The following is a 110743-nucleotide window of genomic DNA, read 5'->3' on the forward strand; positions in this document are numbered from 1 at the left end:
CTGAAAGCCGACTTCGAGGATGGCCCACCCGCCGGCGGCGACGACGGCGCCCGGGAGCGCCTCGCGGACGGTCATCTCGACGTCCGGAAAGACGTAGTACATGGGGAGGAACGCGACGCTCAGGCCGAATAGGAGGAACAGCGGGTTCAGCACGTGCAGAAGCGGGAGCCGGAAGTACGCGAACGCGCTCCCGGCCAGCGTGAGGGCGGCCACCGAGAGGACGATGGCGAGGAACGCGACGAGTCCGTCGCGCAACTGCTTGACGATGTTGCCGTCGTTCTCCGTGTCGTACACCTCCGCGAAGGCGGTGTCCAGTCCTCTAAAGAGCTTCAACGCCCCCCACAGGAGGACGAGCGTCCCCGTCACCGACAGTCCGACCTCGCCGCCGGCGTTGTCGATGGCCGCGTGAATCTCCGTCTGCGCGCCGGGCGTGAGGTACGACTCCGTGAGGTCCGCGACGGTGGCGGCGAACATCTCGTTGCCGACGGTGCTGACGAGGAGGAGGACGAGCAGCAGGAGTGGAATGAGCGAGACGAACGCGTTGTACGCGAGGCTGCCGGCGAGGAACGTCAGATTCTGTTCGCGGACGCGCGACACGACCGTCCGGACCACCGCCGTCGTCTCCCCGCCCTCGAATCTCATCACTCGCCCTACGGGTTCATCCACCATGGATGCGACGGCATCGAACGCCGGAATCGCCCGTTCTCGGCGGCGTAATGGTCATATTTAGTGATGGTCGTAGATGAAGTAAATTCGTCGCCGCGCGCCCGCGACGGACCGCCGACGGACGGCCGCTCAGTCGTCGTCGGCGCCCGCCGGGTCGAACTCGGAGATGGTCCGCTGGTCGTCGTCGGTGCGGAGCGGGTTGTCGCCGCGCGCGTCGGGGTCCAGCGGTTCGCCGGTGACCAACTCCGGCAGGACGATGCGGAAGAAGTGCACGCCGACGACGAGGAGCAGCGGTCCGAGGAACAGCCCGTACCAGCCGAACAGCGCGGGGCCGATGATGTAGGCGAACATCACGGTCCCGGTGTGGAGGTTGCGCCCGGAGACGTACGGGCGGAGCAGGAAGTCCGGGATGGTGTCGACGACGACGAGCGAGACGCCGCCGTACACCAGCGCGACCCACAGCGTCGCGGGGGCGGTCACGAGGGCTTCGACGGCCAGGAGTATCGTGACGGGGACGTAGACGATTTTCATCCCGACGACGGGGATGAGGCTGCCCGCGCCGGTCAGCGCGCCCAACAGGGTCGGCGACGGGATGGACATCGAGGCGGGCGCGAACAGGTTGATGGCGTTGTAGGAGACGGCCGCGATGACGGCGATGGCGAACGCGTTGAGGATGTTACCGAAGTAGATGGTCTTCAGGTCGCGGTCGACGGCGGTCATGTAGGCGTTGACGACGCCGCCCTCGCCCGAGAGGTTCTGGCGCGTCCACGAGGCGAGACGCCGGTCGTCGCGCAGCAGGTAGAACGCGAAGGCGAAGGCGATGAACAGTTGCAGCGCCGCGCCGAGGACGAACGACGCCGTCCCGGCCAGGCCCGTGAGAACGCCGCCGGCCGTCGCCGTGTTGGTCGAGTCGAGCAGACTGCTCGGGTCTTCCGTCAGCACCGAGAGGAGCTGTTCGGGGCTCCGAACCGGGCCGACCGAGTCGAGGTACGGTTCCACCATCGCGGCGATTCCCTGTTGGTTGCCCTCGACGAACGCGGCCAGTTCGCTGAACGCGACGACGACCGTGTATCCGACGAGGAGAACGACCGGGAGCGAGAGGATGAGCAGCGCGACGGCGGCGCCGACGCTCGGTTGGCCGATTCGCCCCCGAATCCGACTATACACGGGCCGGGTCGCGTAGTACAGAAACAGCCCCAGCATGAACGTCCCGAGGTACGCCTCGGCGACGAACGCGAGGACCAGGAAGATGGCGAGTCCGAGCAGCCACCACATGACCCGAGAGCGGTCGACCGTCGAAGTGAAACCGAACTGCATCGTCGTGGTGTAGGGAGACGGGAACAAAACCCCTTTCGCCGGCGCGACGTCCCGCCCGAGGAACGTTCCGGTAACGGTGACGATGTCGTAAGTGATTTATCCACCGTTTAGGTAAACCTAAAGCGAAGATGTCCGGAGACGCGGGAACTGGTCGGTTCGCGGGCGGCGAGCGATTGCTCGGATGGGTCGACGCGACGCTCGTGTCGGTCTGTCTGACGAGCGTCGCCGTGGTGGCGCTCGGCGGACTGGTGCAGGTGAGCTTCGGTTCCTACTCCATGACGCTCGGAGAGGCCTGGCGGGCCGTTCTCGACACCGCAGTCCTGTTCGACCCCCACTGGATGCTCAACTTCCTGCTCGGCGAGAATTTGATGCGCGCGGTCACCGGCTTCCGAGGCGAACTGCCGGAACTCCCCACCGCGACGCTCATCGTCTGGAACATCCGCCTGCCGCGCGTGTTCGTCGCCGTCCTCGTCGGCGCGAACCTCGCCGTCTCGGGCGCCATCTTCCAGGCGGTAACGCGGAACGAACTCGCCAGCCCCTACATCCTCGGCGTGAGTTCCGGCGCCGGTCTCGCCATCCTCCTCACGCTGGTCGTCTTCTCCGGACTCGCGCCGTTCCTGCCGCTCATCGCCGCCTTCGGCGGCGCGCTCGCCTTCTTCCTCGTCTACGTCATCGCGTGGCAGAACGGCACCTCGCCGGTCAGACTCGTCCTCGCGGGCGTCATCGTCTCGACGGTGTTCCAGTCGCTGCAGACGGGGCTGTTCTTCTTCGCCGAGGACCTCGCCGTCGTCCAGAGTGCCATCGCGTGGACCACGGGGTCGCTGACGGGCGTCGACTGGGAGCAGGTCCGTCTGGCGCTGCCGTCGACGACGCTGGCCGTCGCGCTGGCGGTGCTCGGCGCGCGGCAGTTGAACGTGCTGCTCCTCGGCGAGCAGACGGCCCGGTCGCTCGGGATGTCCGTCGAGCGGACCCGGTTCATGCTCTCGGGCGTCGCCATCCTCGCGGCCAGCGCCGCCATCGCCGTCGCGGGCATCGTCGGCTTCGTCGGCCTCATCGTCCCGCACGTCGTCCGGAACCTCGTCGGCAGCGACTACAAGCGGCTGATAGTGGGGTGTCTGTTCGTCGGCCCCGCGCTGATGGTGGTGGCCGACGTGGGCGCCCGGCTCGCGTTGAACCCCGTGCAGATGCCCGTCGGCATCGTCACGGGCCTCATCGGCGGTCCCTACTTCCTCTATCTGATGCGGAAACAGCAGAACTTGGGTGATGTCTGAATGGCCAAAAGCGAACACGAATACGAGCACACGAGCACGACGATGGACGGCGCACAGGGCGAAGAGCGGGACGGCGCGCTGGTCGGCGACGACCTCACGCTGTCGTACCCCACGAGCGAACGGCCGGTCGTCGAGTGCGACCGAATCGACGTTCCGCGCGGAGAGATAACCGCCCTCGTCGGACCGAACGGGAGCGGGAAGAGCACGCTGTTGAAGTCGCTCGCAAAGCAGTTGACCCCCGACGCGGGGTCGGTGCTCCTCGACGGCAAGACCATCCAGGAGTACGACGACAAGGAGTTCGCGCGCGAACTCGGTCTGCTCTCGCAGGAGAACGAGTCGCCGGGGTCGCTCACCGTCGAGGAACTGGTGTATCACGGGCGCTACCCGCACCGCGGCTTCTTCGAGCAGACCGGCGAGGAGGACCACGCGGCGGTCGAGCGCGCCATCGACCTCGCGGGCGTCGACCACCTGCGCGAGAAGACGCTCGGCAACCTCTCGGGCGGGCAGAAACAGCTCGCGTGGATCGCGATGGTGCTCGCGCAGGACACCGACGTGCTCCTCCTCGACGAGCCGACCACGTTTCTCGACCTGCATCACCAACTGCGCGTGATGGAGACGATCAGACAGTTGAACGAACGACGCGACGTCACCGTCGCCGTCGTCCTCCACGACATCGCGCAGGCCGCGCGCTTCGCCGACTACCTCATCGCGCTGAAAGACGGCGAGGTGTACGACTGGGGTCCGCCGCGCGAAGTCGTCACCGAGGACCTCCTCGCGGACGTGTTCCGCGTCGAGGCGGCCGTCAACTACACGCCCGACCCCGAAATCGTCCCCAAACACTCCCTCTGAGCGCGGAACTTCGAAACACCTTTGAACTTTTAGGCTAGCCTAAAAACAATGACAACAGACGGTTCGCGGTCCCGCACCCGACGGGACGTGTTGAAGGCGAGCGGCGTACTGGCGGCGACGGGATTGTTGGCGGGCTGTTCCGGCGGCTCCAGCGAGGGAACGACCGGTGCGGGCGCGACTGAGTCGGCGACCGGAACCGAAGCGGCCGCCGCGTCGGCGACCGAGTCCGCGTCGGAGACCGAGGAGGGAACGGAGGAAGCGGCGTCCGGCGAGTCCTACTCCGTGTCGATGCCACCCGTCGGCACCGTCGAGTTCGACGGCGTCCCCGAAACGTGGGTCGCCAACAACGGCAGTTGGGCCGACATGGGCGTCGCACTCGGACAGGACCCCCCGAAGGGGGTCTGGCTTCCCTCCCGCTACCACACCCACTACTACGACGGCATCCCGGACGTCTCCGTCGACAAGAGCGGGATGACGGCCCTCTACTCCGACGGCGTGAGCAAGGAGGTGTTCTACGAACTCGGCGGCGACGTGCACGTCATCGACCCCAACTTCCTATTGAACCGGTTCAAGGGGTGGGAGCAGGCCGACGTCGACGAGATATCGAATCAGGTCGCCCCGTTCTTCGGCAACAGCATCTTCTCGACGGGCTACGGGTGGCACGAGAGCTACCCGTACCTCTCGCTGTACGAGGCGTTCGAGAAGCTCTCGCAGGTGTTCCGAGAGCGGGAGCGCTACGAGGCGTTCGCGTCGCTGCACGAGCAGTTCCAGTCGAACGTCTCGAACGTCGTTCCCTCCTCGGAGTCCGAACGGCCCGCCGTCGCAATCCTCTGGCCCCAACCGGTCGACAACCCCGAGACGTTCTCGCCGTACCTCATCGGCGAGGGGACGAGCTTCAAGCAGTGGCGCGACCTGCAGGTCCGCGACGCCCTCGCGGAGACGGACGTGAAGGACTTCCACGAGTCCCGCGGCGAGATAGATTACGAGACGCTCCTCGAAGTCGACCCCGACGTCCTCCTGTTGCGCGGCAACGAGAGCAAGACCGCCGAGGAGTTCCAGAACACGGTCGTCGAATACATGAAGAATCAGAGCGTCGCGAGCCAACTCAGCGCCGTGCAGAGCGGCGACGTCTACCGCGGCGGTCCGCTGTACCAGGGTCCGATCACGAACCTCGTCGTCACCGAACGCGCGGCGAAGGACCTGTACGGCGCCGAAGGACAGTTGTTCGACCGCCAGCGCGTCTCCGACATCGTCAACGGCGATTTCTGAGCGCGCGGCCCACCGGCCCAGCGCTCCCGGGTCGGCGCGCTCCGCGGTCGAAGTTTTCTTTCAGAAGGAACGGGGGAGGTCTCCGGTATCCTACGTCGCAGACCGCCCGCTCCGTCCGAAGATGCGCTCCGCCGGCGTAAGAGGCTGTCGAACGGCGGCGGTCGAGGTTCGACGGTCGAACGGCCGACCGGCCGACCGGCGCGCGCCCCGACGACGCGGCCGACCGACGCCTCAGTCGTCGCCGCGCGTGAGTCGCAGGAACGCCCGCGTCGGCACGCGCGTCTCGACGCGACTCGGCGGCCGACCCGCCCCGTGCGCGCCCTCGACGGGGACGCGTTCGACGATGCCGGCCTCCGCGAACTCGTAGAGGTACCGGGTGATGGTGCTCTCCGAGAGCGACGCCGAGGACGCGACGGCCGCGGCGGCGCGGCCGACGGAGGCGCGGTCCTCGGGCGGGAGCCGAACGAGGTGTCTGAGGACGGCTCGCCGGTTCGCGGAGAGCGCCAACACGCGGCCGAGCGAGACGCACGGTCGCGGGACCGACGCCATCCCGGTGTCGAAGTGCTCGTCTCCTATCACGTCCGCGTCTGCTTCGAGCGCGGCGTCCACAGCGCCGAGGAGGGCCGCGAGGGCGTCGTGCGCGTCGCCCTCGGCCCACGCCGCGAGGCGGCGGACCTGCTGGTGCGTCGTCGCGTCCCGCGTCACTCCCGTCGACAGACGGGCGGTCAGGACGTCGGTCAGTTCCGCCTGGTGGTAGGGTTCCACCCTGACCTCGTTCGTCGGCCGTGGGTCGGGAAGCACGTCCTCGGGCGCCCCGCGGCCGACGGCGACCCACGAGGTGCGGTGCCCGAGGCTGGCGAGTTCGCCGGTGAACGACGCCAGTCGGTCCGTCCCGTCCTCGTCGACGTGGTCGAGGGCGACGACGAGGACGCGGCCGCCGCGGAGGTGGCCGTCGACGCGGCTCCGCAGGTCCGCGGTGGAGAGCCCCCGCCGCGGGACGGACTCGCTCGTCGTCGCGTCGAGGACGGCGTGGTAGAACTCGGACTCGCTCGTCGCCTCGCGGAGGTCGACGTACGCGAACGAGCGCTTCTCTGCGCTCCCCCCGCGCGTCGTCGTCACGATGGAGTCCTCCGGCGAGGAGAGCAGTCGGGCGAGGTGGGCGAACAGCGCCGTCACGACGGCCGACTTCCCCGACCCCGCCGGCCCGCGGACGTAGACGTTCTCCGGGACGCGGTGGTCGAACACCGGTTCCAACCGGTCGAGAAGCCGTTCGACGGTCGGACCGCGACCGGTCGGCTCCGGGGGGTGCCAGACCGGACTCAGCGACGCCTCTTCGAGCAGCAACTGCCGCCTGTCGCGGCGACGCTTTCGTTGAAGGATCCGTTCTTCGAGGTTCATCCGAAGTGCCGCCCGAATCGGGCGAGGGAGGGGGCGTTGGCGTTCGACGGAGCGGGTTCCGCTCGCGGGCGGTTCAGAGGCCGAGGTAGGCCGAACTGGGGAGGAGGCCGATCAGGTAGAGCACGCCGATGAACACCGTCATGAGCGTGATAGCCATCGCCGGCGGGTCGACGTGGGTCCCCGAGTGCGCGTAGAAGACCCGCTGGGTCACCTCGCCCAGGAGGCCGCTGAGCGCGCCGAAGACGCCGCCGACGAGCAGCGCGACGAGCGGGCTGCTGACCGCGGCGGCCCCGATGGCGGCGCCGCTGGAGCCCAGGAGCGTGATGTGGTGCGTGACGGGAATCTTCTCGACGCCGAGGTTGAGGAACAGCAGCGACGCCGCGGAGATGCCGTAACCGAGGAAGAAGCTGCCCGTCTCCAGCCAGATGAAGGCGCCGAGTATCCCGCCGACGAGTCCGATGACGGTGACGCCCGACCACTTGTACTGGTGGGGGAGCCACGGTTCGGTCGCCGGTCGGACCCGCTCGAAGTCGCCGTCGGTCGTCGTTCGCTCCTCGCCGCGCTCGAAGGGCGTCATGTCGAGGTAGCCGTCCCCGGCCGGTTTGCCGATCAGCGGGTAGCCGAAGGCGACGCGGACGAGCACCGCCGAGAGGAACACCGTCAGCGCGATGGTGTCGAGGGGGAGACCGAGTCCGGCCGCCACCTGGTTGACGACGGCCCCGAGGACGCCGAAGGCGGCGCCGACGGCGAGGATGTCGGGCTTCGTCCCGAAGGCGTAGGCGATCTCCTTGCCGAAGTGGTAGCCCTCCTTGGGCCCCATCTCGGGGTACTTCTTGCCCGCGTAGGCCGAGGCGGCGACGCCGCCCGCGAACGCGATGTGCGGACCGACGACCGGGCCGAACCCGACGACGCCCGTGACACCGGTCGCTATCTCGCCGGCCGGAATCCCGCCGACGCCGGCGATGTTCCCTTCGAGTATCGCCAGCCCCTCTCCGAGGAGGACGACGAACCCCGTGAAGATGAACGAGGGAAGCGCCCCGAGGGCGGCCCCGAACGCGCCGCCGGCGAGGGCCGTGACGAGCAGGATGAGAAACGCTTCGGTCCCCATCCCGATGAGCGGAATCTGCAGCGCGAGTCCGCTCATCGTCAGTTCTCCCGAGCCCAGTCGCGGGAGCGTTCGACGGCGTCGATCCAGCGACCGTAGCGGCCGTCGACGTTCTCCGCGTCGTCGTCGGGGGAGAACTCGCGGTCGACCTGCCAGTTATCGCGGAGTTCGTCGAGGTCGCTCCAGTAGCCGACTGCGAGGCCGGCCGCGTACGCCGACCCCAGCGCCGTCGTCTCGTCGACCTGCGGCCGGACGATTTCGGAGCCGACGATGTTGGACTGAAGCTGACAGAGGTAGTTGTTCTTGACCGCGCCGCCGTCGACGCGCAGCGAGGTGAGTTCGATACCGCTGTCGGATTCCATCGCTTCGGCGACGTCGCGCGTCTGGAAGGCGATGGATTCCAGCGTGGCGCGAACGACGTGTTCGCGGCGGGTGCCGCGGGTCATGCCGACGATGGTGCCACGGGCGCGCTGGTCCCAGTGGGGCGCGCCGAGACCGGTGAACGCCGGTACGAAGTACACCCCGTCCGTCGAGTCCACCGACCGCGCGAGCTCTTCGGTCTCGGCGGCGTCCTCGATGAGGGTCATGTCCTCGAGCCACTCGATTGCGGCGCCCGTGATGAAGATGGAGCCTTCGAGGGCGTACTGGACGGGTTCGCCGGAGCGCTGGAAGCCGACCGTCGTCAGCAGACCGTTCTCGCTGCTGACGGCCTCCTCGCCGGTGTTCATCAGCATGAACGAGCCCGTCCCGTAGGTGTTCTTCGCGTCGCCGGCGTCGTAGCAGGTCTGGCCGAACAGCGCGGCCTGCTGGTCGCCCAGCGCACCAGCGACCGGAATCTCCGCCCCGAGGAAGCCGTCCGCGTCCGTCGACCCGTACGTCGCCTCGTCGGAGGAGGGACGGACTTCCGGGAGCATCTCGGCGGGAACGTCGAACTCGTCTAAGAGTTCCTCGTCCCAGTCCATGTCGTGGATGTTGAACAGCATGGTCCGGGAAGCGTTCGTGACGTCCGTGATGTGCTCGCCCGTGAGGTTGTAGATGAGCCACGAGTCGATGGTGCCGAGCATGAGTTCGCCGGCTTCGGCCCTGTCGCGGACGTCGTCGGGGCGCATGCGCGCCAGTTTAATCTGGTCGGTGTTGTCGAGGAGCCACTCCGCTTTGGTCGCCGAGAAGTACGCGTCGGGTTCGAGTCCCGTCTTCTCGCGGACCCACTCCTCTTTACCCTCGTCCTGAAGCGCCTCGACGCGGTCGGTCGTCCGACGGTCCTGCCAGACGATTGCGTTGGCGATGGGGCGGCCGCTCTCGCGGTCCCAGACCAGCGTGGTCTCCCGTTGGTTCGTAATGCCGATGGCCTCCAACTGCTCGGCGTCGAGGCCCCCGTCGTCGAGGGCGTCGTGGATGACCGCCTCGGTGTTCTCCCATATCTCCTCGGGGTCGTGCTCGACCCACCCGGGTTCGGGGTAGATCTGCTCGTGCTTCTTGTACGCGTTCGCGACGACTCGCCCGTCGTGGTCGAAGACCATGAAACGGGTTCCGGTGGTGCCTTGATCGATCGCACCGACGTAGGTGTCTTCTGTCATGGTTCGGTCGCGGCACGAATTTTACTCGCGGTGCCGCTCTCTGCATAAGAATCTCATATGTTTATGATAAATCTTTTCTTCCGCGTCAGTCGCTCCCACGACCTGAGAACGACGCCCTTCCTTCGCTTAGAGCCTGTATCGGACGTACACGACGGCCGAAAACGCTGGCGGAATTCGCGTCTCGCTACGCCCGGAAGAGGCTCCGTCCCGGCACTGCGATGCTCGCGAACGGTCGTCCGCTCTTTTTGATTCGACAGTCGGAGGCGAAAGTAGAGAATAGGGGACGTTCCGTCCGGTGCCGACTACCGGCCCCGCGCTTCGACTCGAACCGGGAACGGTCGTTCCGACATCGTCACTTGTATTCGAGCGTACGGCTCGATACCGTCATTCGACCCCGTATTCGGGCCCGTTTCTTCGATTTCTCCGGCGTGGATATCGTTATTGATACTGAGAACCCTAGAGTAATATCTCTTGACTGTGTTGGAATAGTATATGAATCTGGTGCGTCAGCGGTCGCGGTCCGTCGAACCGAGGGACCGAGGACAGGTCGGAATCGGAACGCTCGTCGTCTTCATCGCGATGGTCCTCGTCGCCGCCGTCGCGGCCGGCGTGCTGATAAACACCGCCGCGTCGCTGCAGGCCACGGCGGAAGACGTGGGTCGACAGAGCGTCGACCGGGTCGTCGACGGCGTCGACGTCGTCGGCGCCACCGGACACGTCACAGGTACGGTCGACGACGGCGTGCCGAACCGCACCGTCGACACCGTCCGCCTCTGGATACGTCCCCGCGCCGCCGCGGGGGACGTGAACGTCTCCGACCTCACCGTCAAATGGGTCGGACCGCACGCCGCGGAGACGCTCACGTTCGGCGGGTCCGGCGCCGCCGCGCCGTCGACGGGCGACGTCCACGAGGCGTTCAACGCCACGCAGAGCATCGGCGACGGCGACTTGCTGCTCGAAACCGGCGAGGAGTTCGTGCTCTACCTCAACGCCTCGCAGATAGAGAGCGGCGGGTCGGGGACACCCGAAACGCTCGAACGGGGCGAGGAGGCCACCGTCGAGATGACCGTCTCGGGCGGCAGCACCTCCGTCGCGTACCTACGCGTCCCCGAGTACGCCGGCAACGAGACGTACGTCCCCCTCTGAGGCGGCGGCCGCCATCGGTCGCCGGAACGCGCCCCCGCTTCGAGGTTCACTCGGCGTCCGCACTGAGACGCTCGTACTGCTCGCGGAAGCGCGCCGTGCAGGACGGACAGCAGAAGTGGTAGCGCTCGCCGCCGAAACGCTCGGTCTCGCCCTCGCTCGTCACCGTGTTACCGCACTCCGCGCAGGTGAGAGCGAACTCGGTCCCGCCGACGCTCGGCGTCCACTCGGCGTCCGCGACGACGGTCACCTCGTAGTCCGCGACGCGCGCGAGGTCGACCGTCTCGTCGAGGCCGTCGCGGACCCGGTCCGCCGGGAAGCGCGCGGAGAACAGGAGTTCGTCCTCGACGGTGACGAACACGTGCTCGACCGACTCCGCGGCGCGCAGCGAATCTCTGACGCCGGCTATCTCCGTCGAGGCGAGTTCGAGACGGACCAGTACCGGCACCCCGGAACGAAGCCGCGAACGGTCGAGATCGGCTGTGAAACGTCTGATGACGCCCGAATCGCGGAGCTTGTCCACCCGGTCGGACACCGCGGGCGGCGAGAGGTCGACTCGCTCCGCGATGTCGCTGAACGGGCGCCTCGCGTCTTCGGTCAGCAGTTCGAGTATCCGAAGGTCCGTGTCGTCCAGTTCGCGCATACTCCCAGTCGACCTTCGGAGTACATAGGGTTTTGTTCCCCCTAGCCGCGAGTTATACGCCCGATACCGCCTGAAACTTTGATTTCGAAGGCGGCCGACGCGGCTCACCACTCTTTCGGCTCCTGTCGCCACCGTTCCTCGCTCTCCGAACATCCGGCGTTACACGCCCGCTACCTCCCGCCTTCGGTGCTCTATAACGAAACCGCTGTATCGTACACGTATTCGTAGAGGTCACGGAAAGAACAATGAACCGTCAACTGACAGTCGTACTCGTCGCCGTCGTCGGCATCGTCGCCCTCGCGGGCGGTGCGTTCCTCTTCACCGGACAGAGCGGTGGAGCGGACGTCGCCCCCGCCGCGGACGATGCGGCCGCGGCCGTCGAGCAGTCGACTACGTCTCAGGCGAGCGACCCGACCGAATCGACCGAACAACCGACGGACGACACGACGACCGAATCCGGCGCGACGAACGCTTCCGACGCGGACGACGAGTCCGTCGCGCCCGCCAACGAGCCCCCGGCGGCCGACGCCGGCGAGGACGTGACCGCCCGCGAGTGGACGCTCACGACCCTCGACGCCACGGGGTCGACCGACCCCGACGGCGACGACGCGAACCTCACGTACGAGTGGACGCAGGTCGCCGGCGAGGAGGTCGAACTCCGCGGCGCCGACACGGCGACGCCCAAGTTCTTCCCCCCCGAGTCGAAGCTGAACACGCAGCTCACCTTCGAGGTCACCGTCACCGACGTCGACGGAGCCTCCGCGACTGATACGGTCGTCATCACCGTCACCGAGTCGAGAGACGACGACGAGGAGGAATCGACGAACGCCTCCGACGGCAACCAGACCGCCGACGGCAACCAGACCGACGTCGACGACGCCGACTCGGACGACGGCCAGACCGCCGAGGACGACTCGGAGACGGGCGACGATTCGACCGACGGCGACTCGACCGTCGACGACGGCGATTCGGACGCCGACGCCCCCGCGAAGGCGAGCAACGACACTATCGCGCAGGCCACGTTCGGGTCGGACTTCGAGGACCTGAGCACCGAGGACGCCGCGACGGTGTACGAACTCTACCTGCGCCAACCCGACGGCGACTGGGACCCCGCCTCCGTGCAGACCCGCGAGGAACTCGCCCAGGAGAAGTACGGCGACTCCTTCGAGAACCTCGCTTTCGACGCCCGCGTGGACGTCCAAGAGAGCTTCGACGCCCAGTTCGGCGACACGGGCGGCGCGCTCTCGAAAGACGAGATATCGCAGGCGAAGTGGGGTCACGACTTCCGGAACGTGAGCGTCGACTCCGCCGGTCAGATCGTCGAACTGTACGACCGCCAGCCGTGGGTCAACGCGGACAACGAGCACATGCCCACCCGCGAGCAGTTGGCGTACCGCATCTACGACACCAGCTACGACGACCCGCTCGCCGACCTGACGCGCGAGCAGCGACTCGACATCGAGCGTCGCTACAACGCCCAGTTCGACACCGAGTAGCGCGGCGAACTCCGACGGCTCGGCCCCCTACTTTCGTTTCTTCGGTCGACACCCCTCCGAGCGACGGTTCGCTAAGAGAAAGGGGAATAAAACGGGAGCGACAACTATCACGTGCGATGACCCGGACACTCACCGTCGAAGGCATGAGCTGTGAGCACTGCGAGCAGACCGTCGAGGAGGCGCTGTCGGGCGTCGACGGCGTCGAGTCGGCCGCCGCGGACCGCGACGCCGCCTCCGCGACCGTCGAGGGCGACGCGGACGCGGACGACTTGGTCGCGGCCGTCGAAGACGCCGGCTACGACGCGTCGGCCTGACCCGGTCGAACGGGTCTCGGTCTCCCGTTTCCCGGCTCCGCCGATCGCGTTCGTTCCGGAATTAGTTACTGTCTAGATGCAGGACAGAATACTGTTGGTTATATGTACGTCGAGCTCCTAGAAAAGGATGCGCGTCGAAGTGGCACCCACCATCCGCGACGGTGTTCCATCTCCCCCCCGGAACTCCCCACCCCCCCACATTCCGTCGCGATTTCGACGCGATACCTTTCGAGAACTCGTCCGCCGAGCGACGGGTCTCCGACCGAACTACTCCTCGCTCTCGTCGTCTCCGTCGTCGCCTTCCTCCGCCTGCGCCGCCTCCACCCGTCCCGCGTACTCCTCTAGCTCGCCGGCCAGCGTTCGGGCCTGTTCGGCCGTGAGCGTCACCTTATCGGCGTGCGCCGGCAGGTGGTTGAGTTGGCTGTTGTCGAGTTCGAGTTCGAGGCGGACGTGGTCGGGGTTCTTCCGGGGCGCGGTGACGTTGAGAACGGCGAGTGCCTCCTCCGTGAACTCGTGGCTGACGGCTTCGGCGTCCAGCATGTCGAACGTCGTGTACGCGTTCACGCGCAGCAGTCTGTTGGGCATATCTCCCGTTGTCGGCGGGCGGGCATGTGCGTGACGCCTTCGGGAGGCGGCGCTGACGAGGCGCGAAAAACGGAGAAGTAGGGTTCGCCGCGGTCGGCGCCTCTCAGTCGTCGGCAGACATCGGCGTGTCGTCGGGGTACGCCGGGGCCGGACTGGAGCCCATGTCGTCGTCGTCCGCGTAGGGGTACCACGTCATCTTCGTGTTGTGCATCATCGGGTCCTCGTAGTCCGTCTCCTCGGGTTCGACGTACTCGTCGAGTTCCTCGTCGTCGTGGCGGCCGACGAACTCGCGGAAGTTCTCGCCGTCCTCGCGCCCTTCCGCGAAGGCGTCGATGAGGTTCGAGATGGCGCCGGGCACCTCGTCGGCGGGGACGCGTTGGGTGACCCAGCGGGCGAACTGCGGTTCCTCGCCGAGACCGCCGCCGAGGCCGATGTCGAGCGCTTCGACGGGTTCGCCGTCTTTGCGCGTCTTCATGCCGCGGAGGCTGATGTCGGCTATCTGCGGCTGGGCGCAGGAGGCCGTACAGCCCGAGAGATGGATGTGGAACTGGTCGATATCCTCGGGGAGGTCGACGTTCTCCTTGAGCCACCGCGCGTAGCGGACCTGTCGGTTCTTCGTCTCCACGATGGACAGCGAGCAGTACTCGGTGCCCGTGCAGGCGACCGACCCGCGCATGAACGGCGAGGGGTCGGGCGAGTAGTGGTCGAGCAGGTCCTCTTCGAGGAGGGCGTCGAGGTTCTCCTCGGGCACGTCGGTGATGATGACGTTCTGACGCTGGGAGAGACGCACCTCACCGGAGCCGTACTCGTCGGCGACGTCGGCGAGTTCGAGGACGTCGTCGGCGCCCATGCGGCCGACGAGGACGTTCAGACCGACGAAGTAGTTCCCGTCCTTCTGCTCGTGGACGCCGATGAGGTCGTTGCGGCCGCCGTTGCCGGCGTTGTACGTGTACTCCTCGCGGACGTCGCGACCGGCGGTTTCGAGGTCGAAGTCGACGTACTCCTCCTGGAGAGTGTTCCGGACCTTCTCCGGCCCCCACTCGTCGACGAGGAACTTGATGCGGGCGTTGTAGCGGTTCTCGCGGTCGCCGTTGTCGCGGAACAGCGCCGAGAGACCGCCGGCGACGGCGGAGACGTCGTCGGGGGCGACCCACACGTCGATGTCGCGGGCGAAGCGCTCCTCGTTGCGGGCGAGGCCGCCGCCGACGCGGACGTTGAAGCCGACCTGCTCCTCGCCGTCGACCTCCTTGTACGCCGGTTCGAAGGCGAGGTCGTTGATGTCGCCCTGTCCGGACCCGTCCGCGGACCCGGTGACGGACACCTTCCACTTGCGCGGGAGGTTCGAGTGGTCCTCGTTCCCCTTGAACTCCTCGTTCAGGTCCTGGATGACGGGCCAGGCGTCGACGACTTCCTGGGCGTCCTTGCCGGCGACGGGGTTGCCGACGATGTTCCGCCAGGAGTCACCGCAGGCCTGCTGGGTGGACATCCCGTTCTCCTCCAGTTTCTCGAATATCTCCGGGACGTCCTCGATGCGGATCCAGTGCAGTTGGATGGACTGCCGCGTCGTCCAGTCCGCGTAGGCGTCACCGAAGATGGGATTCGTCCCCGGCCCGCGAGCGTACTCGTCGGCTATCTCGCCGACGACGCGGAGTTGGCCGGGTTCGAGAACGCCGTTGGGCGTCCCGATGCGCATCATGAAGTACGACTCCTGCCCGTTCCGCTGGTGGTACAGCCCCCACCATTTGAAGCGCTCGAACCAGGCGTCGTGTTCGTCCTCGGGGATGCTCTCCCATCCCTCCTCGGCGAACTCGTACAGATGCTCTCGTATCTCGTTGCCGTACACCTCAGATTTCCACCGCTCTACGTCCGTTGGCATGGTCTTGTTACACCCCTAGTCCGGCGTCCCCAAAGAACGCTTCCTCACGTCAACCCTTCCCGGTGCTTTGACATAGGGGAAATTCTCTCCGGTTACCGGTCGACGACCGGTCGAAGGACGCCCTCGCGGTCGATGTGACGGAACTCGCCGTCGACGACGCGTCCGACGGGCATCCACCCCGTCGTCGCGGACTCTCCGCAGGCGATGCACTGGCCGTACGTCCGAACCTCGACGGTCCGGCCGTCGACGCCGACGTCGACGAACCCTTCGACGACCAGGTCGGTCAGGTCGCATCCGCAGAATTCTCGGCCCGGGAAGCGCCAGAGTTCGCTCACGCTCACCTTCCGGTCGTCGTTGACCGACACCCACGCGCCGTCGTCGAGGATGCGAAGGGCGACTGTCATCGCCGACGGTAGGGGGGCGCGCCACGCCACTCTGACGGCGCGAGCAAACGACGACTCCGTCGGTGACGCCGACTTCACGGCCGAATCGACCGACGACGACCGATTTCGTCCTTCCTTTCGCGTCCGAGTTACCAGCAATCGGTTCCCCTTTCCCGGAGTAAAGGTACGGATTACTCCCGAAGGGGTGCTTATCCGCGTGCCGTCCCTGTGTCTATTCGATGACCGACACGATAGACCGACCATCTGGTCGAAGACAGCACGTCTCGGCTGACGTCGCGCCCGAACTGTACTCCCGCACCTCTCCACTCCACGCATGAGTCCTGATCTCGAATCCGACACCGACCCGACGCACGACGAGGAACTGTCCGAGTCGCCCGACGGCGACGAGGAGACCGAAGACGACTACGAGCACCTGAAGTCGCTCGACGACGGCGCCGGTTGCACGGAAATCTGGGAGCACCTCTCCGAGGGTCGCGACGAGTGACCCCGTGACGGACGCTCCGTCCGTCCCGCGGGCCCCGGCGCCCCCCCGAACCCTCCCGTCGCCGGCCGCAGACGTTGCCGGGCGGGGAGACGCTTTTGTCGGCTGGACCGTTAGTCGAAGTAACGAATGACGGACGACGACCGGCCGGTCGGCGACGACGGCGCTGCCGAGGACGGCCGAGCGACGAGCGACTCGCCCGCCACCGACGGCGGGCGACGACCGCTCCCGGCAGACCGCGAGGAACCGGTCGGCCGCCCCGTCGTCCGCGCGGACCCCGCAGTCACGGGTGACCGGGCCGACGAGGCCGTCGGTTTCGACCCCGACGACCCCGACAGCGTCGCCGAGGCCGCCGACACGGTCCGCGCCTTCTCCGAGAACACCGTCGGCGACGAGGACAACGTGTACATGCTCCGCGGCGCGGCGGCCTGCGCGGCCCTCGTCCGCGGCGTCGGGTCGTACAAGGCGGCCGCCGAACGCGCCGGCGGCGACGTCTCCGTCGCGTTCATCCGCAAGTGGGCGCGCGTCCACGACCTGCCGCAGGCCGTCCGCAGACACGTCGCCCGCGGGCGCATCGCGCCGACGGCCGCGAAGCACATCGCCCGCGTCGCCGGCCCCGACCGCTTCGACCTCGCGTGGGCCGTCCTCGACGGCGACCTCACCGTCAGAGAGGTCCGCCGCGTCGCCAGCGAGGTGAACGACGGTCGTCCGGTCGAGGACGCACTCGCGGAACGAGGCGTGCGGTTCGGCCGCCTCGAACTCCGCGTCTCGCCCGACCAGTACCGCGAACTCCGGCGCCGGGCCTCCCTCGAAAACCGGCCGCCGGGTGACATCGTCGACGACGCTCTCGACGGCTACTTCGACTGAAGGAACCGCGCCGCCGCCTCGACGTACGTCTCCCTCGCCGTCTCCACTTCTCCCCACGGAATCGTCTCGTCGGGGAAGTGCGCCTGTTCGACCGTACCGGGACCGTACACGACGGTCGGAATCCCCGCGGCCACGTAGTGTCGCGAGTCCGCGCCGTACGTCGCGCCCGTCGGGTCGGTGTCGTCGTGGCCCGTCTCCGCCATCGCCGCGCGAAGCGACTCCACGACCGGTTCGTCCGCGTCTATCTCCGCGGGTTCGAACTGGATGGTGAACCGCTCGAACGACGGCGGGTGCTCGCTGAGCCACTCGCTCTCGGCGACCACCTCTGCCAGACGCTCCTCGTACTGCGCTTCCACCTCCTCGACCGTCTCGCCCGGCGCGACGCCGAAGCGCCACTCGGCGGTGAGCGTCCCCGCCACCGACGACGACCACGACCCCGCGCGCACGATGCCGACGACGACGGGCCACGGGATGGGGTAGTCGTCGTACAGCGGATGCGACACCGACTCGCCGCGCTCGGACTCCAACTCGAAGAACGCCTGCCGGATGCGCTCGAAGTGCGGGAGCACGTCCTCGCCTTTCCACCGCGTCGCCGCGTGGGCCGCCCGCCCGCGGATCCGCAGGCGCTTCATCACCGTCCCCTCCGTGGCGACGACGCAGCGCAGTTCGGTCGGTTCGGCGACGATGCCGGCGTCGCGGTCGAACGGGTACGGGTTGTCGAGGGCGGCCGCTGCGGCCCCGATGCCGCCCTCCTCCTCGCCGACGACGGCCTCGACCACCACGCGCCCGTTCAGGTCCCCCACCTCGCCGCTCTCGGCGCGTTCGAGTAGGTCGCGGACCGCGAAGACGGCGGCGCTCAGTCCGGACTTCATGTCCGCCGCGCCGCGGGCAGTGAGTTCGACGCCGTGCTCCCCCTCCGACCAGACCGGTTCGTAGGGGTCCGACGACCAGTTCTCCGTGTCCGCGGGCACCACGTCGGTGTGCCCGTTCAGCACGAGCGTCGGTCCCGCCTCGGGGTCGCCGAACTCCGCGACGCCGGCGACGCTGGGTCGGTCGGTCACGTCTATCTCGTCGGGGTCGTCCGGGAACGAGGTGTGGGAGGCGAGCGTCTCGGCGTCGGCGGTCCACTCGTAGACGTCGAGGCCGAACTCCTCGAACTTCCCGCGGAGCCACGCCTGCGCCTCGGCCTCCTCGCCGTCGGTGGTCTCGAACCGGAGCAGTCGCCCGACGAACGAACCCATCGGGCTGTCGGCTGGGTGTTCATCCATGGTGATTCGACCCACGGTGTCACGGTACAAGAGCCTACGCGAGGGCGATTCGTTCGCCGTGAACCGGTCCGCCTTCGGCCATTTGTAAACGCTTATGACCGCCCGCCAGTTAGGAGCGTTCGAGGGCCGGTAGCTCAGTTTGGCAGAGCGTCTGGCTTTTAACCAGACGGTCGGGGGTTCAAGTCCCTCCCGGCCCGTTTCGAGACCCGCGAGCGACGGCGAGCGGTGTCGTGAATTCAACGGGAGGACTGAACTACGGAACGAGTGAGCGTAGCGAGCGACGTTCCGGTGGTTCAAGTCCCTCCCGGCCCGTACTTCGTCTCCGAGCGACAGCGAGGAGCGAAGTCGTTACCCGCGGAGGGCTTGAACCGGGGAGCGAAGCGAACGGAGTGAGCGGAGCGACTGGGGTTCAAGTCCCTCCCGGCCCGTTTCGAGACCCGCGAGCGACGGCCTCAACACTCGCCGTCGAATACCGACCGTTCAGGGGAGATTCCGCCTGCTGACCGTCCCTTTTCTCGGTTAATATTCGCATCTAGTACATCGAAAAATTATCTCGTGTGAGTTATCAAAAGAGCCCTGAAACACCAAAATCCGTGACTCTCACACGGTTATCTGCCACAATGGATTTGTGCGGGCCGAGAGAAGCCATTCAAGTAATGACGGACGCTCCCAGTCACGGCGACGAGACGGTCGACTCCGACGAGACTCCGGACATCCTGCGGACGATGCGGTCCCCGAACGACGGTCGTCTCCTGACCGACGGGGGCGAAGCGGAGAGCGAAGACGAATCGGCCGAGGACGACGCCGAGTCCGAATCGGACGACGCGACGGAGGAGGAAACGGAAGAGGAGTCGGACGACGAGAACGAGGAAGAAGAGGAAGAAGGAGAAGAAGCGTCCGACTCGGAGGACGAAGACGACGAAGCGGAGGAAGCCGACGAGGAAGAAGATGAGCAGGAGGAGGAAGAGGAAGAGGAGGAAGAAGAGGAGGAGGAGGAAGAGGAGGAGGACGAAGGAACGAGCATCCTCTACCTCGACCTCGAAGGGTTGTTCCTCGACCTCCTCGGCCTCGAAGTCGACCTCGAAGAGGTCGAACTCGACGTCTCCGCGGTCAGCGGTCCCGGGAACCTCCTGGGTAACCTCCTCGACGGCGTCGCTGACCTCCTCGGCTCCGGCGAAGGCGGCATGCTGTCGAACCTTCTGGGCGGGAGCCTGCTCGAAGGGATGATGGACGACGACATGCTCGGCGGCCTGATGGACGACATGATGGGCGGCGACGAAGAGGGCGAAGAAGGCGAAGAGGGCGAGGAGGGTGAGGACTCCGAGAGCCGACTCTCCTCGGCGTTCTCCTCGGCGAAGGAGTCGATGGGCGACGCCTTCGAGGACGTCCCCCTGCAGGAGATTCTGACCTCGGTGCTGAAGGAACTGATCACGCAGATGTTCTCGGACTCCGACGACGACGACGAGGAGTCCGGTTCCGGGTCGGAAGCATGAGCGGGGAGTCGTCGGGCATCCAACGCGCCTTCGACAACGTCGACTTCGCGGAGGTGTTCGCGGACACGCCGCTGGCCGAGGAGTTCGAGGACGAGGACGCGCCCGCCGGCGAGACTATCGGCGCGTTCCTCGGCCGCCACCTCGGCGCCTGGGTGGGCGGCGTCGTCGGCGCGAGCGTACTCGACGCGGCGCTGTCGGGCGAGTCGTCCGAGTCCGACTCGGATTCAGAATCGGAGTCGGCGTCAGAGTCCGAATCGGCGGACGACGGGACGGATGCGAACGAGGACGCTGACGCCGACACCGACGACTCGGGCGAAAGCGAGAACGCGACGGAGAACGGAAGCGAGGACAGCGACGACGCCGGCGACGAGGAGGGCGAGGAGTCGTGACGGACGCTTCCGACCTCGCCAACAAGGTGGCGAGGGACGTGGTCGACGAGGTGGACGTCGGGTCGGCCCTCACCGGCGGCGACGTGACCGAGGACTTGGACGGCGAGTCGCTCGGTCGCTCCATCGGCGAGACGCTCGGGGAGACGGTCGGCCGACTCCTCGGTCGCAGCGTCGTGAACTGGGTGCTCTCGAAGCTGACGTTCTGGAGCGACGACGACCCCTCGCTGTCGGCCCGGTTCGGCCGGTCGCTCCTCTTCGCCGTCGGGCGCACGCTCCGAAAGCCCGAGTTCAAAGAGCCCATCGGGGACGCGCTCCGCGGGTTCGTCGACTCCCTCGAAGCGCGCGGCGAGACGGCGGCGGACGCCGCCGGCGACGCGGCGGAGGGGGCCGAAGAGGCCGCCGAGAGCGCGGGGGACACGGCTGAAGAGGCCGCGGGCGCCGCCGCGGAGGAAGCCGAGAACGCGGCCGAGAAACTCGCCGCCGGCGACATGGACGAACTCCGCAAGGAGACCTACCGCGAACTGCTGGAGATGATGGAGTACTCGAAGATACAGTCCATCGCCAAGCAGTCCGGCGTGAAGGCGAACCTCTCGCGGGACGAGATGATCGACGAGATCGTCGACAACTTCGACGCCGACGAAGACGCAGAAGACGCCGAGAACGAGGCCGACGGCGACTCGGATTCGGATTCCGACTCGGACACGGAGGAAGACGAAGCCGACGAAGACGAGAACGAGGCCGACGAAGACGAGAGCGAGAGCGGCGAAGACTCGACCGAAAGCGACGAGAGCGACGACGACGAATCGTCGTAGCGACGGGGAGATAGCATGACCGATTCAGCGTCAAATTCAGAGCTCGCCGGCGCGTTCGAGGCGGCCAACGAGGCGGCCGAACGGGCGTACGTCGGGGGAGAGGGCGACACGCTCACCGAGGAGGCCGAGGAGGAACTCCGCGACCCGACCGAACGACTCGCGGACGCCCTCTCGGAGGCGTCGCTCTCCGAACTGCTCGAAGTCGCGGGGTTCGAGGACGCCCCCGACGACGTCTCGGCGGTCGACCTTCCGGCGGTCATCGCCGACGCCGACCCGAACGCCATCGTCGAACTGCGGACGCTGCTCCAACTCGCGGACCTCGGCGAGTCGTGGGCCGACCTCTCCGCCGAGGAACGGGCCGACCGGGTGGACCGGGTCGTCGTCGACGCCGAGACGGCCGACTCCGACGGCGGGTTCGCGCTCACCGAGTACATCGACCGACTCGACCACATCCTCGGCGACGAGGAGGCGAGCGGAGATGAGGAGTCGTCCGAATCGGGTGCGGACGGCGAGACGGCCGACGCTGAGGCCGCCGACGAGGCGGCTGACGCGACTGACGACGAAGGCGAAGACGATGACGACGCGAACGCCGAAGACGACAGCGCGGCGGAGGACGCCGTCGAAGCCGTCGTCGGCGCGGCCGCGGACGCGATGGCTGGCAATGAGGACGACGAGAGCGACGAGGCGTCGGCCGACGACGAGGACGCGGAGCAGGGTGCCGCCGAAGCCGTCGTCGACGCCGCCGCGAAGGCGGTGAGCGAAGATGGAGAAGACGCCGACGAGGACGTCAGCGACGACGGCGGAGACGACGAACTCCTCGAATTGGAGGACCACGTCGACCGCCTGCGCACACTCGTCGGCGACGACGAGGAAACCGAAGCGGATGCGGATGCAGATGCAGACGCGGAGGGTCCCGACGTCGACGAGGAAGCGGCCGAGGCGGACGCCGCCGAAGACACAGACCAGGACCCGGACGAGGACGAAGACCGCACGACGGACGGCCAGAAGCGGTCGACGTCCGGGTCCCGCGGCCGTCTCTCGACGGTCCCCTCCTCGCGGTCGGACATGGGGAAGTCGGGGCGCTTCTCCACCGCGCGCGGCAAGCGGTAAGCGTTCGCGGCGCCTCCTCTTCTCTTCCTACCTACTCGTCTTCGAGGTCCAACAGGTCGGCCGCCTCGTCGAGGTAGTCGCCGTACACGGACAGCGCCGACTCGATGGGTTCCGGCGAGGCCATGTCGACGCCGGCCGTCTCCAACACTTCGATGGGGTACTTCGACCCGCCCAGTGCTAGCGCCTCGCGGTAGTCGGCGGCCGCCTCTTCGCCCCCGTTCAGGATGCGTTCGACGATGGCGACGGCGGCCGAGATGCCCGTCGAGTACTGGTACACGTAATAATTGTAATAGAAGTGGGGAATCCGCATCCACTCGCGGGCGATTCTGTCGTCCACGTTCGCGTCCGCGTAGAACTCCCCTTTCAGGTCGCCGTACAGTTCGTCGAAGCGGTCGGGCGTCAGCGCGCCGCCTTCCTCCGAAATCGTGTGTATCTGGTGTTCGAAGTCGGCGAACATCGTCTGGCGGTACAGCGTCGAGCGGAAGCGTTCGAGGTACTCGTCGAGGACGTGCGTGCGGAACTCGTCGTCCTCGACGTTCTCCAGGAGGTAGTGGGTGAGGAGCGTCTCGTTCACCGTCGAGGCCACCTCCGCGACGAAGATGGTGTAGTCGGCGTACTGCCAGGGCTGTTCGTCCTTGGCGAGTTCGGAGTGCAGCGAGTGGCCCAACTCGTGCGCGAGGGTGTACATCGAGGCGATGTCGTCCTGATAGTTCATCATGATGAACGGCTGGGTGTCGTAGGTGCCCGAGGAGAACGCGCCCGAGCGCTTCCCCCGGTTCTCGTAGACGTCGACCCAGCGGTCCTCCAGTCCCTCCTCGACGCGCGATTGGTACTCCTCGCCGAGGGGGGCGACGGCCTCGACGATGTACTCCTTAGCCTCCTCGTAGCTGACTTCCGGCCCCTCGTCGCCCGTCAGCGACATGTAGAGGTCCCACATCTCCAACTGGTCCACGTCGAGCGCCCGCCGCTTCAGTTCCGCGTGGCGGTGGAGGTAGTCGAGGTTGTCCCGGACCGTCCCCACGAGGTTGTCGTACACCTCGACGGGCACGTTCGGGCCGTCGAGCGCCGCCTCCCGGGCCGTGTCGTAGCGCCGGGCGTTCGCGTACTTCACGTCCTTCTTCACGCTGTTCTTCAGCGCGGTGCCGACGGAGTTGCGCACGTCCGCCCACTCGTCGTAGAACTCCTCGTGGACCGTCCGGCGGAACTCCCGGTCGGGGTGTTTCAGCAGTTTCGTGAAGTTCCCCTGCGATATCTCGACGTCCTCGCCCTCTGGGTTCTCCACCGTCGGGAACGTCATGTCCGCGTTCGACAGCATGCCGTAGATGTCGCTCGGAGCGCTGGCCACCTCGCCCAGTTCCGCGAGGAGTTCCTCGACTTCGGCCGACCGGGTGTGCGGTTTCGTCCGGAGCACGTCGTCGAAGTAGTGTTCGTACTCGCGCAGTTCGGGTTCGGCTTCGAGGAACTCCGACAGTTCCTCTTCGCTCAGTTCCTGTAGCTCGGGTTCGACGAAACTCGCCGTCGACCGCGCCTCGGAGGCCAGCGACTCCGCTTTCGCCTGGAACGCTTGATACTCCTGGTTCCGCGTGTCCTCGGCGCTCCGAAGGCTGCTGTAACTCACCACCTTCGAGACGTCGCGCATCAGTTCCTCCTCCAGTTCGAGCAGTTCCAAGAGCGTCTCGGGGCTCTCGGTCACGCGGCCCTCGTAGGCGGCGATGTCCGGAATCCGGCTCTGCACGTCCTCGAACGCCGCCTCCCAGTCCTCGTCGCTCGCGTAGATGCTCTCTAAGTCCCACTTGTACTCGGCGTCGATATCGCTCCGCTCGGGAACCGAACTCATACCTCCCGAGAGCGGCGGTGTCGTGGTAAGCTTTGTCGATTCCCGGCGGGCCTGCCGGTTCGACGGGTCGTCGAGGCGTCGCGCCTCTCGGCGGCGCGGACGCTCGGCTACGGGTGTGATGTCGTCCGAAAGGGAGTGGGGGTGGGGAAGGAGGGAACCGCGGGCGGCCGGGGCGCCGAGGTGGGGGGGACGGCGCCGCGGGCCGCGTGCAGGCGGGGGGGATTCAGGGTAGGGGGTGGGTGGGGGTGGGGGTGGGGGGTGGTGGGGGTTGAGGGTGCCTACCCGCGAACCGAGTCGGGGAGACCGGTTCGCAACGTTCCGACGAAGTCGGACGTTTCGTGGCACGAACGCCGTCACGCCCGTGCCGCACTCATACGTACAGTCGACAACGGGGTATGGATGTCGCCTAAGTGGTTTGGGTCCGGGGGGTTCCACCGGGGCGACGGCCGTCGCTCGGCGGGGAGAGCGGGGTCGACGGACGTCCGCCGAGGACGCCCGCCGTCGAAAAGCCGACCGAACGGTCGCGTCTCGATACCGGGCGGCGCTCAGTGGCGCGTCGCGCGGGCATCGCGCACGTCGCCACCGTCTCTGACCTTGTCCTCGCAACTCGGACACACCCGCGGATTCTCCATGTTCTCGGGGGCGAACACACGGACGTACTCCGTCGTCACGAACGAACCGCAGTTTTCACACTTCGGCATCGGGCTGTTTTTAGCGGTAACTGTGGATAAAATTTAGGGCCACTTCCCGTATGAGCTGTGGCTCCCGGTCCCGTCGGCCGGCGGCGTCTCCGGCCCGTTCGGCCGTCTCCACAACCTCTTTCGCCCTCTCCGGCGACGGCGTGGTATGGACGACCGCGACGGGGCCGCGAGAGACGCCGCGCTCGGACGGGCGTGGACCGACGACGAACCGTGGGACTTCCTGACCGACCTGACTCGGCTGGGGAACCGAATGGGCGGCAGCGACGGGGAACGCCGCGCGGCCGAACTGGTCGCGGACGCCCTCCGCGACGCCGGCGCCCGCGACGTGCGCGAGGAACCGTTCGAGATGCGAGCGTGGACCCGCGGGTCGTCGACGCTCGCGCTGACGGACGAGGACCGCGCGTTCGAGACGGTCGCCCTGCCGTACTCGCCGTCGGGCGACGTGACGGGCGAACTCGTCGACGTCGGCCACGGCACGCCCGACGAGATAGACGACCACGACGTGGCGGGGAAGATAGCCGTCGCCTCCACGACGACGCCGCCGGGCGGCCGGTTCGTCCACCGCATGGAGAAGTTCAGCTACGCCGTCGAGCGCGGCGCGGAGGCGTTCGTCTTCGTCAACCACGTCCCCGGACAGCTCCCGCCGACCGGGTCGCTGACGTTCGACGAAGAGGCCGCCGCGCCCGCCGTCGGCGTCAGCAAGGAGTCGGGCGGGTGGTTGACCGACTACGCCGCGGAGGGCGCCGAGGCGCGACTGACCGTCGAGGCGGAGACGAGCGGCGGCGAGAGCCGGAACGTCGTTGGCCGCCTCGGCCCCGACACCGACGAAGAAATCGTCCTCCTGGCGCACTACGACGCCCACGACATCGCCGAAGGCGCCCTCGACAACGGCTGTGGCATCACCACCGTCGTCACCGCGGCGCGAATCCTCGCGGACCTCGACCTCTCCACCGGCGTCCGCGTCGCGGGCGTCGGGTGCGAGGAGACGGGACTGACCGGCGCCGAGAACCTCGCCGAACGACTCGACCACGGTCGACTGAAGGCCGTGGTGAACGTCGACGGCGCGGGGCGCTTTCGGGACTTAGTGGCGATGACGCACACTTCGGAGGCCACGGCGGACGTCGCCCGGACGGTGTCCGAGGCGACCCGACACCCGATTCAGGTGGAGTCCGAACCTCACCCCTTCAGCGACCAGTGGCCGTTCGTCCGTGCCGGCGTCCCCGCCCTCCAACTGCACAGCGACAGCGGCGAACGCGGGCGCGGGTGGGGGCACACGCACGCCGACACGCGCGACAAGGTGGACGACCGGAACATCCGCGAGCACGCCATGCTCGCGGCGCTCTTGGTCGAGGAACTGGCCGGGCGGGACGCCGACGAACTTCCGCGACTGGACGCCGACGAACTCGCCGACGCGTTCCGCGCGGCCGACTTCGAGACGGGGATGCGCGCCGCGAACCTCTGGCCGGCCGAGTGGGAGTAGCGAGCCACGGGGCCACGAGCGACGCTAACAGAGCGCCGCCACCTCCTCCAGCGACTCCACCTCGTAGGTCGGGTCCGCGGCGAGTCGGTAGCCGTCGCGGTGCGGCCGGCGGACGAACGCCGAGTCCGCGCCCGCGCGGTCCGCCGCGAGCACGTCGACGTTGCTGTCGGCCCCGAGTTCCTCGACGGCGCGTTCGAGGTAGTACGGCGATGGCTTGCGGTTTCGGTACCCCTCGACGGTCGGTTCGCGCCCGTAGGCGACGTCGAACAGGTCGGCGACTCCGAACCGGTCGAGGACCGTCTCCACCGTCTCGTGCTGGTTGCCGCTCACGACGGCGAGCGTCCGGTCGAGGTCCGACAGCGCCGACACGTCGTCGTAGAGCGTCTTCTCGCCGCGCTCCATCGCCGCGCGCTGGGCCGCCGCGGCCTCGGCCTCGCGGCGCGGCCAGAAGGCCTCGTAGTCGACGCCGTGTATCTCGCAGACGCGGCGGATGCGGGTCAGACTCCCGTGAACGATGCCGTCCACTCCCTCGGTGGTCGGGTCCGCCCCGAACTCCTCGAACGCCGCCCGCACCGCCGCGCGGTGGACGTCCATCGCCGTCGGCGTCGTCAGGACGCCGTCGTCGTCGAAGATGACCGCGTCGTAGCACATACCGGCGGTTCGGCGTTCGGCCCACCAAGAGGTTGCTATGAGGGCCGCGTTCGTCTCGGTTCGGCTATCGAAACTCTATATCTCGCCGTCCGGCGGTCCGAGACTCACCCTTCGTCTCCGCCGACGCCCGCACGTATCCGCCCGGTGACGCGGGCGCGGACGAGTCCGTCGCGGCGCCGCGACTCGAATATCTCCGCGGCGCTCTCGGCGGCCTGCGGGTCGCGCTCGAACGTCAGGTCCGGGTAGACCACCCGTTCGAGCAGGAGCGGTTCCGGCGGCGCGGCGGGGACGCCGTCGGGTCCCGTCAGCGGTTCGGGGCCGAGGACGTCCTCGACGGCGTCCGGCGACCGCTCGCCGACGGCGACGCCGTGGACGAGGCTGACGAGGCGGCGGACGAGTTCGTACGGGAACCCGCCGGCGGCGACGTGAACGACGAGGAACTCCCCGTCGGGTTCGACGGTCACCGAGAGTTCTCTGACCGTTCCGACGTCGTCGCCGGTGAGGTTGTGGAAGTCGTGCTCGCCGGAGAGGGCGTCGGCCGCCCGGCGGGCGAGCGCGGGGTCCGCGTCCGGCGCGTACCGGTCGTAGACGTACTCGCGGCGGACGGCGTCGTGTGTCGCGTGGAAGCTCTCGGGGGCGTCGGCGGCCGCCCACGCGCGGACGTCGGCGGGCAGTTCCGCGTTCAGCGCGCGCGGCGTGCACCACTCCGGGCAGTCGAACCCGACGGTCTGTCCGAAGGCGGAGACGCCGGCGTCCGTCCGGCCCGCGGCGGCGTAGCCGGGCGGCTTCCGGTCGGCCGCCGCGTCGAACGCGCCCAGTCGGTCCAAGGCGTCGAACAGCGCGTTCTCCACCGTCGGCACCGACGGCTGACGCTGGAAGCCGTAGAACGGCCGGCCGTCGTAGGCGATTCGGAAAGCGCGCACGAACGCGTCTGGGCGGCGTTCGACCTTATCGGCCACGGTTCCGGCGCACCCGCTGTATATACAGCCCGAAGAACAAACCGTATCTGACCTAATTTTCCCACTATGACAACACGAAAGTTACGTCCGGGTCGCGCCCCGGCGACTGGGCCGAGCGGACGGGAGGAGCGCTGCGACGGATGAGTCGACCGAACGTCGTCGTCACCGTCCTCGACACCGTTCGCGGCCGCGACACGGTGCCCGCGTCGTCGTCGCCGATGTCGACGCTCGGAGACATCGCGGCGTCGGGGACGGAGTTCACGAGCGCCTTCTCCGCGGCGCCGTGGACGCTCCCGTCGCACGCCTCGCTGTTCACCGGTACCTACCCCTCCCAGCACGGCGCGCACGGCGACCACACCTACCTCGACGACTCTCTCCGCACGCTGCCGGAGGCGTTCCGCGACGACGGTTACGAGACGGTCGGCGTCTCGAACAACACCTGGATCACCGAGGAGTTCGGGTTCCACCGCGGGTTCGACACCCTTCGGAAGGGCTGGCAGTACTTCCAGTCGGACACCGACCTCGGGACGGTCACCCGCGCGGAACACCCGATGTCGAAGCTCCGCGCTGCGAGCGACCGCCTGTTCGACGGCAACCCCTTGGTCAACGCGGCGAACCTCGTCTACGACGAGATGGCCGACGGCGACGGCGCCGACCGCGCCACCTCGTGGGTGGAGTCGTGGCTCGACGACAGGGACGCGGAGTCGCCGTTCTTCCTCTTCTTGAACTACGTCGACCCGCACGTCGAGTACCGCCCGCCGCGCGAGTACGCCGAGCAGTACCTCCCGCCCGACGTGACGTACGACGAGGCGATGACGCTCCGACAGGACCCCCGCGCGTACGACGTGGGCGAGTACCGCCTGAACGACCGCGAGTTCGAGATACTCCACGCGCTCTACCGCGGCGCCCTCGCCTACGCCGACGACCACCTCGCCCGCGTGCGCGACGCCCTCGTCTCCGCCGGCGAGTGGGAGGACACGATACTCGTCGTCCTCAGCGACCACGGCGAGAACGTCGGCGACCACGGCTTCTTCGGCCACCAGTACAACCTGTACGACTCGCTCCTGCACGTCCCGATGGTGTTCCACGGCGGGCCGTTTCACGAGGGCCGGCGCGACGGACTCGTCCAGACGCTCGACGCCGCGCCGACGCTCCTCGACGCGGCGGGCGTGGAGGCTCCCGAGTTCCGACGGCAGATGCACGCCCGGTCACTCCACCCGGACGCGGACTCGGACCCGCGCGACGCCGTCTTCGCGGAGTACGTCGCCCCGCAACCGTCGCCCGACAGACTCGCCGCGCGGTTCGACGAGATACCGGACCGCGTCCGGACCTTCGACCGGTCGCTCCGGTCGGTCCGGACGGACGACGAGAAGTACGTGCAGGCCTCCGACGGGAGCGAGTGGTTCTACCGCGTCGGCCGCGACCCCGACGAGGCGTGGAACCGCGCGTCGAGCAACGAGGAGCGGACGGAACTGCTCTCGGACCGCCTCGACCAGTGGCTCGACTCGTTCGACCGCGAGGAGAAGAGCGGCGAGGTGTCGATGAGCGACTCGACGCGCGACCGACTCTCGGACCTCGGCTACCTGTAATTCTCTAAGAGGCTACCGGAACGTCTTCGGAACCCACCTGCAAAGCGGGTCCGCCGTCTCCTCCATCCAGCCGACCAACTCCTCCTGTAGCCTCCGCTTTTCGTCCTCGTAGTGGGGGTGCTCCGCGAGATTCCGAAGTTCGTGCGGGTCCTCGCGCAGGTCGTACAGTTCGTTCGCGCCCGGACCGTTGTAGACGAACTTGTAGCGCTCGGTTCGAAGCATCCGCTGGGAGTAGAGACCGAACTCGTCGCCGTGGTACTGCGCGTAGACGGAGTCGGGCCAGTCGTCCGGGTCCTCGCCCGAGAGCAGGGGCAGGAGGCTCCGCGCGTGGAGTCTGTCGGGCACCTCGGCGTCGCCCCAGTCGAGGAACGTCGGCATGAGGTCGTGCAGGCGGACGAACGCGTCCGACTCCCCGACCGTCTCCCGTGTCGGGTCGCGGACGACCAGCGGGATTCGGTACGTCTGCTCGTACATCAGCGGTCCCTTGTTGAACTGGCGGTGCGACCCGGTGAAGTCGCCGTGGTCGGCGGCGTGGACGACCACCGTCTCCTCGTCGAGGCCGTGCGTTTCGAGGGCGTCGAGTATCCGGCCGACCTGGTCGTCGATGAACGTCACGAAGCCGTAGTACTTCGCCACGAGTTCGGCCCACGTCTCCCAGTCGAAGTCCTCGACGCCGCGGTATCGGGTGTACTCCTCGTGCACCCGCGGCTTCCCCTCGAACGTCTCGGCGTAGGAGGGCCACGGCTCGATTTCCTCTGGGTCGTACATCGAGGCGTACGGCTCGGGGACGACGTAGGGGTGGTGCGGGCCGAGGAAGTCCGTCCGGTGGAAGAAGGGGGTATCGGCGTCGTCGCCCTCACCTCCTTCCGCCCGGCGCTCGATGGCCTCTATCGTCAACTCCGCGAGGAAGTACGTCCGCGTCGCCTCCGGCGGCAGCGACGAGGTGCCCGAGACGAGCATCCCGCCCGCGCCGTCGTCGGCGTACACGGCGTCTTCCACGGTTTCCTCTTCCACGTCGAGCGACTCCTTGTAGCGCTTGTAGCGCGTGTCCAGCGCCTCGTCGTGATGGTCGTCGCTCCCGCCGAAGTACTCGAAGCCGAACGACTCGGGACCGCGGGTCTGCCCGACGTGCCACTTGCCCGCGTACGTGTTCTCGTAGCCCGCCTCGGCGAGTCGCTCGCCGAACGTCGGGAGGTCCTCCGGTAGGTCGGTCCGAATCGCGTCCGCCTCGTGGCTGTTGTTCAGCATGCCGTGGGCGTGCGGGTACAGACCGGTCAGGAGCGACGCCCGCGCGCTGGTACAGATGCTCACCGGCGTGTACGCCCGGTCGAACCACGTCCCCTCCTCGCGGAGTCTGTCGAGGTTCGGCGTCTCGACGGGGAGGCCGTCCGGGGCGAGGAGGTCCGCGCGCTCTTGGTCGGTGAGGAGGAATAACACGTTTGGACGTGTGTCGGTCATGCGTGGGACGGGAGGCGGGGGCGTGTTGGGTCTGTCGGCCGCCGGCCCGCCGGCGTCGACCCGTCGCCCGCCGAACCGCTCGGGACCGAACGGAACTCATTCCCCGAAGAGCGCACGTTCAGCGCACCGTGAGATAGTCCTATGGTCGTCGTCGAGAAACGTCGGGCCGTGGCGGACATCGTCGAACACCCGCGGGCGTTCGTCCTCGTCGCCGTCGCCCTCGTCGGCCTCGCCGGGTGCGGCCTCTCGCCGGCCCCCGAGGGGGCCGCGACCGACGCGCAAGGACCGCAACCGGTCGACTCGTGCACGACGATAACCGAACCGGGGCGCTACGCGCTCACCGGCGACATCGCCGACAGCGAGGCGGACACCTGCATTCGAATCCGGTCGGACGACGTCGTCCTCGCCGGCCGCGACCACCGCGTCGACGGCGTCGGCGCGTTCGGGACGGCCGGCGTGGTCGTTCGCCCGGACGGGGGAGGGCCACTGGAGAACGTCACCGTCCGGAACGTGACGGTCACCGGCTGGGACGACGGCGTCCGCTACGTCCGCGTCGTCGACGGGGCCGTCGTCGGGACGACGACGGCGGACAACCGCGTCGGACTCTCGCTCCTGAACGCCCGCGACAACCGGGTCGCCGACAACGTCGCCCGCGACAACCGGCTTCGCGGCGTCTCGCTGCTCGAAGCCAGCGCGAACAACACCGTGGTCAACAATACGGCGATCGACAACGCCCTGTTCGGCATCCACGTCGTCGAGGGCGGCGCGCGGAACAACACGCTCGCCGGCAACACGGCGTCGAACAACGAGTTCGGTATCGCCGTCGTCGGCGCTCACGGGAACACCGTGACGGGCAACACCGCGGCCGGGAACCGAATCGCCGGGGTCTGGCTGGTCGCCGCCCGCGACAACCGCGTCGCCCGCAACGCGGTCTCCGACCAGTTCTACGGCGTCTTCCTCTCGGACCGCTCCGGCGGGAACGCGGTGGCGGACAACGTCGCGGCGTCGAACGCCGTCGGGATTCGGCTCCGCTCCAGCGACGGGAACCGCATCGCGGACAACACGGTCCGCTCTTCCGGCGACACCGCCGTCCTCCTGATTTCGAGCGACGACAACGCGGTGGTCGGGAACGTCGGGTCGGACAACGCGCGCGGTATCTCGGTCGTCAGGTCCGCGGGCAACTCGCTCGCGAACAACTCGATTTCGGTCTCGGAGTCGGGGCCGGGGTCGGGGGAAAGCTAATCGTCTCCGCGGCCGACCGGCGTCCGACCGACGTCCCGCCGACCCCTCGCTCGACTACGCGAAGTCGTCGTACGTGGGGCGCTCTCTCTCTCCGGGGAAGTCGTCGACGGGCGCGGTCGTCTGCTCGCCCGACTCCATGTCCTTCACCGTCACCTCGTCGTTCTCCAGGTCCTGTTCGCCGACGATGACGACGGTTTCGGCGTTCACGGAGTCGGCGTAGCCCATCTGCGCGCCGAAACTCCGGCCCGCGACGTCCGTCTCGACGACGTTGCCGCCGTCGCGTAGGTCGCGGGCGACGCGGGAGGCGACGCCGCGCGTGTCGCCGACGGTGAGCACGTAGTAGTCGGTTCGAAGCTCCTCGTCGGGCCAGACGCCGGCGCGTTCGCAGAGCAGTTGCAGGGTCGCGTCGCCGAGGGCGACGCCGACGGCGGGCGTCGGTTGGCCGCCGAACTCCTCGATGAGGTCGTCGTAGCGGCCGCCGCCGAACGCGGCGCGCGAGACGTCGCCCGTGGAGTCGAAACACTCGAAGACGACGCCCGTGTAGTAGTCCAGTCCGCGAGCGGTCGTCAAGGACACCTCGCAGAACTCGCCCGCGCCGAAGTCCTCGGCGGCGGCGAGCACGTTTCGGAGGTTCTCGACGGCGTCGGCCACGTCCTCGCCGCCGAACTCGGCAATTTCGTCGAGGTCGCCCCCGGCGATGAGGTCGTCGAACTCCCGCGCTTGGTCGTAGGAGAGGCCGGCGTCCGACAGCAGACCGAGGTACTCCTCGTCCTCCACCTTCGCGCGCTTGTCGACGGCGCGGATGGCGTCCCTCGAATCGACCTCGGCGTCGAACGAGTCGAGGAGGCCGCCGAGGATGTCGCGGTGGGAGACGCGGAACTCGAAGTCCTCGCTCGTGAGACCGAGCGAGGTGAGGGCGTCGGCGGCGACGGCCAGCACCTCGGCGTCGGCCTCGGGTTCCGAGGAGCCGAACACGTCGACGTTGGTCTGGTAGAACTCGCGGAAGCGGCCCTGCTGGACCTGCTCGAAGCGCCAGAACGGGCGGGTGGAGACCCACTTGATGGGCTTCGAGAGCGCCTGCTGCTTGGCGACGACCATCCGGGCGACCGTCGGCGTCAGTTCGGGCGTCAGCGACACTTCTCGTCCGCCTTTATCCTCGAAGGCGTACAGTTCCTCGACGATTTCCTCGCCGCTCTTGTCGACGTACATCTGCGTCCGTTCGAGCGTCGGCGTCCCTATCTCGCGAAAACCGTAGCGCGCCGCGGCGTCCTCGACGGCGTCGAACGCCTCCCGTCGAGCGGACATCTCCTCGGGGTAGAAGTCGCGAAATCCCTTGAGTCGGTCGTACATGGGCGGCGATTCGGGGCTGTCGCGCTTGAAACTGTTGAACGCGGGCGCGAACGCGGACCCCGGCGCCGGCCGTCCGGCCGCGGACGACCGTCAGAACGGGAGCGCGGCCGCGACGTCGGCGAGGGAGCGGAAGCCGCCGCCGACGGCGATGAGGGAGACGCCCGCGACGGCCAGCACCGCCGCGACGAGTCGGATGCCGAAGTCGCGTTCGCGCAGGAGCACGCCCCCGAGCACCACGGCGACGATGGCCTGCGTGTTGATGATGGGCGAGGCGACGCTCGCGGGGACGAGCGCGAACGCCGTCGAGGTGACGTGCTCGCCCAGAGCGACCACGCCTCCGGCGGCGGCGAACCGCGGGAGCGCCCCGCGAACGCTCGTCCACCGCCGGAGGGCGACCGGGAGGACGGCTATCCCGGCGGTGACGAAGAGGACGGGTACCCAGACGGTCGTCGGGATGGCGAGTTCTTGGAGCGCGACGCGCTTTCCGACGTCGCTGGCGGCGTAGAGCGCGGCGCTGGCGAGGGCGAGTTGCGCCGGACGCGAGTGGACGGCCCGTCTGAGCGGGTCCGCGAGCGACCCGCCCCGGTAGTTGGCGACGTAGACCGCCAGCGTCGCCACGACGACGCCCACGATCTGGAGCGGTCCGAGAAACTGGTCCAAGAGGGCGATTTCGATGGGGAGGACGAAGGCCGGAACGAGCTTGTTGATCGGAGCGACGTAGGAGACGTCTCCCTCCGCGAGGGCGTCCAAGAACAGGACGAACGCGAGGCCGACGAGGGCGCCCGTCCCGAGGACGACGCCGACGCCGAAGAGACCCAGTTCGCCGGGCGTCGGCACCGACCCGACGTCGGTCCGCGTCGCGGTGACGGGCAGGTACCAGAGAACGGCGAAGGCGTTGACGACGACGGTGACGACGGGGCCGGGGTAGCCGCCGAAGTACCGCTTGAGGAGGAAGATGTACACGCCCCAGATGAAGGCGGCGACTACGGAGTAGACGATGCCAGGTTCGAGGACGACCATTACGAAGCCGGTCCCCCGCTCGACTCAAGAGTCGTTCGGCTTCCGTCTCGGCGGTTCACTTCAGCCCGCGGACGTAGGTCTGGTCGTGGTCGGGGAACACGTTCGAGACGGTCTCCTGTCCGTGTTCGTCGGCGATGAGCGCGCGGAGTTCGCCCTCGTAGTCGCCCTTCGATATCTCCTCGGAGGGGCCGCTCTCCACGTCGAGGGTGGCGTCGACGAGTCTATCGACGGCGCGCCGGCCGAACCCCGAGAGCGGGGCGAGGTAGTCCACGTCGTGTCGGTCTTCGAGGCTCTGCGCCTGCGCGCGCGAGACCGTCGGCACCCGGTCGTCGCGGCGCGTCCCGTCGGCGACGGCGACGACGTCCAACTCCGCGACGCGTTCGAGCGCGTGCTCGTGGACGCGTTGGATGCCGTTTCGAGGGTAGCCGTCCTCGACCATCCGCGCGGCGGCCTCCTCGGCCACCTCGCGGTCCAGTTCGACGGCGTCGAACGCGTAGCCGAGTCGGTCCGCGGCGTCCCGCGCGTGCATCCAGTCCTCGGTGACGCCGAACCGGGCGGTGACGAGCGTCACGTCGTAGAACGAATCGAGCAGGAGGGCGGCCAGCGTCGAATCCTTCCCGCCGCTGTAGAGGAGCGCGAGGTCCACGCCGCCTATCGCCGCCGGATGTTGAAGCTCTTCGAGTCCGGTTGGAGCTCCTTCAGCAGCCCCTTCATCTGCTCTTCGTCGATGCGGTCCTGGATGCGTCCGCTCTGCGCGAGGGCGGTGAGCTGCTGTTTCACCTTCTCGGCGAAGTCGGGTTTCGACATCTCGACCGCGTTCAGCCGCTGGCGGGCGTCGTCGGTGAGGTACTGTTTCAGGAGGGCGTCCTGCTGGGCTTCGGCCTGCTCGCGGGCCGCCTCCTGCGCGGCCTCGTTACCCTGCCCGCCTTGGCCCTGCCCGCCGGCCTGCTCCTGCAGTTCCTGCATCTTCTCCTCTCGAAGCTTCTCGAGCCGTTCGTCGTCTGGGTTCCCGCTCATACGTACGGATTCGCTCGCGTTTCTGAAAACGATTACGGACGAGACGCGGCGAGGCCGAGGCTCTCGGCCGCTGTGATTCGGAAAATCGGACGCTTCGACGCTCGGAAACTACGCGTAGCGTTCGAGTTCCGGCCGGTCGAGCGACTCGAACACGTCGGCGGCGGCGTTGTCGAGGAAGCTGCGTCCCTCGTCGGTGATGACGCGACCCTCGCCCTGCGCCGTGCGGATGAGACCCTCTTCTTCGAGCTGCTGGAGGATGGTTCGGATGATGTTCTTGCTACCGGTGTCGGCGTGTTTGCCCGAGACGACGTAGCGGTTCGAGCCGCGCTTGCGGCCGCCGTACTCCGTCGAGAGGCGGTCGACGCCGACGGGGCCGTTCATGGCCACCTTCCGGAGCAGCGACGCCGCGCGGACGTGCCAGAAGTCCTCCTGCTGGGGCGGGAGCTCCTTGGTCTGGCCCGCCTTCGCGTAGGCCATCCAGTCGGCTTCTTCGATGCGGTCTTCGAGGCGCTCGGCGACGTCCTCGATGAGAGCGTCGGCCGGAACGTCGTAGAGGGTTACCATCTTGGGTCGATATTCTGGATGGCGTCGTTTAAAGCCATCGTATCGCCGCTACGGCGGGTGTGGCACCGTCTCACGCCGGAGGCGTCTCACGAGGAGTTTCGGAGACTGACCCACCCCATCACGCCCCCGCCGAGCAGCGTCGGCACCCAGTACACCGCCCCGCGGAAGACGACGACGGCGGCCGCGGCGACGGACGTGGTGACGGCCGGCAACGGCGCGGCGAGCAGCAGGGCGATGAGGACGGTTTCGATGCCGCCCGCACCCCCGGGAAGGGGGGTCACGCCTGCGATGGCGCCGATGGGGACGACGAGCATCGCGACGGAAAGCGGGATGGGCGTCCCGACGGCGCGGAAGGCGAGCCACAGCCCCACCATCTGACAGAACCACCCGAACGTCGAGGCGCCGAGCGCCATCGCGAGTCCTCGCGGGTTCGTCGCGACGCGTTCGATGGCGCGGAAGAAGCCGTTGATGCGGCGTTCGATGCCCTCCTCGGTCGGAACCGGAACGCGCGGGACGTACTTCGCGACGGTCCGGACGACGGGCGTGAACGCGGAGACGACGCGGGATTCGAGCCCGTAGCGTCGCTGCCACGCGACGTAGGCGACGGCCGGTACCGTCACCGCGAGGACGACGACGACGACGAGGGCGAGAAGCAGGTTGCGGTTCGTCCCGAGCGTTATCTCGCTGGCGTAGTAGGCCGCGCCGACGAGGGCGATGGTGATGGAGGGGACGAAGTTGAGCGTGTCCACGCTGGCGATGGCCGCGAGGCTCGTCTCGTACTCGGCGTCGGCCGACCGCGAGATGAGGTAGGCGGTCACCGGTTCCCCGCCGGCCTGTCCGAACGGGGTGATGTTGTTCGAGAACATCGCCCCCGAGAAGACGAAGAAGGACTTCGGCAGCGAGAGTTCGACGCCGAGGACGCCGAGGACGGTCCGGAGCGCGAAGCTCCACGCCACCAGCCACGCCAGCGTCGCGGCGACGACGAGGGCGACGACGGAGTAGTCGGCCATCCGAAGCGTGCTGACCAACTCGTCGACGCCCGCGAAGTAGAACAGCAGCGCGAACACCGCGAACGCGCCGAGAAACCCGAGAATCGTGGCGCGAAGGTTCTCGCGAGCCATGTCCCGAACCTGGGGGGAGGACGCAATCAACCCATCGAAACCGCACGCCACCGTGCGAACGACTGGCGCACCGTCGCCGCCGACGGCGACGTTTTTGTCCGTCGACGCGGTGGTGCGCACATGGACGAACGCTCGGCGCTTCGACTCCTCGCGGCGGACCTCCCCGACGCGGGCGACGACGCCGCCGTCGTGGACGGACTGGTGGTGACCACCGACATGCTCCACGAGTCGACGGACTTCCCCGCGGGGACGACGCGCTACACCGCCGGGTGGCGCGCCGTCGCCGCCTCGCTCTCGGACGTGGCCGCGATGGGCGCCGACGCGACGGCCGCCGTCGCCGCCTACGGCGCGCCGTCGCTCGACGAGACGGAGTTACTGGAGTTCGTCGGCGGCGCTCGCGACGTCTGCGAATCGGTGGACGCCGCGTACGTCGGCGGCGACTTGGACACCCACGGCGAGTTCACCGTCGCCACCACCGCCCTCGGCGAGACTGACGCTCCCCTCCGCCGGTCCGGGGCGTCGCCGGGCGAAACGATCTGCGTCACGGGCGCCCTCGGGCGGAGCGCCGCCGCCCTCCGCGCGTTCGAGGCGGGCGACGACGAACGCGGGAACGACCTCTTCCGGTTCGACCCCCGCGTCGGCGCCGGCGTCGGCTTACGGCCACACGCGACGGCGATGATGGACTCCTCGGACGGCCTCGCCCGGTCGCTGCACCAACTCGCGGAGGCCTCGGACTGCGGGTTCGAAATCGAGTGGGACCGGCTCCCGGTTCACGACGCCGTGACCGAGTACGCGACGGACGGCGACGACGAACGCGCGATGGCCGCCACCTTCGGCGAGGACTTCGAACTCGTGTTCACGCTCCCCGCCGACGCCGTCGACGCCGCGAAAAACACGGTCTCGGTGCCGTTGACGGCTATCGGGGAGGTGACGGACGACGGCGTCGTGGCCGACGGCGACCCCCTCCCGGACGAGGGGTACACGCACGCGGACGACTGATTTCTCACCTCACAGCGTCGTTATCTCGATGGGCACGAGCAGGAAGCAGAGCGCGCCGAACGCGAACGTGAGGACGCCCAGCGCCATCCGCGGGGTGCCGATGGGCGAGTCGTCGACGGGGTTCGCCGGGCCGCGGTAGGCGATGGCGAGTGAGAGCAGCCCCCAGAACGCCCACAGGCCGACCGATTCGTTGAGGGTGTACTGGCGGACGTAGTGGAGGTAGGCGGCGAGGCCGAACAGGACGAGGGGGACGACGGCCGCGATTCGCTCCTGTGCCTCGCCGAACATCGCGCGGACGATGTGGCCGCCGTCGAGTTGGCCCACCGGCAGGAGGTTCAGGACGGTGAAGAACATCCCGACCCACCCGCCGATGACCACGGGGTGGACGGCCATCGTCGGGTCGGTGTACTCCGTCGGCCGGTTCAGCGCCGCGGCGATGAGGTCCAACAGCGGCGGGTTGTTGAAGACGATGACGCGTCCGCCCTCGCGCACCAGCGACTCGGGGACGCTCACCGGGGCCAGCGAGAGGCCGACGGCGGTGACGACGACGGTGGCGACCAGACCGGCGAGGGGGCCGGCGACGCCGATGTCGAACAGCGCCTTCCGGTCGGGCATCTGCCCGCGCATCTGGATGATGGCGCCCATCGTCCCGAACGGGAAGATGAACGGGACCAGATACGGCAGCGAGACGTCGACGCCGTGGTAGCGGCTGGCGACGTAGTGACCGAGTTCGTGCGTCGTCAGCACCCCGAGGACGGCGGCGGTGAACGGCCACGCTCGAAGGACGGCGAGGGGGTTCGCCCGTATCTCGGCGAACGGGACGTGGTACCACATGAGCGCCCCGACGAGCATCGTCGAGACGACGGTGGCGAGAAAGAGCGCGACGTTCTTCCACGGGACGCCGTCGACGCCGGGCGTCACGGGTCGGGCGACGACGACGTCCTCGCCGCCCGACGGCGCGTTCGTGACGTGTATCTCGTACCCCGCGTCCCGGAACGCCGGCCACACCTCTCGGACGAGCATACGCTCCGGCACCAGCGACTCGCCGTAGAAGAGGACGTGTTCGCCGTCGCGACGGGTCTCGCGGAGGGTAAAAACCGACCGGAGGGCCTCGACCGGCGGGCGTTCCTCCGAATCGCCAGGATCCATCGAAACGGAGTACGTCGCTCTCTCGTATAAACTTCGTGCCGGGGGAAATGCGGAGGAAATGGGTGACGGTCGGGGACCGTCGGGCGTCGACGACGGAGGCGTCGCCGGCGCCGAGTTCGAGCGCCATCCGGTTCGAGTTCGGGTCGGGCGGAGCGTCGACCGAGCGACAGTTGCTATCCGAGAGTTCGCAGAGCGGTGCGTCTACGCCGTCGGGGCGACGCGCCACGTCGTCGCACTCGTGTACGACCACTTCTCGATGGTGAGTTCCGTCGCGGAGTCGGTGAGTTTCACCATCAGCGCGCCGATCTCCTTCGGAGAGAGACCGACCTCGTCCGCGATGAACTTGGACTTGAAGTACATCTCGCCGTCCTGTGCCTTCTCTTGAAGGTACTGCTTCAGACGGTCTTCCTTCGAGAGTTCGTTCGCGGCGTCGTGGGAGGGGTTCGCGGTTGCGCTCATCTTTGTGTCACCTCACTTCTCCCTAAGCCGCCGGGGGAGAATATAAAGCGGTGAACGCTAGGGGTAATTCGCTCGATTTCAACCGTAAATCGTCGAAAACGGTGCGTTTATCGAAGGCACAGAAGCGCTTAGACCGTTCAAAAAGCCGTCTGACTCTTTATCGCACGTACGGCGCGTGAGATTCTGACCGCGGCCGAAATCCGGCCTCAGCCGGCAGATTCGGGCGATTCCCAGACAATACTTGCCTGTTCTCGTCCGGCGCGGAGTGCGGCGGGCGACGCGCGCCCGCCGTCCGTCGGACGCGTCCGCGCCCGCCGTCACCGGTCGTGGACCCAGAAGTCCTCCTCGACCGTGGTCTCCTTCTTGAAGATGGGCACCTCGTCTTTCAGGCGGTCGATGCCGTCTTCGACGGCGCGGAACGACTCGCCGCGGTGGCCCGCGAGGACGACGACGAAGACGATGTCCTCGCCGTCCCCGACGACGCCCGTCCGGTGGAACATCGCCACCTCGTAGACGCCGTCGCGGTCGGCTATCTCGGACTCGATGGCTCGCATCTTCTCCTCGGCGACGCCCTCGTACTTCTCGAACGTCAGCGCGGTCGTTCGCGCGTCGTCCTCGTCGTCCTTCGCGCGGACGCGTCCGGTGAACGTCGCGATGGCGCCGGCGCGGTCCGCGCGCGGCGACCGCTTGACCCGTTCGACGAGCGTCGACAGCGTGACGTGCGGTTCGCCCGCCTCGGCGGCGGCCACCGCCTCGTCGAGGTCGACCTCGTCCGCGTCGGACGCTTCGAGGACGACGTCCGCCGCGTCCGCGCCGCCGAGGGAGACGGTCGGGACGGCGGCCTCGGGGAACCCCGAGAGCAGCGCGTAGTCGTGCCGCGCCGACAGGTCGTCCAGCAGTCGTTCGAGGTCGGCGTCGGCGCCCGCGGCGCGCCACGAGTCGTCGCCGAGTTCGTACGTGGTTTCGACGCCGTCCGGGGTGGCCGAGTCGTCGTCGGCGTCTCCCGATTCGACCGTCGCCACGCGGCCGTCGAGACGGGGGGCGACCCGTTCGAGGAGCGACGCCGCCCCCGGTCCGACGGCTCCCAGCACGTGCATACTCGAAAGCGCGGAGAGCGACGTGCTTTACACTGTCGGCTCCGCTCCCGTCGGCTCCAGGGACTTACCACTCGCGGAACACCCGTCCGACCCGCCGACCGTCCCGGTTGACAACCCTTAAGCCCGGTTCGCGGCAACGACGGTCCAATGAGAGTCGTCGTTTCTATCGGAGGTAGCGTGCTCGCGCCGGACTTGGACGCTCGGCGCGTCGAGGGTCACGCCGAGGTCGTAGAGAGACTCGCCAGAGAGGGCGTCGAACTGGGTGCAGTCGTCGGCGGCGGCGGCGTCGCCCGCGACTACATCACCGCGGCGCGGAACCTCGGCGCCAACGAGGTGCAACTGGACCAGATCGGCATCGACGTGACGCGCATCAACGCGCGCCTGCTCATCGCCGCCCTCGGGCCGAAGGTGGACCCGAAGGTGGCGCACGACTACGAGGAGGCCGGCGACGCCATCCGCCGCGGCGACATCTCCGTGATGGGCGGCATCATGCCCGGCCAGACGACCGACGCCGTCGCCGCCGCCCTCGCGGAGTACGTCGACGCCGACCTGCTCGTCTACGCGACGAGCGCCGACGGCGTGTTCGACGCCGACCCGAGCACCGACGAGAACGCGACGCGCTACGACGAACTCTCCGCCTCCGAACTCGTCGACGTCATCGCGCCGCTGAGCCGCGACGCCGGCGCCTCGGCGCCCGTCGACCTCCTCGCCGCCAAACTCATCGAGCGCTCGCGGATGCGCACCATCGTCCTCGACGGGACGGACCCCGAGCGCATCGAACGGGCGGTGATGCGCGGCGACCACTCCGGAACCGACATCATCCCGGACGGCACCGACGACGAACCGAGCTACTGGGCGCAGCGATAGCGCGATGAGCGACGACTCCACTCACCACGGCGACGTCGACGCACCGGACGACGCCGGCGTCCCCGACGCGACGAGAGACGGCGAGAGCGACGAGCACCGCGCGTTCTGGGCCGACAGCGTCGCCGACGAGATAGAGGCGCGCGACCCGGAGGAGCCGATAGTCATCAAGGGCGGCGTCTCCCCCTCGGGCGTCGCTCACCTCGGCAACTTCAACGAGATCATGCGCGGCTACTTCGTCGCCGAGGTGCTCCGCGAACGCGGCCGCGAGGTCCGACAGGTGTTCACGAGCGACGACAAGGACCCGCTCCGAAAGCTCCCCCGAAAACTCGCGGATTCGGACGGCAACATCGTCGGCCTCGGCGACGTCGACGCCGGCGCCCTCGGGCGCAACCTCGGCAAGCCGTACACCGCCATCCCGGACCCCTTCGGGGAGGCCGACTCCTACGCCGCCCACTTCGCGGACCTGCTGAAGGCCGACGCCGACCGACTCGGCGTCCCCGTCGAGATGATATCCAACACCGAGTTGTACGCCGACGGAACCTTCGACCCCGTCGTCCGGCGCGTGCTCTCGGACGTCGAGAACGCCCGCGAGGTGCTGAGCGAGTACCAGCGGAAGGTCGACGAGGACTACGTTCCCTTCAATCCCGTCTGCGAGGAGTGTGGGAAGATAACCGAGACGGTCACGGAGATAGACCTCGACGCGGAGACGGTCGAGTACGTCTGCACGGACCTCACCGTCGGAGACGAGACCATCGACGGGTGCGGTCACGAGGGTACCGCCTCGTTCAGGGAGGGAAAACTCCCGTGGCGCTTCGAGTGGCCCGGCCAGTGGCAGGTGCTCGGCGTCGACTTCGAGCCCTTCGGCAAGGACCACGCCGAGGGGTCGTGGCCCTCGGGCGAGGACATCGCGCGCAACGTCCTCGGAATCGAGCCTCCCGTCCCGATGACCTACGAGTGGTTCACGCTGAACGGCGAGGCGCTCTCCTCCTCCGCGGGCAACATCGTCACCGTCCCGGAGATTCTGGAGATTCTGGAGCCCGAAGTCCTGCGGTACTTCTTCGCCCTGGACCCGCGGAAGGCGCGCAACCTCGACCTCTCCCGACTGGACCAACTGGTCGACGACTTCGACCGCTTCGAACGCGCGTACTTCGGCGACGTCGAGGACGAGACGCTCACCGCCTTTGCCGAACGCGCGTACCCGTTCGTGGTCGACGAGGTACGCGAGGACCGGGTGCGTCTCCCGTACACGTTCGCGGCCGTCCTCGGAATGACCGACGACCGGGAGGTGCGCGTCGAGATGGCGCGCAACGAGGGTCACTTCACCGAGGACACGCCCGAGTGGGCGATAGAAGAGGCGCTCGAACGCGTCGAGAAGGCGCGCGCGTGGGCCGAGCGGATGGACAATGCGTACAACTACCGCCTGCAGGTCGAACTGCCGGACGTCCACCTCGAATCGGACGTGGAGGCGGCGCTGGACGAACTCGCCGACTTCGTCGAGGCCGGCCACGGCGGCGAGGAGATTCAGGGGGAGATATACGAGACGGCCAAGCGGCGCGACCTGGAGGTGGGTGACCTGTTCGGCGCGGGCTACCGCCTGTTCTTCGACCAACCGCAGGGGCCGCGCCTCGGCGAGTTCCTCGGCGATTTGGACCGGACGTTCGTCGTGAAGCGACTCCGGCGCGAGGAGTAGCGGGCGTCGAAAACAGTCAGTTCTCCTCGATGGCGTCGATGACGACCATCCCGACGACGGCGAGTCGCGGGTCGAGGTCGCCCGTGACGTCTATCGAGTACGTATCCCGGAAGGAGAACGATTCGCTCACGTCGCCCAGTTTCTCCCCCGAGGGCGAGACGATGTCGTAGTTGAACGGGATGAGCGTCGTGAGGTGTCTGCGCGCCAGCGCCATCGTCGCGTTGTCCTCCGTGACCGTCGCGACGACGTCCCCGTCCGGTCCGAGCAGTTCGTACTCGTGTTTGAAGAAGGACATCACGCTCCGCCTGACCGACCCGATTCGCTCGCCCGTCTCCGAGTCGACGACGTCGTACGCCGAGGCGATGTCGAGGATGCTCCCGGCCTTCACGCGGAACCGCTCCTCGCCCGAGTCGGGGTCGGTAAAGCGGAAGTCCTCCTTCAGGCGGAACTTCTTCTGTGCGGACTCCAGAATCGCCTCGTCGCCCTCGTAGACGCGATACTTGTTTCCGAGCCGTAACTTCTGCCGCACCTCGTAGTGGTCGCCGTCGAACATTCGTTCGGACGAGTTCGTCGCTCTCAGGGATAGTGTTTCGGGGCCGACGACGCGGACGCGAACGCGGGCAGATTTATCACGGCCTCTCGCGTACGCTCTGACCTGTGCCGGGCGCTCGGACGGGGAGCGGACACTCGCTCTCGGTCCGCCCACCGGCGCGGAGGACGACACAGATGGCACTCATCGAACTCGACTTGGGGAGCGGACAGGGCGACGAAGACGGCGAGGACGCCGCCGAGACGCGACTCGACGGGGAGGGAACGGGGTCTTCGACCGGACGGCGACTGCTCGGCGGGGCGGTGGTCGTGGCTCTCGCCGCCGGCGCCGGGTACGTCGCGTACCGCCGGCGCGCGGCCCGCGACGAGTCGGGTTTCACGGAGATAGAATTCGACGACGAGGCGGCGGAGGCGGTCGAATCCAACGGCGAGTAGCGGACAACCCGAACGTCTTTCAGCGCTGACCCCCTTCTTCCGACGATGAATACCCTAGTGTGGGTTCTCCTCGGTATCCTGGCGTACTCCGCCGCCGCCCTCCTCCTGCGTCGGTACGGTCTGCTTCCCTCCTCGGTCAGTATCCAAGGCCCGTTCACGACCATACACACGAAGCGCGGGCGCGACTTCATCGACTGGATCGCCACGCCCAAGCGCTTCTGGCGGGCGTGGACGAACTTCGGCCTCGGCGTCACCCTCATCATCATGGTGGGGATGTTCCTCTTCTTGCTCCTGCAGGGGCTGTTCATCCTGCAGAACCCGCCGGCTCCTTCGGCCGTCAATCAGCCGCAGAACTTCCTCGTCATCCCCGGCGTCAACGACTTCCTCCCCCTGTCGGTCGCCCCCGAAATCGTGCTCGGCCTCCTCGTCGGACTCGTCGTCCACGAGGGGGGTCACGGTATCCTCTGCCGCGTCGAGGGCATCGACATCGAGTCGATGGGTCTCTTCCTGTTCACGCTTCTCCCCCTCGGCGCGTTCGTCCAACCCGACGAGGAGAGCCAGCGCAACGCCGACCGCGGCGGCAAGACGCGGATGTTCGCCGCGGGCGTGACGAACAACTTCGCGGTCACCATCGTCGCGTTCGCCCTCCTCTTCGGTCCCGTCATCGGCTCTATCGCCGTCGCGCCGGGGATGGCGGTGCAGGGCTCCTACGACGGGTCGTCCGCCGCCGCGGCGGGAATCGCACAGGGCGACCGCATCACGGGCGTCGGCGGGACGCCCGTGAGCAACGAGTCCTCGCTGGACGCGGCGCTCGCCGCGACGGACGAGCGAACTTTACAGGTCGAACTGAACGGCGGTGACAGCGCCGCGGACCGCGAGACGCGGACGGTATCCGTCCGGCGGTCGCTCATCGTCGCCGGGTCCGTCGCCGGCAACCCGGCGAACCTCTCGGTCGGCGAGGAGCCGATAACCGTCTCGCAGGTGAACGGCACGCCCGTCCACACGCAGTCGGGCTTCTCCGAGGCCGTCGGAGGGAGCAAGTTCGCCAGCCTCACCACCTCGCGCGGCACGGTCACCATCCCCATCGGCGCGTACGTCACGCAGGTGTCCGGGGACGGGCCGCTGGCGAACGCGGGCGCGCCGACGGACGGCAGCGTCATCGTCACCGCCATCGACGGCGAACGCGTGACCTCCTCGTCGGACTTAGATAGGGTTCTGGACGGGACGAGGCCCGGCGAGACGGTGCCCGTCGAACTCTACGACGACGGCGGCCTGTCGACGTACGAGGTGACGCTCGGTGAGAACCCCAACGACGGCGGCGGGTTCCTCGGCGTCGGCCTCTTCCCGGGGACGAGCGGACTGCTCCTCACCGACTTCGGCGTGCAGTCGTACCCCGCGGGCACCTACGTCGCCCTCCTCGGCGGCGACGGCGGCCCCGGCGCGTCGAGCGTCGCCGGCGCGCTCGCCTCCTCGCCGCTCAGCGCGGTGTACGTGGCGCTCATCCTGCCGCTCGCGTCGCTCGTCCTCGGCATCCCGAACTTCCCCGGCTTCACGGCCAGCGTCACCAACTTCTACTCGGTGACCGGACCGCTCGGCTTCCTCGGGTCGAACGTCTTCCTCCTCGCCAACGTCTGCTTCTGGATGGCGTGGATCAACCTCCAACTCGGGATGTTCAACTGCATCCCCGGCTACCCGCTCGACGGGGGACGCATCCTCAGAACCAGCGCCGAAGCCATCGTCTCGCGACTGCCCGTCTCCGAACCGTACACCGTCGTCCGCACCATCACCACGGGCGTCGGCGTCACGATGCTGCTGTCGCTGCTCTTGCTCGTGTTCGGGCCGACGATGCTGAACTAGACGAAAAGAGCCGCCGGGCGGGCGCTCAGTCCTCGAACTCGATTCCCTGCGCCTCGTAGAACTCCTCGGGCGTCTCGTCGATTCGCTCGAACGTCCCGAAGTCGCGTTCGTGGTGACGGATGAGCTGTTCGATAATCCACGAACTGAACGTCTCGTCGAAGCGCCACGCCCCCTCGGGCGCCTCCACCTCGAAGCGCTCGTCGGTGGCGAAGGCGACGTAGACGTGGTAGAACCCGAGGATGATGTCGGCGAACTCGCCGGCTTTTCCGCCCGACTCCCGGCGCTTCCCTTCGAGTTCCTCGCGGCCGGCGTCGGTGAGTTCGAAGTACTTCCGGTCGGACTCCTCCTCGCGTTCGACTCTGGCGGCCCACCCCTCCTCTTCGAACTTGTAGAGGATGGGGTACACCGAACCGTAAGAGGGCTCCCAGTGGCCGCCGCTGATGTCGTTTATCTCCTTCAGAATCTCGTAGCCGTACCGCGGCTTCTCCGCCAGGAGTTCGAGCACGAGGTACGAGATGAGTCCCTTCGGGGGGCCACTCTTCCGCATCGAGCGTCAGTTCCGGGGCGCTCTGTGAAAGGGTTTCGGTCACGAGTTAAATTTCCGCTTCGGTGTCAGGTCCCGGACGGGTACGGGCCTCACACGCCGGGCGGACTCGCAACTCCCATACGGGAGAAACCCCTAGCCTGAAACATGCCAGAGGCCCCACCGACGGACGAGGGTTGGTACGCCCTGCACGACTTCCGAACCGTGGACTGGGACGCGTGGCGCGACGCCCCCGGGCGAGAACGGGACCGCGCCGTGGGCGAGGGCGTCGAGTACCTCCGCGCGCACGAGGCCGTCGAGGACGCCGCCGAGGGCGACTCGGCCGTCTTCTCGGTGCTCGGTCACAAGGCGGACCTCCTCGTCGTCCACTTCCGGCCGACGCTGGACGACCTCTCGCGGGCGGAACGGCAGTTCGAGCGCACCGCCTTGGCGTCGTACACCGAGCAGACCGACTCCTACGTCTCGGTCACCGAGGTGTCGGGGTACGTCTCGCGGGAGTACTTCGAGGATGAGGACGCCGACATCGACGAGGGCCTCCGCCGCTACATCGAGGGGAAACTCACGCCCGAGATTCCGGAGGACCAGTACGTCTCGTTCTATCCGATGTCGAAGCGCCGCGGCGAGACGCACAACTGGTACGACCTCGCCTTCGAGAAGCGCGCGGAGATGATGTCCGAACACGGCGACACCGGACGAGACTACGCCGGGAAGATAAACCAGGTCATCGCCTCCTCCGTCGGCTTCGACGACTACGAGTGGGGCGTGACGCTGTTCGCCGAGGACCCCGCCGACATAAAGGACATCGTCTACGAGATGCGCTTCGACGAGGCGTCCTCGAAGTACGGCGAGTTCGGGCAGTTCTACGTCGGCCGCCGGTTCCCGCCCGCGGACCTCGGCGCCTACCTCGAAGGCGAGTCCGTCCCCACCGAGGGCGCGGGCGACTCCCCTCACGGGTCCCACCCGGAGGGCGAACCCGGCCACGGCCACGGGTCGGCCCACGGCCACGCCCACGGCGACGGCCCGCACGACGGCGGTCACGGCGGCGCGCACGGCGGCGGCGGCGGCCACGCCCACGGCGACGCGCCGCACGGCGAGTCGGCCGGCGAGGAGAGCGAGAGCGCCGACGCCGTCGACGACGGCATCCGCGGCGAACTGGAGGACCTGAACATCTACGCCGGCAAGCCGCACGGCGAGGACGTGTACGCGACGGTGCTGTACTCGGAGGCGGACACCGACGACCTGTTCGAGGAGGTGGAGGGCCTGCGCGGCAACTTCGACCACTACGGCACGCACGTCAAGACGGCGCTGTACGAGGCCCGCGACGGCGGCCGGACGGCCGTCGTCTCCATCTGGGACACGCAGTCGGCCGCCGAGACGGCCGCCGGGTTCCTCTCGGAACTCCCCGGCATCGTCTCCCGCGCGGGCGAGGAGTCCGGGTTCGGGACGATGGGGATGTTCTACACCGTCAAACCCGACTACAGGGACGATTTCGTCGAGAAGTTCGACACCGTCGGCGGCGTCCTCGCCGACACCGAGGGTCACCAGGACACCGACCTGATGGTGAACGTCGAGGACGAGAACGACATGTTCATCGCCAGTCAGTGGAGTTCCCGCGAGGACGCGATGGGCTTCTTCCGGTCTGACGCCTTCCGCGACACGGTTCAGTGGGGCCGCGACGTCCTCGCCGACCGACCGCGGCACGTCTTCCTCGCGTAATCGGCGTCGGACGCGGCTCTCGGACTCGTTTTCACGCGCGTTCTTACGACTCGCTGTACTTCCGAGAGCGTCGGGACCGCTCGCTCCTCGACGAGTGGGTCCGAATAGAAACGGGGTGCGGCGGGTGGCCGCCGCGGGGGGAACACTGGAGATGTTCGAGGTTCGAGCCGACCGCGCGGGAACGTGCCTACCGTCCGACCGGTGCCTACCACCGAGACGATGCCTACCGCCCGACCCATGCCTACCGCGGGCGGCGCCTACCGCTTGGTCGCTCGCGCCCCCGGTCCCGCAGGACCGGAAGGCGTACTCGGTACGAGGCGCGCTCCCGACTTAGCTATGGGTCGAATACGACGACCTGAATGGACCCATTAACCACCGTAACGGCCGATTACGTTCGCTCCAGGAGGCGTGCACCCTCGTTCGTGATGCGCGTCGCCTCGGGGAGGACGCCCTCGACGCCCGCCGCGAGAACCGTCTCGCCGACCATCGCCATCGTCGCGGCGCCGCCCGCCTCGGCGACCCGTCCCACCGCCTCTTCGACGGCGGGCGTCGGCAGACCCGTCCGCCGGGCGAACGCCCACGCCGTCCCGAACCACTCCTCCAACGGGTCCTCGGGGTCGAACATCGCGAGGGCGTCGGTCCCGGCGTCGGCGACCCGCGCCATCGACGCCTCGTCGCCGAGGACGGACTCGGTGGCGATGCCGCCCGTCGAGACGTACTCGATTCGGTCGTCCCGCTCGACGCGGTTCCGCCCGCCCCCGCCGCCGGCGTTCCACGCGAGACCCGCGCGGTCCTGCACGAACACGTCGCCGAGACCGGTGCCGGCGGCGACTTCCGCGCGGTGGGCGGCGCCGACGGCTTCCTCGCGCGAGAGGTCCAACTCGAAGGCGGCGTCGGCGGCGAGGGTCGTCGCCAGCGTGGCGGCGCCGCTGGCGCCGAACCCCCGTCCGACGGGAATCTCGGCGTCGAGTTCCACCGCCGCCGCGACGCCCAACGAGTCGAGGACGCCCTCGACCGGTTCGAAGTCGGTCGCCTCTCCGTCGAGTCGGACGGCCGTCTCGGCGGCCGGTTCGACCGTCGCGCGGACGCCGTCCGCCACGGCGAAACTGACGCCGAAGGAGCCTTCGCCGTCCTCTCGCGGGGCGAAGACGGTGGTGACGCTTCCCGGCGCGTAGGCTGTCGGCATGGGGTCGGAATCGAATGGAACGGTGGTAAGCGTGCCGTCGGCGGCGGATTCCGCTTCGACCGCCTACTCCGCGGCGCGCCGCGACAGCAGGTAGCCGACGACGCCGAACAGCCCCGTCAGGAGCGTCAGGCGGTCCCACGGGGCGGCGTCGACGCCGCGTCCGTCGGCGTCGCGCCGAATCCACGCCGCGAGGGCGACGTGGACGACGACGGTCAGGGCGACGAACGCCCTCGTCACTCGGCGTACGGTCACGGCGTCAGTCCGCGGAGTTCCGCGGTCCGGCGGAGGGCTGTTTGTCGATGCCGGCGGCGGCGATGTCGTCGCCGTCCACGGAGGAACGGAGCGAGTCCATCCCGTCCTCGCGGTCGATGCCGAAGTTGTCGGCGTACAGCTCTTTCACCCGACCGAGTTCGTCGTCGCTCAGTTTCGGCACGTCGGAGGCGGCGGCCCACTCCGTGATGTCCTCCTTCGTGTGGAACGTCGGCGTGACGCTCGCGACGGCGTCGTGGCTCAGGAGGAACGCGATGGCGGCCTGTCCCATCGTGCGCTCGCCGTCTCGCTCCAGGAAGCGCAGGGTCTCCAACTTCTCCCACCCCGTCTCGTACCACGCGTCGGGGCGGAAACCGCGGTGGTCGTCCAAGTCGTGGCCCGTCTCGGGCGTCACCTGCTCGTTCAGGAGGCCCGAGGAGTGCGGCACGCGCGGGACGAGACTGGTCGGAGAGCCGGTGCGTTCGATGGTCTCCAAGAAGTGCTCGCCGACGTCCTGTTCGAACACGTTCCAGACGAGTTGCAGGGAGTCGAACTCCTCCTCGATGGCCATGTCGCCCTCGGCCAACCAGCCGATGGAGGGGCCGAGCGCCCAACCGACGGCGTCGACGAGCCCCTCCTCTTTCAGTTCGTCCAGCGCCTCCAGCACGTCCGCGTCCACCTCGTCGACGTTCGCGTTGTGGAGTTGGAGCACCTCGACGTGGTCGACGCCGAGTCGGTCGAGGCTCTTCTCCGTCGCCGAGCGAACCCACTCGCCCGTCATCTCCTTCGGGAGTTCGCCGTGGCCCGCCTGCGGGTTGTTGTAGAAGTCGTAGCCTACCTTCGTCGCCAGCGTCACCTCGTCGCGGTACTCCGAGACGGCCTCGCCGACCATCTCCTCGCTCTCGCCGTGGCCGTACACGTCGCCGGTGTCGAAGTAGGTGATTCCCTCCTCGATGGCGTGGTGAATGAGGTCGATGGAGTCCTGCCTCGTCCGGTCGCCCCACCAGTCGGTCCCGACGACCCACGCGCCGAACCCGACTTCGCTCACTTCGACATCGGAGTCGCCCAGCGTCCGATAGTGCATGTTTCGGGCTTGGGTATCCGTACACTTAGCCCCACCTTTTTCTTCGTCGGGTGCGCTTCGCGCACCTCTCCTCGAAAAAGCTGTCTCGCCGAGCGGAGCGAGGTGAGGCTCGATAGGCGCGAAGCGCCTATCGGTGGACCGAAAAGTCCCGCGACTCGTTTCGCTCGTCACGGTACCGAGCGGTGCCGCTACCGCACGCGATTGCTCGAACTACTCGACGAGCGCACGCATCCAACGTCCGCGGGTGGACCGCGGGTTCTCTCCGTCTGGTGGTGATTCTCTTGGGTTACGAAACCACGAGTTAATATTTCGGCCCCTCGAAGGCCGATACCAATGGACGACCTGCCGGTCAGCGTCGCGTTCCTCTCCGCGACCGAGTCGACGGACGAACAGCGCGCCGCCCGCGAGTGGTGCGGCGGCGTCGCGGACGTGACGGACGTCTCCCTCCACGAACTCGCCGACGGAACCGCCTCGCTCGACGGCTACGACGCGGCGTGGTGGCACCGGGACGAACCCTTCGACGACGACGCCCGCGCGGCGGCCGACGACTGCGCCGACGCTATCTCGGCCTTTCTCGAAGCCGGGAACGGACTCCTCCTCACGCTCCGCGCTCTCCCGGCCGTCGCGTCGTTCGGTATCGACTCGGTCGCACCGGACGCCGTCGGCGTCGAGACGCCCGCCGATCCGAGCGGCCTTATAAAGAAGCGCGTGTACGACGACCACCCCCTGTTCGAGGGGTTTCCCCTGCGCGAACTCCACACCCAACCGGCCGAGGCGACCCGGCCGTACGCGCGGTACGAGACATCGCTCCCGAAGTCGGGGGACGTCATCGCCTCCACGATTCGCGGCGACGAGTTCCACGTCGCGCAGAAGGCGGCGTTCGCGTGGCGCGTCGGCGCGGGGGACGCCGACGGACAGAGTCCGTCGGCCCGCCGGACCGCGTCCGGAGACGCGTACGGAATCGGTTCCGAAGTCACCTTCCTCCCCGAGACGGACTTCGCGGCGGCCGAGGCGCAGCGACGCATCCTCCGCAACGCCCTCGCCCTCCTCGGCGGCGACCCGCGGCGGCGCCCGCGGGTCACCGACCGGCCCGACGACCCGGCCGGGTTCGCCGCGATGCGCGAGGAGGTGGCCGACGACCACCGCCGGCCGCGCTACCACCTTGCCGCGCCGGCCGGATGGCTGAACGACCCGAACGGAATCATCGAACACGAGGGCACCTACCACGTCTTCTACCAGTACAACCCCGGCGGGCCGTTCCACGGCACCATCCACTGGGGGCACGCGGCGAGCGAGGACCTCGTGCACTGGGAGGACCGCCCCGTCGCCCTCGCGCCGGACCCGGACGGCCCGGACCGCGACGGCGTCTGGTCGGGGTGCGCCGTCCTCGATACGGACGGAACGCCGACGCTCGTCTACACCGGCGGCCGCGGCCGCGACCAACTCCCCTGTCTGGCGACGACGGACGACCCGTCGCTCGACACGTGGGAGAAACACGGCGACAACCCCGTCATCTCCGCTCCCGGCGACCACGTCGACCTCGACCTCCTGGAGACCGAGGACTGGCGCGCGGAGTTCCGCGACCACAACGTCTGGCGCGAGGGCGAGACGTGGTACCACCTCGTCGGCGCGGGCGTCGCCGACACCGGCGGGGCGGCGCTCCTCTACCGGGGGGAGAGCCTGCGCGAGTGGGAGTACGTCGGTCCACTCCTCGTCGGCGACTGGGAGGGCCACGGCGTCGTCTGGGAGTGCCCCGAACTGCTGGACTTCGGCGGGAAACAGGTGCTGCACGTCTCGAACTACAGCCACGTGGAGTACTTCCTCGGGGAGGCGAATCTGGACGACCCGAGTTTCGACGTGGAGCGCCGCGAGCGACTCGACTACGGGGATTACTACGCGCCGCAGTCGACGCGGGCCGAGGACGGCCGCGTCCTGACGTGGGCGTGGGTGCCCGAGGCGCGCGACGCGGAGGCGCAGTGGCACGCCGGGTGGTCGGGGATGCTGACGATACCCCGCGAGCTATCGGTCGAGGGCGGCGAACTCCGCCAGCGACCCGCGCGGGAACTCGAATCGCTCCGCGGGCGCGACGCTCTCGTCGAAGGGGACGTCTCACTCGCCGCCGGCGAGTCGCGCGTCCTCGACCTGACGGGCAACGCCTACGAACTCGGGTTCGACGCGCGCGTCGAAGACGGGGGGACCGGAACGCTCGAACTCGGCCTGTTCGAGTCGCCCGCGGGCAACGAGCGAACGGTCGTGCGCTACGACGGCGAGGCGGTGACGGTGGACCGGACGGACAGCGCACTCGACGGCGTCCCAAACGCCGACGAGCAGTCGATGCCCGTCGACGGCGACGCTCTGTCGCTGCGGGCGTTCGTCGACGGATCTATCCTCGAACTGTACGCGAACGAGCGTCGCTGCCTGACGAGTCGGGTCTACCCCACCCGCGCGGACGCCGAGGGCGTCTCGATACGGGCCGTCGGCGGCAGCGTCGAACTGGCCTCGACGCGCGCGTGGGAACTCGACGCGGCGTTCCCGGCGCGTTCGCGCGAGTGACTCAGTCTCAGTAGTACCGCGGTCCGCCGCCCGCGTCGTCCGCGCCCGCGAACGGGTCGGCCGGAAGCGACTCCCGCGCGAGGGGGAGGTGGCCGTGGTCGAGGGTGCCGAGGATTCGCGTCTCTCTTCCGTCGAGTCCGACGCGCACCGTCGGCGCGAGGGTGCCGCCGAACCGGCGCATCTGCTCGTCCTCCGAGAGGAGGGCCACGTCGTCCATCGACGGGCGGTCGTAGTCGAAGTAGTTGAAAAAGGAGGTGACGAGCAGTTCGTCGCCGTGGTCGTACGCGAGCCACGAGTACGCCTGGAACGGCGCGTTCGCGGGGTTCGTCAGCACCATCCCGTGGCCGTTCAGCGGTTCGTACTCCCCTCGCAGGCCGTCGGCGGCGAAGCCGTACAGCGCGTCGTACCCCTCGATTCCGGGCGCGAACGTGTGGTGGTGGCTGGAGACGAACAGGTAGTACGTCCCGTCGCGGACGACCAAGTGCGGCCGTTCGAGTTCCTGATTGACGCAGACGGCGTCGAGGAGCGGGGGTCGGAGTTCGAAGTCCGTCGGGTCGCCCGTCGGCGAGTGCGCGATGCCGACGCTGCCGTTGAACTCCTGTTGCGCCGCGTCGCCGCCGCAGGCGTCCGACCCCTCGGGAACGGGCGTGTTCGCCTCGAACAGCAGGTACGTCGCCCCGTCCTCGTCCTCGAAGAACCACGGGTCGCGGAACGTGTACGTCATGCCGCGGCTCTGCTCCTCGCGTTCGTACCGTTCGCCGTCCGGTTCGAGGAGCACCGAGTGGTCCCACGGGCCGTCGATGTCGACGCCGTCCCCGTCGTCGCCGGGCGAAATCGTTCCCCCTTCCGCCAGAGCGATGCGCTGGGAGTACGAGAGGTCCGCCTCGTCGGCCGTCCCCGCGGCGGTGTAGTAGACGTACACGTCCCCGTCGTCGTGAAGGGCCGACCCCGCCCACTGCCGGGAGCCGAGCATCCCCGCCTCGAACACGCGGCCGCCCGTCTCCCAGGACTTCCCGTCGGTCGAGTAGAAGTAGCGCAGCGTCGCCACGTCGTGGCGTTTTCCCGGGAGGAGGTCGGAGGAGGCCGTAAGCGCGACGATGACGCGACAGCCGTTCACCTCCGCGGGCGACCCGTCTCGGTCGCGGAGCCACCAGGTGTCCCAGACGTGCAGGTCCTCGTCCAGACGCTCCGACGGGGGATAGATTATCGGTGTCACGTTCGTCTCGTCGCGTCGCAACTCCGCCGCGTGGTCGCGCGTCCACGCCGACCGACCGTCGGGCGCGTTCGGACCGTCGTCGCCGCTCATGCCGCTAGCTACCCGCAACTCCCTGAAGTGCCCGTCGGTCTCGAATCGTTTACTACACCCGTGGTGATTCGTTCGGCACGGCTCCGTCGCCCGACTCCGGTCCTCCGGTGTCTCCGCACAACCGAACGGATTTGTTTCGCGGGGACGAAGCGACGCCCCATGACGAAAGTCCACGTCTCTCTCCCCGCGGAGGCGGAACGGAACGTCCAGGCGTTCATCGACGAGGTGGACGAGCGACTCTCCTCGGCGGAGGACACGTGCGAAGTCGTCACCGAGACGCTCGTGGACCTCCACGGCGACCGGGCGGCGTACGAACGCTGGCAGGCCGGGAAGGACCTCTCGGCCGCCGAACGCGTCCGTCTACAGGGGTACGACCCCTGCAACGCGACGCTGGAGTCGGAGTACTACGCCGAGAAGGACGAGGAGCGCTTCGAGGAGTCGAAGTACCTCCAGTGGCTCTGGCGGCAGTTCGACGCGACGCCGATGGCCGACAACATCCACTTCGCCCTTCGCTTCAGACAGATGCTCGCCGAGCACCTCTTCGCCGACTGCGGGGAGAACTGCCGGTTCTTCAAGGGCATCTCGTTCACCTACGGGCACAACATCTCCGTCGGGGACAACACCGTCATCCACGACGACGTCCACCTCGACGACCGCGGGAAACTCACCATCGGAGACCGCGTCTCCATCTCCGACGGCGTCCACCTGTACAGCCACGACCACGACGTGGTCGACCAGACCGAGATACGTAACTTCCACACCGTCGTCGAGGACGACGCGCGCGTCACCTACGACGCGATGGTTCGCGCGGGCATCCACGTCGGAGCCAACAGCGTCGTCGGCGCGCGGTCGGTCGTGCAGGGCGACGTGCCCGCCCACCACATCGTCGCCGGCACGCCGGCCAAGAGCATCCGCGTCAAGCCCGGGTGGGAGTCCGTCGCCGACGCCGTCGAGGACCGCCTCGTCAACCGGCAGGACGAGCGCGAAATCGAGTACGACCTGCCCGAAGACCTCGACACGTTCGACGAGTTCGGCCGGACGCTGACGCCGCCGGACGACCCCGACGCGCCGGGAGCCGAGTCGAACGACTGACCGCGCCGACCGCCCCCTCGACCACCCCGAAGCGTAAAGTCCCTTGGCAACGAATAGCACAGTATGGACGCGTGGGGATGGATCGCAGTCTACGCCGTCGGTCTCGCGGCCCTCCAGTTGTTGGTGTACCGCTACCTGCTCAGCGGCGACGACGAGGTGGGGTACGACCGGGTGTTCCGCGACAGGGACGACCGCCCCGACTCCGTCGCCTCCGGGAGCGACCGCGGGGGGTCGGCCCGTCCGACCCGCCTCGCCGCGTCACCCGGACGCGTCGAACGCACCCGCGAGGGCGCCGACGCCGACAGCAGGGGTCGGTACTGCCCCCGGTGCGGCACGATGAACGAACCCGACCCGACGTTCGACCGCTGCTGGAACTGCGCGAACCGACTCGCCTGACCGGCGGTCCCCCGCCGACTCGCCGATTCGTCGATTCGCCGACTCGCCGATTCGTCGATTCGTCGATTCGTCGATTCGTCGACTCGCCGCCCCGAACCGGCGGCGAACCGGACGCGCTTATCCCTCCGGGGCGCGCCGTGATACCCGTGACCAGAGCCGTCGCCATCAACGTCGCCGCGAACTCCTCGCTTCCGGGCGTCCGCGGCCCCGTCTACCCCGACGGGACGTTCGCGTACGTCCCCATCCCCGAACGGAAACCGACGCGCCCGGACGCGTCGGTGCCGACGTACGCGGACCTCGACCCGCCGGTCGACCTCCCCGAGTCGGTCCGCGATTCGCGCGTCCACCTCGACCCGGAGTTCGCGGGCTACCCCCACTGCGAGCGCCACACGTACGGCGACGAACACGGGGTAAAAGCCGGCCCCCTCTCCCGACTCGACCCGGGCGATTGGCTGTTCTTCTACGCCACGCTGGACCGTCGGGAGTGGTCGGACGAGACCACCGGTTCCGTCGACGTCGCCGGAGACGCGCCGGACGCCGGCGTCGACACCGACGCCGCGGACTACCTCGCGCCGGAGTGGGGCGCGTACCTCATCGGCGGGTTCGAGGTTGACGCGGCGCTCACCCCCGAGGCGTACGAGTCGCTCCCCGACGCGGAACGCGCCCGCTTCGCCAACAACGCGCACGTCAAGCGCGAGACGTTCGACGCGGCGGTGCTGGTGGCGGGCACCGACCGCTCGGGGCTGTTCGACCGCGTCGTCCCCCTCTCCTCGCCCGACGCGGGCGCCGACGCGAACCGCGTCGTCACCGACCTCTCGAACGACTCCGGAAAGGGGCCGTGGTGGCGGCGCGTCCTTCGCTTCGACGCCGAGGCGACGGCGACGCTCCTCGAACTCGTCGAGTCGCGGGAGTTCGACCCGTATCTCGATTGACTCGATACTAGAACAGTCTTCGAAGCGAATGTTTTTGCCCTCCGGCGGGAAGAGTTCCTCATGGACGGATGGGAGTACCCGCTCTCGCGCCGTCGCCTCCTCGCCGCGAGTGCGGCGGGCGCGGCGGCCATCGCGGGGTGCGGGGGGACGAACGCGCGAAACGAACGGGCCGCGGCCCGGCGGAGTCTGGGGTACGTCCGCGTCGTGAACGAGGACGAGGCGGACCACACGGTCCACATCATGGCCGAACGGGAGGACGAGATGGCGTTCTGGTCGTCGTACGACCTCGGCGGGGCGAACAGCATCTCGTCGCCGCTTCCGGTGAAGGGGCCGTGGGTCGACGACGGCGGCGCGTACACGCTGTACTTCCGTCTCGACGACGACGCGGAGTGGACGACGTTCGATACCGAGAGCACCGACGCCGACTGCTACGGGTTGGAGGTCCGAGTCGAGAACGACGAACTCGGCCTGTGGACCGAACAGCGGCCGGCGGTGTGCAGCACAGGAACGGAGACGACCGCCGAGTAATCGGGTCGAAGGTGCGCCGACTGGGAGTCTCGGGAACGGGCGGAGCGAGCGACCGAAACGTCGACGGAGGAGCGAAGCGAGTCCGTCGGAGGTTGAACCTCAGTCGCTCGCGTCGCTCGCTCCGTAATTCAATTCCCGCTACGGCGATTTCGTCTCACTGTGTTCGACAGAAATGCGCCGACCGGGACCGAGCAGACCGTAGGTCTGCGAGGGTCGGTCGGCGAGCGACCGTGGGAGTGCGCCGACCGGGAATCGAACCCGGACTATTAGCTTGGGAAGCTAATGTCCTACCATTGGACCATCGGCGCGCTTCGTTTCACTCGCGCTCCGGAGTCAATCTCGCTTCGCTCGATTGACCATCGGCGCTCACTTCGTTCGCCCCGCGGCCGACCTCGCTCCGCTCGATCGACCATCGGCGCGCAACTGTAGATTGCTCTCCGGTCACACTTGAACGTAGCGTTTCGCTGACCTCCGCCCGTCGCGCGGCCGATGAAACTGAACGCGCGTCCAGGGAACGCCGCTGATGGGTGTTTATTAGTTCTCCGAGGTGGTAGCCTCGCTTGATTATGGACGCCACCGTGCTGAGCGACACTGCCCCGTTGGACCTCCGCCTCTCGCCCGACGAACTGGAGACCACGCGCGACCACATCGTCGAGTTCCTCCGGAGCGTCGTGGACGACGCCGGCGCCGACGGGGCCGTCCTCGGCCTCTCCGGCGGCATCGACAGCACGACCGTCGCCCACCTCGCCGTCGAGGCCCTCGGCCCGGAGAACGTCCACGGCGTGGTGATGCCGAGCGAGGTGAACACCGACCGGAACATGAGCGACGCCGAACGCGTCGCCGAGGATTTGGGCATCGAGTACGACGTGGTCGAGATTCAGCCCATCGCCGAGACGTTCTTCGACGCGTTCCCCGAGGCGGCCGACGACCAGGTCGCCGCCGGCAACGTCTACGTCCGGACGCGCGGCGTGCTGAACTACTTCGTCGCCAACGCCGAGAACAAACTCGTCCTCGGGACGGGCAACCGCTCGGAGGCGATGACGGGCTACTTCACGAAGTACGGCGACCAGGCGGTCGACTGCAACCCCATCGGCAACCTGTACAAACAGCAGGTGCGGCAACTCGCCGCCGCGATGGGCGTCGAGGAGGACCTCGTGATGAAGACGCCCTCCGCGGAGATGTGGGAGGGCCACAGCGACGAGGACGAGATGGGCCTCGACTACGACACCCTCGACGCCATCCTCGCGATGCACGTCGACGGACCGCTCTCGAAGTCCGCCACGGTCGACCACCTCGGCGTGACCGAAGCACAGGTCGACAGAGTCGTCGAACTGGTCGACGGCAGCGAGCACAAGCGGCACATGCCGCCCGCGCCGGAACCGCTCGATATCTGAGCCGGCGACGACGCGAACCCGGACGGTCACTCGCGGTCCCCCTTTTCTCAGCCGTCTCTCTCCTCCCGGATGTCGTCGACGTACCGTTCGTGCAACCGGGCGAACGCCTCGGCCTCGGCCCGTTCTCGCGTCTCGTCGTCCGCGTCGTCGCGGAGGCGCGCTTTCACCGCGCGCAGGGCGTCCGGCCGATTCGCCGCTATCTCGTCGGCCACCGACCGCGGGTCGTCGACGACGCGGGAGACGAGTCCCATCCGCCGGGCCTCCGGCGCGTCCACGACCCGACCCGAGAGCGCGAAGTCCAGCGCCTCGCCCTCGCCGACGATTCGCGGGAGGCGGACGGTGCCGCCCCACGCGCCGAACAGGCCGAAGCGGACGCCCGGTTCCGCGAACGTCGCCCGCGGGGTGGCGACCCGCACGTCGCAGGCGAGAGCGAGTTCTACACCTCCACCGCGGGCCGCGCCGTCGATTCCGGCGACGACGACGACGGGCGCGTCGGCGATGGCGTTCGCGACCTGCTGTCCCTGCCGAGCGAACGCCTCGGGGTCGTCGAGCGCCGCCACGCTGTCGAGGTCCGCGCCGGCCGAGAACTGTCCGCCCGCCCCCCGGAGGTAGACCACCGGCGTCGAATCGGGGTCCGCGCCCGCCACGGCGGCCGCCAGTTCGTCGAGGTCCGAAGGCCGGAGCGCGTTCCGCCGGTCGGGTCGGTCGACGGTCACGACCCGAACCGGTCCGTCCGCCGTCGTTCGAATCATGCGCGTCCCTCCTGCGCGTTTTCCAAAGGTCTTTGCCCTTCCCGCCGTAACTTTCGGTTAATGGACGACGCCGTGCGGGCCCGCGACGCCGCGCGCGAGGCGATCGACGATATCGAGCCGGACCGCCTCCGTGCGGTGTTGTTCGACCGCCTCGACGACGCCTCGATGACGCCCGGTGCGCTGACGCTCCTGAGCGCCCGCGCGCTCGAACCCGGCGTGGACGTAGACGCCGACGGACTCGCCGAACGCGCCGCCGGCGTCCAACTCATCTACGAGGGACTCCGACTCACGCGGACCTTGGCACACGAGGAACCGTGGCTCAGCGGCGACGACGAGGACATCGCCGGCGACCTGGACGTCATCGCCGCCGACGTGCTCGTCTCCCGCGGGTTCTACGTGCTCGCGCGGACCGACGCCGCCGACCGGGCCGTCGAGGTGGTCCGCGCGTTCGGCCGCGACCAGACGCTCCGCCGGGCGCAGGACGCCGCCGACGCCGTCGACCGGAACCTCGAAGCGGATATCTTCACACTCGCCGTCGTCGCCGGGACGACGGCCGTCGGCGGCGACGCCCCGCCCGCCCTCCTCGAGTACGCCGCCGAACTGGCCCGCGAGTGCGACGCCGAGGAGGACCTCCCGCCGGCGACGACGGCGTTTTCGGACGCCACCACCGAGCGCATCGCGTCGCTGTCGGTGGCCAGCACGACGGACGACCGGGTGCCGTCGTCGGCGGATCGGTGACGTTCGGTCGCGTGGAACTCCGTGACGTAGGCGGGTCGAATCGAAACGCCTAAAGACGAATCCGGACAACGAACGTATGCGCGCCTGGGTAGCTTAGCGGTAAAGCGCGTCCTTGGTAAGGACGAGAGCCGGGGTTCAAATCCCCGCCTAGGCTCTTTCCTCCGTACACTCCTTGTACGCACACTTTTCTGGCTATACTCGTCTGAACGAAACCCGTTCAAGATTCGCTTCTCTCGTTAAACAGGGCATCCCTCGCCGTAATGCGATTCGCTAAATTGTCAGGACACACAAAACAATCCACAGACAGCGGCGGGATAGACCCGAAATCGACCGGGGGCGCGTCCCCTCAAGCGACACCCCGGATTTCGATAATTAACGCTCTCACAGAGAGGAATGAAAGTTAGTCAGGACTATGATAGAACACCCTCGATGCGGCGAGATACGGGTGAAGGATTCGGTGGATTTGGCCCCGGTGGTCGTGGCCGTGAGCCACATCATCGAGGGGGCTGTTCCTTCTGTCCCTCGATGTGGTGAGTAGCCTCAGTAGGTACAGGCTGTGGGTATATCAGCGCAGATGTCATACCTTACGCGTAATTCGCCTTTGCTCGTCGGTACGCGGTGAGAACAAAATACAGACCGATAGCTACCACGAACAGCCAAGCTGGGTCTGTGAACAGGTCGATTAAGAACGTTACAGGAGGTTCACTGAGAATCGAAGCGATAAGAACTCCAAGAACGGCGAGGAACGCGATGAAAATGCATCCCATGAATACCGTATCACGGAGAACTGAACGTCGGCTCATACCAGCAATACCTCTGGATACCTCATACGTCTTCCGCTGTTACACACGCACACCTACTGAGCGGCTGTTTCACTCCAAGTCAGTTGGGGAGAACTCGCCTCGATGTGGTGAGAAGCTTCGGAAAGTACAGGGAAAGAGCCAAGCAAAAGCGGCTTGTTTCAACCCGTATGAATCAGAGGCGAATTGGAGATATTTTTCTCGGGGTGACGATGGTCTTGATAGGTGTCGCCCCGCTGGGATTCGCCCTAACTGGATGGGGAGACCTGATGGCAGGCAACGGATTCAGTGCAATCTCGGGGAACCTCACGACACTTCTTGAAGTGGTTTTCATAGCTTTTGGGTTAGTTTTAGTCGTAGCAGGCATCAACGTCGTAAGAAATGGCCGTTCCGAGTCGGATACACCTTCACTCTACTAATTCGGAGAGTCTTCTTGCGACTCAGTTAAGAATCGGTGTGTACAGGTATCATGCCTACACTCCGTTTTGGAAGATTAAGGCAATACTTGCTGTGTAATCTTCCATTCTGTTTATACTTATGTATGAGTAATATTGACTGGGCGTAGCACGGAGTGACCACATATGGTCTCTTGACGTGCATTCCGGCACACCCAACCACACCCCAGTGGAATATCGGCACCTCTCCCACAGAGGAGCTTCTCCCTGCTGCGTCTATTCAAAACGGTAACTTCGCACGCTCTACTATCCAACTGGTTCACCTCAGTTTCTCTGAAACGAACGTGGTACTCCCCAGTCGATGAAGTGGGCCACACGTATGAACCACACAACACCCCTCACAATTATGGTGTGTCGAGTACGGCAACACTCACCCGAACACGTTTGTCGATTTCCGGTGTCCACAGACGGCATACGGGGCCGAATACCCAATTCTTTTATAAGTGGCGTTGCTAATAGAGAGATAAGAAGCGCGCAAAGTGGACGTTTGCGGCAAAGGTAGCCGCTTTCAGGGCCGAAGGCCTCCTCGGTAAAGCAAGTCCTTGGTAAGGACGAGAGCCCGGGTTCAAATCCCGGCCTAGGCTTTCTGTGAACTCAGACCCCCGAGCGACAGCGAGGGGTCCCGAGTGGACGAAAGCCGGACCCGCGGACTTGAACGCACGAGCGCCAGCGAGCGAAGTTCAAATCCCGGCCACACTGCTGCATTCACCCACCCATCTGCGCTCTCCGTTGAATACACAAGTCTCGCTTCTAACCCTCCTCGCGCGTAACCACGACAAGTGAGCCAGACCCTCGAACTCCCCGAATCCGAAGACGCCGACGCCGAGAACGGTTCCGTCTTCTTCGTCGGGACGGCCACCGTAATCATCAGATACGCCGGATTCACTATCCTCACCGACCCCAACTTCCTGCACAGCGGCGACCACGCCCACCTCGGGTACGGCATCCGCTCGGAACGCACGACCGACCCCGCAATCGACATCGAGGACCTGCCGGAGGACCTCGATTTCGTCCTGCTGTCGCACTACCACGGCGACCACTTCGACCACGTCGTCGAGGAGAAATTGGATAAGAACCTCCCCATCGTGACCACCGAACACGCCGCCGAGGAACTCGAAGAGAAAGGGTTCCGCGAGACGTACGCGATGGACACCTGGGAGGAAGTAACGGTTCGAAAGGGCGAGGTGGAACTGGACATCACCTCGACGCCGGGCCGGCACGGCCCGCCGGTGGTCGAGAAGGCGCTTCCGCCCGTGATGGGGAGCGTACTCGAATTTCGCCCGACGGGGGGCGACGGGCGAACCTCCTTCCGACTGTTCATCAGCGGCGACACGGTGATGTACGACGAGTTGGAGGAGATTCCCGAGCGGTTCCCGGACATCGACCTCGCGCTCTTGCACCTGGGCGGAACCGAGATTCTCGGCGTCCTCCTGACGATGGACGCCGAACAGGGCGTCGAGGCCGTCGAACTGTTCGACGCCGACGAGAACGTTCCCGTCCACTACGACGACTACGAGGTGTTCCAGTCGCCGCTATCGGACTTCGAAGAGGCCGTCGAGGCGGCGGGCCTCGAAGACCGGGTCGCGTACGTGGACCGCGGGGACACCTATCGGTTCGAGGCGTCGGCATCTACCGAAGAAATGTAGGCGCTACCGGAAGTCCTCGACGAACCGCTCGGGCATCCGTTCGACCACGTTCTCGGGCATCGCGTCCACGGCCGTCTGCGCGGCGACGACCATCGGCTTCCGCAGCAGCACGTACACCGCCGAGACGCCGAGGGCGACGAACACGCCCGTCTGGACGAGGCCGTCGAAGGCGTATATCGCCGGCAGGGCGAACACTCCCGCCGCCAGCAGGTCCTCGGGAGCGCCGTCGTACCGAATCCAGCGACGCGGCGGAATCCACCGCTTGTGGTAGTGGCTGTAGACGGCGCGCTCGGAGGTGCCCAGCCACGGTTTGAGTTCGAGGCCGCCGCCGAAGGCGTCCATCACCGAGTGCAGCGCCGCGCTCGCGAGGAACAACGCCACCGACAGCGTCAGCGTCGTCGGCGCGAACGCCGCGACCAGCAGTGCGGGCGCGGCGAGGGCGCTGAAGTACACCGGGAAGTGAAGCGTCTTGCGGTGCCCCGCGTAGAGGTCGAAATCGGGGAAGAGGCCGCCGAGGGCGGCGGCGAGCACGGGTAGCGGCGTCGCGCCGGCGGCGCTCTCGGGGAACACCGCGGCGACGACGACGGCGAGCACGACCCCCGCGAGGGCGTGCGTAGTAGCCATCATCGGACTGACCTATGACGAAGGACGGAAAAACAGTTTCGCGTCTCGTGTTAACACGTGAAATCGGACACGTCGACGCGAGGCGGGGTTTATCGGTGCCTGTCGCGTACGAGGGGGCATGAGGTGGCGACTCCCGCCGAACGTGGGTTCGCTGGCCGCCGGAGGGATGCGACTGGCCATCGCGGGCGTCCTCGGCGTCGGCGTCGCCACGCTGAACGCCAGCATCGTCATCAACGCCGCGGGCGCACTGGCCATCACCTACCTCCCGGCGTTCCTGAGTCGGGACTGGGGCATCCGCCTCTCCCCGTCGCTCACGCTGTGGGTGACGGCCGCCGTCCTGCTCCACGCCCTCGGCATGTTGGGTCTGTACGACGACCTGTGGTGGTACGACCACCTCACGCACACGCTCTCGGCGATGCTGGTGGCTGCCATCGGCTACGCGGCGACGCGCGCCGTCGACGAGTACAGCGACGCCGTCTACCTCCCTCCGCGGTTCCTGTTCGTGTTCATCCTGACGTTCACGCTCGCCGCCGGCGTGCTCTGGGAGGTGCTGGAGTTCTTCACCCGCCTCGCGGCCGACTTCTTCGGCATCGAGGCCGTCCTCGTCCAGTACGGCCTCTCGGACACCATCGTCGACCTGGTGTTCGACACCGTCGGCGCCGTCATCGTCGCCCTGTTCGGGACGGAGACGCTCTCGGGCGTCGTCGACGCCCTCCACCAACGTCTGGAGGATACCCGGACCGACCGCCTCCGGTAGCGCCGCCTCGACGCCCGTGCCGCGCGCCTCCCGCCGTCCTTTCGTCTCTCGCCACATCCCTCCCCGCACCTCCTCCGTCGGGTCTACGCTTTTATCCTCCGCCGCCGTCAGGTGCGTGTATGAAGGTTGTTATCGTGGGGTACGGTCGCGTCGGCGCGCGAACCGCGCTCGTACTGCGGGAGGAGGGCCACGAGGTGACGGTCGTCGACAACGACGAACGGAAGGTCGAACGGGCCGAGGAGGCCGGTTTCGAGGTGGTCGAGGGCGACGGCAGCAGCGAGGCCGTCCTTCGCCGCGCGGGCGCGGAGGAGGCCGACGCCGTCGGCGGACTGACCGGCGACCCGAACGTCAACTTCGCGGCCTGCATGATCGGTAAGGAGTTCGGCTGTCGGGCGGTCATGCGCGTCAGCGAGGACTACCGACAGGAGATATACGAGCGCTACGCCGACGACGTGGACGACGTCATCTACCCCGAACGCCTCGGCGCGGCCGGCGCGAAGACGGCGCTGCTCGGCGGCGACTTCAACGCCATCGGCGAGTTGACCGAGCAGTTGCGCCTCTCGATGCTCGTCGTCCCCGAGGGGGCGCCCGTCGTCGGCCGGAAGGTCGCGGACGTGGACCTCGGCGCCGACGGACGCATCTACGCGCACGGCGGCGCCAGGGAACCGATGACCATCCCGCTGCCCGGAACGACCGTCGAGGCGGGCGACAGACTCGCCCTCGTCGCTGACCGCGACCGGTTCGACGACGTCCGGCGCGTGCTCCTGGGCGAAGACAGAAGGGGGAACGCGTAGACGCGGCGCCACGGGGGAGCGACGCCGCGCCGACCGTCGGGGTGCCGACCGACGGTCGGGTGTGCCGGGCGCGCGGGTGGGGGGATGGAACTGAGGCCGTCAGTCGTCGGCGTCCGCACCTGAGTTCCACCGGCTCCGCGATATCGCGGGCTCGACCGGGTGGAGACGTGCGAACGTCGGATGGCGCGCCCGCCGGGAGAGTGCCCGTCCCGGAACTTAAATCTGCGTCAGACGGAGGGGAGACGCCGCGCGGACGCCGAGAACTCCCGTTCCGCTCGGCGCGAGTACGAGCGCCACCCCCCGCCCGCCGTGACCGTCACACTTCTGTGCGCGTCGCCGCAACTGCTACCATGGAGACGTGGGACGCACTGTTCGACCGCGCGGCGCCGTACGGCGTCGACGAGGCGGCGATTCGGGAGACGCTGGAGTCGCGGCGCGAGGGCGATGACTGACGAGAAATCCGGTCCCGACACCGGACCCGAGACCGACCCCTCGCCGGCCCGCGTCGTCGCCGACGCGGACGTCCTCGCCGCGGACCTCCTCGTCGGCGGCGACGCCCGCGACGCTCTCGACCACCTCAGAGAGCACTCGTGGACGACGCTGCTCGCGAGCGACGCGCTCTTGGACGACGCCGAGGCCGTCGTCGCCGCCCTCGCGGACCCGGACCTCGCGTCCGACTGGCGGGAGCGCACGGAGGCGTGGCGCGAACCGGTGGACCATCCGGACGGCGACCACCCCGCTCTCGCCTCGGCTTACCGCGGCGGCGCGATGCACGTGCTCTCGTTCGACGACCGACTCACCTCCGCCCGCGCGGCGGCGGCGCTCGGCACACGCTTTCCGGTCAGCGTCCGCGACCCGCGCGCGTTCGCCTCGCTGTTCGACGCCGCGAGCCTGTACGAGGAAGTCGTCGGTGGCGAGTACGAGGGGCCGGACCGCGACCCGCGGGCGTAGCGTTTCTCGGCTGATATCGGCCGTCGCGGATGGGGTCTGAGTTCACTCGGGGTCGGGACCGTCCCCCAGAGGGCAGTATCCGCGAACGGGGTAGGTCACGGATAGTGTGAACAACGCTCAACCCTTCTCGCGCCCTATTCGAGGGGATGGGACGATACGTCGACGGGTTCGTGCTCGCCGTTCCGAACGAAAAGCTCGATGCGTACCGCGAGATAGCGGCGGAGGCCGGAAAGCTCTGGATCGAACACGGCGCGCTAGAGTACGTCGAAGCGGTCGGAGACGACGTGGAACCCGACACCGAGGGAATGCCGATGCGCACCTTCCCCGAACTCGCCGAGGCGGGAGACGACGACACGGTCGTGTTCTCCTTCATCGTGTTCGAGTCGCGGGAACACCGCGACGAGGTGAACGCGAAGGTGATGGAAGACCCCGAGATGAGTCCGGAGCGGTTCGAGGAGGGCGGGGAGATGCCGTTCGACGGGGCGCGGATGGCCTACGGCGGCTTCCGCTCCATCGTCGACTACGAGGGCTGACGCGGCGGTCGAACTCCTTCCGCTTCTCCCGAGTCTCGCTTCGTCGACCCCACGTTCCCGTTCGCTCGCTTCGCTCGTCCGTCGAGGTTTGCCTCGCTCACTTCGGAAGAACGCCGTTCTTCCGTGCTCCCGTTCGCCTTCGGCTCACGGGAACTCCGTTCGCTCGGCAAACCACTCCCCGAACTTCGCCAGCGCCCGCCCCCGATGCGACACCGCGTTCTTCTTCTCGCTCGACATCTCCGCGAACGTCGTCCCCTCGTGTTCGAATATCGGGTCGTATCCGAACCCTTCGTCGCCGCGCGGCGGGACGATGCGGCCCCTGACGGCCCCCTCGAACAGTTTCACCGGCACCGCCTCCGTCTCCTCGTCGCCCTGCTCGGCCCCGCGGGCGGCGGCGACCGTCCGGTCGTCACGGTCCACCGGGTCCGGACTCGCCTCGAACCCCTCGCCGTCGCAGTACGCGAGGACGCACCGGAACGCCGCCCGGCGCGGGTCGTCGAGTTCGCGTTCGGCCAGTCGGTGCACCGCCTCGACGCCGAGGGTATCCTCGACGTAGGAGGAGTACGGCCCGGGGAAGCCGTCGAATCCGTCGACGAAGAGGCCGGCGTCGTCGACGAGCACCGGTTCGCCGGCGTGGCGGTACGCCTCGCGGGCGCCGTGGGCCGCGATGGGACCGAGTTCCGCCGCCTGCACCTCGGTGTAGTCGTAGTCCAACTGCTCGACGGGTCCCTCGAGGTACTGGAGTGCCTCCCGCACCTTCCCGGGGTTCGTCGTGACGTATCGAAGCATCTACCGGGGAATCGCGGCGGTTCGGAGAAAGATGCGTCGGTGTCGGTCAGCGCCGGTGTCGGTCGTCTTCCGCCGTCGACTGCGGCCGTGACCGCGCTCAGTCGACGATGACCTCGACGGGGCCGTCGTCCTTGTCCTCGTCCTCGTCTTCGAGGTCCGGGCCGGGCGCGGAGGAACTCCGTTCCTGCCAGAGGAGGACAGCGACGACGGCGACGACGACCCACGACCGCCAGTTCGCGAGGTTCAGCGTGTAGCCGACGCCGAACGGCTTCTTCACGAGCATCTTCTGCCCGGGCTTCCAGTACGACGACAGCATCCGGCCGAGAGACGGACGTTCGAAGTTGTACGGCACGCCCAGAATCTCGCCTTTTTGCGGCTTGTCTGCCATGTAGGCTGGATACAGCCGCGCCGGATAAATCGTTTTGGTCCGAACGGGGGGACGTTCGTCCGTCGGTTTCGACCGCGGGCGGAGGACGGAGGCGGGAGTCTACTGATACCGGCCGCGTCCCTCGACCTGTCGGAGGCGCGCGAGGGCGTCCTCGTCGTCCGACGCCGGCCGGTCGGCCCCGTCGCGCGCGGCGGCGGCGTATCCCGCCTCGAACGCCCGCAGGAGCGGTTCCGGTTCGTCGGCGGTGCCCTCGACGCTCTGCTCGAAGACGTGCAGGTCCATCGCGCGGTCCTCGACGTGTCCGGTGTGGTAGCCGAGTCCGAAGTCGAGGAGGTACACCCGGTCGCCGTCCACGCGGACGTTCCGCGTCGTCGGGTCGCCGTGGACGAACCCCGCTCCGTGGACCGCCGCGAGGTGCTCGCCGACCGTCCGGCAGCGCTCGGCGGTCAGCCCCCCCGCGAGGTCCGACTCGCCGACGTACTGGAACACGATGGTCCCCTCGGCGGGGTCCACGTCGCGGACGACGGGCGTGGGGACGCCCGCCCGCCGCGCGAGACTCGTCAGGCGCGCCTCCGCGCGGGTCCGCTCCGTGCGGAGTCGCTCGTCCAGTTCCGGATGTCGGTACGTCTTCGGAACGCGCCGCTTCACGACGCTGTCGCCCTCGAACGTCACCGTCGCCTCGGCGCCGCGCACCTCGTCGGGAGTGGTCGCCGAGTCCGCCGCCCGACCCGCCTCCCCCGCGGCCGCCGGGTCGCGGGCGACCGACTCCTCGCCGTCGCGCCACGTCACCGGCACCTGGTCGGGCCGGAAGTTCGGGTCGACGGCCGAATCGGGTATCGAGACGGTGTCGCCCGCGTCGAGCATCCGCGCGCCGAGGACGGCTATCATCCCCGCGTTGTCCCGGAGGAAGCGCGGTTCGGGCGCGTAGAATTCGGCGCCTCGCTGTTCGCACATCTCCGCGAGCATCTCCCTGAGTCGCTCGTTCTGCCCGACGCCGCCGCCCAAGACGAGTTCGTCCGTCCCCGTCAGCGACAGCGCTCGCTCGGCGACTTCGGTCAGCATGGCGAACACCGTCTCCTGCAGGCCGCGGCAGACGTCCTCGACGGGGACGCCGTCGTCGTGCGCCTGCTTCGCCGCCGACATGATGCCCGAGAAGGAGAAGTCCATCCCCTTCACGACGTACGGCAGGTCGTGGTACTCGCCGTCGCGGGCGGCCTCCTCGACTTTCGGACCGCCGGGGTGGCTCCACCCGACGTGGCGGGTGAACTTGTCGATGGCGTTGCCGACGCCGGTGTCCATCGTCTCGCCGAGAACGCGGTAGCGGCCGTTGTGGTAGCCGAGGAGGTGGGCGTTCGCCCCCGAGGCGTTCAGACAGACCGGCGAGTCGAACCCCGAGCCGTGGCGGCCGATTTCGAGGTGCGCGACCATGTGGTTGACGCCGACGAGGGGGACGTCGAGCGTCTGCGAGAGGGCGCGCGCGGCCGTGCCGACGATGCGGAGGCAGGGGCCGAGGCCGGGGCCGCGCGAGAACGCCACCGCGTCTATCCCCCCGCCGTCGCCCTCGCTCGTCTCCGCGGCGCGGTCCAGCACCGTGGAGACGACGTCGGGGATGGCGCCGCCCATGTGCTCGGCCGCCTCGCGCGGGTGGATGCCGCCGCTGTCGGGTTCGTACGGGTCCGACTCGATGAACACCTCGCCCGTCTCCGAATCGAAGAGCGCGGCGCTGGCGGCCCAGGCGGTGCCTTCGATACCCACGATGCGCATTGAGAACGTTGAGAACGGTTCCGAGTTCGGGGCGGCCGGTTCAGGCCTCTTCGGCTTCCGCTTCGCCGTCGCCCTCTTCGGCCTCTATCTTGTTCCGGTCGAGCATGTAGTCCTGCTCGACGTCGCGGGCGAACTCCGGCGAGGTGTACACCTTCGCGTAACCGGCCGTCTTCCGCATGCCGAACTTCGTGTTCAGCGCGTGGATGACGACTTCGTCGGAGTCCTTGTTCAGTTTCGCCGCGAGGCTGTCGCGGACCGACAGGCGGGAGGGGGTCGCGTCCTCGTGGGTGACCTCGAACCGAACGTCCGTTCGGTGCAGCATCGGATTCTCGTCTTCGGAGATGACTTCGATTTCCATAGTCAGTTGGGTTAGAATCCTCCCGAAAGGAGTAAAAGGATTTCGAAGGGCCGAGATGCCCGTAAGAGGTCCGTCTGCACCGCTCTCGTGGGTCTCGACCCGACTCGCCGCGGAAACGAAGAACGGAACGGGACCGCACATCTCCGCGCCCGCGGGTCACTCCTCCGCGAGTGCGATGAGGGCGTCCGCGTCGCCCTCCATCCGCCGCAGCAGCGACCGCATCTCGGCTTTCGATTCCTCTGTCACCTCGACCAACACCATCCCCTCGTCGGGTTGGCCGTAGACGACGCTGGCGCCGACCGGCGCCGAGAGCACCGCCGGCAGCGTCGCCAGGTCCTCCTCGCCGTCGACGACGACGGTGACGGGCCCTTCTTCATCCAACGCCTCGCGGACGGCGACGACCAGCGCCTCCGTTATCTCCCCCGCGGGGTTCGACACGTCGCGGCGCGACTCGGGGTCCGACAGCGCCCGCCGTATCTCCTCGTCGACGGCGCTCCGCTTCGTCAGGCCGTCGACGACGGCCACGTCCGGCGCTCGGCCGAACTCGCGGAGGTGGTAGGTGACCACGTCGCCGACGGCGACGAGGGGCGCCTCGGCGTCCGCCGCGTCGAGCAGTCGCTCGACGTCCGTGTGGAGGGGGCCGAACGGCTCTTTGAACTCGCCTCTGAGGTCGGCCGGCAGTTCGAGCATCGCCGGTCAGCGGACCTTCAGCGCGTAGCCGCCGGCCTCGTCCACGTTCATCTCCGTCGCTATCTCGCTCGTCTCGGGGTGCGTGATGACGACGTAGCCGGCCCAGTCCTCCGTGAGACTCGACGAGCCGCAGTTCTCGCACGCCTGCGAGTCGGGCATGTTGATGAAGTGGCACTCGCGGCAGGCGAGGCGCGGCTTGGCCATCTACCGGCCCTCCGCTTCCGTCGTCGCCTCGGTGGTCTGGCGGTCGGCTTCGAGCCAGCCGTGCTTGCCGAGACCGGGCTGTTTGGCCGTGAGTCCGATCTTCGAGTCGCGCGGGTTGCGCTCGTCGATGCTCTTCGTGACGACGCGCACCCGCACGGAGTCGCCGACGCCGAGCGTGCGGTTCGACTCCGTCGAGGCGAGCTGTTGGTTCTCGCCGTCGTAGGCGAGGTACTCGTCGGAGATCTGCGAGACGTGCAGCAGGCCGTCGACGGGGCCGATGCCGACGAAGGCGCCGAACTCGACCACCTCGACGACCTGCCCGTCGATGACCTCCTGCATGTCGGGGTCGAAGGTGATGGCGTCGAACTCCGCCTCGTAGTAGACGCCCGCCCGTCCGGGCAGCACCGTCCCTTCGCCGATGTCGTGCACGTCGACGACGCTCACGACGCTCCCGACTTCTTCGTCCATCCGTCCTTCCAGCTTGTCCTGCAGGAGTCGCCTGACCCGCAACGGGGTCACGTCAGCGAGATGCTCCGGCGGAACCTCCACTGTGTCTTTGAGTCGTACCCGTTTGTACATCGTAGTGCTAAGGCTCTGTTATGTCCAGTTTGTCGCGCCCCCTTATACCGATTACCCGTACGCCGCGTTCGAGCAGTCGGTCGCGGAGGGGTCTGTCGTTCGTGACGACGTAGTCGACCCCGCGTCCTGCGAGTTCCACCACGGCGTCGTCAGCGTACGTCTCCTCGGCGTCGACGACACGACACCGGTCGGCGGCGAGGTCCGACCCGACGCTCGCCGCGACGGCCTCGGTCCCGCTCCCGTCGGAGAGCTTCTCCAGCTCCCGGACGACGGGTTCGGGCACCACGAGGTCCGCGTTCGCGGCCAGCAGTCGGTCGAGTTCCTCGAACACCCGGACGTCGAGTTCCACGGGCATCATCAGCGCGTTCGTGTCGAGCAGCACCGTGGTCGCCGCGCTCTCGGCGTCGGCGTCCGCGCTCGCGTCCGAGTCCGTCCGGTGTCGTGTCTCCGTCGTCACTTGAGGGTCCCGATACCGATGAGGCGCCACCGCGCGCCGACGCGGCGGTTGATGGCTATCTTCGCACCCTCGGCGGCGCAGACGGGGCGCTTCAGCGAGACTTCGGCCTCGCCCGAACGCGCGCTCGTCACCGCGCCGACGGTGGTGGCCGTGCCGACGGTGAGCATCAGCGGCTCGCCCGTCGATATCTCCTCTATCTCCTCTTCGTCCTCGCCGACGACGCGTTCGAGGAGGTCGACCGCCATCACGAACTCCTCGCGCGTCGGCGGCAGGGTACCGGGTTCGCCCGCGACCTGTCCGGCGAGGGCGTCGCCCTTCGTCAGACTCGGGTCGAGACCGGTTCCGACGCCGCAGAGACCGCCGGGACGCACCTCGTCGGTCATCTGCCCGCCCGCCTGCAGCGAGCGGATGTCGGTCGTGATGGGCCGCCACTCGGTCTGTCCGCCCTCGTCGACCTCGCGGCCGGGGCGGAGTTCGAGTTCCTCGCCCTCCGAGAGTTTCCCCTCGACGACCGACCCGCCGATGACGCCGCCGGAGAGGTCCTCCCACGTCGTCCCGGGCCGGTTGATGTCGAACGACCGCGCGGTGAACATCCGCGCGGCCTTCGTCTCGTCGCGTTCGGGCGTCGGAATCTCGCGCTCGATGGCGTCGATGAGGAGGTCGACGTTGACCTCCTGCTGGGCGCTGATGGGGACGATGGGGGCGTCCTCCGCGACGGTGCCCTTCACGAACTCCTGTATCTGCTCGTAGTTCTCGACCGCGCGGTCGCGGTCGACGAGGTCGACCTTGTTCTGGGCGACCACGATGTTGTCGATGCCGATGATGTCGAGCGCCATCAGGTGCTCTTCGGTCTGCGCCTGCGGCACCTCCTCGGTCGCGCTCACGACGAGGACGGCACCGTCCATGATGGCCGCGCCCGAGAGCATCGTCGCCATGAGCGTCTCGTGGCCGGGCGCGTCGACGAACGACACGGTCCTGAGTACGTCGGTCTCGTTGCCGTCTTCGTCCGTCTCGTCGACGGTGTAGCACTCCGGCGGGTCGACGCCGGGAATCTGTCGGAACGTCGCGTCTGCGTAACCGAGGCGGATGGAGATGCCGCGTTTCATCTCCTCGGAGTGCTGGTCGGTCCACGACCCCGACAACGCCTGCACGAGCGTCGTCTTTCCGTGGTCGACGTGACCGACGAGTCCGATGTTCACCTCCGGTTGCTGTGGATTTTGTGTCACCATTGACCTCCTGAGAGTAATCTTGGGGAAGTTTCGCCCCGAACGACTGATAAAGTTGCTGTTCTCGCGGCGCTGGACGCGCGCCGCGTGCCACCGAGACACGTACTGGCGCCCGATTCCGCCCCTTCGCTCTTTCGCTCCCCGACCGCTCGCCGCTACTCGACGCGGCGCATCAGGCCGAACAGTTCCTCTCGGTACGCCTCGGGCGTCAACCCGAGGTCGATGTCCACGCTGAGGTCGATGGCCGCCGAGGGCGACTCGGTCACCTCGCGCGCGAAGTTCGCCGCCGGGTAGGCGCCGCCGGCGACGAGCACCGACTCGTCGGCTATCCACGCCGCGAGGTGGCCGGCGACGGGTATCTCGCCGCCCTCGATGGTGATGGGTTCCTCGCCCACGTCGACGCCGAAGCCCTCGAAGGCGTACGTCGCCTCGTACTCCGTCAGGCGGGCCGACGCGCCCGAGGCCACCTCGAACGTCCCCGTCCCGACCCGTTCGACCGGCGCGAGGCCGGCCTCCTTCAGGCGCGCCTCGAACTGCGCCCGCGACTGCGACTCCACCTGCCCGAGCAGTTCCTTCCGCCCGGCGCCGGCGGGCAGACTCGTCAGGTCGGGGTCGAACGTCACCCGCGAGGCGAAGAACGTGGCGAACTGCCCGGACGCCTGCCCGAGCGTCTTCTCCTCGATTTCGGCCCGCAGGTCGGCGTCCTCGTACAGGAGCGTCCGCGTCGACGCCGTCACCGTCACCGGCCCGGCGTCCTGCTCGAACGCCGGGTCCTGCGTCACGTCGTCCACCTGTTCCCATCCGCCCTCGGAGAGGCGGCCCTCCGGGACGGTCGGCGGCCGCCGCGCCGCGCTGACGGTCCCCGAGGCGCCGCTACACCCGGCGAGCGCCGCCGTCCCCGCCGCGGCCGCGAGGCCGAGGAACGCGCGCCGCCGGTGGGTCGTCCCCGCCTGGTCGCGCGCCTGTCGGTTCGCTTCGTTCGCTTCCGTGCCCGGTTCTGTGTTCCCTTCCACGGCGAATCTCATCCGCCGGCGATAAAGTACCTTTTCCATGAATTATCTGATTTGATATAGGAGTGCGAGCCGCTTTTGCCCGCGCCGCGCCCACAGTCCCGTACGTGCACGCCGACCCCGACCGACCGCGGGAGTTCGCCTTCGAACTCGCCCTCTGCTCGCACCTCGAAGAGGCGACCGACTGGGTGCTCGGTCGGCAACTCGGCGCCGCCGTCGCCGCGCCCGCCCGCCGCGTCGTCGACGTCTGCGGACTCGTCCCCGGCCCGGCGTTCGACGACCGGGCGGCCGTCTCCGAGCAGACCGTTCCGGTTCGGGCTATCACGAGCGACGTCGGCGTCGGCGAGGCGGTGTTCTGGCGCGACGCGTTCGACTGCCACCGCGAGACGGCCAGGGAGACGGTCGACGCCGCCGTCGAGGCGGGCTTCTTCGAGTCCGAAATCCGCGGCGGCCGCGAGTACGTCCGTCGAACGACGCGCTACCCCGAGGACTGGTTCGCGTCGCTCGTCGGCGTCGAGAACAAACCCGACCTGGACGCCCCCGGCGACCTCGAACGCCAACTCCGAACGGACGTCTCGCTCGGCCTGTTCGACGAGGTGGTGTTGGCCACGGAGAGTCACGTCACCCGCGCGCACCTCAACCGTATCCCCGAGGCTGTCGGCGTCTGGCGGTTCGACCCGACGACGGGCGAGCGAACCGTCGTCCGAGAACCGACGCCGCTCGACCCCACCGCGCCGGGCGTCGAACTCGTCGCCGAACGCCCCCTCCGGACCGACGTGACCGTCGTCTCCGAAGCGGAGAAGCGACTCGCGCGACTCCGCGTCGCGGAGCGCACCTACGGCAAGGGCTGGCGGACGTACGAGTTCCCCCCGTGCGCGAACGTGCGGGCGACCGACGACGGCCGCCCCTACTGCGCGCACTTCGGCCGCGTGGTCGACCCCGGCCGCGAATGCGGCGGCGACTGCCCGGCGTTCGAGGCGGGCGACCCGCCCGCCGTCGACGCCGCGACGCTCCGGGACGACCGGACCCCGTGGGTCGGAGACCCCGCGGGCGTCGCGCGCCGGCAGAGCGGGCTGGACCGGTTCCTGTAACCGCGACCCGCGCTCACTCTTCGTTTCCGTCCCCGCCTCCGCGCTCCCCCCGGTCGGCGTGGACGAGGCCGACGGTCACGACGAACCCGAGGAAGACGACGAAGACGGCGCCGCCGACGAAGTCGACGCGCCCCGTCAGAACCACCGAGACGGCCGCGTAGACGACGCCGCCGACGAGGGCGCTGCCGACGGCGTACGGGAGTCCGGGCGGCGTCTCCACGGGACTCAGAGCTCGTACTGCTCGCCGTCGAGCGCCAGCGGTTCCTCGAACGCCTCCTCGACCGGATAGAAGTGCGCGGTGTGGACGAGTCGGGTCTGCTCGGCGTTCACGTCCGCGGCGAGGTCCAGGGCCCCCTCCCGCGTCATGTGCTTCGTGCCGAACGTGCGCGGGACGCCGTCGGCGTCGTGGTGCTTGCCGCCGAGCGGATGGTGCTCGCAGAGCGACGCCGGGACGATGGCGTCGGCCAAGAAGAGGTCCGGGTCCGCGAGCGCCTCCCTCGATTCCTCGGGGACGCCGTAGCTCGTATCGCCCGACAGCGAGAGTTTCGCGCCCGTCTCGGGGTCCTCGACCGTCAGCCCGAAGCAGATGAGGGGCGGGTGGTCGACGGGGACGAGCGTCACGTCCAGCCCGCACGTTCGGAAGGACTCGAAGGGAGTCTGCTCGCGCACCGTGATGCGGTCGAGGTAGTCGTACTTCTGCGAGACGGTGTCCGCGACGCTCTGCCCCGTCTTCGGGTCCACCTCGTCGGCCGCGTGGACCGGCAGGTCGTCGAACACCCGGTAGGCGTTCCCGAGGCCGTCGACGTGGTCGAAGTGGATGTGGCTGACGAGGCCCGCGTCGGGGAGGGGGACGTCGTGCGTCAGGAACTGCTGGCGGAAGTCGGGGCTGAAGTCGACGAGCAGCGACTCGCCGGTCCGCGTGTTCTCGACGTGGACCGAGAAGCGCGACCGCTCGACGCCGCGGGCGCGCGCCTCGCGGCAGGTGTCGCAGTCGCACCCGACGGTCGGCGTGCCCGTGGTGTCGCCCGTTCCGAGGAGGGTGACGCGCATCGTCGGGTGTAGGGGACGGCGGGGTGATAAGCGTAGTCGAAGGCGAAGGAGAAAATGCCGAGACCGCGGAACGGCGACGCGGCGCGCTCAGTCGTCGTGGGAGTGCCCGTGGTCGTTGGAGTGGCCGTCGCCGCTCCCGCCGCCGTCGCCCGCCACCAACTGCTCGCCGTCGGACATCATGTCCATGTTCTTGAGGTTGTCCCGTTCCTCGAAGTCCTCGACGGCGTCGAGGATATCCTCCTGCGTGAGCGACATCCGCTCTTCGGTGAGAGCCTCCAGCACGGCCTCGCGGAGGACCATGCGGAGGTCCGACCCGGTCAGTCCCTCGGTTCGCTCCGCGACGGAGTCGGGGTCGAACTCCGCCACGTCCATCCGCTTCGTGATGATGCGGAGGATGTCCGCGCGCATCTGGCGGTCCGGCTTGGGGAAGTTGACGATTTCGTCGAAGCGCCGCCACGCCGCCGCGTCGAGTTGGTCGGGGTGGTTCGTCGCCCCGATGAGGATGACCTCGTCGCGGATGAGCGAGATGTCGTCGATGCTCTTCAGCAGCGTGTTGACGGCGCGCTTGAGGGCGGCGTGCTCGTCGGACCGGCGGGTCTTCGCCACCGAGTCGAACTCGTCGATGAAGAGGATGCAGGGGGAGAGCCGTTTGGCCACCTCGAACGTCTTCTCGACGTTCTTGGCGGTCTCGCCGAGGTACTGGCTGGTTATCATCGACAGTTTCACCTCGACGAACGGGAGACCGAGTTCGTGTGCGAGAGCGCGGGAGACGGTCGTCTTCCCGGTTCCCGGCGGGCCGACGAACAGTATCTTCCCGATTTCGCGGAGGCCGATGTCCGCGAGGTACTCGCGGTGCTCGATGGCCTTCATCAGTTTCTGAATCTCCCCCTCCTGGTCGCGCGTCAGCACGAGGTCCGAGAGGGTCATCTCTATCTCCTCGGGCGCGCGGACCTGCACGAGGTCCAGCATCTCCGCGTCCTCCTCCTCGTCGAAGTACTGGTCGAGGAGGCTGTCGATCCAGACGCGGTCGGCCTGGATGGAGCGGGTCTGCTCGCGCGCCTCCGCGTGGGTCACGTCCACCTCGTCGCGGTCCTCGACGGTGGCGGCGATGGTCGGATTCGTCGACAACCGCTCGCGGTCGGCGCGTTCGAGATACCAGTCGACGGCCATCTCCGGTTGCGTCAGCGAGATGCGTCCGGAGAACTCCTCACGCTGGGTGAACATGAGGTCCGAGACCGCTTCCCAGGGGCGTTCGACGCCGGTCGCTTTGCGGGCGATGCTCTCCGTCACCACCAGGGGGCGTTCGATGCCGATGGGGGCCGTCTCGTCGCTGTCGTCCTCGTCGTCGTCGTCCGGCGGGTCCGTCCAAAAGACGCGGCGATACCGCGGCGGGAGGTCGTTCTCGTCTAACTCACGGTTTTCGGTGTACAGATTCGCCGTGAGGAGGAACTCGACCACCTCGAGAGCCGGGTCACTCATCCCAACAACGTTACCGTCCGGACGGCATAAGACCGTCGAATACCGCCGACGGCGCGGCCGGAGTCCCCGAACCGGACCCGGAGTAGACGAACGGACACCTATTATTGTATTAGGTGTTTGATGCTCATCCGTAGTATCAATTCTAGGCTTATCTGTTCAACGATTAGCTCTAAGTGCCGGGGTATTTCACAAATCATCGTGATTCGGATTTCGAGCGGTCGGCAAACCCGCTCTTTCGGTGGCGAATCGTCTACTCTCGGCGGGGGAGGTGGCGTCCGTGGCTAGACAGGTCTCGACGACGTGCATGCGCTGTGCGGTCGGGTGCGGGCACGTCCACCGCGAGGTCGAGTCGGGGACGGGAATCGAACGCGTCACCGGCGACCCCGCTCACCCGGTCTCGCAGGGTCTCGCGTGCGGCCGGGGCATCCGCGAGTCCGCGGAGCCGGAGGGAGAGTGGCTCACGCGACCGCTGGTCCGCCGCGACGACGAACTCGTGCCGACGACGTGGGAGAACGCCATGTGTCTCGTCGCGAGCGCCGTCTCCGACGCCGCCGCGGAGGACCCCGACGAGGTGGCCGTACTGGGAAGCGGCCAGCAGACGAACGAGGCGGCGTACGCCCTCGGGAAACTCGCGCGCGGCGGACTCGGCACGCGGATGTACGACGCGAACACGACGCTGTGTATGGCGTCGGCCGTCACCGCCTACTACCGCGCGTTCGGCAGCGACGCCCCGCCGCCGTCGTACGACGACATCCCCGAGGCGGAGTCGCACGTCGTCTGGGGGGCGAACCCGGCCGTCGCCCACCCCGTGATGTTCCGCTGGATAACCGACAGCGCGCAGGACGGCGACCTCGTCGTCGTCGACCCCGTCGAGACGAAGTCGGTGGCGCTGGCCGACGAACACGTCAGCCTCGACCCCGGCGGCGACCTCGCCCTCGCGCGGGCGGTGCTCCGCCGCCTCGTCGACACCGACCGGGTGGACGAGACGTTCCTCTCGGAGAACGTCGTCGGCTTCGACTCGCTCCGCGGGTCGCTGCCGACCGTCGAGGACGCCGCCGAGGCCGCGGGCGTCTCCGTCGAGACGGTCGAGCGACTGGCGACCGCATTCGAGTCGAAGACGCTCGTCTACTGGGGAATGGGGGTCAACCAGAGCGTCCGCGGGAGCGCCACCGCCGGCGCGTTGGTCGACCTCTGTCTCGCCTCCGGCAATCTCGGCCCCGGGTCCGGGCCGTTCTCCCTGACCGGACAGGCGAACTCGATGGGCACCCGCGTCTGCTCCTCGAAGGGGTCCTGGCCCGGTCACCGCGCCTTCGACGACCCCGAAGAGCGCGCGCACGTCGCCGACGAGTGGGACGTGCCGGTCGAGCGACTGCCCGACGACCCCGGTCCCGGCCCCGTCGACATCCTCCGCTCGGACCCGACGGTGCTGTGGACGATAGCGACCAACCCCGCCGCGGGCTACCCGAACGCCGAGGCCGTCCGTGACGCCTTGGAGGAGACGTTCCTCGTCGTGCAGGACGCCTTCCGAACCGAGACCGCCGAGCACGCCGACGTGGTGCTGCCGGCGGCGACGTGGGGCGAGACGGAGGGGACGGCGATGAACATGGAGCGGACCGTCTCGCGCGTCCGCGCGGCCACCGACCCGCCGACCGGGGTCCACACCGACCTCGACATCATCTGCGACGTGGCGCGCCGCGTCGTCCCCGGCCTCCTGCCCTCGCCGCCCGCGGATCCTTCGACCGTATTCGACGAGTTCCGACGGCTCACCGCCGGCACGAAGGCCGACTGCGCGGGCATCACCTACGACCGCCTCGACGCGGAGTACGCCGTCCGCTGGCCCGCGAAGGGACCGACGGACAGCACCGCCTACCGCTACCTGAACGACGACGGCTCGTGGTCGTTCGAGACGCCCTCGGGGCTGGCGCGCGTCTCGGCCCCCGCCTTCGACGCCCCGGCGCTCCCCGAGGAACCGGACGACGCGTACGACCTCGTCCTCACGACGGGCCGCGAGGAGGACGGCTACAACACGGGCGTCCGCTCCCGCGGCGGCGACCCCGAACCGCTCGTCGTCCGGGCCGCCCCGGAGACGCTGGAGGCGCACGCCGACGCCCTCGCCGTCGACGCGGACGCCGGCGGGACCGAGGGCGACGGTGCGGACGCCGGTGCCGACGCCGACGGCCCGGACGGCGAGGCGCCCGAGCGACGCACCCTGCTGGACACCCGCCGCGGTACCGTGCCGGCGGTCGTCGAGACCGACGAGACGGTGCCCGCCGGTCTGCTGTGGTGCTCCATCCACCACCCGGAGACGAACCGCCTCACCGTCGACGCCGTCGACCCGCACTCGAAGGAGGCGAACGTCAAGCAGTGCGCGGTCCGACTGCGCCACCCCTCGGCCCCCCGCCCCGAACCCTCCGCCGTCGCGGAGGCGAGCGACTGATGGCCCTCCGCGGTCCGTCCCGGCGACCGACGGATGACCGCTGACGTCCGCCGGACGGGGGTGATCCTCGCCGGCGGGCGCTCGACCCGGTTCGAGGGCGGCGACAAGGCGCTCGCACCCCTCGACGGCGAACCGCTCGTGCGCCACGTCGCGTCCGCGCTCGCTCCCGTGGTGGACGAACTGGTCGTCAACTGCCGCTCCGAACAGGCGGACGACCTGACCGAGGCCGTCGGTGACCTCTCGGTTCCGCTGGTGCTCGCGTTCGACCCCATCCGCGACCGCGGACCGCTGTTCGGCCTCCGAACCGCGCTCAGACACGCGAACGGGGCGTACGCCCTCGCCGCACCCTGCGACATGCCGTGGCTGTCGACCCCGCTCCTCGAACACCTCCTCTCGCAGGCGGTCGGCGCAACGGGGGCGGCGCTGGAGTGGGAGCGGTGCGTCCGGCCGTTTCCGATAGCCGTCCACGTCGGCTCCGGACTCGTCTCCTGCTCGGAACTGCTCCGGACGGGTCGCCGGGAGTTCGGCGCCTTCCTCTCCTCGCTCGGTCCGGTCGTCGTCGACGAACGGGTCGCCCGCGCCCACGGCGCGCCCGCCATCCTCCGGGACGTCGACGTCCGGTCTGACCTCCCCGACCCCCTCCGGCGGCCGGACCCCTCCGGCGTCGACCCCTGAACCCGGAACCCCGACCCGTAACCGGACGCCCCGCCGGCCGTGAAACTCCGCGCCCGTGTCTCCGAGTTCTGCCCCATTTATCACCACGGACGCCCGAGGAACGACCATGCCTCAGCCAGTCATCGCGGCCGCGCACCGCACCCCGTTCGGCAAGGCCGGCGGCGTCTTCGAGGACGTCCGCAGTGAGGACCTCTCCGTGACGCTCATCGACCACATTCTGGAGGAGACGGGCCTCGACGGCGAGGACGTGGACGACCTGATGTGGGGCGTCGCCCAGCAACGCGGCGAACAGGACAACAACGTCGCCCGCGTCATCGCCCTCCTCTCCGAACTCGGCGAGGGGACGCCCGCGACGAGCATCAACCGCTGGTGCGCCTCCTCGATGCAGGCCGTCATCTCCGCCTCCGACGCCATCGCCGCGGGCAACCGCGACTGCGTCCTCGCGGGCGGCGTCGAGAGCATGAGTCGCGTGCCGATGGACGGCGACTCCTACGAGCACCTCCACCCCGAACTGTCCGAGAAGTACAACGTCTTCCAACTCCAGATGGGGATGACCGCGGAGAAGGTGGCCGAGGAGTACGGCGTCTCGCGCGAACAGCAGGACGAGTACGCCGCGCGGAGCCACGAACGCGCCGCCGAGGCCGCCGACTCGGGCCGCTTCGACGACGAAATCGTGCCCGTCGAGACGGACGACGGCGTCGTCACCGACGACGAGGGCATCCGCCGGGACACCTCCGCGGAGGCGCTGGCGGGTCTCGACCCCGCGTTCACCGGCGACGGAACCGTCACGGCCGGTAACTCCTCGCAGATAACCGACGGCGCGGCGGCCGTCCTCGTCACTTCCCGCGAGTTCGCCGAGGAGCACGACTTGGATATCCTCGCCGAAACGGGCGCCAACGCCGTCGCCGGCGTCGACCCGACGGTGATGGGTATCGGTCCCGTCCCGGCGACGCGAAACCTCCTCGAACGCAACGGTCGGGACGTCGAGGACTACGGTCTCGTCGAACTGAACGAGGCGTTCGCCAGTCAGTGCGTCTACGCGCGCGACGAACTCGGCGTCGACCCCGAGAAGTACAACGTCAACGGCGGCGCCATCGCCCTCGGCCATCCCCTCGGCGCCTCGGGCGCCCGCCTGCCCGTGACGCTCATCCACGAGATGATAAAGCGCGACGAGGAGCGCGGACTCGCCACGCTGTGCGTCGGGTTCGGACAGGGCGCGGCCATCGAGTTCAGCCGGTAGTCGGCGACCTGACTCCGAGTTTTTGGTCCAGCTTTTGCGGACGAGCGTCGCGAGTCGGTAAAAAGTGGCAGGACGCCGCCACCGAGTTCAGCCGGTAGTCGGTGACTCGCGGTTCGACTCTCGGACGCCCGGACGGCCACGACGCTTTTTGAGCTCCCGTCCGGTGACCGACACGTCCATGAACAGCGACTGCTCACGTGACGTCGACAGCGACCGAACGCTCAGCCGTCGCCGCCTCCTCGCCGGCACCGCGGCGGCCGGGACGGCGGCGCTGACGCCCGCCTTCGCCGACTCGGCGGCGGCCCAGTCGGGCGACGACGAGGAGGCCGCGACGCCGTCCGCGGCGGTACAGAATACGGCGCCGACGTTCGGCAACTCCGATTACACCGGTCTGTTCGTTCAGGTGTCGGGGTACAACCGGGACGCCGACAGCCAGGGCGTCGGCAGTTGCGGGTTCGTCGAGAGCGAGGACAGCGTGACGGGCTACGACGCCGAGATGATAGACACCTACAACGACAACCACCAGTCCGAGTCCATCGTGCTGTTCGCGGTGACGCAGAACTCCATCCAACCCGGGAAACTGTTCGTGGTGAACCAACAGTCGTCCTGCGGCGGCGGGTACGTCGGCCTGCAACTCGAAGAGGTGGGCAGCAGCAGCATCGAGACGCCCGGTTCGACCGGGTCGGGGTCGGGTTCGGGGTCGGCGATTCCGGGGTTCGGCTTCCTCGCCGGTGCGCTCGGACTGGGGGCGGCGGGTGCGGCCGCCGCCCGGTCGGACGACTGAGGCGCGTTCTCTCTCGTTCTTCTCGTTCAGGCGTCGGGGTGGACGAACGCCATCGCCTCGCGGACGGCGTCGTGACCGCCGATGACGGTTATCCGGTCGCCGCGCTGGACGGTGTAGTCGGCGCTCGGAACGCTCGTCTCCCCGTCGCGGGCGACCAGCGCGATGAGACAGCCGTCCGGGAGTTCCGGACCGATGTCGCGGACGGTCCGCCCGACTATCTCCTCGGAGGTGACCTCTATCTCCTGGACGTCGCCCGAGCGGCCTATCTCGCTCATCCAGTTCATCAGCGCGGGCCGCTCGATGTAGTTGTCGATGGCGTGGGCCGTCGCCAGCACCGACGAGATGGTGCGCACGCCGAGTTCCTCGAAGGCGTCGACGTTGTTCGGGTTGTTCGCCCGGGCGATGATGGTCTCGGGGTCGAACTTCGAGTTCGCCAGTTGGGCGACCAGGAGGTTCACGTCGTCGTCGCCGGTGGCGGCGACGACTATCTTCGCGTTGCCCGCCCCCGCCGAGCGCAACACGTCGGTGTCGGTGCCGTCCCCCTGATGGACGGTGTGGCCCGCGTTGCGCGCGATCTGGATGATGTCCGGGTCGTGTTCGATGAGCACTACGTTCTCTCCGCGGTCTTCGAGGCGTTCGGCGAGCGTCCGGCCCACCTTACCGCCTCCGACGATGAGTACACGCATTGGGATGACGTCGAGGTATTCCGCTATCTGTCTCGCGAGGCCGCCCTCGAAGACGACGGTCACGAGGATGACGAGGAAGACGGTGCCGACGAGGGTGTCGGCGGCCTGCGTCAGGCCTTCCGCCCGCAGTTGGATGGCGAACAGCGTCGCCACGGACGCGGGGATGATACCCCGCGGGCCGACGAGGCTCATGAACCACTTCTCGCCCGTCGTGAACCGGTCGCCCCGCGTCGACAGGAACATGAGGAGGGGCCGGAGCACGAGGGCGACGACGGCGACGACGCCGAGGCCGCCGAGGCCCAGTCGGACGAGCGTCTCGAAGTCCAACAGCGCCGCCAAGGCGATGAAGACGAACGAGAGGACGATGAGCGTCACGTCGCCCTTGAACGCCGAGATGTCCTCCTCGTAGGGGATGTCGGCGTTGCCGAGGAGGACGCCGGCCGTGGCGACGGCGGCGATGCCCGCCTCGGTGGCGATGAAGTCGGCGGCGCCGTAGGCGACGAGCGCCCCCGCGAGGACGAGCAGACGCGCGTTCTGCGGGGCGTTGCCGGGCGAGAGATCCACGTACCGGAGCCCGTAGACCATCGCCGCGGCGACGACGGCGCCGACGACGACGCCGATGCCGAGGCGTTCGGCGAACAGCGTGAGGACCGCCCCCGGTTCGGTGACGTCCGCGACGATGGTCTCGAAGATGACGACGGCGAGGATGGCCGCCGTCACGTCGTTGACGATACCCTCCGTCTCCAACAGCGCCTCGACGCGGTCCCGCGCCGGGACGACCTCGAGGATGGGGGCGATGACCGTCGGTCCCGTGGCGACGAGCAACGCGCCGATGAGGAACGACACGGGCCACGGCGACCCGAGGAGGAAGTGTATCGCCGCGGCCGTCCCGAGGAGCGCTATCATCGCGCCGACGGTGATGACGCGAATTGTCGCCGCGGGCGCCTCCCTGAGCTTCTGGATGCGCAGGTGAAAGGCCCCCTCGAAGACGATGATGGCGACCGAGAGGCCGACGATGGCCGAGAGACCGCCGCCGAAGGAGTCGGGGTTGACGACGCCGAGCACCTCCGGTCCGAGCACGATGCCCGACGCGATGAGAAAGAGCACGCTCGGGATCTGGAAGCGGTCGGAGAGAATCTGCGAGACGACGCCGATGCCGATGATGGCCGCGACGATGTAGATGAGATTAGAACCCGCGGCCACTATGACTCCTCCATGTACGTCGGTGAAAGTAACGGACGCGCATAAAAGCACAGATTCGCGACTCTCTTTTCCGGGTAAAACCCGAACGAGCGCGCGGGAAATGGCGGGAAGCGGAGGCGGGTGGGGACGGGCGTCAGCGGTCGCCCCCCGCGGCGGCGTCCGCGTCGTAGAGCATCTCGATCTGATCGGCGTAGCGGTCGAGGATGTTGCGGCGCTTCTTCTTCATCGTCGGCGTCATCAGGTCGTTGTGCTCGGTGAACTCCTCGGGCACCAGCCGGAACTGCTTGATGCGTTCGTAGGGCTCGAAGCGCTCGTTCACCGCGTCGACCTCCGATTGAGTCCGGTCGCGGACCCGGTCGTCCCGGCACAGCGAGCGCAGGTCGTCCGGTAGGTCGTACCCCTCGCGGGCGGCCCACTCGCGGACGCCCTCGACGTTCGGCACGACGAGCGCCGAGACGAACTTGCGGCCGTCGCCGAGCACCATGCACTGCTCGACGACGTCGCTGGAGGCGAAGGCGTCCTCGATGGGGCCGGGAGCGACGTTCTTGCCCGTCGAGAGCACGAGAATCTGCTTGGCGCGTTCGCGGAAGGCGACGTAGCCGTCCGGCCGGAGCTCCACCACGTCGCCCGTGCGGAACCACCCCTCCTCGAACGCGGCCTCGGTCTCCTCCGGGCGGTTCCAGTAGCCCTCGGTGACGTTCGGTCCCTTCACGAGCAGTTCGCCCACCTCGCCGCCCGCCGCGCCCGTCACGTCGCCGACGACGGCGTCGTCCAGTTTCACGTCGACGTCGACCACCGGCGGGCCGATGGTTCCTACCTTCGGCTCCTCGGGCGGGTTGACGGTGATGACGGGCGACGTCTCGGTGAGGCCGTACCCCTCCAAGATGGGGAGTCCCATCCCGTGATACAGCGCGCACAGCTCCGGCGAGAGGCTGCCGCCGCCGCTGATGAAGAAGTCGATGCGACCGCCGAGCGCCTCCCGGACCTGCTCGAAGACGAGTCGGTCCGCCACCCGGTGTTTCGCCGTCAGGAGGACGCCGGGCGCGTCCGCCTCGTGGTACTCCCGGCCGACGTCGACGGCCCACTCGAAGATGCGCTTTTTCGCCCCCGACTCGCTCGCCTGCGTCCGAATCGCGTCGTACAGTTTCTCGTAGACGCGCGGGACGCTCGTCCCCGTCGTCGGTTCGACGAGTCGGAAGTCCTCGCGGAGGGTGTCGGGGCTCTCCGCGTAGGCGACGCAGGCGCCCGCCGCGAACATCATGAAGTGGCCGGCGAGACGCTCGAAGACGTGCGCCAGCGGCAGGAACGACAGCGTCGTCGACCCCGTCGAGATGACCGGCACGTCGTCGTCCTTGTCGGGTCGGGGGCCGAACCGCCTGTAGCACTGGTTCACGTTCGAGCGGAAGTTGCGGTGGGTGAGCTTCACGCCCTTCGGCCGCCCCGTCGTCCCGGAGGTGTAGATGAGCGAGGCGAGGTCGTCCGGGTCGGACCCGTCGACCCACGACTCGTACGCCCCCTCGTCGAACGCCGCCGCGCCCGCCTCGTGCAGTTCGCCGAGCGTGTAGACGTCCGGTCGGTCGCGGACGGCGCCGCCCATCCCGCTCCCGTCCGCGGGGTCGTCGAGGAGGACGATGAACTCCAAGTCGAGTTCGTCCTCGACGGCGAGGACGCGCCGGAGCAGGTCGGCGTTCTCTACGACGACGCCCGACGCCTCGGGGTCCGAGAGGAGGTACTCCACCTGCCGCTCCGAGGAGGAGGTGTAGACGGTGGTGACGACGCCGCCGGCCGCGAGAAGGGCGAAGTCGCACTGCGCCCACTCCATCCGGGTGTGCGAGAGCATCCCGACGCGCGTCCCGTCCCCGACGCCGAGTTCCCGGAAGCCGGCGGCGAGGTTCCGGACGATTCCGCGCATCTCGCCGTACGTCAGCGTCGCGAAGTCGCCGTCCGGCGCCGCGGGAACGACGCCCGCGTTCACGAGCGAGCGGCCGTAGATGCCGCCCTTGTACCGCTGAGCGGGTTCGCCGGCGTTCCGGGCCGCGCTGTCCTCGAACATCCGCGCCAGCGTCCCGTCGCCGACGACCTCGTCCTCGAAGGTCGCTTCGGAGTCCCGCCAGTTCATACAACAGTGTATTCGTTCACAATTTAAAAGAATATACCTTCGTGGCGCGGGGCGGGCGCTCGTCGCCGGCGGTGGCTGCTCTACTTCTGTTTCGCCTGATAGTCCAGATAGCCGAGGACGCCGCGCGCGTTCAGTTTCTCCTCCTCGCTCGCCTTCCGGTCGCCCCACACCTCGGCCATCTGCGTGTGTTCGGCGAAGTGTTCGACGACGGCGTCGTCGTCGCCGAGTTCCTCGCGCTTCTGCCGGATAGCCTCGACCCACTCCACGAGCGTCCGCTTGTACGACTCCATCAGCGCCTCGTCGTAGTCGGCGGGGCCGAAGTGGCCGAAGCAGAGCACCGCGGGTTCGATGTTCTCGATGGTCCGCACGTCCGCCAGGCACTTCTCCAAGTCGAACTGCGAGGGCGGAGACGTCTGCCTGACTTCCCCTTTCTGCGGGACGTAGATGCCCGCCGCGTCGCCGGTGAACAGCACGTCGTCGGCCGAATCGAGGAACATCGTCTGATGGGGGGCGTGCCCCGGCGCTTCGATCACCGACAGCGTTCGGTCGCCGAGGTCGATTTCGTCGCCGTCGCTCAGCGGTTCGACGCGGTCCTCGGGGACGGGTTTCGGTTCGACGTAGTACTCCCACTGCCGGCCGACGGCGGCCTTCGTCCCCTCCACCAACCGCTCGGGGTCGACGAGGTGCGGAACGCCGATTTCGTGTGTCAGCACCGTCGCGTTCGGGCACGCCTTGGCGAGGTAGCCCGCGCCGCCCGCGTGGTCGAGGTGGACGTGCGTCGGCAGGACGTACGCCACGTCCTCGCGGGCGATGTCGAGTTCGTCGAGGGCGTCGAGGAGGAACTCCCGGTTCGTCCCGATGCCGGTGTCGACGAACGCCGGTCGTTCGGCGTCGAGGATGTACACCGAGCCGTACCGCTCGGTGTCGTACATCCCGGTGTCGACGTAGTAGAGGTCCGCCGCGCCGGGCACCGCCGAAACGTCGCCGATTGCCATGGCGGATGGCCGACGCGCGCGATGAAAAGCGTTCGGCTCCTGGCTATCGGTCGGCTGTCGAGTCGGTTCCGAAACCGCGCTCGGAGACGAGAACACCCCGAAAGCCCCCGCGATGTCGACTCGGGGGCCTCGCTGCGGTCCTCGTCGCTCACTTCGCTCCGCTCGTTCGCGCCTGCGGTCCTTTCGTCGGCCGCCGTCGTCGACACCGCGGCCCGTTTCAGTCCCGCCCGCGCGGACGATTCGGCAGTCGTCGCGCATCCGGGCCACCCGAATCGGCGCTCCGTCGCCCGCGCCCCCCGCCGAGTGCCACGGATGCGACACGGTTTTTGCGCGTCCATCAGTAGCACTGCGCAATGATTAGCAGACAGTTCCTCCGCGAGAACCCGGAGACGGTTCGGGAGGCGCTCCGGAACAAGGGCATCGAGGACGTGGACTTAGACCGCGTCCTCGAAGTGGACGAGGAGTGGCGGTCGCTGAAACAGGAGGGCGACGACCTGCGGCACGAGCGCAACGAGACGTCCTCGAAGATAGGCGACCTGAAGGCCGCGGGAAAAGAAGAGGAGGCACAGGAGGCCATCGAGCGCTCCCAGGAGTTGAAATCGGAGTTGGGCGAGGTGGAGTCGCGCGCGGACGAACTCGAAGCCGAGTTGGAGGAGAAACTGCTCGAACTCCCGCAGATTCCCCACGAGGACGTGCCCGTCGGCGACGACGAGGACGACAACGTCGAGCGCCGCCGCGAGGGGTTCGACGACCTGCGCACGTTGCCCGACTCGGTGACTCCCCACTACGACATCGGCGAGGACCTGGACATCCTGGACTTCGAGCGCGGCGCGAAGGTGACCGGCGGCGGTTTCTACTTCGCGAAGGGCGACGGGGCGCGCCTCGAACACGCCCTCATTCAGTTCATGATGGACGTCCACCGCGAACAGGGCTACGTCGACGTCTTCCCCCCGATTCCGGTCAATTCGCGGTCGATGGTCGGCACCGGCCAGTTCCCGAAGTTCACCGACGACGCCTACCGCATCGGCGAGTCCAACGAGGAGGAGTGGGACGACGAGGACCTGTGGCTCCTCCCCACCGCGGAGGTGCCGGTGACGAACATGTACCGCGACGAGATTCTGCTCGACGACGACCTGCCGGTGAAACACCAGGCGTACACGCCGAACTTCCGGCGCGAGGCGGGCGAGCACGGCACCGAGACCAGAGGAATCGTCCGCGTCCACCAGTTCAACAAGGTGGAGATGGTCAACTTCGTCCGCCCGGAGGAGTCCTACGAGCGCTTCGACGAACTGCTGGACGACGCCGAGGAGGTGCTCCGCCGCCTCGGACTCCCCTACCGCATCCTGGAGATGTGCACGGGCGACCTCGGATTCACGCAGGCGAAGAAGTACGACATCGAGGTGTGGGCGCCCGGCGACGATATGGACGACGGACCCGAGGAGGGCGGCCGGTGGCTGGAGGTGTCGTCGGTGTCGAACTTCGAGGACTTCCAGGCGCGCCGCGCGGGCCTGCGCTACCGCCCGGAGCGACACGAGTCGGCGGAGTACCTCCACACGCTGAACGGGTCGGGCCTCGCCGTCCCGCGCGTCGTCGTCGCCATCCTGGAGTACTACCAGAACGACGACGGCACCGTCGAGGTGCCGGAGGCGCTCCGACCGTACATGGGCGGTCTGGAGACCATCGAGGGGCACGAACCGGTCGGCGAGTCGGCGGTCGGCGCGGGCAAGCGCGACTGATTCGGGCGAACGGGTATCCCCCCACGACCACCTACCCGTCCGTTTAACCGCGTATTTAGCCCGTAAAACGGCGGATATTCGGTTGTATCCGCGCTCAGCGCCGGTCCCCTATTTGACCCCTCGGCGGGTGGTGAAAACCACGATGAACGCGACTCGTCCCGCTTCGAGAGGTGGGCGCTGATGCCGACGACGGACGCGGGAGAGGAGAGACGCGAACGCGACTCGGTCCCCGCTCCCTCCCCCGCCCCCGACCGCGAGGCGGCGACCGAGACGACCGCACCCGACGACGACGCGGCGTGGCGCGCGGTCGGTCGCCACCGCTTCGACCGCTCGGACGAACTCGACGCGACGCTGACGACGGCGCTCGACTTCGACGGCCGACGACCGACGCGCGTCCGCGGCGTCGACACCGAGGAGGCCGAACGACTGCTCGCCTCGGCCCGCGAGGCGGGCGTCGAACTCGTCGTCCGGTTCTGTATCGACGACCGCCTGGTGCGCATCGACTCCGAGGGGGTCGTCGCGGTCAGAACGGACGACTGAATCGGGCCACCGTCACCCCTCGCGGGCGAACGTCTCGATACGCGTCACCCCGTCGTCGACGAGGGAGAACGCGTCCACGAACTCGAAGCGGACGCGCCCGTCGGCGCCGACGAGTCGGCCGCGGGCGACCCACTCCTCGGCGTCCGCGTCGACGCCGCGGTACACCGCCGTCACGTCGTGCGTCGTGTCCTTCTCGGGTCGGTCCTCGCGCATGAAGGAGACGAACGCCTCGCGGTCTGACAGCGTCCGGTCGGGCCGGTCGTGGACGAACTCGGGGGCGAGCAGCGACGCGAGTCGGTCGTAGTCGCCGGCGTCGATGGCTTCGTAGTAGCCGCGGACGACCGCCTCGCCGCCGCTCGGTCCGCCGTCGGTTTCGTCTCCGTCGGTCTCGCGTCCGGCGTCCGCGGGGTTCTGCCCGTCCATACGTCGTCCTCGGCCCCGAGACCCCTCGGTCCTTCGGTCGCGGGGCGCGGGGGGCGAGTCGGGCCCGTCCTGGCGGCCCGGCGGCGCGACGAACCGCTTTTGTCGGCGCGACCCCTCCCGGCGGACGTGACCGCGGACACGAAGACGGATTCGACCGAGTACGGGGTGCACGTCCGCTACGAGGGCGACGACGACCCGGAGAAGTGCACGGCCCGGAAGCTCTCGAAGTTCGACCTCGCGGAACTCCACCGCTCGGACCGGGCGACGCCGTACGGCGTCGTGCTCAACCCGCACGCCGAGCGCGCGCTCTCGCCGGCCGATTCGGGGGTAAAAAACGTCGTCGCCCTCGACTGCTCGTGGGAGTCGGCGGGCGAGGCGATGTTCTCCCTTCCGGGCGAGCACCGGGCGCTCCCCTACTTAGTCGCCGGCAACCCGGTCAACTTCGGGCGACCGATGCAGCTAACCACGGTGGAGGCTCTCGCCGCGGCGCTGTGCATCTTCGGCCGCGAGGACCGCGCCGAGGCCCTGCTCTCGAAGTTCACGTGGGGTCACACCTTCTTGGAACTGAACGAGGAACCCCTCCGGCGGTACGCCGACTGCGCGGACTCGGCGGAGGTAGTCGAGATTCAGCGGGAGTATCTGGAGCGCGGGGAGTCCGAGTAACTCCCCGGCGTCGCTCCCGTCCTCCTCAACGACCTTTCAGCCACGCGCCCACCGCGCCCGCTATCGCGCTGTCGACGGCGAACAGGAGGGTGACGAACAGGCCGACGACGAGGACGCCCGCGCCGCCGAGGAACGCCCCGAGGGGGCCGGCGGCCAGTCCGAGGACGCCGCCGAGGAGGCTCAGGAGGAGCGTGAGGACGATTCCGGAGATGGACCCCGCGAGGAGGCCGTTCCACGCGCCGTCGCCGAGGCTCCCGCCGGCGAGGTAGCCCGCGGCGAACCCGCCGACGAGGCCCGCGCCTATCTGTCCGAGCACCGGCACCGTGAGGCCGACGGCGCCCGCGACCAGTATCAGGAGGAAGCCGACACCGACGGCGCGCCAGTCCGTGTTCATGGGCTCGGGTAGACGTCTCGCGGCCAAAAGCCTCGCGTCCGCGGGTGACTCCCGGACCGATTCCGGTCGGTCGCCCGCCGCCGCGAGTGTCACGTACTGGCGCGCGAGCGCCGAACGGACGCGCTTTTACGGTTCGGACGAATAGTGGGTAGCATGATTTTCGAGTCCCTCCCGACGACGCCGCGGTCGGAGGAACTTCTCGACAAGGCGTTCTCGCGCGCGGCCCGGTCCGGCCGGGCGAAGTCCGGGTTGGAGGCCCAGGAGTCGATGCTCCAGACGGCCTCCTCCATCCTCTCGGACAACCTCGAGAACGTCGTCACCGAGTGGCCCGACTTCGGCACCGTCGACCCGTTCTACTACGAACTCGCCGACGCCATCGTGGACGTCGACCTGCTCCGACAGAGCCTCTCGGAGGTGACGTGGGCGAGCCGACAGATCGGCGAGATACGCCGCGAGTACCACTCGAAGATACGCAACTCCGACCCCGAGACGGCGCGGAAACACCGCAAGCAGGCGTTCGCCCGCATGGCGGACATCGTCGAGGAAATCGAAGGCGACCTGCTCCGCATCGGCGAGGCGCGCGACTCGCTGAAGGACCTGCCCGACATCCGCCCCGACGAACCGGCCATCGTCGTCGCCGGCTACCCGAACGTCGGCAAGTCGTCGTTCGTCAACCGCGTCACCCGCGCGTCGAACGAAATCGCGCGCTACCCGTTCACGACGAAGGGCGTCCAGATAGGCCACTTCGAGCGCGACCGGGTCCGCTATCAGATCATCGACACGCCCGGCCTCCTCGACCGACCCGAGGAGGACCGAAACGACATCGAGAAGCAGGCCGTCAGCGCCCTCGAACACCTCGCGGACGCCGTCCTGTTCGTCGTCGACGCCAGCGGCGCCTGCGGCTACCCGCTCGACGCGCAGGAGGAACTCCGCGACGCCGTCGAGGCGCGGTTCGCGGAGCGAGACGTGCCCGTGCTCACCGTCTGCAACAAGAGCGACCGCTCGAGGGACGCGGAGGCGGACTACTACATGAGCGTGGAGACGGACGAGGGCGTCGAGGACGTCCTCGATGCCGCCGTCGCCGCCGTCGACTGGACGCCCGACATCCCGCCGTCACGGCGGGAATGAGCGTCGTGTCGACCGAGTCACGGAGACGACCGCGGCTCTCAGAGCGGGTCCGTCCGGCATGAAGGGCCGATTTCCGTCACCCTCTGAGCGACTGCGAACGTGGGGCGAAGTCGTCGCTCTCTCGGGGTTCTGCGTCCTGTGGGCCGTCGTCATCCGCTGGGAGACGCTGCTCGCCCTGCCCGCGGAGGGCGTGGCGCTCCGGTCGCTCCGAGACGTCGCTCTCTTCGTTCTGCTCGTCACGTTCGCGTCGGCGGTGGTTCTCCGAGGGGAGAGTCTGGTGACCGAGTAAGAGAACCCGAACGCCGGTACGTCGGTTACTCGGCGTCGTAGGTGACGCTGACCGTCGCGGTCACCGTCACCGGGCCGGGTTCGAAGGAGGTGCTCCCGCCGGCCGAGTCGGCGCTCTCGTAGGCGACGCGGGTGTCGACGGGTTGGTAGCCGCCCGTCGTGGAGACGGAGCGGACGCCCGTGATGGAGAGGTCGGCCGCCTCGGCCAGCGTGTCGGCGTCGGTGCGGGCCGCGTCCATCGCGGCGTTCAAGGCCTCCTCGCGGAGGTCGGCGCGCGTCTCGTCGGTGAGCGTGAACGTGACCTGCTGGACCTCGCTGGCGCCGTTGCCGACGGCGACGTCTATCACCTCGCCCGCCTCGTCGGGGGCGACTTCGACGGTGTAGGCGTGGACGGCCTGGTAGCCGGTCATGTTGCGCTCCTGCCCGCTGTAGTCGTACTGCGGGCCGACGCGGAAGTAGGCGGTCGACACGGCGTCGTCGGGGACGCCGGCGTCGCGGAGCGCCTGTCGCATCCGCTCTGCGTCGTCGGCCACCTGTCCGCGGGCCTCGTCGGCCGAGGACGCCGTGGCGGTGACGGCGACGGTGACGACGGCGAGGTCGGCGTCCGCGGTCACTTCGCCGTTTCCGGAGACGCTGATGCTGCGGCCGGAGTCGGCCTCCGAGACCTGATTCGCGGAGCCGGTTCCGCCGACTTGCAGGGGTGCGAGACAGCCGGCCGTCAGGACGAGTGCGGCGACGGCGAACGGGAGAACGAACGCGTTGAATCTACGTTGCATACCTCTTACACGTCGGCTCGGAACATCAAGCCGACGTAGTCGCAAAGAACTCTTTCAGTCTCCTGAGGCGGTCTCGCTCTCGGGCGCTCAGGGGTCGTCGACGGCGATGTACCGCACCTCGACGGTCACGTCGCGGCTCCCGAGCGGTCCGAGCGGTTCGGGGGCGAGTTCGTCGATGACCGGGCGGATATCGTCGCCGAGGACCGGCGGATTACCGCCCGGAGGGTAGCCGACGGTGACCACGACCCGACTCGGCGTCTGGAACGGGAACCCCTCGTACTCGACGTTCATCGATACGAGCGAGGCGTCCTCCGGAAGTTCGCTCACGATGGCGCTCTGCGCGTCCTGCTCGAACGTGGTGGTGCGGTAGGTGCCGTAGCTGACGCCGACGAGGACCGACGACAGGAGGAGGAGGATGGCGCCGATAGTCGCCACCCGCGACACCGTCGCCGACCGCGCCTCGTCCTCGCGGAACCACAGTTGCGGACGGTAGCCCATCTGCCACAGCACCATCAGGGCGACGAAGTTGATGGAGAGGATGTTCACGAGGACCAGGACGAACGGCCCCAGCATCGCGACGGGGTGGCCCCACGCGAGGGCGACGCCGACGACGGCGATGGGCGGTACCAACGCCGCGGCGATCATGACGCCGACGAGGGCGGCCGAGACGCCCGACGAGATGGCCGCGGCGCCCGCGGCGCCCGCGCCGAGGGCGATGACGAGCGACAGCACGTCCGGCGCGAGTCGCTCGTGTACCTCCCCGAGTGCGAACACCTCCTCGGCCGTCATCGGGACGATGCCCAGCACGCGCAACAGCGTGGCGAAGACGGCGGCCGCCGCGATGGCGACGGCGACGCCGATGGCCTGCAGTTTTATTCCCTGCAGCGCCATCTCGCGGTCGTCGATGACCGTGCCGACGCTGGCCGACATCGCCGGACCGACGAGGGGGGCGATGACCATCGACCCGACGACGACGGCCGGCGAGTCGAGGAGGACGCCCGCGGTGGCGACCACCGCGCTCACGATGGTCATGAGGAGAAAGGAGGGGAACGGCGGCGCCAGCTCGTTGGCGTTGGCGGCGAGTTCCTCGCGGGCGATACGGTCGGAGTCCCCGTTCTCCTCCTCGTACTTCTCTTCGAGGTCCTGAAACCGCTTGGAGACGACCGTCTCGGCGTCCACGACCACGGTGTAAGCGTCGCGTTCGATGCCCACCTCGCGCAGTTCCTCCAGCACCGGTTCGACGGCCTGCGCCGGGAGCGGAAAGGAGACCAGCGCCGTGTAGCCGCGTCCGCTCGTCTCGTCGGAGACGGCGTAGTCGATGCCCTCCTCGTCCAACGTCTGCAGGATCGTGTCGCGCTTGCCGGTCGGCACCATCACCTGTACGAGTCGCACGGACGAACGTTCCGAGCGGCGTGCAAAAACCCCGTCGGCCTGCGACGGACGGTCTCGACGGTCCGCGCCGGGTTCATTGCCGACGCGCCGCTACGCGGGTTCGTGCACCGCACCGTCGACCGCCGGGCGTTCCTCGCCGCCGTCGCCGCCGCGAGCGGCGGTTGTCTCGACGGCGCTACGCCCGAACGCTCCGGTGCGACGTCCGCACGCTCGACGGGAGCGAGCGAGAACGGCGACGGCGCGAGCGAGGACGCGGACGCGACGTACCGGAACCCGGTGTTCGAGAAGGTGTTCGCGGACCCCACAGTCGTCGAGGCCGACGACGCCTTCTACGCCTACGCGACGTACCACCCGTGGGGCGGCGCGCGCGAGTCCTCGCGGCTGATTCCTATCGCCCGGTCGACCGACCTCGTGAACTGGTCGGACGCCGGCGCGGCGCTCGCGTCGATGCCCGACTGGCGGGACGCCGACGGGTTGGGGCTGTGGGCGCCGGACGTCGCCCGCTTCGACGGTCGGTACGTCCTCTACTACTCGTACGCGCGGTTCGGCGACCCCAACCCCGGCATCGGCGTCGCCGTCTCGCCGTCGCCGAGGGGACCGTTCGAGGACCGCGGCGAACTGCTCAGGAGCGACGGAATCGGCGTGCCGAACTCCATCGACCCCTGCCTCGTCCGCGAGGGCGGGACGTCGTTCCTGTTCTGGGGGAGCAAGCGGGGTATCTACGGCGTCCGCCTCGCGCGGGACGGCCTCTCGGTCGCGGACGACTCGGACCCGTTTCGGATAGCCGGCGACGGCGTCGAAGCGCCGTTCCTCGTGAAGCGGGACGGCCGCTACTACTTCTTCGGGTCGCGCGGCACCTGCTGCGCCGGCGCGGAGAGCACCTACCACGTCGTCGTCGGTCGGTCCGAGTCGCTCCGCGGACCGTATCGGAACCGGAAGGGGACGCCGCTGACGGAGGCGTCGGGGACGACCGTCCTCCGCGGCGACGACGCGTTCGCCGGCCCCGGCCACAACGCCGTCGTGCGCGACCACGCCGGCGACGATTGGCTCCTCTATCACGCCTACGAGCGCTCGAACCCGTGGACGGGGAACGGCGACGTCCCCCGACGCGTCCCCATGCTCGACCGACTGGACTGGCGCGACGGGTGGCCGCGGGTGCGGTCGGGAACGCCCTCGCGGACCGTGCCGGTTCCGCGCGCCGGCGGGAACTCCTCGGGCGCGAGTCGCTTCCGCTCCGAAACGCCGAGAGAATAAAACAGGGTCCGCTCGCTTCGGTCCGCCGGCGGCGCTTCAGTCGTCGTCCGATTCGGCCGGGTCGCCGGGACTCGGGGAGTCAGACGTGCGCTTCCGACTCGACCCCGTGAGGACGGTCTCCTCCTGCAGGAGCACGCGACCGTAGTTCGACCCGAAGTCCCGTATCAGCGAGAGCAGGGCGAGGAGGCAGACGAATGCGAACGGCGTGCCCGTGATTATCGCCGCCTGCTGGAGCGTGTTCGCACTCCCCGTGCCGCCGAGGATCATCAGTATCGCCGCGGTCAGTCCGAGGACGACGCCCCAGAAGATGCGGTTGATGGTCGACGGCCGCGCCTTGCCTCCGGTCGTCATCATCGAGACGGCGAGCGTCGAGGAGTCCGCCGAGGTGACGAAGAACGTCGTCACGAGGACGAGGAACATGTACATCAGAAGCGTGCCCACGGGGAACGTCATCGAAGCGCCGCCGATGTTCAGCGTGAACTGCAACGCCTCGAAGAGGATGAAGCCGGACACCTCCGCGCCCGCCTCGCCGGCGATGACCGCACCGAAGTCCGCGATGCCGTTGTGCTGCGCCCAGACCGCGGTGCCGCCGACGAAGGTGAACCACGGGATGGTCGCCGCCGACGTGGCGACGATGCCGGTGAACGCGACTTCGCGGACGGTGCGGCCCTTGGAGATGCGGGCGATGAACAGGCCCGCGAACGGCGACCACGAGAGCGCCCACGCCCAGTAGAACACCGTCCACGCGTTCATCCAGTTCGTGGCCTCCGGGTTCCCGGCCCCCATGGGTCCCGCCCCGGTGAAGAGGCTCATGGAGACGAAGTCCGTGACCATCCCGCCGAACGCCTGCGTACCGAGCAACAGTAGGAACAGCGTCGGGCCGACGAGGAACGTCGCCACCATGAGGACGACGAAGAGAATCATGTTGAAGTTCGAGAGCCGGCGGATGCCCTTGTCGACACCGAGCACCATCGACGTGGTGAACAGGAGCGTCATGAACGTCACCACGAGGAGGATGCCGAGGTTCCCCATGCTGATTCCCCACTGGTAGTCCAGTCCGGTGACGAACTGACTGCCGATGAAACCCAGAGAGGTCGCCACCCCGCCGATGGTCGCGAAGACGGCGAGGATGTCGACGACTTTCGCCGCCGTGCCGTCGAGGTTGTCCGCGCCGATGATTGGCGTCAGCGCCGAGGAGACGCGCAACGGGACGTTCTCGTAGTTGTACGCGAAGTAGCCGATGGCGATTCCCATGATGGTGAACACGGCCAGTTGGGGGAGCGCCCAGTGGAACATGGTCTGCTGGACGGCGATGGTCATCGCCTCCGCCGAACTCCCTTCGACGCCCCCGAACAGCGGCGAGGGGTTCGCGTAGTAGAAGAGCGCCTCGGTCGGCCCCCAGAACACCACGCCGGCCGCGAAGCCCGCGGAGTAGATCATCGAGAAGAAGGAGAAGAAGCTGTACTCCGGGGATTCGTCGCCGAGTTTGATCGCTCCCCACGGACCGACGATGAGGAACAGGAGGAAGACGACGACGAGGAACACGATGAGCAGGAGCGCCCAGTTGAACATCCCGAGCAGCGTGTCGTTCAGCGACGAGATGCCGCTCTCGACCGCATTCGGACTGACGAAGAACGCGACGATGACGCCCACCGTCAGCAACGCGCCGAACAGGAAGACGACGGGGTCTATCTCCTCGCGGAACTCCGCGAACCGCCCCTTCTCAGCGCCGCTCATGCCGTCTCACCTCCGGTACCGAGCGACGATGCGGTGTTCGAACGCGGTTCGACCCACCGTACCCCGTGGTGTGCGAACGCATGCCATTCTGTCACCAGAGAGTCGGATAAGTGTTTTTCACGGGTTCGGTCATGTCGGAAGGACGACCAATCGCCGCGCGGAGGCTCGGAGGGCGTTCGGGAGATACGATTCGACGAATACGGCGCTATTCGCCCCTCAGACGTTCCAGAATCGGTATCTCCGCCATCCGCTCGTCGGTCACCTCCTCCCACGCGATTCCCGAGGGTTTCCGCGCGGACGCCTCGGTCCGAACCGACCGCTCCGGCGTGAACACCCACTCGATAGGCACGTCCTGCGGCGTCGTCGGAATCGCCTCGTCGACGAACTGCGTCTCGTGGAGCGTCGTGACCGTGGTCGTCTCGTCGTCGACCAGTCCGAACTCTCGAAGGATGGCGAACTCCAGGTCGCTGTATCCCTCTCCCTTCCCGACTCGCGCGCCTTCCTCGTTCACCGCGACGCTCCCCGACACGATGAGGTCGACCGGTTCCATCTCGTCGGGTCCGACCGGCACGCCGACTTCCGACGACCCGCCGATGGTCGTCGCGTGGTCGACGTCCTCGACTTCGGTCGGATCCAATCGAAGGAAACACTTCTCGTCTCGCAGCCGAGGAACCGCCATGTAGATGGTCTTCCCCTGTCGAAGCGCCGCCCGCCGCACGGGAAGTTGCGGGGAGTCGGGGTTGGACTTGATCACGTCCGCGTTCTGCCACGCCTCGTTCGCCGCCAATCGCTCCGCCGCCTCGTCCGCGCCGTTGAAATTGGGGATTCTACCGTGCGGAGGATATGGAAAACGAGATTCCCCACTCTTCTCTAGTTCGTCCCAGATTCGCTCTCGAAGCTCCTGCTTCTCCATGCCACCGATTGCGGGGCCGCGTACTAGTACGTCTCTGGTCTCCGGCAGACGTTCCCCCCCCCCTCTCTGTCCCTCTCCCGCCTCTCGGAACCGGCGCCGTCGTCGAACGGGGAGTAGCCTTACAACTGCTTATTGCGAACACGGAACATGATCTCCGAAGGGTCGATCGGCGACGACGGGGCGACACCGCTCTCGGAGACGGCCGAGCGACTTGACGCCGCCGGCATCGCGGCGACGACGAGAGTCGCCGAGGACGCGAGTCCCTTAGAGGCGCTCCTCGACGCGGTTCCCGACCACGACGCCATCGTGATGGGCGAGCAGGCGCCCTCGCTCCGGTCGTTCCCGTTCGGAGACGTGACGGAACGCGTCGCGGCGGAGTCGGTCGGACCGGTGCTCGTGGTGCGGCGGCCACGGTCGGAGCTGGGGTCGCAGTCGGGGTGACGGGTCGCTCCGGCGCCGCGGACGGGTTCGCCCGACTCCGACGGACCGCAACGCCAGCGTTAACCCCCGCGACAGCGTGTCCTCGCACATGTTCGAAGACCGCCCGGACCGACAGGAGGTCGTCCTCGTCGGGCGCTCTAACGTCGGCAAGTCGACGCTGATGCGGGAACTGACGGGTCACTCGAAGTTCACGACGGGCAAGAAACCCGGCGTGACCCGGCAGCCGAACCACTTCGACTGGGCCGGCGACGACTTCATGTTCACCGACCTGCCGGGGTTCGGGTTCATGTCCGGCGTCGAGGAAGACCGCCGCGAGGAGATAAAGACCGACATCGTACAGTACATCGAGGGGAACGCCGACGACATCCTCGCGGGCGTCCTCGTCGTCGACGGCAAGAGCGTCGTCGACATCATCGACAGACACTCCGGCCCCGACGAGATACCGCACGACGTGGAGATGTTTCACTTCCTGCGCGAACTCGGAATCCCCGTCGTCGTCGCGGTGAACAAGATGGACAAAGTCGACGACAGGGACGAGCGCCTGAACGACCTCTGCGATCGACTCGGACTGATGCCGCCGTGGAAGCAGTGGTCGGACGTGGTCGCGCCCATCAGCGCGAAGCGGGGGAACCTCGACGCCCTCGAAGAGGCCTTGCGCACTCACTTCCACGAGCAGAAGCGCGACGACCTCCTGAAGTTCGTCAGCTGAGGGAGGAGACTCAGTTCCGCGCGGTCGACGCGTCCGCGGCGCCGACGCCGGCGACGGAGACGCGGACGGACGCCCCCGCCGGCGAGGGGTCGCACGTCGCCCTCGCGGACTCCCCGTCGGGGAGCGTCACCGTCGTCTCGACCGGCGCGCCGGTCTCGACGGCCTCGGCCACCGCCTCCGCGAGGGGGGAGTCGGTGTCCCACGGCAGGACGGACCACGCGGACGCACCGGCGTCGTCGTCGTCGATTCCGAGCGGTTCGCAGGCGGCGTTCGCGCCGGTCAGCGTCCCGCCGGCGTCGACGCCGAAAGCCGGGACGCCGAGGCGGCCGAGGACGGCTCCGAGTTCTTCGACTCCGTCGCGGTCCGAGCGCTCGCGGCCGACGCCGCAGACGGCGAACGGGTCGCCCGCCCCGTCGACGACGAGCAACCCGGTGAACTGGTACCGGCGACTGCCGCCCTCCTTTGTCCGGACCGACGCCTCGACGGTCGCCTCCTCGCCCGACGCGACCACGGCGTCGATGGCCGCGGCGACGCGCTCTCTGTCCGCCCCCTCGAAGAACTCCGTCGGGTGCATCTCGGCCACCTCCTCGTCGGAGTAGCCGGTCTGCGCCACCAGCGCGTCGTTCCAGCGGAGGAACCGCCCGTCGGTGTCGAACGCGTAGAGCGGGTCGTCCACGGCGTCGAAGGCGGCGTCGAGCAGTCGTCGGTCCCGCGCCGCCTCGCGCGCGACGCGCGCGCCGGTGATTGACTGGTCGACTCGCCGGGCGAGCACCTCGAACTGCTCGGTGCCCATCTCCTTTTTCAGGTAGTCCGTCGCGCCCGCGCGGAACGCCTCGCTCGCCACCTCCTCGGACCCCTTCCCGGTGAAGAGGATGAACGGGAGGTCCGGACGCTCCTCCCGGAGGCTCCGGAGGAGGTCGACGCCGTTCTCTCTGGTCATGTCGTAGTCGCTGACGACGCAGTCGACGTCGTCGCCGCGCGACGCCATGAACTCGCGCGCGTCGGCCGGCGACCCGGCGGTGTGCGTCCGCGCTTCCGGGAGGTGGCGGGCGACGAACGTCGCCGCCGCCTCCACGAACGCCGGGTCGTCGTCGACGAGCAGTACCCCTACGCCCTCGTCCGAACTCGGGTCGTGCTCGCTCACGCCTCCTCGCCGGGCCGCGAGCGTCTTAAAGCATCGCGACCATTTCTCGAAAACCGTTGTGTTTCACACTGTTTCGTTTTACGCCGCCGTTAACGGCCGTTCTCGGCGGTGAACCGTTACGAACGCACAGACGGCTCTCGGTCTCGTCGGGTGCCGGACGAAGTCCGTCTCGGAAGGGCGACTCGGGCGTTAACTGCCTCGTCACACGGGGCTCGGTGGGGGTAACCCTCGTCACTGTCGCCCGTCTCTCGCTAGCGGACCGCCGCATTTCACGCTTGCCATCGTCGCTCCCGCGGCCGACCCGCATCCGCGTTCGGGCCGGCGCCCTCCGTCGCCCACCGTCTGCCGCGCGCCGTCCCCCCGTCGCCCTCCGGTCACTCCCCGCTCCCGCCTCGCCCGTCCCACGCCGCGTGTTCGGCGTGCTCGGCGGCGACCCGGCGCGCGTCGTCGCCGTCGAGCAGTCCGTCCTCGGTGGCGAGGCCGTCCACGAGTCGGCCGGGCACCCGTTCGAACGTCGGCGCGAACACGTCCACGTCCTCCTCGCCGTCGTACACCGCCTCCGCCGGCGACGACTCGGTCACTACTCGCTCGTCGCCCGTCGGTCGGACCTTGTCGCGCGCGGCGACGACGTAGACGGGGACGCCCGCCTCCCGCGCGGCCAAGGCCAACCCCGTCGTCCCCGTCTTGTTGACGACGCTCCCGTCGGGGAGCACCGCGTCCGCGCCGACGACGACGGCGTCCGGGGCGACGCTCCCGTCCGCCAGCGCCGCCGGGAACGCCGCCTCGGTGGTCAGCGTCACCGCCGCCGCCGTCTCCTCGGCCATCGCCTCCGCGACGTCGACGCCCTCGCGTTCGGGACGGGACTCCGCGACGAGGACCGAGTCCGGGCCGAACTCGCGGAGGCACTCGCAGACGGTTCCCGACCGCGAGAGCGTCGCCACGCCCGTCGCGCCGGCGTCGCGGAGGCGGTCGACCAGCGTCGCGGAGGACGCCTCGTTCGCTGCGTGCGCCGCCGAGAGCGCCCGGACCGCGGCGGCGGCGACGGCTTCCGGGCGTCGCTCGGCCGTCGCGAGGACGCGGTTCACGCGGTTCGCGACGGCGGCCATGCTCGGGCGCGCGTCGCGGAGTTCGCGCCCCACCGCGGCGACCGACTCCCAGTCGTCGGCGTCGACGGCGGCGTCCCGTAGCACTTCCAGCGCCCGTGCGGATATCCACGCCGACCCGTTCGTCCGGTCCTCCCGCACGTCGTCGACGCGCGGCGCGACGCGGCGCCACGTCTCCCAGAGGCGGGGGACGGTCTCTCGGTCGCGTATCGCCGTCGGGTCGGCCCACTCCACCGCGGCGAGTTCCTCGTTCGGCCGCACCTCGCGGGTCGTCGACTCGAACAGGAAGGGGTGGACGACGAACGACCCCTCCTCGTCGTCGACGGCGAGCGTCTCGCCGATTCTGACGAGGCGGAGGCTCGTGCCACCGAATCCCGTCTCCTCGCGCAGTTCCCGCCGGGCGTCGAACTCGGCCTCCTCGTTGTCCTCCTCGACGTAGCCCGAGACGCCCGCCCAGCGGCCGGCGTACGTCTCGGCCCTGTCGCTGCGGCGGGTGAGAAGCACCTCACCGCGGTTTCTGACGAAGCAGGTGACGACGTGGTCCATGTCACACCCTACGTCCCTCGGGACAACGGTTTTTGGGTCGACGGGCGTACCTCCTCGCATGTCCGTGGACCTCGCCGTCGTCAGCGACACGCACGTCCCCTCACGCGAGGAGCGCATCCCGGAGTGGGTCGAAGAGCGCATCCGCGAGGCCGACCACGTCGTCCACGCGGGCGACTTCGACTCCGCGGAGGCGTACGACCGAGTGGTCGAACTCGCCGGCGGCGAGGCGAACCTCACGGCCGTCGTCGGCAACATCGACCCGCGCGGGTTCGACCTCCCCGAGACGGCGACGCTCGACGTCGAGGACGTGCGCTTCGTCGTCACCCACGGGTCCGGGTCGCTGGAGGGCTACCGCGAACGCGTCGTCGAGGCGGTCCGCGAGGCGGGCGGGTCGGACGCCGTCGGCATCTGCGGGCACACCCACGACGTGATGGACGAGTTCGTCGACGGCGTCCGCCTGCTCAACCCCGGGAGCGCGACGGGGGCCGAACCGGCCGCCGAGACGACGATGTACCGGCTGACCGTCGAGGGGTCGGACGTTTCCGTGACGCTGCATCACGGGTGAACTCGTCGGGCGGAACCCGTTCCGTGCGGGTTCAGCGGTTCAGATCCGTTGAATTCTCGGTCGTTGATAGTTCGCTGAGGTCGTGCTGCATAGAGGGCGCGAATCGGTCACTGGCACAGTGCTCAGTACGAGAGAACCGCTCGGTGCCGAGGCCTTACTGTGCGAATCGCTGTGACGTTCCGAAGAACCTGTAGACCCCGACGAATACACTCGCCAGTAGAAGACCCCCACCAGAGTTAACGAGCCAGCTTGAGATATGTAGCCACCCGAATCGGAGAGATTCTGGGGTTAGCAACCCGAAACAGAGTATGAATAGCCCCACCCAGAACAACTCATTGCGTCGGTAGAGGGATATGAGCAATTCCCGCATAGTGATTGTTATTTCTGGTTGACAATATACATTTCGCACACTGATACGCTTGCACACCAATTCGCCAGTTATCTATCGCCAGTTAAGGAAATGAGATACCTCCGCGTGCTGAATACACCCTCTGTCTCGGCTACGCCACTCCTGACAGTGTTTGGCGAGGTTTCTGTGTACGTGCTGAATAGAGAGCGCGAGTCGGTCACTATCCAATCGACTTATTGTCAACCGCTGTTAATATCCTACAGTGCCTTTGTTGAACACCTCATCATTGATTGCTCGTCGATGGAAAAGTGGTGTTTTAGTTACTCTCGTAGCGCTTATCATGGTTTTCCGCTTTTACCTAGTTCCAGATGGTTCTTTGCTAGACAAAGGACTCACAGTTGTCGGTGTAATCTTGATGGTTGCATTCTTTGTGAGGGCGTATTACCGGGGACAGTACGGGAAATCACCGTGGTAAATTAGTTCAACCCGTGAGTTAGAATGGTCACTAATGTGGTGTCCGTAAGTGCTGAACTCACCCTCTCCATTCAGCACGTCGCTCTTGACCGCCTTCAGTGAGGTTGCTGTGGGCGTGCTGCATAGCGGGCGCGAATCGGCCATGGGCTCGGTATCCAGTATAAGCGAGTCGGCTTGCTCAGAACAGGCGTCCTGTCTGACGGCCTGTCGTCGAATTGCTCTGATACGTTCAGCTTCGTCGACTATCGAGAGACAGCTTGGTCGCCACCCACCCACCGGCACGACCGAATCCGAGCCCGAACAGTGAAGAAACGCACAGTAGTAGCCCACAGAATACGATTCCAAGTAGCGGCCGTCTCACTGCTGTGCCAACCGTTACCATGGAGATGACCAGTCCAACGAGGCCAGCGACGAAGCCAGTTCGGAGGCCAGCAGCACCGGGGTCTGACGAGCGGATTGCAGCGATGGTTCCTGCGATGAACGCTCCGAATATCATGATACCACCGCCAATGGTCGCCTCAGAGTTCGGTAACCAATTCAGAAGGGCGGTGACAGGTAACGAGGCAATTGCACCGAAGAGCGCAAATCGCCATATCTCAGGAGGGGTACGGACGCGGAGAGATAGCACCATATTCCTACTACAAGTTGCCAACAATATATCATTTGTGTGAGATTGGACGATGAAAATCTCGACGACCAATTAACTGCTGTTACACTCGCAGGCGCTACTCAGCAGTTAGTTTAGCGGGAATACAACAGAATAGAGGAGTCCTCTGTGCTGAATACACTCTCTGAATCTGTCACGACGCTTCTGACAGCGTTCGGTGGGGTTTCTGCGAGCATGCTGAATAGAGGGCGCAAGTCGGTCAATTGTGTTCACTGGAGCGTGAAAACCGTCTCAGAGAACCCACGTTTCCATCTCGTCTGAGAGTGGTCTGCCGAACGCTTATACGGCTCATCGGGTTACTAGAAGTACGATGGCCAGTTCGACTCAGAACGGCGACGCCAACGATGGCGAGATACGTCTCTGGCAAGAGGATGGCTGGTGGATCGCGAACGACGTCGATACGGGCGTGACGACGCAGGGAGCGTCTAGAACGGAGGCACTGGAAAACCTGGACGACGCCGTCGCAGTCCATACCGGGGAGCGTGGCCACGAACCGACGGACGAGGAACTCCGTTCGCTGGGAATCGACCCCGAGGACAACACCACCGGCGACCAGGCACCGCCAGATGTCCTCGACTGATCGATGGGAAGGCGAACGTTCTCCGGAATGGAGGTCGTAACGGTGCTGGTCAACGTCGGCGGGTTCGAGTGGCGACGAACGACCGGTGACCACGCTCAACTGTACTACGAACACCCGACGAACGAAGAGGACCGTCGACAAGTGACTGTCCCGTTACACAGCGAACTCCGTACCGGAACGCTCCGAAGTATCGCCGAAAGCGCCGGAGCACACGACTTCGATGCGTTCTGCGAGTGGATCGACGAAAACGCTTGATCTTCCACGAAGAGGTGGATGCTCTCACCGTTGTCGAATACCGAGTAGGCTTTCGTGCTTATGCTGAATAGAGGGCACCTTTTTACTTCGCCGAGTGCGCCTGCGGCGCACCGCTCTCGCGAGAACGCGGAACGTTCTCCTGGCTGACGAGACGGGAGGCGTCTCGTGAACCCCGCAAAAATCTGGACCAAAAAGGGCCGACTCCGCCGTCTTCGACGGCTTCGTCGGAGAATCGCTCGCTCCCTCCGGTCGCTCGCGGATGCTCGTTGCGCATTTCTCTACTGGACCGCTGTTTCGCAACCAACGGCGTGAAACGAATCGCAGTGCCGTGCCGAATAGAGAGCGCGAATCGGCCACGGACTCGGCACCTGCTGTGAGAGAAGCGAATCGCTCAGAACGACGTACGTATCGCCCACCGAAGTTTGCTGAATGACTGCCGGAGGAGTGGTATTTCGAGATATGAGGGAAACAGAACCTATAAGCAGTGCAATCTTGTCGATGTCAATATGGTGTCTACTTCCCACGCCAATTGCTGGCGTTGGCACGTGTATCGGGAAGTGGACAGTAGCGCGGCTTAGGGTCAGACGGGCTTAACCCGGCGGATTCGGTCGCGATGCTCACTCGCTTTCTCAATCGCATCGCCTCCTAAGTGACTGCAATCATCAAACACACATGCCAGCAGAAGACGACTTCACCGTAACGCCATACGCCGTCGAAGGCGACATCGACTACGACCGACTCATAGACATGTTCGGGGCTGATGCCCTCACTGCCGAGCAGAGGGCTAAGTTTCCTGACCCCGGCCATCCGCTCGTGCGCCGTAGCGTGTTCTATGCAGAGCGTGACGTAGACCCATTCCTTGATGCCGCCAACGAAGACAAGCTTCATTCCATCGTGACGGGACGTGGCCCCTCAGGGCCGATGCACATCGGTCACATCTTCCCATTCTACTTCGCTAAGTATCTACAAAACCAGACAGGAACTCTCGTCTACATCCCGTTCTCCGACGACGAGAAGTACTTTCTCAAAGACAAGTCGCTGGAGGAAATCAGCGGCTACACCCGCGAAAACCTCCTTGACCTTCTCGCAGTCGGGTTCAACCCCGAACGAACCCGAATCGTCGTAGACACGGCGGACGCGGACGTGGTGTACCCTCTAGCGACCGCGTTTGCCAAGGAAGTGACGCAAGCGACCGTGGACGCAACATACGGAGAACCCGAGAATATCGGTCTCTCGTTCTACCCTGCTGTCCAAGCCACACACCTCCTCCTCCCGCAACTTGTGGAGGGTCGCCATCCGACGCTCGTCCCGATTGCGGTTGATCAAGACCCCCACGTTCGAGTCTGTCGGGACATCGCGGCCAAGGAACGGTACGATGTGGCCAAGCCCGGTGCCTTGCTCTCGAAGTTTCTCCCAAGTCTCGAAGGGCCGGGGAAGATGAGTTCGTCCGACGATGCACCGAGTATCCTTCTCTCAGACGATCGAGAGACGGTCTTCAACAAAATCCGCACCCATGCTTATTCTGGTGGGCAGACGAGTCTCAAAGCACATCGAGAGCAGGGAGGAAATCCCGAGGTAGATGTCTCGTATCAGTTCCTGTACTACTTCTTTGAAGAAAATGATGAGCAGGTAGAACGGCTTGCACGCGAGTATCGAAACGGGTCACTCCTGAGTGGTGAACTCAAAGATATGGCGGCGAAGAATATTGCGAACTTCCTCGAAGCACATCAAGAACGTCGCAGGGCGCTTGGCTCGCTCGAAGACGAGTTGGAACAGTTCCGCTTGACAGAGGATGAGCGACAGGTTGCGCGGCGGCGAGCAGGCTACCCCGAGAGTTCTCTGGTTCAGAGATAGACCCACTCACTCGGAAATCAACCTACTAAGTTCGCATTTCTCTACTGGACGGTTGCTTCGCAACCAACGGCGTGAAACGACTCGCAGTGCCCTGCTGAATACACCCTCTGAGTCGGTCACGACGCTTCTGACAGCGTTCGGTGAGATTGCTGTGGGCGTGCTGCATAGAGGGCGCGAGTCGGTCATAGGAGAGAAAGAGCAGTACCGAGAACACTCAGACAGGCAGCCGCAATCAGCGCAAAGAGGAGACTAGCGGAGATCTCAAAGCTATCAGGGTCTCTTTGCAGTGATTCATAGCCAGCCACAATAGTCATCCCGGCCCCACCAACGGTCATAAGCAAGAGCGGAATACTATGGTCGCCAGAGAGAACCGATAGCGCCGCTGGAAGCCCAATAGAAAGTCCAATTACTGCAAGAGCACCGCTGTAGATATACAATCGTTCCATAGACGTCTAATCAAACCTTGGCCAAATATATCTGAGGAAGTTGACACTGCTGTCTTGCTTGGGACAACTCGGACAGGACTTCACTACCGAAGAAGTAGGATAAGTGGTGCCCGATTGATGCTCTATACTCAGCACGCTCTTTCTGACAGTGTTCGGTGAGGTTTCTGGGCCATGCTGCATAGAGGGCGCGAATCGGTCACAGGAGGGAAAGAGCAGTACCGAGAACACTCAGACAGGCGGCCGCAATCAGCGCAAAGAGGAGACTAGCGGAGATCTCAAAGCTATCAGGGTCTCTTTGCAGTGATTCATAGCCAGCCACAATAGTCATCCCAGCCCCGCCAACGGTCATAAGCAAAATTGGAATACTATGGTCACCAGAGAGAACCGATAGCGCCGCCGGAAGCCCAATAGAAAACCCAATTACTGCAAGAGCACCACTGTAGATATACAATCGCTCCATAGACGTCTATCAAACCTTGGCCAAATATATCTGAGGAAGTTGACACTGCTGTCTTGCTTGGGAACAACTTGAACAGGGACTTCACTACCGAAGAAGTAGATAAACAGTGCCCGATTGATGGTCTGAATCGGTTACGACACTTCTGACAGCGCTCGGTGAGGTTTTTGCGGGCGTGCTGCATAGAGAGCGCGAATCGGTCACGGACTCGGCACCTGCTGTGAGAGAATCGCATCGCTCAGAACAGGGCCTGTAGTCATCACTCTGTTCGCGCAGTCTGGCCCGGGAACCGCTGACTGGCTACCTCACCGGGTTCGCCACGGGGAGCAGACCCGAGGAGATGATCCGACGAAGGAGGACGACGATACCGTTCTCTAGACCGTTGGCGAAGATCGCCTGCTCATGTGAGTCGTCGTAGTCGGCGTCCGGGTAAAAGGAACTGACCAGCAACGTCGTGCGGTCGACCAACAGCAGGCGGCTGATGGCAATCTCGTCGTCGCTCGCGGGCCCTAGGAGCCAGTCCAGGTCGGTTTCGAACACCTTCACGGATGGGATCTCGGTATCGAGTTTGGCGATGATCGCGTCCGTTTCGCCACCGATGGTCACGTCGACACCGCGGTCGACTGCGCCGTTGAGCAGCCCGTACAACGCCTCCGTCAGGAGTTCCTCCTCGACGACCAGCAGGACGATCTCCGATTCGGCGTCCGCCAGCAGATTGTGTGTCCGGGCCTCGATGCCACCGTGGCCGGACATCGTCCATACCTCCTGCATTCGGTCGTTGTCGTCGACCTCCGGTTGGAGATCGAGCGCTTCGAGGTGTGACTGAAGGGTGTCGATCCGCGTGTCGTACTGCTGACGCAAGATCGCGGTTGCTTCCTCGATGCTGACCGCGCGAAACTGCTGGGGGTTCGAATGCCGTACTTCCACCAGCCCCTTTGACTCCAGCACTCGGACGGCGTCGTACACCCGAGTTCGAGGGACCTCGGAGATCTCGCTGATTTCCTTGGCGGTCCCCGTCGAGAGTCGGGTCAACGCCAGGAAACTCCGCGCCTCGTACTCCTTGAGTCCAAGGTCCTGCAGCAGACTCACCGTCTCGGCTTTACGTTGCTCATCCGTCATTATGTTGTCCTGTCATGGCCGAATGGTCGAGGGGGCTAATTCACGCTCGGACGGGATTTGGGTGACTGACTCTCCACACTTCGAGCAGGCGTCCATCGCTTTGCTAATGTAC

Annotated in this window: 110 protein-coding genes and 3 tRNA genes (1 of these 113 running past the window's edge); 53 read left to right on the plus strand and 60 right to left on the minus strand. The window is 67.6% G+C overall.

What is annotated here, in order from left to right; translation table 11 throughout:
• Both NDI79_RS06950 and NDI79_RS06955 read right to left on the minus strand, forming a co-directional pair.
• A protein-coding gene (locus NDI79_RS06950; protein ID WP_310927755.1) for a YihY/virulence factor BrkB family protein crosses the window boundary here: on the minus strand, positions 1 to 642 show its 5' portion. 471 nt of this gene lie to the left of the window's left edge; 642 of the gene's 1113 nt are visible here — the first part of the coding sequence; it begins with the start codon at positions 640 to 642; its stop codon lies off the left edge, out of view.
• Between the two features lie 153 nt (positions 643 to 795).
• The gene (locus NDI79_RS06955; RefSeq protein ID WP_310927756.1) at positions 796 to 1983 is read right to left on the minus strand and encodes an AI-2E family transporter; all 1188 of its coding nucleotides are present in this window, start codon (positions 1981 to 1983) and stop codon (positions 796 to 798) included.
• Between the two features lie 128 nt (positions 1984 to 2111).
• Between NDI79_RS06955 and NDI79_RS06960 the strand changes: the two genes are divergently transcribed.
• Genes NDI79_RS06960 through NDI79_RS06970 form a run of 3 tightly spaced genes read left to right on the plus strand, consistent with a single transcriptional unit; the run spans position 2112 to position 5372 of the window.
• Entirely contained in the window at positions 2112 to 3254 is a 1143-nt protein-coding gene (locus NDI79_RS06960) for a FecCD family ABC transporter permease (RefSeq protein WP_310927757.1), read from the plus strand.
• Positions 3255 to 3296: 42 nt separating this feature from the next.
• On the plus strand, positions 3297 to 4103 hold the full coding sequence (locus NDI79_RS06965) for an ABC transporter ATP-binding protein (protein ID WP_310928698.1): 807 nt from the start codon (positions 3297 to 3299) through the stop codon (positions 4101 to 4103).
• A gap of 48 nt (positions 4104 to 4151) precedes the next feature.
• Positions 4152 to 5372 carry an ABC transporter substrate-binding protein gene (locus NDI79_RS06970; RefSeq protein ID WP_310927758.1) on the plus strand — a complete coding sequence of 407 codons (1221 nt, stop codon included), beginning with the start codon at positions 4152 to 4154 and terminating at the stop codon, positions 5370 to 5372.
• Between the two features lie 231 nt (positions 5373 to 5603).
• Here the strand turns inward: NDI79_RS06970 and NDI79_RS06975 are convergent, their stop codons facing one another.
• The 3 genes from NDI79_RS06975 to glpK all read right to left on the minus strand — a co-directional run bounded on the left by NDI79_RS06975 (position 5604) and on the right by glpK (position 9452).
• Entirely contained in the window at positions 5604 to 6770 is a 1167-nt protein-coding gene (locus NDI79_RS06975) for a Cdc6/Cdc18 family protein (protein ID WP_310927759.1), read from the minus strand.
• Positions 6771 to 6843: 73 nt separating this feature from the next.
• A complete protein-coding gene (locus NDI79_RS06980) occupies positions 6844 to 7914 on the minus strand; it encodes a DUF7973 family transport facilitator (protein ID WP_310927760.1) in 1071 nt (356 codons plus the stop codon).
• A 2-nt stretch (positions 7915 to 7916) separates the two neighbouring features.
• Positions 7917 to 9452, minus strand: coding sequence for a glycerol kinase GlpK (gene glpK, locus NDI79_RS06985; protein ID WP_310927761.1), 1536 nt, complete (start codon positions 9450 to 9452; stop codon positions 7917 to 7919).
• A 492-nt stretch (positions 9453 to 9944) separates the two neighbouring features.
• Between glpK and NDI79_RS06990 the strand changes: the two genes are divergently transcribed.
• Positions 9945 to 10598, plus strand: a complete 654-nt coding sequence (locus NDI79_RS06990; RefSeq protein WP_310927762.1) for an archaellin/type IV pilin N-terminal domain-containing protein — start codon at positions 9945 to 9947, stop codon at positions 10596 to 10598.
• A 46-nt stretch (positions 10599 to 10644) separates the two neighbouring features.
• On the opposite strand, the gene NDI79_RS06995 is transcribed toward NDI79_RS06990, so the two are convergent.
• Complete coding sequence (locus NDI79_RS06995) at positions 10645 to 11238, minus strand: winged helix-turn-helix transcriptional regulator (protein ID WP_310927763.1); 594 nt, start codon at positions 11236 to 11238, stop codon at positions 10645 to 10647.
• A 245-nt stretch (positions 11239 to 11483) separates the two neighbouring features.
• On the opposite strand from NDI79_RS06995, the gene NDI79_RS07000 reads away from it, so the two are divergent.
• Positions 11484 to 12734 (plus strand): PKD domain-containing protein, encoded by a 1251-nt coding sequence (locus NDI79_RS07000; protein ID WP_310927764.1) that lies wholly within the window; start codon positions 11484 to 11486, stop codon positions 12732 to 12734.
• A gap of 116 nt (positions 12735 to 12850) precedes the next feature.
• A complete protein-coding gene (locus NDI79_RS07005; RefSeq protein WP_310927765.1) occupies positions 12851 to 13048 on the plus strand; it encodes a heavy-metal-associated domain-containing protein in 198 nt (65 codons plus the stop codon).
• Between the two features lie 267 nt (positions 13049 to 13315).
• On the opposite strand, the gene NDI79_RS07010 is transcribed toward NDI79_RS07005, so the two are convergent.
• From NDI79_RS07010 to NDI79_RS07020, 3 genes are all read right to left on the minus strand, one after another.
• Positions 13316 to 13633, minus strand: a complete 318-nt coding sequence (locus tag NDI79_RS07010) for a DUF6360 family protein (RefSeq protein WP_310927766.1) — start codon at positions 13631 to 13633, stop codon at positions 13316 to 13318.
• A gap of 103 nt (positions 13634 to 13736) precedes the next feature.
• A complete protein-coding gene (locus NDI79_RS07015; RefSeq protein ID WP_310927767.1) occupies positions 13737 to 15509 on the minus strand; it encodes a nitrite/sulfite reductase in 1773 nt (590 codons plus the stop codon).
• A gap of 92 nt (positions 15510 to 15601) precedes the next feature.
• Complete coding sequence (locus NDI79_RS07020) at positions 15602 to 15913, minus strand: DUF8134 family protein (protein WP_310927768.1); 312 nt, start codon at positions 15911 to 15913, stop codon at positions 15602 to 15604.
• A gap of 313 nt (positions 15914 to 16226) precedes the next feature.
• On the opposite strand from NDI79_RS07020, the gene NDI79_RS07025 reads away from it, so the two are divergent.
• Both NDI79_RS07025 and NDI79_RS07030 read left to right on the plus strand, forming a co-directional pair.
• Positions 16227 to 16397 carry a hypothetical protein gene (locus NDI79_RS07025; RefSeq protein WP_310927769.1) on the plus strand — a complete coding sequence of 57 codons (171 nt, stop codon included), beginning with the start codon at positions 16227 to 16229 and terminating at the stop codon, positions 16395 to 16397.
• Between the two features lie 126 nt (positions 16398 to 16523).
• Complete coding sequence (locus NDI79_RS07030; protein ID WP_310927770.1) at positions 16524 to 17261, plus strand: DUF7119 family protein; 738 nt, start codon at positions 16524 to 16526, stop codon at positions 17259 to 17261.
• On the opposite strand, the gene NDI79_RS07035 is transcribed toward NDI79_RS07030, so the two are convergent.
• A complete protein-coding gene (locus tag NDI79_RS07035; RefSeq protein ID WP_310927771.1) occupies positions 17249 to 18529 on the minus strand; it encodes a M20/M25/M40 family metallo-hydrolase in 1281 nt (426 codons plus the stop codon). The two genes, NDI79_RS07030 and NDI79_RS07035, sit on opposite strands and share 13 nt — an antisense overlap.
• 123 nt (positions 18530 to 18652) lie before the next feature.
• On the opposite strand from NDI79_RS07035, the gene NDI79_RS07040 reads away from it, so the two are divergent.
• The 5 genes from NDI79_RS07040 to NDI79_RS07060 all read left to right on the plus strand — a co-directional run bounded on the left by NDI79_RS07040 (position 18653) and on the right by NDI79_RS07060 (position 22333).
• Positions 18653 to 18726: transfer RNA gene (locus tag NDI79_RS07040), tRNA-Lys, on the plus strand.
• 459 nt (positions 18727 to 19185) lie between these two features.
• A complete protein-coding gene (locus tag NDI79_RS07045; protein ID WP_310927772.1) occupies positions 19186 to 20022 on the plus strand; it encodes a hypothetical protein in 837 nt (278 codons plus the stop codon).
• Positions 20019 to 20411, plus strand: a complete 393-nt coding sequence (locus tag NDI79_RS07050; protein WP_310927773.1) for a hypothetical protein — start codon at positions 20019 to 20021, stop codon at positions 20409 to 20411. The genes NDI79_RS07045 and NDI79_RS07050 overlap by 4 nt, the downstream gene beginning before the upstream one ends.
• Positions 20408 to 21223 carry a hypothetical protein gene (locus NDI79_RS07055; protein ID WP_310927774.1) on the plus strand — a complete coding sequence of 272 codons (816 nt, stop codon included), beginning with the start codon at positions 20408 to 20410 and terminating at the stop codon, positions 21221 to 21223. Before NDI79_RS07050 ends, NDI79_RS07055 begins: the two co-directional genes overlap by 4 nt.
• A gap of 15 nt (positions 21224 to 21238) precedes the next feature.
• Positions 21239 to 22333: a hypothetical protein gene (locus NDI79_RS07060; RefSeq protein WP_310927775.1), complete on the plus strand. Its 1095-nt coding sequence runs from the start codon at positions 21239 to 21241 to the stop codon at positions 22331 to 22333.
• A 31-nt stretch (positions 22334 to 22364) separates the two neighbouring features.
• Here NDI79_RS07060 and pepF read toward each other — a convergent pair whose 3' ends face one another.
• The gene (gene pepF / locus NDI79_RS07065; RefSeq protein ID WP_310927776.1) at positions 22365 to 24170 is read right to left on the minus strand and encodes an oligoendopeptidase F; all 1806 of its coding nucleotides are present in this window, start codon (positions 24168 to 24170) and stop codon (positions 22365 to 22367) included.
• 545 nt (positions 24171 to 24715) lie between these two features.
• Positions 24716 to 24871: a DUF7563 family protein gene (locus tag NDI79_RS07070; RefSeq protein WP_310927777.1), complete on the minus strand. Its 156-nt coding sequence runs from the start codon at positions 24869 to 24871 to the stop codon at positions 24716 to 24718.
• A 145-nt stretch (positions 24872 to 25016) separates the two neighbouring features.
• Here NDI79_RS07070 and NDI79_RS07075 point away from each other — a divergent pair, with 145 nt between their 5' ends.
• Positions 25017 to 26351: a M28 family peptidase gene (locus tag NDI79_RS07075; protein ID WP_310927778.1), complete on the plus strand. Its 1335-nt coding sequence runs from the start codon at positions 25017 to 25019 to the stop codon at positions 26349 to 26351.
• A 24-nt stretch (positions 26352 to 26375) separates the two neighbouring features.
• On the opposite strand, the gene NDI79_RS07080 is transcribed toward NDI79_RS07075, so the two are convergent.
• Positions 26376 to 27002 (minus strand): HAD family hydrolase, encoded by a 627-nt coding sequence (locus NDI79_RS07080; RefSeq protein ID WP_310927779.1) that lies wholly within the window; start codon positions 27000 to 27002, stop codon positions 26376 to 26378.
• A 104-nt stretch (positions 27003 to 27106) separates the two neighbouring features.
• Positions 27107 to 27925 (minus strand): tRNA pseudouridine(38-40) synthase TruA, encoded by an 819-nt coding sequence (truA, locus tag NDI79_RS07085; protein WP_310927780.1) that lies wholly within the window; start codon positions 27923 to 27925, stop codon positions 27107 to 27109.
• 176 nt (positions 27926 to 28101) lie between these two features.
• On the opposite strand from truA, the gene NDI79_RS07090 reads away from it, so the two are divergent.
• Positions 28102 to 29550: a sulfatase gene (locus NDI79_RS07090; RefSeq protein ID WP_310927781.1), complete on the plus strand. Its 1449-nt coding sequence runs from the start codon at positions 28102 to 28104 to the stop codon at positions 29548 to 29550.
• 12 nt (positions 29551 to 29562) lie between these two features.
• Here NDI79_RS07090 and NDI79_RS07095 read toward each other — a convergent pair whose 3' ends face one another.
• Positions 29563 to 31008 carry a sulfatase family protein gene (locus NDI79_RS07095; protein WP_310927782.1) on the minus strand — a complete coding sequence of 482 codons (1446 nt, stop codon included), beginning with the start codon at positions 31006 to 31008 and terminating at the stop codon, positions 29563 to 29565.
• 141 nt (positions 31009 to 31149) lie between these two features.
• Here NDI79_RS07095 and NDI79_RS07100 point away from each other — a divergent pair, with 141 nt between their 5' ends.
• On the plus strand, positions 31150 to 32250 hold the full coding sequence (locus tag NDI79_RS07100) for a NosD domain-containing protein (RefSeq protein ID WP_310927783.1): 1101 nt from the start codon (positions 31150 to 31152) through the stop codon (positions 32248 to 32250).
• 54 nt (positions 32251 to 32304) lie between these two features.
• Here the strand turns inward: NDI79_RS07100 and hisS are convergent, their stop codons facing one another.
• From hisS to NDI79_RS07130, 6 genes are all read right to left on the minus strand, one after another.
• On the minus strand, positions 32305 to 33600 hold the full coding sequence (gene hisS, locus NDI79_RS07105) for a histidine--tRNA ligase (RefSeq protein ID WP_310927784.1): 1296 nt from the start codon (positions 33598 to 33600) through the stop codon (positions 32305 to 32307).
• Between the two features lie 90 nt (positions 33601 to 33690).
• Positions 33691 to 34620 (minus strand): EamA family transporter, encoded by a 930-nt coding sequence (locus NDI79_RS07110; protein WP_310927785.1) that lies wholly within the window; start codon positions 34618 to 34620, stop codon positions 33691 to 33693.
• Positions 34621 to 34675: 55 nt separating this feature from the next.
• Positions 34676 to 35266, minus strand: a complete 591-nt coding sequence (locus NDI79_RS07115; protein WP_310927786.1) for a DUF7411 family protein — start codon at positions 35264 to 35266, stop codon at positions 34676 to 34678.
• Positions 35267 to 35271: 5 nt separating this feature from the next.
• The gene (locus NDI79_RS07120; protein WP_310927787.1) at positions 35272 to 35637 is read right to left on the minus strand and encodes a DNA-binding protein; all 366 of its coding nucleotides are present in this window, start codon (positions 35635 to 35637) and stop codon (positions 35272 to 35274) included.
• Positions 35638 to 35745: 108 nt separating this feature from the next.
• A complete protein-coding gene (locus NDI79_RS07125; protein ID WP_310927788.1) occupies positions 35746 to 36201 on the minus strand; it encodes a 30S ribosomal protein S19e in 456 nt (151 codons plus the stop codon).
• A gap of 86 nt (positions 36202 to 36287) precedes the next feature.
• The gene (locus NDI79_RS07130) at positions 36288 to 37322 is read right to left on the minus strand and encodes a lysylphosphatidylglycerol synthase transmembrane domain-containing protein (RefSeq protein WP_310927789.1); all 1035 of its coding nucleotides are present in this window, start codon (positions 37320 to 37322) and stop codon (positions 36288 to 36290) included.
• A gap of 120 nt (positions 37323 to 37442) precedes the next feature.
• Here NDI79_RS07130 and thiL point away from each other — a divergent pair, with 120 nt between their 5' ends.
• On the plus strand, positions 37443 to 38321 hold the full coding sequence (gene thiL / locus NDI79_RS07135; protein ID WP_310927790.1) for a thiamine-phosphate kinase: 879 nt from the start codon (positions 37443 to 37445) through the stop codon (positions 38319 to 38321).
• Between the two features lie 9 nt (positions 38322 to 38330).
• Here thiL and NDI79_RS07140 read toward each other — a convergent pair whose 3' ends face one another.
• The 3 genes from NDI79_RS07140 to NDI79_RS07150 all read right to left on the minus strand — a co-directional run bounded on the left by NDI79_RS07140 (position 38331) and on the right by NDI79_RS07150 (position 41026).
• Entirely contained in the window at positions 38331 to 39470 is a 1140-nt protein-coding gene (locus tag NDI79_RS07140; protein WP_310927791.1) for a site-2 protease family protein, read from the minus strand.
• Between the two features lie 201 nt (positions 39471 to 39671).
• Entirely contained in the window at positions 39672 to 39929 is a 258-nt protein-coding gene (locus NDI79_RS07145) for a DUF7123 family protein (protein ID WP_310927792.1), read from the minus strand.
• Between the two features lie 317 nt (positions 39930 to 40246).
• On the minus strand, positions 40247 to 41026 hold the full coding sequence (locus NDI79_RS07150; RefSeq protein WP_310927793.1) for a molybdopterin synthase: 780 nt from the start codon (positions 41024 to 41026) through the stop codon (positions 40247 to 40249).
• A gap of 147 nt (positions 41027 to 41173) precedes the next feature.
• On the opposite strand from NDI79_RS07150, the gene pyrH reads away from it, so the two are divergent.
• Positions 41174 to 41893, plus strand: coding sequence for a UMP kinase (pyrH, locus tag NDI79_RS07155; RefSeq protein WP_310927794.1), 720 nt, complete (start codon positions 41174 to 41176; stop codon positions 41891 to 41893).
• Positions 41894 to 41897: 4 nt separating this feature from the next.
• Entirely contained in the window at positions 41898 to 43583 is a 1686-nt protein-coding gene (gene lysS, locus NDI79_RS07160) for a lysine--tRNA ligase (protein WP_310927795.1), read from the plus strand.
• A gap of 16 nt (positions 43584 to 43599) precedes the next feature.
• Here lysS and NDI79_RS07165 read toward each other — a convergent pair whose 3' ends face one another.
• Positions 43600 to 44136, minus strand: coding sequence for an LURP-one-related/scramblase family protein (locus NDI79_RS07165; RefSeq protein WP_310927796.1), 537 nt, complete (start codon positions 44134 to 44136; stop codon positions 43600 to 43602).
• A 173-nt stretch (positions 44137 to 44309) separates the two neighbouring features.
• Here NDI79_RS07165 and NDI79_RS07170 point away from each other — a divergent pair, with 173 nt between their 5' ends.
• On the plus strand, positions 44310 to 44567 hold the full coding sequence (locus tag NDI79_RS07170; RefSeq protein ID WP_310927797.1) for a hypothetical protein: 258 nt from the start codon (positions 44310 to 44312) through the stop codon (positions 44565 to 44567).
• 45 nt (positions 44568 to 44612) lie between these two features.
• Positions 44613 to 46424, plus strand: coding sequence for a site-2 protease family protein (locus tag NDI79_RS07175; protein ID WP_310927798.1), 1812 nt, complete (start codon positions 44613 to 44615; stop codon positions 46422 to 46424).
• A gap of 25 nt (positions 46425 to 46449) precedes the next feature.
• Here NDI79_RS07175 and NDI79_RS07180 read toward each other — a convergent pair whose 3' ends face one another.
• A complete protein-coding gene (locus NDI79_RS07180; protein ID WP_310927799.1) occupies positions 46450 to 46971 on the minus strand; it encodes a PadR family transcriptional regulator in 522 nt (173 codons plus the stop codon).
• 144 nt (positions 46972 to 47115) lie between these two features.
• Here NDI79_RS07180 and NDI79_RS07185 point away from each other — a divergent pair, with 144 nt between their 5' ends.
• A complete protein-coding gene (locus NDI79_RS07185; RefSeq protein WP_310927800.1) occupies positions 47116 to 48684 on the plus strand; it encodes a heme-binding protein in 1569 nt (522 codons plus the stop codon).
• A gap of 388 nt (positions 48685 to 49072) precedes the next feature.
• On the opposite strand, the gene NDI79_RS07190 is transcribed toward NDI79_RS07185, so the two are convergent.
• The 3 genes from NDI79_RS07190 to NDI79_RS07200 all read right to left on the minus strand — a co-directional run bounded on the left by NDI79_RS07190 (position 49073) and on the right by NDI79_RS07200 (position 51203).
• Positions 49073 to 49870 (minus strand): GHMP family kinase ATP-binding protein, encoded by a 798-nt coding sequence (locus tag NDI79_RS07190; protein ID WP_310927801.1) that lies wholly within the window; start codon positions 49868 to 49870, stop codon positions 49073 to 49075.
• 63 nt (positions 49871 to 49933) lie between these two features.
• The gene (locus tag NDI79_RS07195; RefSeq protein WP_310927802.1) at positions 49934 to 50122 is read right to left on the minus strand and encodes a hypothetical protein; all 189 of its coding nucleotides are present in this window, start codon (positions 50120 to 50122) and stop codon (positions 49934 to 49936) included.
• Positions 50123 to 50126: 4 nt separating this feature from the next.
• On the minus strand, positions 50127 to 51203 hold the full coding sequence (locus tag NDI79_RS07200; RefSeq protein WP_310927803.1) for an aldo/keto reductase: 1077 nt from the start codon (positions 51201 to 51203) through the stop codon (positions 50127 to 50129).
• A 333-nt stretch (positions 51204 to 51536) separates the two neighbouring features.
• On the opposite strand from NDI79_RS07200, the gene NDI79_RS07205 reads away from it, so the two are divergent.
• Positions 51537 to 53756, plus strand: coding sequence for a GH32 C-terminal domain-containing protein (locus NDI79_RS07205; protein WP_310927804.1), 2220 nt, complete (start codon positions 51537 to 51539; stop codon positions 53754 to 53756).
• Between the two features lie 7 nt (positions 53757 to 53763).
• Here the strand turns inward: NDI79_RS07205 and NDI79_RS07210 are convergent, their stop codons facing one another.
• Entirely contained in the window at positions 53764 to 55062 is a 1299-nt protein-coding gene (locus NDI79_RS07210; protein WP_310927805.1) for a glycoside hydrolase family 68 protein, read from the minus strand.
• Between the two features lie 159 nt (positions 55063 to 55221).
• Here NDI79_RS07210 and NDI79_RS07215 point away from each other — a divergent pair, with 159 nt between their 5' ends.
• The 4 genes from NDI79_RS07215 (at position 55222) to NDI79_RS07230 (ending at position 58010) form a co-directional block, all read left to right on the plus strand.
• Entirely contained in the window at positions 55222 to 56154 is a 933-nt protein-coding gene (locus tag NDI79_RS07215) for an acyltransferase (RefSeq protein ID WP_310927806.1), read from the plus strand.
• Positions 56155 to 56217: 63 nt separating this feature from the next.
• On the plus strand, positions 56218 to 56550 hold the full coding sequence (locus tag NDI79_RS07220; protein WP_310927807.1) for a DUF7577 domain-containing protein: 333 nt from the start codon (positions 56218 to 56220) through the stop codon (positions 56548 to 56550).
• A 146-nt stretch (positions 56551 to 56696) separates the two neighbouring features.
• The gene (locus NDI79_RS07225) at positions 56697 to 57482 is read left to right on the plus strand and encodes an Nmad3 family putative nucleotide modification protein (protein WP_425499585.1); all 786 of its coding nucleotides are present in this window, start codon (positions 56697 to 56699) and stop codon (positions 57480 to 57482) included.
• A gap of 60 nt (positions 57483 to 57542) precedes the next feature.
• Positions 57543 to 58010 (plus strand): hypothetical protein, encoded by a 468-nt coding sequence (locus NDI79_RS07230; protein ID WP_310927808.1) that lies wholly within the window; start codon positions 57543 to 57545, stop codon positions 58008 to 58010.
• A gap of 237 nt (positions 58011 to 58247) precedes the next feature.
• On the opposite strand, the gene NDI79_RS07235 is transcribed toward NDI79_RS07230, so the two are convergent.
• Positions 58248 to 58318, minus strand: a tRNA-Gly gene (locus tag NDI79_RS07235).
• A 258-nt stretch (positions 58319 to 58576) separates the two neighbouring features.
• On the opposite strand from NDI79_RS07235, the gene NDI79_RS07240 reads away from it, so the two are divergent.
• On the plus strand, positions 58577 to 59404 hold the full coding sequence (locus NDI79_RS07240; protein ID WP_310927809.1) for an NAD+ synthase: 828 nt from the start codon (positions 58577 to 58579) through the stop codon (positions 59402 to 59404).
• 47 nt (positions 59405 to 59451) lie between these two features.
• Here the strand turns inward: NDI79_RS07240 and NDI79_RS07245 are convergent, their stop codons facing one another.
• Positions 59452 to 60156, minus strand: a complete 705-nt coding sequence (locus tag NDI79_RS07245) for an enoyl-CoA hydratase/isomerase family protein (protein ID WP_310927810.1) — start codon at positions 60154 to 60156, stop codon at positions 59452 to 59454.
• Positions 60157 to 60216: 60 nt separating this feature from the next.
• Here NDI79_RS07245 and NDI79_RS07250 point away from each other — a divergent pair, with 60 nt between their 5' ends.
• The 4 genes from NDI79_RS07250 to NDI79_RS07265 all read left to right on the plus strand — a co-directional run bounded on the left by NDI79_RS07250 (position 60217) and on the right by NDI79_RS07265 (position 63795).
• The gene (locus NDI79_RS07250; protein WP_310927811.1) at positions 60217 to 60894 is read left to right on the plus strand and encodes a DUF7114 family protein; all 678 of its coding nucleotides are present in this window, start codon (positions 60217 to 60219) and stop codon (positions 60892 to 60894) included.
• 82 nt (positions 60895 to 60976) lie between these two features.
• A tRNA-Thr gene (locus NDI79_RS07255) sits at positions 60977 to 61048 on the plus strand.
• A gap of 816 nt (positions 61049 to 61864) precedes the next feature.
• A complete protein-coding gene (locus NDI79_RS07260; protein WP_310927812.1) occupies positions 61865 to 62113 on the plus strand; it encodes a hypothetical protein in 249 nt (82 codons plus the stop codon).
• Positions 62114 to 62928: 815 nt separating this feature from the next.
• Complete coding sequence (locus NDI79_RS07265; protein WP_310927813.1) at positions 62929 to 63795, plus strand: MBL fold metallo-hydrolase; 867 nt, start codon at positions 62929 to 62931, stop codon at positions 63793 to 63795.
• Positions 63796 to 63798: 3 nt separating this feature from the next.
• Here NDI79_RS07265 and NDI79_RS07270 read toward each other — a convergent pair whose 3' ends face one another.
• Entirely contained in the window at positions 63799 to 64422 is a 624-nt protein-coding gene (locus tag NDI79_RS07270) for a metal-dependent hydrolase (RefSeq protein WP_310927814.1), read from the minus strand.
• 115 nt (positions 64423 to 64537) lie between these two features.
• Here NDI79_RS07270 and NDI79_RS07275 point away from each other — a divergent pair, with 115 nt between their 5' ends.
• From NDI79_RS07275 to NDI79_RS07290, 4 genes are all read left to right on the plus strand, one after another.
• Positions 64538 to 65176, plus strand: a complete 639-nt coding sequence (locus tag NDI79_RS07275) for a DUF2238 domain-containing protein (RefSeq protein WP_310927815.1) — start codon at positions 64538 to 64540, stop codon at positions 65174 to 65176.
• Between the two features lie 119 nt (positions 65177 to 65295).
• Positions 65296 to 65970, plus strand: coding sequence for a potassium channel family protein (locus tag NDI79_RS07280; protein WP_310927816.1), 675 nt, complete (start codon positions 65296 to 65298; stop codon positions 65968 to 65970).
• A gap of 444 nt (positions 65971 to 66414) precedes the next feature.
• A complete protein-coding gene (locus NDI79_RS07285; protein WP_310927817.1) occupies positions 66415 to 66921 on the plus strand; it encodes a DUF7384 family protein in 507 nt (168 codons plus the stop codon).
• A gap of 146 nt (positions 66922 to 67067) precedes the next feature.
• A complete protein-coding gene (locus NDI79_RS07290) occupies positions 67068 to 67454 on the plus strand; it encodes a DUF1428 domain-containing protein (protein ID WP_310927818.1) in 387 nt (128 codons plus the stop codon).
• 144 nt (positions 67455 to 67598) lie between these two features.
• On the opposite strand, the gene NDI79_RS07295 is transcribed toward NDI79_RS07290, so the two are convergent.
• The 10 genes from NDI79_RS07295 to NDI79_RS07340 form a co-directional block, all read right to left on the minus strand.
• Positions 67599 to 68243 (minus strand): non-canonical purine NTP pyrophosphatase, encoded by a 645-nt coding sequence (locus NDI79_RS07295; RefSeq protein ID WP_310927819.1) that lies wholly within the window; start codon positions 68241 to 68243, stop codon positions 67599 to 67601.
• A 97-nt stretch (positions 68244 to 68340) separates the two neighbouring features.
• On the minus strand, positions 68341 to 68631 hold the full coding sequence (locus NDI79_RS07300) for a DUF5808 domain-containing protein (protein WP_310927821.1): 291 nt from the start codon (positions 68629 to 68631) through the stop codon (positions 68341 to 68343).
• 99 nt (positions 68632 to 68730) lie between these two features.
• Positions 68731 to 70395 carry a bifunctional N(6)-L-threonylcarbamoyladenine synthase/serine/threonine protein kinase gene (locus NDI79_RS07305; RefSeq protein ID WP_310927822.1) on the minus strand — a complete coding sequence of 555 codons (1665 nt, stop codon included), beginning with the start codon at positions 70393 to 70395 and terminating at the stop codon, positions 68731 to 68733.
• Between the two features lie 40 nt (positions 70396 to 70435).
• Entirely contained in the window at positions 70436 to 70753 is a 318-nt protein-coding gene (locus NDI79_RS07310; protein ID WP_310927823.1) for a 30S ribosomal protein S24e, read from the minus strand.
• A 156-nt stretch (positions 70754 to 70909) separates the two neighbouring features.
• A complete protein-coding gene (locus tag NDI79_RS07315) occupies positions 70910 to 71443 on the minus strand; it encodes a GTP-dependent dephospho-CoA kinase family protein (protein WP_310927824.1) in 534 nt (177 codons plus the stop codon).
• Between the two features lie 6 nt (positions 71444 to 71449).
• Positions 71450 to 71647 carry a transcription elongation factor subunit Spt4 gene (gene spt4 / locus NDI79_RS07320; RefSeq protein WP_310927825.1) on the minus strand — a complete coding sequence of 66 codons (198 nt, stop codon included), beginning with the start codon at positions 71645 to 71647 and terminating at the stop codon, positions 71450 to 71452.
• The gene (locus tag NDI79_RS07325; RefSeq protein WP_310927826.1) at positions 71648 to 72226 is read right to left on the minus strand and encodes a DNA-directed RNA polymerase; all 579 of its coding nucleotides are present in this window, start codon (positions 72224 to 72226) and stop codon (positions 71648 to 71650) included.
• A gap of 7 nt (positions 72227 to 72233) precedes the next feature.
• Positions 72234 to 72608, minus strand: a complete 375-nt coding sequence (locus NDI79_RS07330) for a type II toxin-antitoxin system VapC family toxin (RefSeq protein ID WP_310928700.1) — start codon at positions 72606 to 72608, stop codon at positions 72234 to 72236.
• 71 nt (positions 72609 to 72679) lie between these two features.
• The gene (locus NDI79_RS07335) at positions 72680 to 73909 is read right to left on the minus strand and encodes a translation initiation factor IF-2 subunit gamma (RefSeq protein ID WP_310927827.1); all 1230 of its coding nucleotides are present in this window, start codon (positions 73907 to 73909) and stop codon (positions 72680 to 72682) included.
• Between the two features lie 155 nt (positions 73910 to 74064).
• Entirely contained in the window at positions 74065 to 74922 is an 858-nt protein-coding gene (locus NDI79_RS07340; protein ID WP_310927828.1) for a DUF6517 family protein, read from the minus strand.
• 104 nt (positions 74923 to 75026) lie between these two features.
• On the opposite strand from NDI79_RS07340, the gene NDI79_RS07345 reads away from it, so the two are divergent.
• On the plus strand, positions 75027 to 76010 hold the full coding sequence (locus NDI79_RS07345; protein WP_310927829.1) for a DUF5787 family protein: 984 nt from the start codon (positions 75027 to 75029) through the stop codon (positions 76008 to 76010).
• Between the two features lie 13 nt (positions 76011 to 76023).
• On the opposite strand, the gene NDI79_RS07350 is transcribed toward NDI79_RS07345, so the two are convergent.
• The 3 genes from NDI79_RS07350 to NDI79_RS07360 form a co-directional block, all read right to left on the minus strand.
• Positions 76024 to 76230: a hypothetical protein gene (locus NDI79_RS07350; RefSeq protein ID WP_310927830.1), complete on the minus strand. Its 207-nt coding sequence runs from the start codon at positions 76228 to 76230 to the stop codon at positions 76024 to 76026.
• Positions 76231 to 76235: 5 nt separating this feature from the next.
• A complete protein-coding gene (locus tag NDI79_RS07355; protein WP_310927831.1) occupies positions 76236 to 77060 on the minus strand; it encodes an MBL fold metallo-hydrolase in 825 nt (274 codons plus the stop codon).
• A gap of 87 nt (positions 77061 to 77147) precedes the next feature.
• Positions 77148 to 78539, minus strand: a complete 1392-nt coding sequence (locus NDI79_RS07360) for an ATP-binding protein (RefSeq protein ID WP_310927832.1) — start codon at positions 78537 to 78539, stop codon at positions 77148 to 77150.
• 277 nt (positions 78540 to 78816) lie between these two features.
• On the opposite strand from NDI79_RS07360, the gene nasA reads away from it, so the two are divergent.
• From nasA to NDI79_RS07380, 4 genes are all read left to right on the plus strand, one after another.
• Positions 78817 to 80976, plus strand: coding sequence for an assimilatory nitrate reductase NasA (nasA, locus tag NDI79_RS07365; RefSeq protein WP_310927833.1), 2160 nt, complete (start codon positions 78817 to 78819; stop codon positions 80974 to 80976).
• 33 nt (positions 80977 to 81009) lie between these two features.
• Positions 81010 to 81651 (plus strand): molybdenum cofactor guanylyltransferase, encoded by a 642-nt coding sequence (locus tag NDI79_RS07370; RefSeq protein ID WP_310927834.1) that lies wholly within the window; start codon positions 81010 to 81012, stop codon positions 81649 to 81651.
• 106 nt (positions 81652 to 81757) lie between these two features.
• The gene (locus NDI79_RS07375) at positions 81758 to 82891 is read left to right on the plus strand and encodes a thiolase family protein (protein ID WP_310927835.1); all 1134 of its coding nucleotides are present in this window, start codon (positions 81758 to 81760) and stop codon (positions 82889 to 82891) included.
• A 178-nt stretch (positions 82892 to 83069) separates the two neighbouring features.
• Positions 83070 to 83675 (plus strand): hypothetical protein, encoded by a 606-nt coding sequence (locus tag NDI79_RS07380; protein WP_310927836.1) that lies wholly within the window; start codon positions 83070 to 83072, stop codon positions 83673 to 83675.
• A 26-nt stretch (positions 83676 to 83701) separates the two neighbouring features.
• Here NDI79_RS07380 and NDI79_RS07385 read toward each other — a convergent pair whose 3' ends face one another.
• The 3 genes from NDI79_RS07385 to NDI79_RS07395 all read right to left on the minus strand — a co-directional run bounded on the left by NDI79_RS07385 (position 83702) and on the right by NDI79_RS07395 (position 88678).
• Complete coding sequence (locus NDI79_RS07385; RefSeq protein ID WP_310927837.1) at positions 83702 to 85564, minus strand: cation:proton antiporter domain-containing protein; 1863 nt, start codon at positions 85562 to 85564, stop codon at positions 83702 to 83704.
• Positions 85565 to 85697: 133 nt separating this feature from the next.
• Positions 85698 to 87683: an AMP-dependent synthetase/ligase gene (locus tag NDI79_RS07390; protein ID WP_310927838.1), complete on the minus strand. Its 1986-nt coding sequence runs from the start codon at positions 87681 to 87683 to the stop codon at positions 85698 to 85700.
• 80 nt (positions 87684 to 87763) lie between these two features.
• Positions 87764 to 88678 carry an MBL fold metallo-hydrolase gene (locus NDI79_RS07395; protein ID WP_310927839.1) on the minus strand — a complete coding sequence of 305 codons (915 nt, stop codon included), beginning with the start codon at positions 88676 to 88678 and terminating at the stop codon, positions 87764 to 87766.
• 353 nt (positions 88679 to 89031) lie between these two features.
• On the opposite strand from NDI79_RS07395, the gene serS reads away from it, so the two are divergent.
• Both serS and NDI79_RS07405 read left to right on the plus strand, forming a co-directional pair.
• Positions 89032 to 90414 carry a serine--tRNA ligase gene (gene serS / locus NDI79_RS07400; protein ID WP_310927840.1) on the plus strand — a complete coding sequence of 461 codons (1383 nt, stop codon included), beginning with the start codon at positions 89032 to 89034 and terminating at the stop codon, positions 90412 to 90414.
• Between the two features lie 180 nt (positions 90415 to 90594).
• Positions 90595 to 90954: a hypothetical protein gene (locus NDI79_RS07405; protein WP_310927841.1), complete on the plus strand. Its 360-nt coding sequence runs from the start codon at positions 90595 to 90597 to the stop codon at positions 90952 to 90954.
• Positions 90955 to 90966: 12 nt separating this feature from the next.
• On the opposite strand, the gene NDI79_RS07410 is transcribed toward NDI79_RS07405, so the two are convergent.
• Positions 90967 to 91377 (minus strand): nuclear transport factor 2 family protein, encoded by a 411-nt coding sequence (locus NDI79_RS07410; RefSeq protein ID WP_310927843.1) that lies wholly within the window; start codon positions 91375 to 91377, stop codon positions 90967 to 90969.
• Positions 91378 to 91503: 126 nt separating this feature from the next.
• On the opposite strand from NDI79_RS07410, the gene NDI79_RS07415 reads away from it, so the two are divergent.
• Positions 91504 to 92040 carry a DUF367 family protein gene (locus NDI79_RS07415; RefSeq protein WP_310927844.1) on the plus strand — a complete coding sequence of 179 codons (537 nt, stop codon included), beginning with the start codon at positions 91504 to 91506 and terminating at the stop codon, positions 92038 to 92040.
• Positions 92041 to 92065: 25 nt separating this feature from the next.
• On the opposite strand, the gene NDI79_RS07420 is transcribed toward NDI79_RS07415, so the two are convergent.
• The gene (locus NDI79_RS07420; protein WP_310927845.1) at positions 92066 to 92434 is read right to left on the minus strand and encodes a DUF5518 domain-containing protein; all 369 of its coding nucleotides are present in this window, start codon (positions 92432 to 92434) and stop codon (positions 92066 to 92068) included.
• A 153-nt stretch (positions 92435 to 92587) separates the two neighbouring features.
• Between NDI79_RS07420 and NDI79_RS07425 the strand changes: the two genes are divergently transcribed.
• Together NDI79_RS07425 and NDI79_RS07430 are read left to right on the plus strand one after the other, a co-directional pair.
• A complete protein-coding gene (locus NDI79_RS07425; protein WP_310927846.1) occupies positions 92588 to 93562 on the plus strand; it encodes an NOG1 family protein in 975 nt (324 codons plus the stop codon).
• A gap of 58 nt (positions 93563 to 93620) precedes the next feature.
• Positions 93621 to 93851: a hypothetical protein gene (locus NDI79_RS07430; RefSeq protein WP_310927847.1), complete on the plus strand. Its 231-nt coding sequence runs from the start codon at positions 93621 to 93623 to the stop codon at positions 93849 to 93851.
• 25 nt (positions 93852 to 93876) lie between these two features.
• On the opposite strand, the gene NDI79_RS07435 is transcribed toward NDI79_RS07430, so the two are convergent.
• Both NDI79_RS07435 and NDI79_RS07440 read right to left on the minus strand, forming a co-directional pair.
• Entirely contained in the window at positions 93877 to 94626 is a 750-nt protein-coding gene (locus tag NDI79_RS07435) for an SIMPL domain-containing protein (RefSeq protein WP_310927848.1), read from the minus strand.
• Between the two features lie 87 nt (positions 94627 to 94713).
• Positions 94714 to 96018, minus strand: a complete 1305-nt coding sequence (locus NDI79_RS07440; RefSeq protein ID WP_310927849.1) for a TIGR00341 family protein — start codon at positions 96016 to 96018, stop codon at positions 94714 to 94716.
• Positions 96019 to 96120: 102 nt separating this feature from the next.
• Here NDI79_RS07440 and NDI79_RS07445 point away from each other — a divergent pair, with 102 nt between their 5' ends.
• On the plus strand, positions 96121 to 97272 hold the full coding sequence (locus tag NDI79_RS07445) for a family 43 glycosylhydrolase (RefSeq protein ID WP_310927850.1): 1152 nt from the start codon (positions 96121 to 96123) through the stop codon (positions 97270 to 97272).
• 36 nt (positions 97273 to 97308) lie between these two features.
• Here NDI79_RS07445 and NDI79_RS07450 read toward each other — a convergent pair whose 3' ends face one another.
• Together NDI79_RS07450 and NDI79_RS07455 are read right to left on the minus strand one after the other, a co-directional pair.
• The gene (locus tag NDI79_RS07450; protein WP_310927851.1) at positions 97309 to 99009 is read right to left on the minus strand and encodes a BCCT family transporter; all 1701 of its coding nucleotides are present in this window, start codon (positions 99007 to 99009) and stop codon (positions 97309 to 97311) included.
• Between the two features lie 205 nt (positions 99010 to 99214).
• Positions 99215 to 99922, minus strand: coding sequence for a 5-formyltetrahydrofolate cyclo-ligase (locus NDI79_RS07455; protein WP_310927852.1), 708 nt, complete (start codon positions 99920 to 99922; stop codon positions 99215 to 99217).
• 147 nt (positions 99923 to 100069) lie between these two features.
• Here NDI79_RS07455 and NDI79_RS07460 point away from each other — a divergent pair, with 147 nt between their 5' ends.
• Together NDI79_RS07460 and engB are read left to right on the plus strand one after the other, a co-directional pair.
• Positions 100070 to 100363, plus strand: a complete 294-nt coding sequence (locus NDI79_RS07460; protein WP_425499586.1) for a universal stress protein — start codon at positions 100070 to 100072, stop codon at positions 100361 to 100363.
• Between the two features lie 88 nt (positions 100364 to 100451).
• Positions 100452 to 101072 (plus strand): GTP-binding protein EngB, encoded by a 621-nt coding sequence (engB, locus tag NDI79_RS07465; RefSeq protein WP_310927853.1) that lies wholly within the window; start codon positions 100452 to 100454, stop codon positions 101070 to 101072.
• A gap of 10 nt (positions 101073 to 101082) precedes the next feature.
• On the opposite strand, the gene NDI79_RS07470 is transcribed toward engB, so the two are convergent.
• Together NDI79_RS07470 and NDI79_RS07475 are read right to left on the minus strand one after the other, a co-directional pair.
• Entirely contained in the window at positions 101083 to 102216 is a 1134-nt protein-coding gene (locus NDI79_RS07470; protein WP_310927854.1) for a PAS domain-containing response regulator, read from the minus strand.
• A 374-nt stretch (positions 102217 to 102590) separates the two neighbouring features.
• Complete coding sequence (locus NDI79_RS07475; protein ID WP_310927855.1) at positions 102591 to 103865, minus strand: eIF2B alpha/beta/delta subunit family protein; 1275 nt, start codon at positions 103863 to 103865, stop codon at positions 102591 to 102593.
• Positions 103866 to 103923: 58 nt separating this feature from the next.
• On the opposite strand from NDI79_RS07475, the gene NDI79_RS07480 reads away from it, so the two are divergent.
• Positions 103924 to 104430 (plus strand): metallophosphoesterase family protein, encoded by a 507-nt coding sequence (locus NDI79_RS07480; protein ID WP_310927856.1) that lies wholly within the window; start codon positions 103924 to 103926, stop codon positions 104428 to 104430.
• 1052 nt (positions 104431 to 105482) lie between these two features.
• On the opposite strand, the gene NDI79_RS07485 is transcribed toward NDI79_RS07480, so the two are convergent.
• On the minus strand, positions 105483 to 105884 hold the full coding sequence (locus tag NDI79_RS07485) for a DUF5518 domain-containing protein (protein ID WP_310927857.1): 402 nt from the start codon (positions 105882 to 105884) through the stop codon (positions 105483 to 105485).
• A 346-nt stretch (positions 105885 to 106230) separates the two neighbouring features.
• Here NDI79_RS07485 and NDI79_RS07490 point away from each other — a divergent pair, with 346 nt between their 5' ends.
• The 3 genes from NDI79_RS07490 to NDI79_RS07500 all read left to right on the plus strand — a co-directional run bounded on the left by NDI79_RS07490 (position 106231) and on the right by NDI79_RS07500 (position 108609).
• Positions 106231 to 106500 carry a type II toxin-antitoxin system HicB family antitoxin gene (locus NDI79_RS07490; RefSeq protein ID WP_089882709.1) on the plus strand — a complete coding sequence of 90 codons (270 nt, stop codon included), beginning with the start codon at positions 106231 to 106233 and terminating at the stop codon, positions 106498 to 106500.
• A 3-nt stretch (positions 106501 to 106503) separates the two neighbouring features.
• On the plus strand, positions 106504 to 106755 hold the full coding sequence (locus NDI79_RS07495) for a type II toxin-antitoxin system HicA family toxin (protein WP_310927858.1): 252 nt from the start codon (positions 106504 to 106506) through the stop codon (positions 106753 to 106755).
• Positions 106756 to 107427: 672 nt separating this feature from the next.
• A complete protein-coding gene (locus NDI79_RS07500) occupies positions 107428 to 108609 on the plus strand; it encodes a tryptophan--tRNA ligase (RefSeq protein ID WP_310927859.1) in 1182 nt (393 codons plus the stop codon).
• 182 nt (positions 108610 to 108791) lie between these two features.
• Here the strand turns inward: NDI79_RS07500 and NDI79_RS07505 are convergent, their stop codons facing one another.
• Together NDI79_RS07505 and NDI79_RS07510 are read right to left on the minus strand one after the other, a co-directional pair.
• Complete coding sequence (locus tag NDI79_RS07505) at positions 108792 to 109055, minus strand: hypothetical protein (RefSeq protein ID WP_310927860.1); 264 nt, start codon at positions 109053 to 109055, stop codon at positions 108792 to 108794.
• Positions 109056 to 109812: 757 nt separating this feature from the next.
• Entirely contained in the window at positions 109813 to 110631 is an 819-nt protein-coding gene (locus NDI79_RS07510; protein WP_310927861.1) for a TrmB family transcriptional regulator, read from the minus strand.
• Positions 110632 to 110743: the final 112 nt, after the last annotated feature.

It is taken from the genome of Halogeometricum sp. S3BR5-2, assembly GCF_031624635.1.
GTDB lineage: Archaea > Halobacteriota > Halobacteria > Halobacteriales > Haloferacaceae > Halogeometricum > Halogeometricum luteum.

Coding starts and splice junctions, on each gene's coding strand:
- glpK (WP_310927761.1), bottom strand. CDS start 9,452: ATGACAGAAGACACCTACGTCGGTGCGATCGATCAAGGCACCACCGGA.
- NDI79_RS06960 (WP_310927757.1), top strand. CDS start 2,112: ATGTCCGGAGACGCGGGAACTGGTCGGTTCGCGGGCGGCGAGCGATTG.
- pepF (WP_310927776.1), bottom strand. CDS start 24,170: ATGAGTTCGGTTCCCGAGCGGAGCGATATCGACGCCGAGTACAAGTGG.
- NDI79_RS07490 (WP_089882709.1), top strand. CDS start 106,231: ATGGCCAGTTCGACTCAGAACGGCGACGCCAACGATGGCGAGATACGT.
- NDI79_RS07145 (WP_310927792.1), bottom strand. CDS start 39,929: ATGAGCGCAACCGCGAACCCCTCCCACGACGCCGCGAACGAACTCTCG.
- NDI79_RS07370 (WP_310927834.1), top strand. CDS start 81,010: ATGACCGCTGACGTCCGCCGGACGGGGGTGATCCTCGCCGGCGGGCGC.
- NDI79_RS07455 (WP_310927852.1), bottom strand. CDS start 99,922: ATGGAGAAGCAGGAGCTTCGAGAGCGAATCTGGGACGAACTAGAGAAG.
- NDI79_RS07310 (WP_310927823.1), bottom strand. CDS start 70,753: ATGGAAATCGAAGTCATCTCCGAAGACGAGAATCCGATGCTGCACCGA.
- NDI79_RS07355 (WP_310927831.1), bottom strand. CDS start 77,060: ATGCGCGTCACCCTCCTCGGAACGGGCGACACCACGGGCACGCCGACC.
- NDI79_RS07475 (WP_310927855.1), bottom strand. CDS start 103,865: ATGGACCACGTCGTCACCTGCTTCGTCAGAAACCGCGGTGAGGTGCTT.
- NDI79_RS07005 (WP_310927765.1), top strand. CDS start 12,851: ATGACCCGGACACTCACCGTCGAAGGCATGAGCTGTGAGCACTGCGAG.
- NDI79_RS06955 (WP_310927756.1), bottom strand. CDS start 1,983: ATGCAGTTCGGTTTCACTTCGACGGTCGACCGCTCTCGGGTCATGTGG.
- NDI79_RS07280 (WP_310927816.1), top strand. CDS start 65,296: ATGAAGGTTGTTATCGTGGGGTACGGTCGCGTCGGCGCGCGAACCGCG.
- NDI79_RS06970 (WP_310927758.1), top strand. CDS start 4,152: ATGACAACAGACGGTTCGCGGTCCCGCACCCGACGGGACGTGTTGAAG.
- NDI79_RS07130 (WP_310927789.1), bottom strand. CDS start 37,322: ATGGCTCGCGAGAACCTTCGCGCCACGATTCTCGGGTTTCTCGGCGCG.
- NDI79_RS07050 (WP_310927773.1), top strand. CDS start 20,019: ATGAGCGGGGAGTCGTCGGGCATCCAACGCGCCTTCGACAACGTCGAC.
- hisS (WP_310927784.1), bottom strand. CDS start 33,600: ATGTACGACCGACTCAAGGGATTTCGCGACTTCTACCCCGAGGAGATG.
- NDI79_RS07485 (WP_310927857.1), bottom strand. CDS start 105,884: ATGGTGCTATCTCTCCGCGTCCGTACCCCTCCTGAGATATGGCGATTT.
- NDI79_RS07220 (WP_310927807.1), top strand. CDS start 56,218: ATGGACGCGTGGGGATGGATCGCAGTCTACGCCGTCGGTCTCGCGGCC.
- NDI79_RS07405 (WP_310927841.1), top strand. CDS start 90,595: ATGCCGACGACGGACGCGGGAGAGGAGAGACGCGAACGCGACTCGGTC.
- NDI79_RS06975 (WP_310927759.1), bottom strand. CDS start 6,770: ATGAACCTCGAAGAACGGATCCTTCAACGAAAGCGTCGCCGCGACAGG.
- NDI79_RS07180 (WP_310927799.1), bottom strand. CDS start 46,971: ATGCGGAAGAGTGGCCCCCCGAAGGGACTCATCTCGTACCTCGTGCTC.
- pyrH (WP_310927794.1), top strand. CDS start 41,174: ATGAGAGTCGTCGTTTCTATCGGAGGTAGCGTGCTCGCGCCGGACTTG.
- NDI79_RS07035 (WP_310927771.1), bottom strand. CDS start 18,529: ATGGATGAACACCCAGCCGACAGCCCGATGGGTTCGTTCGTCGGGCGA.
- NDI79_RS07500 (WP_310927859.1), top strand. CDS start 107,428: ATGCCAGCAGAAGACGACTTCACCGTAACGCCATACGCCGTCGAAGGC.
- NDI79_RS07000 (WP_310927764.1), top strand. CDS start 11,484: ATGAACCGTCAACTGACAGTCGTACTCGTCGCCGTCGTCGGCATCGTC.
- NDI79_RS07075 (WP_310927778.1), top strand. CDS start 25,017: ATGGACGACCGCGACGGGGCCGCGAGAGACGCCGCGCTCGGACGGGCG.
- NDI79_RS07125 (WP_310927788.1), bottom strand. CDS start 36,201: ATGGTAACCCTCTACGACGTTCCGGCCGACGCTCTCATCGAGGACGTC.
- NDI79_RS07390 (WP_310927838.1), bottom strand. CDS start 87,683: ATGAACTGGCGGGACTCCGAAGCGACCTTCGAGGACGAGGTCGTCGGC.
- NDI79_RS07215 (WP_310927806.1), top strand. CDS start 55,222: ATGACGAAAGTCCACGTCTCTCTCCCCGCGGAGGCGGAACGGAACGTC.
- NDI79_RS06990 (WP_310927762.1), top strand. CDS start 9,945: ATGAATCTGGTGCGTCAGCGGTCGCGGTCCGTCGAACCGAGGGACCGA.
- NDI79_RS07060 (WP_310927775.1), top strand. CDS start 21,239: ATGACCGATTCAGCGTCAAATTCAGAGCTCGCCGGCGCGTTCGAGGCG.
- NDI79_RS07315 (WP_310927824.1), bottom strand. CDS start 71,443: ATGCTCGAACTGCCGGCCGACCTCAGAGGCGAGTTCAAAGAGCCGTTC.
- NDI79_RS07480 (WP_310927856.1), top strand. CDS start 103,924: ATGTCCGTGGACCTCGCCGTCGTCAGCGACACGCACGTCCCCTCACGC.
- NDI79_RS07460 (WP_425499586.1), top strand. CDS start 100,070: ATGATCTCCGAAGGGTCGATCGGCGACGACGGGGCGACACCGCTCTCG.
- NDI79_RS07275 (WP_310927815.1), top strand. CDS start 64,538: ATGAGGTGGCGACTCCCGCCGAACGTGGGTTCGCTGGCCGCCGGAGGG.
- NDI79_RS07200 (WP_310927803.1), bottom strand. CDS start 51,203: ATGCACTATCGGACGCTGGGCGACTCCGATGTCGAAGTGAGCGAAGTC.
- NDI79_RS07360 (WP_310927832.1), bottom strand. CDS start 78,539: ATGAGTGACCCGGCTCTCGAGGTGGTCGAGTTCCTCCTCACGGCGAAT.
- NDI79_RS07080 (WP_310927779.1), bottom strand. CDS start 27,002: ATGTGCTACGACGCGGTCATCTTCGACGACGACGGCGTCCTGACGACG.
- NDI79_RS07395 (WP_310927839.1), bottom strand. CDS start 88,678: ATGGCAATCGGCGACGTTTCGGCGGTGCCCGGCGCGGCGGACCTCTAC.
- NDI79_RS07020 (WP_310927768.1), bottom strand. CDS start 15,913: ATGACAGTCGCCCTTCGCATCCTCGACGACGGCGCGTGGGTGTCGGTC.
- NDI79_RS07285 (WP_310927817.1), top strand. CDS start 66,415: ATGACTGACGAGAAATCCGGTCCCGACACCGGACCCGAGACCGACCCC.
- NDI79_RS07140 (WP_310927791.1), bottom strand. CDS start 39,470: ATGGATCCTGGCGATTCGGAGGAACGCCCGCCGGTCGAGGCCCTCCGG.
- NDI79_RS07300 (WP_310927821.1), bottom strand. CDS start 68,631: ATGGCAGACAAGCCGCAAAAAGGCGAGATTCTGGGCGTGCCGTACAAC.
- NDI79_RS07450 (WP_310927851.1), bottom strand. CDS start 99,009: ATGAGCGGCGCTGAGAAGGGGCGGTTCGCGGAGTTCCGCGAGGAGATA.
- NDI79_RS07090 (WP_310927781.1), top strand. CDS start 28,102: ATGAGTCGACCGAACGTCGTCGTCACCGTCCTCGACACCGTTCGCGGC.
- NDI79_RS07295 (WP_310927819.1), bottom strand. CDS start 68,243: ATGCTTCGATACGTCACGACGAACCCCGGGAAGGTGCGGGAGGCACTC.
- NDI79_RS07270 (WP_310927814.1), bottom strand. CDS start 64,422: ATGATGGCTACTACGCACGCCCTCGCGGGGGTCGTGCTCGCCGTCGTC.
- NDI79_RS07175 (WP_310927798.1), top strand. CDS start 44,613: ATGAATACCCTAGTGTGGGTTCTCCTCGGTATCCTGGCGTACTCCGCC.
- NDI79_RS07025 (WP_310927769.1), top strand. CDS start 16,227: ATGAGTCCTGATCTCGAATCCGACACCGACCCGACGCACGACGAGGAA.
- thiL (WP_310927790.1), top strand. CDS start 37,443: ATGGACGAACGCTCGGCGCTTCGACTCCTCGCGGCGGACCTCCCCGAC.
- NDI79_RS07070 (WP_310927777.1), bottom strand. CDS start 24,871: ATGCCGAAGTGTGAAAACTGCGGTTCGTTCGTGACGACGGAGTACGTC.
- NDI79_RS07425 (WP_310927846.1), top strand. CDS start 92,588: ATGATTTTCGAGTCCCTCCCGACGACGCCGCGGTCGGAGGAACTTCTC.
- NDI79_RS07190 (WP_310927801.1), bottom strand. CDS start 49,870: ATGCCGACAGCCTACGCGCCGGGAAGCGTCACCACCGTCTTCGCCCCG.
- NDI79_RS07410 (WP_310927843.1), bottom strand. CDS start 91,377: ATGGACGGGCAGAACCCCGCGGACGCCGGACGCGAGACCGACGGAGAC.
- NDI79_RS07245 (WP_310927810.1), bottom strand. CDS start 60,156: ATGATTCGAACGACGGCGGACGGACCGGTTCGGGTCGTGACCGTCGAC.
- NDI79_RS07100 (WP_310927783.1), top strand. CDS start 31,150: ATGGTCGTCGTCGAGAAACGTCGGGCCGTGGCGGACATCGTCGAACAC.
- NDI79_RS07260 (WP_310927812.1), top strand. CDS start 61,865: ATGAATCAGAGGCGAATTGGAGATATTTTTCTCGGGGTGACGATGGTC.
- NDI79_RS07095 (WP_310927782.1), bottom strand. CDS start 31,008: ATGACCGACACACGTCCAAACGTGTTATTCCTCCTCACCGACCAAGAG.
- NDI79_RS07030 (WP_310927770.1), top strand. CDS start 16,524: ATGACGGACGACGACCGGCCGGTCGGCGACGACGGCGCTGCCGAGGAC.
- NDI79_RS07150 (WP_310927793.1), bottom strand. CDS start 41,026: ATGCACGTGCTGGGAGCCGTCGGACCGGGGGCGGCGTCGCTCCTCGAA.
- NDI79_RS07510 (WP_310927861.1), bottom strand. CDS start 110,631: ATGACGGATGAGCAACGTAAAGCCGAGACGGTGAGTCTGCTGCAGGAC.
- NDI79_RS07010 (WP_310927766.1), bottom strand. CDS start 13,633: ATGCCCAACAGACTGCTGCGCGTGAACGCGTACACGACGTTCGACATG.
- NDI79_RS07045 (WP_310927772.1), top strand. CDS start 19,186: ATGACGGACGCTCCCAGTCACGGCGACGAGACGGTCGACTCCGACGAG.
- NDI79_RS07430 (WP_310927847.1), top strand. CDS start 93,621: ATGAAGGGCCGATTTCCGTCACCCTCTGAGCGACTGCGAACGTGGGGC.
- NDI79_RS07495 (WP_310927858.1), top strand. CDS start 106,504: ATGGGAAGGCGAACGTTCTCCGGAATGGAGGTCGTAACGGTGCTGGTC.
- lysS (WP_310927795.1), top strand. CDS start 41,898: ATGAGCGACGACTCCACTCACCACGGCGACGTCGACGCACCGGACGAC.
- NDI79_RS07170 (WP_310927797.1), top strand. CDS start 44,310: ATGGCACTCATCGAACTCGACTTGGGGAGCGGACAGGGCGACGAAGAC.
- NDI79_RS07120 (WP_310927787.1), bottom strand. CDS start 35,637: ATGAGCGGGAACCCAGACGACGAACGGCTCGAGAAGCTTCGAGAGGAG.
- serS (WP_310927840.1), top strand. CDS start 89,032: ATGATTAGCAGACAGTTCCTCCGCGAGAACCCGGAGACGGTTCGGGAG.
- NDI79_RS07110 (WP_310927785.1), bottom strand. CDS start 34,620: ATGGTCGTCCTCGAACCTGGCATCGTCTACTCCGTAGTCGCCGCCTTC.
- NDI79_RS07290 (WP_310927818.1), top strand. CDS start 67,068: ATGGGACGATACGTCGACGGGTTCGTGCTCGCCGTTCCGAACGAAAAG.
- engB (WP_310927853.1), top strand. CDS start 100,452: ATGTTCGAAGACCGCCCGGACCGACAGGAGGTCGTCCTCGTCGGGCGC.
- NDI79_RS07380 (WP_310927836.1), top strand. CDS start 83,070: ATGAACAGCGACTGCTCACGTGACGTCGACAGCGACCGAACGCTCAGC.
- NDI79_RS07505 (WP_310927860.1), bottom strand. CDS start 109,055: ATGGAACGATTGTATATCTACAGCGGTGCTCTTGCAGTAATTGGACTT.
- NDI79_RS07165 (WP_310927796.1), bottom strand. CDS start 44,136: ATGTTCGACGGCGACCACTACGAGGTGCGGCAGAAGTTACGGCTCGGA.
- NDI79_RS06995 (WP_310927763.1), bottom strand. CDS start 11,238: ATGCGCGAACTGGACGACACGGACCTTCGGATACTCGAACTGCTGACC.
- NDI79_RS07325 (WP_310927826.1), bottom strand. CDS start 72,226: ATGTACAAACGGGTACGACTCAAAGACACAGTGGAGGTTCCGCCGGAG.
- NDI79_RS07210 (WP_310927805.1), bottom strand. CDS start 55,062: ATGAGCGGCGACGACGGTCCGAACGCGCCCGACGGTCGGTCGGCGTGG.
- NDI79_RS07435 (WP_310927848.1), bottom strand. CDS start 94,626: ATGCAACGTAGATTCAACGCGTTCGTTCTCCCGTTCGCCGTCGCCGCA.
- NDI79_RS07185 (WP_310927800.1), top strand. CDS start 47,116: ATGCCAGAGGCCCCACCGACGGACGAGGGTTGGTACGCCCTGCACGAC.
- NDI79_RS07305 (WP_310927822.1), bottom strand. CDS start 70,395: ATGCGCATCGTGGGTATCGAAGGCACCGCCTGGGCCGCCAGCGCCGCG.
- NDI79_RS07420 (WP_310927845.1), bottom strand. CDS start 92,434: ATGAACACGGACTGGCGCGCCGTCGGTGTCGGCTTCCTCCTGATACTG.
- NDI79_RS07205 (WP_310927804.1), top strand. CDS start 51,537: ATGGACGACCTGCCGGTCAGCGTCGCGTTCCTCTCCGCGACCGAGTCG.
- NDI79_RS07250 (WP_310927811.1), top strand. CDS start 60,217: ATGGACGACGCCGTGCGGGCCCGCGACGCCGCGCGCGAGGCGATCGAC.
- spt4 (WP_310927825.1), bottom strand. CDS start 71,647: ATGGCCAAGCCGCGCCTCGCCTGCCGCGAGTGCCACTTCATCAACATG.
- NDI79_RS07015 (WP_310927767.1), bottom strand. CDS start 15,509: ATGCCAACGGACGTAGAGCGGTGGAAATCTGAGGTGTACGGCAACGAG.
- NDI79_RS06980 (WP_310927760.1), bottom strand. CDS start 7,914: ATGAGCGGACTCGCGCTGCAGATTCCGCTCATCGGGATGGGGACCGAA.
- NDI79_RS07240 (WP_310927809.1), top strand. CDS start 58,577: ATGGACGCCACCGTGCTGAGCGACACTGCCCCGTTGGACCTCCGCCTC.
- NDI79_RS07375 (WP_310927835.1), top strand. CDS start 81,758: ATGCCTCAGCCAGTCATCGCGGCCGCGCACCGCACCCCGTTCGGCAAG.
- NDI79_RS06965 (WP_310928698.1), top strand. CDS start 3,297: ATGGACGGCGCACAGGGCGAAGAGCGGGACGGCGCGCTGGTCGGCGAC.
- NDI79_RS07230 (WP_310927808.1), top strand. CDS start 57,543: ATGGACGGATGGGAGTACCCGCTCTCGCGCCGTCGCCTCCTCGCCGCG.